The organism is Janthinobacterium sp., from assembly GCF_009923995.1.
Classification (GTDB): Bacteria; Pseudomonadota; Gammaproteobacteria; order Burkholderiales; family Burkholderiaceae_D; genus Janthinobacterium.
Genome location: NZ_RFSK01000009.1, coordinates 56,748 through 150,360, shown reverse-complemented (window position 1 = coordinate 150,360; position 93,613 = coordinate 56,748). Strand labels below are relative to the sequence as shown.

Sequence of the window (93,613 nt, the reverse complement as noted above, 5' to 3'; positions counted from 1 at the left end):
GCATGGTGGGGAAAGGCGGCAACGAGGGGCGTCAGAGCCAGCATGATACGGCATTCCCGAAGGCTGTAGCTGGAACGCTTTTTGCTAAAAAATCACGGTTTCCGTGTACAGTTGCGGTGAATTAGGGTATCGTTTACAGCACTGATATTGTATCTTCTGCGCGCGATGTTCCGCCGGCGCGATCTCCGCCGCCATCGCAGCACACCTCCTCACCGCTTCCGCACTCGCCGCACAGCATGTCCCGGAGCACGGAGGTGCCGCAAGAGCAATGATCTATGGCTTGCAAAACGAAGCTGTCTGCGCCCCGAAATGTTGTTTATTGAGAAAGCATGGCTTCCGCAGTGCGGAGGCACACCAGAAAATTTATGTCTGAAACTGAATCGACTCCTACGCCTAGCCCGGCGATCGCCACTGACGCGGCGCCTGCCGCCGCAGCGGCGCCTGTTGCACCTCCCGCCCCCATCGATGCTCCCGCCGTGCGTTTTGCCGATTTTGGCCTGGCTCCCGAGATCCTGCGCGCCTTGACCGAGCAGGGCTACACCCACCCGACGCCGATCCAGGAGCAAGCCATTCCTGTGGTGCTGCAGGGCCGCGACGTGATGGGCGCGGCCCAGACGGGCACGGGCAAGACGGCCGGCTTCTCGCTGCCGATCATCCAGCTGCTGCTGGCGCATGCCAGCAGCAGCATGTCGCCCGCGCGCCACCCGGTGCGCGCGCTGATCCTCACGCCGACGCGCGAACTGGCCGTGCAGGTGGCTGAAAACGTCAAGGCCTATGCCAAGCACACGCCGCTGCGCTCGACTGTCGTCTTCGGCGGCATGGACATGAAGCCGCAAACGGTGATCCTGCGCGGCGGCGTGGAAATCGTCATCGCCACGCCGGGCCGCTTGCTCGACCATATCGAGCAAAAGAACATCAGCCTGAGTCAGGTGCAGATGCTGGTCATGGATGAAGCCGACCGCATGCTGGACATGGGTTTCTTGCCTGACTTGCAACGCATCATCAACTTGCTGCCGAAACAACGCCAGAACCTGATGTTCTCGGCCACGTTCTCGCCAGAAATCAAGAAGCTGGCCGGCACTTTCCTTAACGATCCGCTGACGATCGAAGTGGCGCGCAGCAACCAGACGGCCGACAAGGTCACGCAAGTGGTCTACAAGGTGCCGGAAGACCAGAAACACGCCCTGGTAGCCCATTTGCTGCGCCAGCGCGACCTGAAGCAGGTCATCGTGTTTTCGAATACCAAGATCGGCGCCTCGCGCCTGGCCCGCGTGCTGGAGCAGGAAGGCATGAGCGCCACGGCGATTCATGGCGACAAGAGCCAGCAGGAACGCATGGCGGCGCTGGAAGCGTTCAAGAAGGGCGAGATCGACGTGCTGGTCGCTACGGACGTGGCCGCACGGGGTCTGGATATTTCGGACTTGCCTTGCGTCATCAACTTCGACCTGCCATACAACGCGGAAGACTACGTGCACCGCATCGGCCGCACGGGCCGCGCCGGCGCCTCGGGCGACGCCATCTCGATCTATTCGGACAAGGACGAGCGCCTGCTGGCCGATATCGAAAAACTCATCAAGCAGAGCATCAAGCGCGGCGAACTGGCCGGCTTCTCGCCCGCTCCAGCGCGCAGCAGCGACAGCGAACGCCGTCCGCCGCGCCGCAGCGAAGGTGGCGAAGCGCGTCCGGCGCGCGCTGCCGACAGCCGCCATGCCGGCGAGAGCCGCGACAGCCGCTCCCCCGAGCGCGGCGCCCGTCCCGCCTTCGGTCCCGGCGCCCGTCGCGACAAGGTCGATCCTTGGTTCCTGAAGCCATACGAGCCGGCCAAGGCGGCACCCGCAGCGGCTACGCTGGCACCGGTCGCGACAAAACCCAAGCAAAAAATTGCGGTGCTGTTGGGCGGTAGTCCAAAGCACTGACCCCACATTTTCTCAAGGGACATGACGATATATGGTAATGCCTGGCGTTCGAAAGAATGCCGGGCATTATTTTTTGTGGGTGGTGTTTTGCCGCGAAGTGCATGGCTGGAACATGAATATGCAGGGCTTGCATGTGAAGAACTTATGCCGCCCTTGAGTTGGCGCGTCGATTTAGCTTGCCGACTCCGCAACATTGCACAGGCATCCGCAGGTTAGGCGTTGCATATCGGGGCAAGTCATGCGCGGCAGGGGCGAGGATGGCAGACGGGGAAGCCTGGTCTTGACCGGCGAGGCAGCAGTCGTGTGCGGTCTTCCACCTATGACAGGGGTGATATTGCATGGTAACAGGGCGGATAGAAAAAATGCAATTTCCAGCAGAATCGCAAGTCGCTCATCCTCATCTATGCCAATTGCGAATCAGGGGTTCCCTTTTCCATCATCCTGTGCGAAGCGCAAAAAAAAGCCGCGCAGTCTGACCTGAGCGGCATTGTGGACCTGCGCGTAGTGGTGGAGATTAGTTTTTTCTGATGCTGTGGCGGCCGAAGATCAGGCCGGTGGCAAGCACGATACCGATGAATAAACTGAACAGTATCGTTACCGAGAGGCGCAAAGTCAGGTTCTCCGGCAAACTCGGACCTGCGATGAAGCGGCTTTTCTCCAGGTATTGGGTCAATGCCATTTGATTATCGATAGTGATTTTGTTGTACACTTCCTTGATGGTTTCATCTTCCAGATCCTTGTTTTTGAATATTTCTGCCTTGACCTGATCCAGGCCACGCAAGATGTCCTCTCCCGACTTGGTGCCGTCGAGCAGCGATTTCGCCTTGTCGTAATATTCACGCAATAAAATGCTTTGCTGCTGTTCGCGGCGCGCCCGATAAATCTTTTCCGTCGCTGTCGATGCCTGTACCTCGGTCGTCATGAGTTGAGTTACGGGAGGCAGGTAGCGGGCGCTGTCATCGGTAACGGAAATGACTTGGCGCGCACTTTGTCCCGCGACGTCAGGATATCGGGAGACAATTTTCTTGAGGTCATCGCCGGTACGCCGATACTTAGCAAGAAGCTCCTTGTTCTCGATGATTTCGTTATCGAGCTTGGTAATCTTCGCGGTCATTTCCGTATGCTTGAAACGCAGGTCATCGGAATAGATCATGTAGATAATCGTGTCCACGGTATAACGTCCCAGCAATCCGACCATCGCCTGGGCATTCTTCGGATCCTGATCCTCGTAGCTGATGCGCAGGCCGATGACATTGTTGCTGCTGCCCTTTGGCTCTTCGAGCAATTCCTTGGCATCGAGCTTGGTAAACGGATAAACGGGGTCAATCCATTTGGATATCCCTTCCCGCGACGAGAAGGAACGGCGCAGATTTTCCACGCCGGGATTCTGTTCCAGCTTGTGCTGGCTTAAAAAATCGGTAAAGCGTTCATTCGATTTGAATGCGGCGGCATAACGTTTGTAGTTCGTCAGTGTAATACCCGGATCTGGTTCCTTGTCCTTCTCATCGACTTTCTGCACGATGGGAACGGTACCGCCGAATTGTAAGAAACCTTCACTTTTATATTCTGAAAAGATTGCTCTGGCGCCGATGCCTGTGATCAAGGTGAGCGAAGTAATAGTCAGAAAGGCATAACGATTCTTCCAGATCACCTTCATGAGGTCAGAGACGGGGATAGTGTTGTCGTCAATGTCATACCCCATGGTTGTTTCTTCTTTGCGCATATTTTCTCTTTTTAATATACTCGACATAAAATCACGCATCGGCGATCAATAGAATATTTTTATTAATTAATTTTGAATGAATTTTCTGTTTTTGCCTTGTAGTTTTCTTTTTTTGAATATGTGGATTAGGTCGAAAAAAGCATTATTCACGTAAAAATTCTGACAAGTATGCTAATTATATCTGAAGCATTCCTTGGGCACGCCTGCCAATTGTGACGATTTGTAATGTGTCACGGTCGGCGGCGAGGCCACCTTGCTGTAATCTGGCGCCATTATTGTGCTGCCCCCTTCGTGGCATGGTCACGTGGACGTGCGGAATAGAGTAGGCTTGGAGAGGACAATACTGTTTCAAATCAACTTTTCAGCACGCACCCACTTCGCCAAGGCAGTCGAGAAGCAGCGCCCAGCGTCTGACGTGCAGGCCAGGCCGGGAGCGGCGGTGCCTATGAGGATGGGGAGTAGCCCCTGTTCCGGACTGCGCTGCCAAGGGCAAAGGGGCGCTTGCAGGCAGCCATGAAATACATGGCTGCGCAGGTGCCGTTGGAGCGCGAGGTCCTGTTCCAGCCTTGTTGGAGCCGACTGCGTGTTACAGGTAAGCGTCAACCGGCTTGTGTTCGCTGCCTTTGGACTGGTTCAGCCGGGCTTGTTCGGTCCAGATGAAGTCTTCAATGCCGCATTGCGGACTATATTCCTTGATGATGGAAAGCAGCGAGGCGCGGACAGCTTCGTAGTCAAATTTCTTACAGGCAAGATCCATCTCATTGAGCATGCTCCGCAAGGTTTGCCAGGCAATCTCGGATTCCTGGGCACGCATGATGAGCGGGTGACTGGTCCCTTCTACATTGTCGCCGATCAACAATTCCTCATACAGTTTCTCGCCTGGGCGCAGTCCCACGTGCTCGATCGCGATACCATCGGGCGAGGTTTTGCTGCGGACTTCCAGGCCGCTGAGATGGATCATCCGTTCCGCCAGGTCGCTGATCTTTACCGGGTCGCCCATGTCGAGCACGAAGACATCGCCGCCTTCTCCCATGGCACCGGCCTGGAGCACCAGTTGTGCGGCTTCCGGAATGGTCATGAAATAACGGGTGATTTCCGGATGGGTCAGGGTGATCGGGCCGCCGGCCTCGATTTGCTTGCGGAACAGTGGGACCACGGATCCGGATGAGCCGAGTACATTGCCAAAGCGCACCATGCAGAAACGAGTGGCTTTCTGATTACGCGCAAAGGCTTGCAAGATCAACTCGGCCAGACGCTTGGTCGTGCCCATCACGTTGGTCGGGCGTACGGCTTTATCCGTCGAGATCAGCACGAAGCATTGCACGCCGCTGTCGATGGCCGCCTGGGCGATGCTCAGGGTGCCGAAGACATTGTTGCGGATGCCTTCGATGGGGTTGTGCTCGACCAGCGGCACGTGTTTGTAGGCGGCAGCGTGATAGACGGTATCGACCGCATAGGTCGTCATGATGCGCGTGCACTTTTCACTGTCGAGAACGCTACCGAGGAACGGTACCAGTTCGACTTGCAAGGCATGCGTTGACTTGATATTTCGCAACTCCTGCTTGATCGAGTACAGGGCAAATTCCGACATTTCCAGCAGAATCAGCCGGGTCGGCTTCAAGGCAATAATCTGGCGGCACAATTCGGAACCGATGGAGCCGCCGGCACCGCTGACCAGCACGCATTTTCCGGTAATGCAGGCGGAGATCAGGGCTGGTTCCGGCGCAACCTGATCGCGTCCCAGCAAGTCTTCAATTTCAATGTTGCGAATATCCTGCAGACGTAGTTCGCCACTGACCAGGCTCTCTACGGGTGGCGTTACCTTGATATGCACTTTCAGCGGTTCGAGTTTGTCGAGCAGGCGCTTTTGCTGGCTTTTCGAAATTGATGGCATAGCCAGCAGGATTTCACTGATGCGCGTGCGTGTGATGACATTGGGCAAATCCGCTGACGAGTAAACTTTCATGCCAGAAATGGTGATGCCGCGCAATTCCTTGCTGTCATCGATAAAAGCGACAGGCAGGTATTCATGGCCGGCACGCAAGGCGCTTGCCAACTGGGTACCGGCCTTGCCAGCACCATAGATGGCGACACGGACCATGCCTTGCTGGCGGCCAGGATGCAGCAGGAAGCCGCGGACCAGGAAGCGGCTTGCAACCATGTAGGCGATCGCACTGATCCAGTAAATGCCAAACACTCCGCGCGACATGCCGTTCATGTGCGTCGTGAATGCAGCCAAGGCGACCAGCAAGGCGACGGAAATGGTCACGCCGATGACAACCGAGTAAATGATTTTCTGGTCAATAAAGCGGATGACTGCGCGATATAGGCCGAGGCGCACGAATATGGGTAGAGAAATGAGTGGCACCGCAATAATCAGATATAGATAATTGGCGAACAGGCTTAATGTGACTGAATCGTAACGCAATAAAATAGCGATACAAAAGGTGATCGGCAGGAGAAATAAATCTGCCGTCGCGGCGATCATCTGTTTGTGGAACCGTGATAAATCAAGTATGGATTTCATTGTGTGGTTACTAATTATTGTGATTCGAATCGATAGACCTGTATTAATGCAATCAGCATGCGTTGCATGCAACTTTTGTCAGGAGCATTATCGACAATAGATGAATGGTATAAGACAGCTCGACACTTGTCTGCCGGCATGATGAATGATGCCGCCGCGCGCTTACCACGTCCTGAAAATGCCTGAGTACTGTTCTCACAGCATTATCTGTTGTAACTTGCGTGGCCCGGTTCGGGATGAGTGGGCACACATTATTTTAATGGAAACGCCTCTGTCGCGGCCCCCTTTTTGTGGCGGCAAATGCTTTTAAATAGGCAGCCTGTGCAGTTGATCAACGTGTACCGTTTCTTCAGCTCGCTGTACTGCCGCGAACCTTGGCCAGCAGTTTGGACGTCGAGCGGTCATGCTTGAAGTCGATCGCTACAGCTTGCCCGCCATAGGCCAGTACGGCCTGGCCTTCAGGAATGGTGTCCATTTGATAATCTCCACCCTTGACATAGATGTCGGGATGCGCTTCGCATACTACTTCCAGTGCGGTATCCTCGTCGAAATCGACCACAAGGCTGACCGACTCCAGTGCGGCAAGCAGGGCCAGGCGATCTTCGCAGTTGTTAACCGGGCGGTCGTCGCCCTTGCCCAGGCGCTTGACCGAGGCGTTTGTATTGGCGGCCACGATCAGCGAGGCGCCCAGTGCGCGTGCCTGGGCCAGGTAGGTCACGTGCCCACGGTGCAGAATGTCAAAGACACCATTGGTCATGACGACAGGCTTCGGCAGCGCTGCGACGCGCTGCTTCAGGTCCGCAAAGGTGGCAATTTTGTTTTCGAATTCAGGCATGAGCTCAGTATGTTGTAGTAAAAAATATATGCCGCTGGTACAAGAACAACGGCATCGGCATTACATTAGTGCGTAATGCCGTCACGCCTGACCACTTTTAAAAATGTCAGGAAAATGATCTTGATATCCAGCATCAGGGAACGTTGTTTTAAATATGCAACATCGAGCTGGACTTTTTGAGGGATGGGCAAATCGTCGCGGCCGTTGATTTGCGCCCAGCCAGTCAAGCCAGGCAAGAGCTGGTCCACGCCATGCTCGGTCCGCAGGACAATCAGGTCGTCCTGGTTGAACAAGGCCGGGCGCGGGCCAACAAAACTCATATCGTTGGCAATGATGCTCCACAGTTGAGGCAATTCATCCAGGCTGGATTTGCGCAAGAATGAACCGATGGGTGTCAGGAACTGGGCCGGATTCTGCAGCAGATGCGTGGCTACTGCCGGCGTGCCAATCTGCATGGTTCTGAATTTCGGCATCTTGAAGATGCGATTGCCGCGCCCAACGCGGTCCGACCAATAGAGTATCGGTCCCGGCGAGGTAAAACGTACCATCAGCGCCACGATCAAGAGGGGAAGCGCCAGGATAATGGTGGCGATAGACGCCAGCAACAGGTCAAATAATCGTTTCATTATATTTTTTTGCATTCCTTACCGGTTCTAATCAAGCCATCCTTTGTGGTATAGGGCGGTGTCCACGCCAGGATTTGCCGAGTTTTGGTGATGTCGACAGTGAGTTCGGCATCGAGTTTATTGAGCATGTGACGCTTGCCGACCAGCGAGCATAGCAGTGATAGCAGTGATTTGGGAACCGCCATCAAGGTTGGCCGTTGCTGCATGCCTGTCGCCAAATGACGGAAGATGTCGGCCAGCGTGACTGCCTCGGCATCGGCGGCGAGAAAAACGTCGTGCAGGGACGCTGGCGTGGTGGCACAGGTACGCAGCAGGTCGGCCAGATTCCACACGCTGATCAAGCTGCGCTTGCCCAGCAGGCTGCCGAAGGGGAGGGGCCAGTTTTTTGCGGCCAGCTTGAGCAGTGTGGCGAAGTTGCCTGGTGCATCCGGACCAAAGACGAGGACGGGACGAACGATCGCATAGTCGATGCCAGCCTGCCGGGCGTGTTTTTGCACCAGTTGTTCGGCTTCCAGCTTGCTGATGGCGTACAGGTCATGTGGTGCTGGTGCGTCGTCGGCCGAGAACGGGCGGGAATTGCTGTTGCCGTTGACACCGATGGAGCTGACAAACACGAAACGCGGAGCGCCTGCGGCGATGGTTTTGTTGAGCAACTCCTCGGTCAAGCCCACATTCACCCGACGAAACTCGGTGAGCGGATCGTTGACGGTGTCGTGCATGACATGCGCCCGGCCAGCTAGGTGGATGACTGCACCGCATTGCGGCAACACCGCTTCAAGTGCGCGCAGGTCGCCGAAATCGGGAATGCAGACTTCCTGCGCCACGCCAGGGGGGGCGGAGCCTGCCGTGCGTACCAAAGCAATCACGCGGTGGCCATGCTCGGCCAGATGGCGGCACAGGTGGCGGCCGACAAAACCCGAGGCTCCGGTGACTAGGATGGTCATGGGCGCGTTCATGGCGTTACCGAGAAAACATCGTTGAGCCAGCCGTCTATCGAATATTTGTTGTACAGGTCCTCGGGCAGATCGACATACGGCAGCGTCAGGAATGCCGGATCGATCTGCGGATTATCCCTGTCAATCACGGCAATGTTCTCCGGGCGATAAAAATCATATTTCTTGACGTTCTGATTCGTCGTGATCAGCTTTTTCCGCGCACCGACCATTTCAATGGTGCGCATGGTCAGGCCGATCTGGTTCGGGTGCTGAAAATCGAGAATGACCTGGGATTTGGCGATGGCCGCCATGACCTGAGCCTTGTTCATCGGCGTGAAGGAAAATTCCGAAACTTTCGACTTCTGGAAGGCCGGCACGAAGATTCTCTTCAGGCGATAGATCGCCATGCTGGGGATGAAGAGGAAAAAGAAATTGGGCTTGTCACTGGCAGGCAAGGCCGCGCTGATTTTTTTTACCAGGGCATACCGGTCACTGTGGGCCGTACCGATGAAACTGACGGCATATGCGGATTCATTGCGCGGCAAGTCGCGGTACTCGTTCAGGAAGAACAGCGGACGCAGGCGTATGCCAGGAATGGCCTGGGCATCCTGATCGTCGAAGGTGAATGCGCTGTCAAACTGAGAGACTGATTGCAGGAAATTGCCATTATTTTTTACCGAGTCATAGGAGTAATAAATGAACTTGGCGTTGGCATTTTTTTGGCGCAATGCCTGCAAAATATCCGCAGGCATGCATTCCATCTTGATGATGAAAACATAGTCATAATTACCATGATTATTATCCAACAGGACGGAAAAATAGCGGTGAATGGCTTTTTGTTGCGTGCTGGGCATGACGCGAATGGCGAATTTGGACCATGCGCGCGTTGACGGTCGGTCGTCATGATAATCAACATGCGCCCCCAGCTGTTCCAGGCGCTCTTTTATTTCTCGTTCGTAGCCGAAGAAAGCGGGCGCAATAAACAGGATTTTTTTCCCGTTAAAAAAATTTTCCACTATCACTATATTTAATCAATCAATTATTTAGATGGGCATGGCGGGGATGCCGACCACGGTCAGACCGTGCGCCACATCCTTGAGTACGACGGCATTCGCACCGACACGGACGTCGTCTCCAAGGACGACTGGCCCCAATATCTTGGCGCCGGAGCCGACGATCACATTGTTGCCGACCACGGGACGGGACGTATCGTTATAGCCGATATCGATTTCGCGCGCGCCGAACGTGACATTGTGGTAAATCGTGGCATTGGTGCCGATACGCAGGGCGCCGATGACAGTACCTTGCGTATGGGGAAAGTACAGCCCGGGGCCGATTTCGCAGCGCACGGCGATCTCTAGGCCGAACAGCACGAAATTTACCAACGACACGATTTTGGCCAGGGGCGACAGGCGCTTCTGGTAAAACCAATGCGAAAGACGGAAAAGTACCACCGGCATGAAACGCGGAGAAAACGACGCCAACAGCAACCGGCCGAAGGTCGGCTGCTTGTCCGGTTGGCCGGCATAGAAATACTGCCGGGCCAGGTCGTGATACAAGGTGGTACGCAAACTCATGACATCATCTTGCGTTTTTTTAACTCTTCATTCGCCTTGTCCAGGCCATCTTCCGGCAGTGGTTGCGAACTGACCCATGCGGCGAACTCTTCAATACCGCGAACAAGCGATACTTGCGGCGTGAAGTTCAGCGTGGAGCGAATTTGGCTCAGGTCGGCGTAACAATGGCGGATGTCGCCCAGGCGGTATTGGCCTGTTACTTCCGGACGGATGGTGCCGCCCAGTGCATCGACGAGCAGGTTGGCAATATCGAGGACCGATGTCGGCTCGCCAGCGCCCACGTTCAGCGTCATGCCACTGGCAGCATCGCTTTCCATGGCCAGCTGGATAGCTTGCACGATGTCATTAACGTGCACGAAATCGCGGCTTTCCAGGCCATCTTCAAAGATCGGCAAGCTCATGTTACGGCGGATGCGGGTCGAGAAAATCGACAGGATGCCGGTGTAGGGATTGTTCAGCGACTGTCCTGCACCATACACGTTCTGAAAACGCAGGATGGCGGTGCTGATGCCCAGCGAGTCGCCGGCGATACGGATCAGATCTTCCTGGGCATACTTGGTGGCTGCATAAATCGACGCAGGGCTTGGACGCGCCGTCTCTGGCGTCGGGATGGCGCGCAGCGGGCCGTTGCAGACTGGGCACAGCGGATCCCACTGGTGGTTTTTCAGTTGGACGGCACTGCGTGCACCTGGGAATACGGTGCCGTGGGTAGCACAATCATATGCGCCCTCGCCGTAGATCGAGCGCGAGGAGGCGAGAACGATTTTTTTGACGGTGTGCGGGTTGTTGGCCAGGATGTCCAGCAATTGCGCCGTAGCCTGGGTATTGACATCATTGTAATGTGCAATCTGATACATGGACTGGGCGGTACCGGTTTCGGCTGCCAAGTGGATGACGGCGTCCACTGATTTCAAAGCTTCTTCCAGGACGGCGGACTGACGCACGTCGGCACGGATGAAGTGGATGCGACCGTCACGCAGCATCGGTTCATCGAGTTGCGGGTAGGCACCATGGATTTGTGGCGACAGATTGTCAAGCACGGTAATACGGTAGCCATCGGCCAGCAATTTGCGGCTCAGGTTGGTGCCAATAAAGCCGGCGCCGCCGGTGATTAAGATATGTTTGCTCATGCCGATTCCCAATTTCCGTAACCAAGTTGTTTTTCAATTAATGCGCAAATGACGTGACCCCAGAAAATATGTACTTCCTGGATGCGGGCAGTGATGTTGCTGGGGGCAATCAATGGCCAGTCAACTTGATGGGCCAGCTTGCCGCCGTCTTTGCCCAGCCAGCCAATTGAGTAAATACCCATCGATTTTGCCACTTCGACTGCATTTAGGATATTGGCCGAATTGCCGGAGGTGGAAATGGCGATCAATACGTCGCCAGCCTGGCCTACGCCGGACAACTGGCGAGCAAAGACGTGATCATAGCCATAGTCGTTGGCGATGCAGGTGAGGGCCGAGGTGTCCGTAGTCAGGGACAGGGCCGGCAGCGCGCGGCGGTCATCGACCAAGCGTCCCACCAGTTCCGCAGCGATATGCTGGGAGTCGGCTGCGGAGCCGCCATTGCCGCAAAAAATTACCTTGTTACCCTTGGCAATCGCATCGGCGCATACTGCGGCAGCCTTGGCAACGCTGGCTTCCATCGCAGCCAAGCGGTCGAAAGTTTCCACGTGCTGTTGCAGCGATTTTTCAAAAATAGTCATCGTGTCCTCTTGAAATGGATATTTAAAATAATTCTTTGTAAGATGAACCAGAAAAAAATATACAGTTCGCCGTGAAGCGGGACCATATAGATAGTTATGGCTGCCTGTGCCGCCATAGAGAACAGGAAGATATCATCGCTATTTCTGCGGAACAGTTCATAAAGAGCCCAGGACAGTCCGCCGACGAAAAAGCCTGAAATAATAACACCAAATACCCAAAAGTCCAGGTACAGAAAAGTCCATGAGGCGAACGCCGGATAATATCCAACCTCTGCTGCGCCGGGGTAGAGAAAGTCTTGGATCATCAATTGGCCGTAGATCAGCGGCTTGTCCGGGGCAAACGAACGTGGGACGTATCCCCAAAAACTGCTGATAAAGGAATCGCCATAGGTCGGACCAATATTGTTGTACTGGGCGACAAATTCAATCGATTTCTGGAAATAGTCGAAATACGATAATGCGCCGATCAGGTTGCTTGTGGTTCCCTGCAGTAATTGCAGGCCAAGGAAAAGACCAAATAATGTCAAACCAATTACCGTAAAGAACTTGACGCTGATCAGTTTTATATAGTGGGTGTAGTAGAAAAGAATGAGTAGAATATTTACGAAAAATATCTGCTTGGAACCGGTGAAATAAGTAAGGACGAAAATAACTAGAAACAACGGCGAAATTTTTAATACATCTTTTTTGGTGCGTGCCTTGGTCGAGTACAGGACGTAAATAGTGAAAAAGGAAATCGACCAGACCCAGAATAGATAATAATTGCCGGCGCCAAATTTGTAGTTTTGATATGCTTCGCGGGGATCCGTGATCCACAGCATACCGCCGTCCCCGGCAATCATCAGCATGAAGAAGTTAAAACAGATAAAGGCGATGATGACAAATAAAGTCAACACCGAAAATGGCGTCTTCGAGCGCGGCATGCTGAGGAAAAATGCGCGGCGAATCGTGTCGACAGCCCGCAGCAGCCAGCGGGGACGCAGGATAAAGGGCAGGGCGAAGCAGCTGACATACAGCAAGTGCAGCAGCAAGGCGTCGACAATGTCGGCATCGTTAAAATTCTGCTCGGTGTCGGTAAAAAAGATCAGCGAGCAGCTCAGTATGACGCGCAGGCCACTATCGAGGGCCAGGTAGAAGGTCAGGGGATTGAGCGGTGTCTTGTAAAGCTTGATGCCGTAAATAATCAGACCGAAAACAAATGTCGATAAAAATATGAGAAGAGCAATTGAATTCTGATGCATACGTTTGTGGTTCCAATTCGATTTACATCAGTGTTAGCGTAGATAATTCTGCACGATATTGATTTTTTTAAAAACTTGCGCCGGTACTAACTCATCCATGCATTTTGGCGACGGGTAGATGCAAGTGCTGCACCGGTCTATGACGTGCCCTTGTCCGCACGGACCGCATTCCAGTTCCAGCGTTACCGTATCACAGGACTTACCCCAGGCTCTGAAGCGATGGTGGCAGCTGGAACCGAAAATGCCGGTGACGGCGATGCCCGCCGATGCCGCCACGTGCATCGCTCCGGAGTCATTGCCGATAAACTGGTGACAGTGCCGGAGCAACGCCGCCATTTGCGCAATACTGGTCTTGGCGATCATATTGAGTACTGTGCCCTGCAGTTTTTCTTCAAACTCGGCGCCCAGTGGAATATCTTCCTTGCCACCTACGAGTAAAAATGTCACATGGCGGCCGTGATATCGTTGCTGCAGCAGCGTTGCCAGTTCGACGTAATAGTGCAATGGCCAGCGTTTCAGGATCGAATAGCCGCCCGACAAGCCCAGACCGATCAGCAAGCCATCGGGGTGCTTCTGTTTGTGTTCCGCCAGGAACTCCCGCGCATATGCGGTTTCGTCGGCCGTACTCCAGAATTCGAGTTCCATACTGGCCGGCTCGAAACCCAGATGACGCACGAAATCAAGGTTACGTTCGACTTCATGCTTCAAGCCGTCTGCAGGCAACACTTCAGTGTATAACATGTCGAAGCCAGCATTCAGTAACTGTTTTCGCTGCGTTGCTTTTTCGGTATATGCAATGCGCCGTGGGGCGCCACTGAGCAGGGCAATGAAGCCGGCGTGGTGATCTTCATCGAAACGTGGAACCAAGGCCAGATCCGGTTGCTCCCGGCGAAAATGCGTCCAGCAGAACTTCCAGCTGAGCCAGTGACGGAACAGCAGACTTTTTGCCAGCGAGCTCCCCCAGTCATAACGATAAATATGATCTATATGCGGGCAATGACGGACCATATCGTAGATGCGTGGATGGACGACCAGTTTGATTTCGGCGTGGGGATACGCGTGGCGTAATTCACGTAACAGCGGCGAATTCATGGAGCTGTCACCGAGCGTCTGATCTAGACGGACCACCAGGATGGTGAACTTCGCATTTTCCTGTCTGCGTGAGAACAATGCCAGGATGCGCTCGCACAGTAAAGCCATGACGACGCTGAGCAGCATGAAGACGCGGATAAGTGTTTTTTTTAACATGTTTAAATACTATCTGGCCAATTTTCTTAGCAAGTAACTTTGAATAATAAAATTAAGCGATTCCATCGCCAGGATGGAAAATAAAGCACCATATGCGCCGAATCGTGGTACCAGTAACAACATTGCCACGCTCAGGAAGCAAAAATTCCAGATCGCCACAGCGGTCATGAATTTGTACTTGCCGTGTGCCTGGATGGCCGCGGTACTGATCAGATTGCCACATTTAAACATCAAAATCAGCCCTGTCAGATTCAGCATCGGCTGGGCCGCGCTATATTGCGCAAAGGCGTAGACGAGCAGGACATTGGCCAGCATGAGCACGACGAGCAAGGCCAGCAGGGCGTACATGGCCATGACCTTGCGGTAGCGCAGATTGACGGCATTGCCTGCATCCAGCGAGCTCTTCAACGATGTGGCGATGTGTCCGTAGGCATTGACCGCCAGTGCCCCGGCAATGAACTGAAACGGTTCAACCAGGCGTACAGCAAACGCATACAATCCCAGCTCTTCCGCACTGCGGAATTTTTCCAGGAAAAAGACGTCCATGCGTCCGTAGGCGATCCCCAAAATGGTCGCTGCGGCGATCGGCATCGTCATTTTCAACAAGGTCATCATGCCAGCGACGTTCAAGTGGGACAGCCCCTTGCGGATGACGGGCACCTTGAAAATCAAGAACAGCCCTACCAGAGCTTCAGTCGCCGGAATCGAAAAGAAGGCCAATGCAGGATTGCTGGAAAACGTGAACAAGCTGTAAAAAACGATCAGCGACACTGCCCCTGCTGCACCCACGAACAAAGTGATATGGCGCCCGCGCATCTTGGCGATAAAAAAATTGATCGGCAGGTTCATGATCAAGGGCGACATGATCATGAAGGCAAACGGCAAGGTCGACCAGAATTGTCCCGGCCGCAGGTGGAGCATGATGGCCACGCCAGCGCCTGCCGTGACGAGGCCCAATATTATTTTGGCACACATCGCCGCGCCGATGGTGCGCTTTAGTACGGCCTTGTCGCGGTGTGATGCATATTCGCGCATGGTATACGTGTCGATACCGAAGTCCGCTACCAGGCGGCCGATTTCCGCGACCGTGAAAAACAGGGCGATGGTGCCAAAGTAGGCGGGTTCGGAATAGCGCGCCGCGATTAGGAGGGCGAAAATCCGTACACCGAATGATGCCCCCCGTATTAATGCCGTAAGTATCGAGTTTTTTAGTATGCTTTTGAACAAGATGATCTCATCGGGCGTGCAGCCAGTGTCTGATGTACCGGCTTACGCCTTCTGCAACTGTGTAAAACGGAGCATCGTAGCCAGCCGCCCGCAAGCGTGAAATGTCAGCCTGGGTGAACGATTGATACTTGCCGATCAGCGCATCGGGAAACTTGATATATTCCAGGATACCTTGCGCAACCATTTCTTCGCGGGACAGCGGCGCCAGCGACTCCATCTCGCGGCAAGTGTTGACGGAGGCGATGGCGATGTCGTTGAACGGCTGCGACTGGCCCGTGCCCAGGTTGAATATGCCCGATTGTTCGGGATGGTCGAGGAACCACAGGTTGACCTTGACAACGTCTTCGACGGAGACAAAATCGCGCAACTGGCCGCCGTCAACATAGCCGTCACGGCCTTCAAACAGCTTGACCTTGCCGTGCTCGCGGTATTGATGGTAATGGTGAAAAGCCACCGATGCCATGCGCCCCTTGTGTTCCTCGCGCGGACCGTACACATTGAAGTAGCGGAAACCCACCACTTGCGCGGTCAGGCTGTCCATGCGCTCGCGTACGATCTGGTCGAACAGGAATTTCGAATAGCCGTATACGTTGAGCGGTTTTTCAAATTCGCGCTCTTCCTTGAAAATGCTGCCGCCGCCGTATACGGAGGCGCTGGATGCATACATGAACGGCACTTTCTGTGCCTGGCAGTAATCGAGCAGGGCGAGTGAATAGCGGAAGTTATTTTCCATCATGTACTTGCCATCCGTTTCCATCGTGTCGGAGCAAGCGCCTTGATGGAAAACTGCGCGAATCTTGCCATCGTATATGCCGCTGGCCAGCTTGCCGAGGAATTCAGTCTTGTCGATGTAGTCGCTGATGTCGCAATCGACCAGATTGCGGAATTTATCGCCACGCGTCAAGTTGTCGACAGCGATGATGTGGCGGTGGCCACGTGCATTAAGTTGTTTGACGATATTTGAACCAATCAATCCTGCGGCACCCGTTACAACAATATACATAATTTCTCCTAGCTGAACAGTTCGTCTTGGGTTACCACGGCCGTACCCAACTTGCCGACGACGATGCCAGCGGCGCGATTGGCGACGCTGATGGCTTCTTCGTAATCGTAGCCATTGGCCAGCATCAAACCCAGAGTGGCGATCACAGTATCGCCGGCGCCGGACACGTCGTACACTTGCAGTGCAACGGTAGGCTGGTGCAGCACTTCGTCGCCCAGGTAAAGGGACATACCCTCTTCGCTGCGGGTGACCAGCAACGCATCGAGCTGCAGGGACGCGCGCAGGGCTTGGGCCTTGGCGGTCAGGGCCGCTTCACTGGACCAACTGCCTGCCACGGCCTGGAATTCGCTGCGGTTAGGCGTGAGCAATGTTGCGCCTTTGTAATGACTGTAGTCATTGCCTTTGGGATCGACCAGTACAGGTTTGCCGAGCGCGCGTGCGGCAGCGATCATTTTTTCGGCGTAACGCAGGCAGCCCTTTCCATAATCGGACAGGATCACCAAGTCGTGTTCGCTGACCAGCTTGGTGTAGATGTCGAGCTTGTTGGACAGGATTTCTTCGGTCGGCAACTCTTCAAAATCGATGCGCAGCAGCTGCTGTTGGCGTGACAGGACGCGTAACTTGACAGTGGTCGAAATATTGTTGTCACGATACAACTCGGTATGTACGCCATTGTCTTTTAGTAAGCTTTCCAGTGTCGTGCCAGCTTCGTCAAAGCCGATGACGGAGAGCAAGGTGACAGAGCCGCCCAGGCTGGAGATATTGCGCGCGACGTTTGCCGCGCCGCCAGCACGATCTTCCCGATGGCTGATCTTGGCGATTGGTACTGGGGCTTCCGGCGAAATACGATTGACATCGCCGAACCAGTAACGATCCAGCATAACGTCGCCCACCACCAGAATTTTTGCTTTCGACAAATTATTTTTGTAAGGATGGTTGACCATAATATGAGTAATTGATGTAAGCGACATTGCCGCCCGGTTCATGCTTGGGCACGGACCGGGCGGCAGGCACAATTAATGTTGACAGAGTTTCAGCGCGGCATCCCATTGGGGGAGGGGGCCGAAACGTTCGATCAACTTGGCACAAGACAGCAGGGAATACATGGGGCGCGTCGCCGGCAAGGGGTATTCCGCCGTCGTGATGGCGTGGACTTGTACTGGCTGGGGCGGCGGTGAGTTGCGCAGGATTTCTTCTGTAAAGCCAGCCCATGAAGTACGGCCCTGGGCCGTAAGATGGTACAGGCCGCCGTGTTCACGCCACCATGCCGCGCTATCGGCGGCGGCAAGCGACTGGCTGACGATATGGGCCGTGACATCAGCAATGGTGCGGCACCAGGTTGGCGTACCGGTTTGGTCGCCTACGATACGCAATTCGCGTCGGTCTTGCGCCAGGCGCTGCACGGTCAGCAAGAAATTTTTGCCGCGTGCGCCATACACCCAACTGGTGCGCAAAATCAGGTGCGCTACGCCGGAGGCCTGGATGGCTTGCTCGCCAGCCAGTTTGCTCTTGCCGTAGATATTCAGGGGATTGGTGGCATCCGTTTCCACGTATGGCGCTGTGGCGCTGCCATCAAATACATAGTCGGTGCTGTAATGGATCAGCATGGCGCCCAATTTGCGGGCTTCCTCGGCCATCACGGCCGGGGCTTGCGCGTTCACCAGCATTGCCATGTCCTCGTCGCTTTCCGCCTTGTCAACGGCGGTGTAGGCGGCAGGATTGATGATCAGATTTGGTCGGATGGCACGTATTTGCTCGCGCACCTGCTCCAGGTTGCTCAAGTCCATTTCTTCGCGACCCAGCGCGATCACCTCGCCGATGCCTTGAAAGCTGCGTTCGAGTTCGTATCCGACTTGTCCGGTCTTGCCGGTGATCAAAATCTTCACGCAAATACCTCTGCTGCCGCTAACAGCGTACCCTGCAGGTCTTTGCCAGACAGCAGCGGTTCACCATCCAGTGGCCAGGTGATGCCCAGTGCGGGATCGTTCCACAGCAAGCTGCGTTCGAATTGCGGCGCCCAATAGTTTGTGGTCTTGTAGAGGAATTCGGCAGACTCGCTGGTGACGACGAAGCCATGCGCGAAACCTTCCGGTATCCACAATTGGCGTTTGTTTTCCGCAGATAAAGTCACGCCCACCCAGTGACCGAACGTGGGCGAACTGGCACGCAGGTCAACCGCGACGTCATACACCTCGCCCGAGACTACACGCACCAGCTTGCCCTGAGCTTGCTGGATCTGGTAATGCAGACCGCGCAACACGTTCTTTGCCGACTTCGAGTGGTTGTCCTGGACGAAGTTGGCGGTAACGCCAGTCAGTTCCTGGAAACGCTTCTCGTTGAAGCTTTCATAAAAAAAACCGCGATCATCGCCAAAGACTTTTGGCTCGATGATTAATACATCAGGAATGGCAGTAGTATGGATTTGCATGGTTTACTTAAAAAATCTTGTCATTCAATAGACGCAACAAATATTGCCCGTAGCCATTCTTTTTCAGTGGTTGAGCCAGTTTTTCCAGTTGGTCGACGGTGATGTAACCTTTGCGGTATGCAATTTCCTCTGGGCAGGCAACTTTCAAGCCCTGGCGATGCTCGATGGTGGCAATGAATTGTCCTGCTTCGAGCAGGGATTCGTGCGTGCCCGTATCGAGCCAGGCCATGCCGCGGCCCATGCGTTCCACTTTCAAGGTGCCGCGTTCCAGGTAAACCCGATTGACATCGGTAATTTCCAGTTCCCCGCGCTCCGATGGCTTGATGGTGGCGGCGATATCGGCGATTTCGTTATCGTAGAAATACAGACCGGTGACGGCGTAATTCGATTTTGGCTTGAGGGGCTTTTCCTCAATGCTGATGGCATGATGATTGTCATCAAACTCGACCACGCCATAACGCTCGGGGTCGTGCACATGGTAGGCAAATACCGTGGCGCCATCCGTGCGGGCCGATGCCGCCGCCAGGCTCGATTCGAAATCGTGACCATAGTAAATATTATCACCCAAGATCAAGGCCGCCGGGGCATCGCCGAGGAACTCGCGGCCGATGATGAACGCTTGCGCGAGACCATCCGGCGTCGGCTGAACTTCATAGCTCAGGTTAATGCCCCATTGCGTGCCATCGCCCAGCAATTCGCGGAAGCGGGGCGTATCGGATGGTGTGGAAATGATCAGAATATCGCGTATTCCCGCCAGCATCAACGTGGTCAAGGGATAGTAGATCATCGGTTTGTCGTAGACCGGCAACAGTTGCTTGGAAACCGACATGGTGACAGGATACAGGCGCGTGCCGGAACCACCGGCCAGGATAATGCCTTTACGGGTTTGTTGCGCTGGCATCAGGTGCTCTCTTTCTGCGTGCTGCGCGCGGCGTAATTTTTCTCCAGCCAGCCCTGATATGCGCCGGACTGCACGTCGTGGACCCATTCATCATTGTCGAGATACCACTGTACCGTCTTGCGAATGCCCGTATCGAAGGTTTCGGCCGGCTTCCAGCCCAGTTCGCGCTCGATCTTGCGAGCGTCAATGGCATAGCGGCGGTCATGACCAGGACGGTCGGTTACATAGGTGATTTGCGCGCGGTAGCTGCCGCCGGCACTTTTCGGTTCGAGTTCATCGAGGATGTCGCACAGGGTATGTACTACGTCCAGATTGGCCTTTTCGTTCCAGCCGCCGATGTTATACGTTTCGCCCAGGCGACCATCGGCCAGTACGCGACGAATGGCGGCGCAGTGATCGCTGACATACAGCCAGTCGCGGATCTGCTGGCCATCGCCGTAAATGGGCAAGGACTTGCCAGCGCGCGCGTTGGCAATAATCAGCGGAATCAGTTTTTCCGGGAAATGATAAGAGCCGTAATTGTTCGAACAATTCGTCGTCAGTGTCGGCAGGCCATAGGTGTGATGATACGAGCGCACCAAGTGGTCGGAAGCTGCTTTGGTCGCAGAATACGGGCTGTTGGGCGCGTAAGGGGTCGTTTCGCTGAACGGCGCGTCGTCAGGCCCCAGGGTACCGTAGACCTCGTCGGTGGAGACGTGCAGGAAGCGGAACGCCGCGCGCTCTTCCTCGGGCAAGGCTAGCCAGTGGACGCGGGTCGCCTCAAGCAGGCTGAAGGTGCCGTTGATGTTGGTGCTGATGAATTCTGCTGGACCATGAATGGAACGGTCAACATGGCTCTCGGCAGCAAAATGGATGATCGCACGGGGTTTATGTTCCGCGAGTAATTTTGTCAGCAAGGCGCCATCATTTATATCGCCTTTGACAAACAAATGCCGCTGATCATTTTGTAGCGATTGCAAATTTTTCAGATTTCCCGCATAGGTGAGCTTATCTAAATTAATGACATGCTCATCACTCTGCGCCAACCAATCCAGAACAAAATTTGAACCAATAAAGCCTGCTCCACCCGTTACTAAAATCATCTGAATTTCCTGTGCGAAAAATACAACTAGCTTTTAATTATAATTCAAAACACCTTAAATTGCCATGTTTGCAGCTATTTGGCGTGTGGGGTGATGCCCACGCCCAATGTGTCTGAGAGGGAGGGGCCGGCGTGGATCACGTGACGTTCCAGCAACACCGACACCCCGCCAAGCGAAGGGATGGGGCCTCGCTTGCGCATCGCGGCCTGTAGTGTTTATTGAAACGCGCAGCAAATCCCATTTTGTTACATTTGCTTGCTTTTTTTCTCGCGCCAACACGTAAGTGGCAATGCATAAGAAAGAGTAAAAATATTATATGTTTATGTTTTATGTTTAATCTCAATTGCATTCGTACCGACTGTTTCAGGCGCCATTGGACTGGGATGGTGGTGATTGTCGGATGGGGCGTAGCATCCCTGGAGCCATGCAAGGCCATTATCGGATGGTGTTCCCAGTGGCGTTCAGTGCGTGCATTCAGCGTGCGGGCAGGCTTGGCGCGAAGTATCGCGATCCGATGGCACGCGGCCAGTATCTATATGGCACATGACACACACGGCTCTCGCTGTCACAGACCTGCCGCATTATAATTTTGCTATTGCTGGCGAGTATCCTGCCGGTGCCGTTCCCGCCCAGGACGGCGGTCAGCGTGAGCGCGTACGTTTCTCAGTACTGCATCTGTTCCGGCAGTGCATAAGGACTGGACTGTCGGTTGCTTACTCTTTTTGGGTCTTGCCGTAGCAATGCGGGCACGACACCTCATACACATACTCAGGAGCCAGCTGCTGGCGCGGCGTGACGACGGTGCGGCAGACGAAGCACTGCACGGTTTCCGTCGGTTCCAGCTTGGGATTCAGGGCCGTGCGGTAGTCGAAGACGAAGCAGTCGCCCGTGTAGTGCTCGCCGCCCACTTCCTCGAAATACTTCAGGATGCCGCCGTCGAGCTGGTACACGCTGTCGTAGCCGATTTCTTTCATGTGGATGGCCGCCTTTTCGCAGCGGATGCCGCCCGTGCAGAAGGTGACGACGGTCTTGCCTTCCAGTTCGTCCTTGTGGGCGGCGGCCACGGCCGGGAATTCCGTAAACTTGTCGATGCGATAATCAAGCGTATTGTTGAACGTACCGACGTCCACCTCGAAGGCGTTGCGCGTTTCCATCATGACCACGGGCTTGCCGGCATCGTCGACGCCGGCATCTAACCAGCGCTTGAGCGTGTGCGCGTCGACGGACGGGGCGCGGCCCAGTTCCGGCTTGATCAGCGGCATGCGCATGGTGATGATTTCCTTTTTCAGTTTCACCAGCATGCGCTTGTGCGATTGCTCGTTCGATAAGCTTTCCTTCCATTCCAGGTCGGCCAGGCGCGCGTCGCTGCGCACCCACGCGAGGAAGCTGTCGATATGCTCGCGCGTGCCCGACAGGAACATGTTGATGCCTTCCGGCGTCAGCAAAATCGTGCCCTTCAGGCCCAGCGCCAGGCATTGCTCCTGATACAAGGGGCGCATGGCTTCCGTGTCGTCCAGCGTAATGAATTTATACGCTGCAATATTGACAAATGTGGTGGCGGGCGTGGCGGCCAGCGGGCTGGCGGCGGCGGAAACGGTTGGTGCTGCTTGGGTGTTGGCTTGCATGATGGCGATCGGCTTAGACTGAACAGCCGATATTATAAGCCCGGCGGGCCAGGCGGGATACCCGGCAAGCCACGTTTTGCCGTGCCGGCGGGCTGTGCGCGGCAGGAATTTCTTGCCTGCAACTGGGGGCCGCGTCGCCGGTCCGGGGCCGCGACGCGGTAGAATAGACCCCATTGAATTTTGCACGAAACGGTACACAGGATGGAAATGGTAATGCAAGAGGCCGGCGCTCCGGCAGGTTCACCGCAAGCGATGCAGCAGGCCCCGCAAGGGCCCGGATTTGTCCACCTGCGCGTGCACTCGGAGTACTCGATCGTCGACGGCCTGGTGCGCATCGACGACGTGGTGAAGGCGGCGGCCAAGGACAAGCAGGTGGCGCTGGCCGTCACCGACCTGTCCAACCTGTTTGGCATGGTCAAGTTCTACAAGGAAGCGCGCGGCAAGGGCATCAAGCCCATCGTCGGCGTCGACGTGTGGATCACGAATGACGACAACCGCGAAAAACCGTCGCGCCTGCTGCTGCTGGCAAAGAACCGCATGGGCTATCTGCAACTGTGCGAACTGCTGTCGACGGCCTGGCTGACGAACCAGTACAAGGGCCGCGCCGAGTTGCGCATCGAGTGGCTGCAGGCGCTGGCGACGAATACCTACGACCTGTACCCGGGCGAGAGCGCGGCGAATGGCTTGATCGCCCTGTCGGGCGCGCACTTCGGCGATGTCGGCATCGCCATCGAGAATGGCAACCTGGCCCTGGCCGAGCGCAACGCTCAGCGCTGGGCCGAAATTTTCCCCGGGCATTTCTATGTCGAGATCCAGCGCGGCGGCCAGGCCAACCAGGAGGCGCAGGTGCGCCATGCGGTGGCCCTGGCAGCCAAGCTGGGCTTGCCCGTGGTGGCCACGCATCCCGTGCAATTTATTTCCCCTGAAGAATTCATTGCCCACGAAGCCCGTACCTGTATCGCCGAAGGCGAAATGCTGGCCAACGCCAAGCGGGTGAAGCGCTTCAACGACAGCCAGCGCTTCCTGTCGCAGGCCGACATGGCCGAATTGTTCGCCGACTTGCCGGCTGCGCTGGCCAATTCCGTGGAAATCGCCAAGCGCTGCAATCTGACCTTGACCCTGGGCAAGCCGCAGCTGCCGAACTTCCCCACGCCGGACGGCATGACGATCGACCAGTTCCTCGTCGCCGAATCGCAGGCGGGCCTGGAAAAACGGCTGGTACAGCTGTATCCGGACGCGGAGCGGCGCGAAAAGGAGCGTCCGCGCTACGAGTCGCGCCTGAAATTCGAGACGGACACAATTTGCAACATGAAGTTCCCCGGCTACTTCCTCATCGTGGCCGAGTTTATCCAGTGGGCCAAGGAAAACGGCGTGCCCGTCGGCCCGGGCCGCGGTTCGGGCGCCGGTTCGCTGGTGGCATATTCGCTGCTCATTACCGACCTGGACCCGTTGCAGTACAACCTGCTGTTCGAGCGCTTTTTGAATCCTGAACGCGTCTCCATGCCCGACTTCGATATTGACTTTTGCCAGGAAGGGCGCGACCGCGTCATCCAGCACGTCAAGGATTTGTATGGCAAGGAGGCCGTCTCGCAGATCGCCACCTTCGGTACCATGGCGGCCAAGGGCGCCATCCGCGACGTGGGCCGCGTGATGGACTTCGGCTACAACTTCTGCGACGGCATTTCCAAGCTGATCCCGTTCAAGCCGGGCAAGCCCGTGTCGATCGCCGACGCCATCGAAGAGGAACCGCTGCTCAAGGAGCGCCTGGAAAACGAGGAAGAGGTCAAGCAGCTGCTCGACCTGGCGCAGCAGGTCGAAGGCATCACGCGCAATATCGGCATGCACGCGGGGGGCGTCCTGATCGCCCCGGGCAAGCTGACGGATTTCTGCCCGCTGTACACGCAGGGCGGCGATTCGGGCGTCGTGTCGCAGTACGACAAGGATGACGTGGAAGCCGTCGGCCTCGTGAAGTTCGACTTTTTGGGCTTGACCACGCTGACGATTCTCGACCGCGCCGTGCGCTACATCAAGCAGCTTGATCCTGCGCAAGCCAATTTCGACCTGGCGACCTTGCCGCTGAACGACAAGCCGTCCTACGACCTGCTGACCAAGGCCAAGACCGTGGCCGTGTTCCAGCTGGAGTCGCGCGGCATGCAGGGCATGCTGAAAGACGCGCGTCCCGACCGCTTCGAAGACATTATCGCGCTGGTGGCGCTGTACCGTCCGGGCCCGATGGACCTGATTCCCGACTTCTGCAAGCGCAAGCACGGCGAACGCTTCGACTATCCCGATCCGCGCACGGAATCGATTCTGTCCGAAACCTACGGCATCATGGTGTACCAGGAGCAGGTGATGCAGATGGCGCAGATCGTCGGCGGCTATTCGCTGGGCGGCGCCGACATGCTGCGCCGCGCCATGGGTAAAAAGAAGGCCGAAGAGATGGCGGAGCACCGCGAGATCTTCCGCGCCGGTGCGGCAAAGGATGGCTTGACGGCGGAAAAGGCCGACGAGATCTTCGACTTGATGGAAAAGTTCGCCGGCTACGGTTTTAATAAATCGCACGCCGCCGCCTACGCCCTGCTGTCGTATCACACGGCCTATTTAAAAGCGCACCACACGGCCGCCTTCATGGCCGCCAACTTGTCGCTGGCCATGGACGACACGGACAAGATCAAGATCCTGGTGGAAGACTCGCTGGAAATCTGCAAGCTGACCTTGTTGCCGCCGGACATCAACGAATCCGATTACCGCTTCACGCCGAGCGGCGCGGCGCCATCCGTGAGCGGCAAGAAAGTCACGCAGATCCGCTATGGCCTGGGCGCCGTGAAGGGGTCGGGTCAGAACGCCATCGAAGCCATCATCGCCGCGCGCGAGGCGGGCGGGCCGTTTACCAGCCTGTTCGATTTCTGCAAGCGTGTTGATAAAAAGCAAATCAACCGCCGCACCATCGAATCCCTGATCCGCAGCGGCGCCTTCGACTGCCTGAAGGTCGATCGCGCCATCCTGCTCGCGTCCGTGGCCTTCGCCATGGAATGCGCCGACCAGGCGGCCAAGGCGGCGAATCAGGTGAGCCTGTTCGGCGGCGACGACAGCGACATGGTGGCGCCGCCCGAGTACGTCAAGGTGCCCGTATGGACGGACAAACAGCGCTTGACGGAAGAAAAGATCGCGCTGGGCTTCTACCTGTCCGGCCACCTGTTCGATTCGTATGCGCCCGAGGCGCGCCGTTTTGCCCGTACGAAACTGTCGGAACTGTCGCCGTCGCGTGAACCGCGCATGATGGCGGGCGTCATCACGGGCTTGCGCACGCAGATGACGCAGCGCGGCAAGATCCTGATCGTCACCCTGGACGACAAGAGCGGCACGGTGGAAGTGACGGTGTATGGCGAATTGTTTGATGCCAACAAGAAAATCTTCAAGGAAGATGAATTCCTCGCCGTCGTCGGCAAGGTGTCGGAAGACCGTTTTTCCGGCGGCCTGCGCATCACGGCCGAGAGCGCTTTCGACATCATCGCCGCGCGGGTGCAGTATGGCCGCCAGTTGGGCCTGACCCTGCCCACGACGCTGGACATGAAACGCATCAGCGATGTCATCATGCCGCACCGGGCCGAGGATGGCTTGCCGATCGCCGCCAAGGTCAGCCCGCAGGGCGTCAGCTGCGTGCTGCAGTTTGGCGACGCGTGGCGGGTAGCGCCATCGGATGAATTGCAGACGGCACTCGAGCAGGTGCTGGGCGCGCAAGAGGTGGCGGTCGAATACTGACCGGTACCGCCCGGCGCATGTAACAAAGCCAAACCGCAGACATGCTGGTTTGGCTTTTTTCGTTTACATGTCTTTCAGGCCCGTGATCGCATAACCCTTGGCGGCGATCTGCTGGTGCGGCTGTTCGATATGGTAGTCGGGCAAGATCTCGGCATCGTCGGCCACTTCACTGGCGCGCACTTCGAGTTGCCAGTCGGTATTGGTCACTTCTTCCGGAATGAGCTTTCCTTCCGGCACGGCGAGGTAGGAAAAAATGCCGTCGTGCTCGGCCCGGCGGTAGATATCTACACGCATGAATGCCTCCTAGTAAGCGTTGGGGGAACCGGCGCACGGGAAGTGCCTTCCGATAGCGCTAGCGTAACAGGATTGTGGGACGGGCGGGTTTCAGGCGTGTGCTGCAGAGGGAACCGGGGCGGTGCGGAAGTGGTGGCTGGCGATGACGCGGGGGCGGGGCGTCGTATGCTTGCCGGGGAAAGTCAGGCGATGGCGGAAGCGTAGTCGTCGTCGAGATCGGACGACTGGTGCAGATCGTTGGCGGCTGGCGTGGCGTTGGCCATGGCGACCTGGGCCGGGTTGCGATGGGCGTCGAGGCCGCTACGCAGGCTGCTGATCATCGCCAGCGTCAGTTCATGGCGCTTGCGCGCTTCCGAGCGTTTTTTCGAGGGAATGTCTTCCATGGCGGGCAAGGGCAGGTTTTCGCATGGCAAATCAAAATCGCCATCCGGGCGTGCCTGCGCCCCCAGTTCTTGCCAAAGGGTATTGTAATCGGCGAACAAACGGCCTTTCTTGGCGGAATGGTGCACGGTACGGTTGGCGTTGCCTACCAGCATCATGTTGCGGCAGCCATGCTCATGCCCCAGCTGGCGCACGAGGCGCACCATCAGGGCCTTGGGACGCATGCCATGCAGGTCGCGCGTGGCGTCGCGCACGCGGCGCAAGCCTTCCGCGCCCCGCGGACCCTGGAGGCAGCCGATGCCCACGCCCATGCTGGCGCGGGCGCGGGAACCGAAGAAGGTGAAGGCCACGGAATAGATCACGTCATTGCCGTGCGCTAGTTGCAGGACCATCTCGCCTTCGCGGTCCATCGGTTGCAGCGAGCACAGCTGCAGATGGTAGGGCGCGCCCGATTTTCCCGCTACCGTCCCCAGCCGTACTGGCGCATGGGCAGCCTGGGCCATCAGCTTGCCCCAGCCTTGCTGCAGGATGAAATGATAGTGTTCGACCAGCAAGGTGACGCGCTGTTGGCAAGACAGGTTTTTGCTCAGGTAGTGGCGATAGATCTTGTGCATCAGGCGGGGATACGCTTGCAGCAGATCCGCAAAAACGGGATGGGAATTGAGCAGTTGCAGCCAGATACGCGTCTGCCGCTGCTGCAGGCGTGCCCGCAACTGCAGCTTGAGCAGCTCACGCACGCGGGAGAAACCGGGGGACATGTTGGTGAGGCCAGCATGCAGGGTAATTGCTTGTGTCATCAGGCACTTTCCAAGGTGAGTGAGGATGAGGGGAGGGCCGGCATCGGATGCAGGCGGTAATGGCTCAGGCTGGCGGCGGCCCGCTCATGCCGTCCGTGTCGGCCAGCAACACGGTGGCGCAGCGCGTGGCACGCGCCAGCTTGCGCGCCAGGGTGCCGGAAAAGCGGCGCTGCCACGGGCTGTGCTTGAGGGCCGGCAGGACGATTTCATGGCAACCCAGCAATTCAGCCGTGTCGAGTATCGTGAAGAGCAGTTCGCCAGCGAAAATGTGGGTGCTGAAGGCAATATGCGAGCGGCTCAGGTACAGACCTGCCTCGTGCATCATCTGCTGCGTTGCCGGGTCCAGCGTATCGCCGTCGCCAGCGCTCTGCTGCGGCACGCCGTCCGCGGGCTGGAGCGGTGCGGGCGTCACGTGCAGCAGGCGAACGCCCACCTTGATGCCCCATTCCTGCAAGCGTTTGGCGTAGCGGGCACCGTAGATGATGTCGCTGGCGTGCTTGACGGGCAGCAACAGCAACAAGGTATCCTGGCTGCAGGCGACCGCGGCGCTGTCTGGGGCGCGGTGGCGTTGCGGGGCAGGGCGCGATGCATGCATGGGCGTGCTGGTCAGGGGAGGGAAACCGTGCCATCTTATCTACGCCGGTTGTCCGTGTAAATTCGCGAAACAGCGTACGGGTTTCCCTTATGCCGGCCTGTCTTTAATAGCGGTAAGTGACGTACACCGCACCGATCGGGGCCGTCTTGCGTTGCACGATGGGGCTCTTGGCCGCGTCGCCTATGCGGCGCTCGACGCCGACGAGGGTGTTGACGGCCCAGTTGGCGTCGATGCGGTGTTCCCAGTTCACGGTAGCCTGGGCTTCGTAGAAGCCGCCCTTCGGCGTGTATTGCTTGAACGAGGTATTTGCCGCCTGCTGCGCCGTCACGCCATACATGGTCTGCACGTATTTGCGCTCGCCCCAGCCCAGCTGGCCGCCGATGGACACGCTGTCCTGCTGCATGCCCCGCGCATCAGCCCGGCCGTAGATCTGGCCGCTGGCGCCGAAATGCACGTTCGCGCCATTTTCGCGGTTCGACAGGGGAATGTCGCTGGTGACGCTCAGCGACAGGCCGGGCAGGGGCGCATAGCCGGCGCTCAGCAGGGCGCTGGCATTGCCCTTGACTTCGCCCATGCCCTTCAGGAAATCGCTGCCGCCCCAGCCGTTGATGCCCTTGCGCTTGTGGTCTTCGCGGTTGCCGCGGTAGCCCAGGGCCGCGCTGTAGCTGAAGGGGCCGGCCTGGCCGCCGTAGCCGATGCCGCGCGAGGTGCTGATGAACAGGCCGTTGGCCATGGCATAGTCGGCAATGATCAGCGGCGAGGCGGACAGCTTGTCGGAGCCGGAATAGCTGGAAATGGCGGCGACGCCGCCGCCGATGGTGAAAACGTTGCCCGAGGCGGGTTCGGCAGCTGCGGCGGCCAGCGGGTTGAGAGTCAGGCCGCAGGCGAGGGCCAGCGAGGTCAGCAGGGTTGTGGGTGTGTGCATGGCTTTTCCGTCAGGTGGAGAACCGAGTCCGGAGTGGCTCGATTGACTGCCGACAGTATCGGCCTGTGCCATGAAGGAAAAATGAGCCTTTTATTAAGATTGCATGAAGAAGCCGTCTTTACCCATTCTTCAGCTTGCGGTGGTTTAATAGTAGGCATGAAAATACTGCTGATAGAAGACGATATGGACCTGGGCAATGGCGTGCGCATCGCCCTGCGCGACCAGGGCATGCAGGTGGTCTGGGTGCGCAGCCTGGAAGATGCGGCGCGCAGCATCGAGCACGACAGTTGCGAGCTGGTGCTGCTGGACCTGGGCCTGCCCGATGGCGACGGCCTCGACCTGCTGGCCCGCTTGCGCGCGGCGCGCCTGCCCGTGCTCATCCTCAGCGCCCGCGATACGCTGGAACAGCGCCTGCGGGGCCTCGATGGCGGCGCCGATGACTATCTGGTGAAACCGTTCGTGCTGGCCGAGCTGCTCTCGCGCGTGCGTGCCCTGGCGCGCCGCAGCTACGGCTTCGATGGCGACACCATCGAGCTGCGCGGCCTGCTGCTGCAGGTGCCTACGCGCCGGGTCAGCGTGCACGGCCGGCCCGTGGAACTGACGGCCAGCGAATATGCCTTGCTGAAAACCCTGCTGATGCGCGCCAACCGGGTCATCACGCGCCGCGTGCTGGAAGAGCATATCCTGCCTGGCGGCCTGGCCAATGCCAGCAATACCTTGGACGTACACATGGGCAATTTGCGCCGCAAGATAGGCGAAGGCTATATCCGCACCGTGCGCGGCGTCGGCTACGTGATCGACCAGCAGGGCGAGGCGTCTGCCCAGCCGGGACCTGGCGCATGATGGGGCGTTTCTGGGCCATGCTGCGCCGGCCCACGCTGGTGCGCCGCCTGATGATGGCGCAGATGCTGATGCTGAGCGTATTGTGGAGCCTGGCCGTGGCGTATGTGCTGTTCGAGGGCACGGGCGAAGCGAGCACAGTGAGCCGCGGCGTCCTGCACGCCATTATCAGCGTGACTGACAACCTGGCTGAGCAGCCGCAGCGCCAGGCGCAAAGCCTGCGCGCCATCGATGAAGCCCTGCGCGAGGAATTTGAAACGGGACAGGTGCCGGAACTGGCGCCGCGCATCCTGGTCTGGCGCGATGGCAAGCTGGTCTACAAGTCGCCCGATGCGCCCAGCGGCATCCGCAGCGCCGGTCCCGAGCAGATGGAAGTGATCTACATCAAAGGCCAGGCCTGGCGCAGCCGCAGCCTGGCCGAAGGAAGCACGCGCGTGACGGTGCTGGAGGTGGGCGGGGCCTGGCAATTCTTTATTACGATCAATTCACGCGGCTATTACCTGCTGCCACTGCTGATCAGCCTGCCGTTCCTGCTGTTGCCCGCCTGGCTGTCGATCCGCCTGGCCATGCGGCCGTGGCGCAAGGTGGCGCAGGAAGTGGCGTCGCGGGGACCGCAGGATCTGCGCCCGCTGGCGTTCAAGCCGCCGCACGGCGAGCTGGCGGCGCTGGTCGACAACATCAATGCGCTGTTGCAGCGCGTCGATGCCAGCGCGGCGCGCGAACGCAGTTTCATCGCCGATGCCACGCATGAATTGCGCACGCCGCTGGCGGCCATGCGCGTAAATGTCGAAGCCTTGCAGGGCCAGACGCACGATCCGCGCCAGCAGGAGTTGCTGGATGGCATCTTGAACAGTGGCAATCGCGCCGCGCGCCTGGTGGGGCAGCTGCTGCAGCTGACGCGCAACGAGGTGCAGGCGGAGGCGGGCGAGCGCCAGCCGCAGGTACTGGACGTCTTGCTGCAGGACCGGCTGGCTGCCCTGTCCGGGCTGGCGCAGGGCGGCGATATCGAACTGGAATTGCAGGCCAGCGTGTCGCTGTGCGTGCCGGGCCAGCGCGAGAGCCTCGTTTCGCTGATCGACAACCTGGTGGAAAACGCCATCAAGTACAGCCCGCGCGGCAGCAGCGTGACGGTGTCGCTGCATGCGGAACGGGGCCAGGCGGTGCTGCACGTGGCGGATCAGGGGCCGGGGATCGCGCCGGCCCTGTACGAGCGCGTCTTCGACCGTTTCTTCCGCGCCCCGCAGCAGGGGCAGCCGGGCAGCGGCCTGGGCCTGTCCATCGTCGCCTCGGTGGTACGCCAGCATGGCGGCTCGATTAAGTTACATCGAGGTAACGGCGGCGTGGGCTTGCTGGTGGAAGTGCGGCTGCCGCTGGCACCAGTCGGCTAGCCTCGACAGGGGGATATGGGTGTTGCATGAAGAGCATCATGTGTGCATATAGCGCAATACGTCATGGCGTGGCGCGCGCCTGCGATGCATAATGCGGAACAGTCAGAAAACACCGTACATGCGACCATCCCTCTCTTCCTACCTGCAGTATCCCGCCTTCGTCGGCCTGTACCTCCTGTTCGACTGGGCCACGTACATCGATCCGATGTACGGGCTGAACATCACGCCGTGGAATCCGGACCCTTCGCTGGGCCTGGTCTTCTGGCTGATTCACGGCCGCAAGGCCGCCTTGCCGTGGTTTATTGCCCTGCTGGCCGGCGAAGTGTTCGTGCGCGGCATGCCGGCGGGCCTGCCGCTGACCTTGCTGTGTTCGGCGTGGCTGGTGCTGGGCTATGGCGGCATCGGCGCGGCCCTGCGCCGCGGATTCACCAGCAGCGACATCTTCGACAACCGGCGCCGCCTGAGCAGCTGGCTCGCCATCGTGCTGCTGGGCACGATGTTCAATGCGCTGGGCTATATTTCGCTGCTGTCGCTGACGGGGCGCATCCCGGCCGGCGAATGGGCCACGGCAGCGTTGCGTTTTGGCATAGGCGACACGGTCGGCATCGTCGTGTCGATGCCGCTGATCTGGGTGCTGGTCAGCGAGCGGGGGCGCGAGCGCCTGCGCTCGGCCGTCTGGCGCTGGGAAACCCTGGCGTATCTGGCCCTGGCCAGCTTCGTGCTGTGGAGCGTGTTCGGCTCCATCGTGCGCTCCGAGTACAAGCATTTCTACTTCCTGTTTCTCCCCGTGATCTGGGCCGCGTCGCGCCAGGGCTTGTATGGCGCCGTGGTGGCCGTATTTGTGCTGCAGCTGTGTATCATTACCCTGGTGAAATGGTCGCATGCGGTGAATATCCAGTTTTATGAGTTGCAGCTGCTCGATGCCGTGCTGGCGCTGGTGGGTTTTTTTATCGGCATCGTCGTCGATGAAATGCGCCAGGTGGCCGATGAGCTCAAGCATACGATGCGCCTGGCGGCGGCCGGCGAGATGGCCGCCGCCCTGGCGCATGAGCTGAACCAGCCGCTGACGGCCCTGTCGACCTATGGCAAGGCGTGCGAATACCTGCTGGAGCGGGGCGAGAGCGGGGCCTTGCTGCAAAGCGCCGTCGGCCATATGATCGTCGAATCGGGGCGTGCCGCCGAAGTGGTGCGCCGCCTGCGCGATTTCTTCCGCACGGGCGCGATGCAGCTCGAGGCGGTGGAGGCGGGCGCCTTGATCGACGGCATGGCGCGTCAGTTTACGCCGCTGTTCCATGAACATGGCATCGAGCTGGTGCTGGCGCCGCCATCGCCCCTGGCCGTCAACGCCGACCGCCTGCAGATCGAATTGGTGTTGCGTAACCTGCTGGCCAATGCCCAGGATGCGGTGCTGGGCCAGCCGCGCGGCCAGCGCCGCATCACGGTGTCGGCCGAGCAGCTGGAAGGGGGGCGGCTGCGGCTGTCCGTGGAAGACAGCGGCCCCGGAATCTCGAATAGCCTGGCGGCGCGCCTGTTCGAGCCCTTCGTGTCTTCCAAGGCCAGTGGCCTGGGGCTGGGGTTGGTGCTCAGCCGTGCCATTGTCGAAGCGCATGGCGGCCAGCTGTGGGCCGAAGTGGGCCAGCATGGCATTTTTCGTTTTGTCCTGCCCCTGGCGCGCGCCAGTGCGGCCGCAACAGGAGAATCTGGTGACAAGTAATCTGACCGTGTTTATCGTCGACGACGACCCCGCCGTGCGCGATGCGCTGGGCTTGCTGCTGGGCGTGCGCGGCTACCGTACGGCCCTGTTTGCCTGCGGCGAGGATTTCCTGCATGGCTGGCGCCGCGAGTGGGCCGGCTGCCTGCTGATCGATATCCGCATGTCGGGCATGGATGGCTTGAGCCTGCAAGCGCGCCTGCAGGAGCTGGGCTGTTTGTTGCCAGTCATCATCATCACGGGCCACGGCGACGTGGCGCTGGCGCGCCAGGCGTTCAAGGCGCAGGCCAGCGATTTCCTGGAAAAGCCGTTTGACCATGACAAGCTGCTGGCGGCCATCGATGAAGCATTCTCGCGCGAGGCGCATGCCCGCGGTCAGCTGATGCGCCAGGTGGAGGGGCAGGCCCTGCTGCGTGCCCTGACGCCGCGCGAGCGGGAGGTGATGCAGCTGGTGGTGACGGGGCAGCACAACCGCGATATCGCGCCGGCGCTGGGGATTTCCGTGCGTACGGTGGAGGTGCACAAGGCCCGGCTGATGGACAAGCTGGGCGTCGACAACGTGGCCGACCTGGTGCGCATCAGCATGCTGGGCGGCACGTAAGCAGTGCCGCGCCGGCTAGGCGATCGCCTTCAATACTTGCTCGACTGAAATAGCCTTGACCCAGTCGCTGCGCCGCGCCACCGTGATGACGGTGCTGTTGTCGCTGTCGAAGGGCGCCCATTCCGGGTTCTTCTTGCGCATCAGCGCCACCACGGGCACATGCACGGCATTCGCCAGGTGCATGATCGACGTTTCCACCGAAATGACCAGGTCGCATTGCGCCAGCATGGCTGGCAGCTGGAAAAAGTTGTCGACGGCACTGAAGGCTTGCGTACGCGGCAATTTGTGGGCCTGCACCATGGAATTGACCTTGGCCAGCTCCTGCGGCATGGCATTGATCAGGAAACAGGCATTTTCCCATTTCGGCATTTTTTGCATGCGCGCGATCAGTTCGGCAATGCGCTCGAGCGGCCAGCCGCGCTTGTGCGACTTGGCGAACGGGTTCAACAGGACGAGGGGACCCTGGCGCGGCGTAAAGTTCCAGGCGGCCAATTGCTCCTGCGCCTGCTGCAAGGCCTGCTCGGGAATGTGCACGAAGGGGTAGCGCTCGGCGACCGGAATATCGAGTCCCGTCAATTGGTGGAACCAGTCCGCATAGACGCTGCTGATGTGATGTTCGCCCGCATCCTGTCCCGCATATGACGCCAGCACGGCGTCGATCTTGCGGTAGGCAAGGGAATGCCAGGGGCGCAGCGGGCTGAACGGTTTGCGCGTGCCGATCACCAGCCCTTTGGGGGTGATGGCACGGGCCAGGTCCGCATACTGCTGCGGCCGCACGTGGGCCAGCGACACGACGATCGGATAGTGTTCCGCCTTGGCTTCGCGCAGCGACTCTTCGTACAGTGCCGGACTGTAGGTCTTGCGGTACACCTTGGCGAACAGGCCCGACTGCTCGACCCAATCGTACAGCGAATAGTTACGCAAGCCTTCCCACTGCGTGGCATCGGACGTGCGCCGTACCTCATCGACCCACAAGTGCATCTGGACATGGGGATAGGCTGCGGCAAAGGCGCGAAAGCCGTTTTGCAGATAGGTGAAGTCTCCCAGCGCCAGATGGGCGATGAACAGAATTTTTTCCGACTTTTGCAGAAGTTCGGGGGGAATCAAAGGCGTCATGTATCAGTACGATTTCAGGTATTCATTCGATGGTATCAAACCACTTGCTGGGAAAATTGCAGGCGATGCAGATTCGCATACGCGCCGTCGGCGTCCAGCAACTGCTGGTGACTGCCGGTTTCCATTATTTTCCCATGCGACAATACCACGATACGGTCCGCACGTTCAATTGTTGATAGTCGATGAGCAATAACTAGTGTCGTTCTGCCTTGCATCAGGTGCTCCAGCGCCGCCTGGACGGCCCGTTCCGCCTCCGTGTCGAGTGCCGAGGTGGCTTCATCGAGGATCAGGATGGGAGCATCCTTGTAAATGGCGCGGGCGATGGCCACGCGCTGGCGCTGGCCGCCCGACAGGCGCGAGCCGTTGTCGCCCAGGCGCGTTTCCAGTCCTTCGGGCAAGCCTTCGATGACGTCCGACAGGAAGGCCGCGGCCGCCGCCGCCTCGATGCGCTGCCGGCATGGCGTCGCGTCGCCATAGGCGATATTGGCGGCCAGCGTGTCGTCGAACAGCACCACCTGCTGGCTGACCATGGCGATCTGGCTGCGCAGGCTGCTCAGGGCGATGTCGTCGATATTCTGTCCATCGAGCAGGATCTGGCCGCCGGTGGCCGAGTAAAACCCCGGCAGCAGGCTGACCAGGGTGGATTTGCCGCCGCCGGACATGCCGACAAAGGCGACCGTCTGGCCGGGGGCGATGCTCAGATTGATATGCTGCAGGGCCAGTTCCTGATGGGCAGGATAGGCAAAGCTGACATCCTGGAAATCGATGCGTCCGCTGCAGCGGCCCGCCAGCGGCTTGCCGCCCTCGCGTTCCGGCGTCTTGTCGATCAGCAAAAAGACCTCTTCCGCGGCGGCCATGCCGCGCTGCAGGGGGCCGTTGACTTCGGCCAGCTGTTTCAGCGGCGTCAGCAGCATCAGCATGGCCGTGATGAAGGAAACGAAGCCGCCCACCGTGATCTGGCCCTGTTCCGACTGGAACAGGGCCATCACGATGACCAGGGCCACGGCGGCAGCCGTGATCACCTGCGTGATGGGCACGGTGGCGGAAAAGGTGGTGGTCATGCGCATGCTGTAGCGGCGCAATTGTTCGGCGCGCTCTTCGAAGCGCGCCTTCTCGTACTGCTGTCCGCCGAAGATCTTGATCACTTGCTGGGCACGCGTGGTCTCCTCGATGACCTGGGTCAGTTCGGCGTTGACGGCCAGCGAGTCGCGGTTGAGTTTTTTCAGGCGCTTGCCCGTGGTGCGCACGACGATGGTCAGCACGGGCAGCAGCACCAGGGTGACCAGGGTCAGTGCCCAGTTCAGGTACAGCAGCCAGGCCAGCAGGCCCAGCACCGTCAGCGAGGAGCGCACGATCGAGGTAAACACCTTGGTCACCATTTCGATGATTTGTTGTACCTCAAACATGATGGAATTGATGACCTTGCCGACCGTGTGCGTGTTGTAGAAGTCGATGGGCAGCTTGAGCATGCTGGCAAACATCCGGCGGCGCAGTTCGTTGAGGATGCGCGTGGAGACATAGCTCATCAGGTAGCTGCTGGCGAACGTCGAGGCACCGCGGATGGCGAAGATGCCGATGACGATCAGCGGTACCAGCCAATAGGAAAATTCAACCTTGCCGCCGAAGCCATTATCTAGAAGCAACTTGAGCGCATACGGCAACAGCGGTTCCGTTGCGGCCGTGACGACCATCGCCAGCAGGGCCAGGGCCAGGTGTTTCTTGTACGGCGCATGCAGCGCGGTGAGGCGCTTCAGGTCAGGTGTTAGCATCAGTATGATTCCTGGCAGGCAAGGCAAAAACGGTCAGGTGGGAAGCGAATTCAGCTGGTGCGTTCTTGATGGCGCAGCAAGGCCCACAGGATGACCATCGGGAAAACCAGCATGATGATGCCGATATTTAAGGTCAGCGACGTAGTGGTTAATCCGAATATCAGATAGCAGGTGCAAAGTGCCACCCCGGCGAGACTGAAATGCTGCATTGCCAGCGTGCCCTGGCGTAAGGCGCCGGCAAACATGTACAACGGTACCAGTAAAAACGCCAGCAAGGCCAGCAGGCCTATGCTGCCCCGCTTGACCAGGGCATCCAAGTAGTCGTTGTGGGCATTTGTATAGTCGCGTACGGTAGTGCTCATTCGGCCTGCCGCGACCAGATCTTCTTTTTGCGCCAGATAACCATTGCGGCCGATGCCGAGAAAGACATGTTCGTCCGACATGGACAGGGCGGTGCGCCACATTTCGATGCGTTGCCCGATTGAGGTATCGACATTGCCCGTATTTTCGAATTTCCGTACTTCGGTGAGCGCCGTGAGAGTGCGTTCGCGCACCAGCGATTGCGGAGCGGCGAATGCGATGCCGACCAGGACGACTACCACTGCCAGCGCCACTTGCAAGTAACGCTTGCCGCGTTGCCTGGCATGGTGAGCGACGAAGATGCAGGTAAATACAGGGATTGCTATCCAGCCGCCACGGCTGCCGCTTGCGATCGAGCCAAAGATGCCTGCCAGGCACCCCAGGACGAGCAGCAAGCTCCAGCCTGTAGCATGCCGTTGTTCCTGAGCCCATCCGAGGCCGCTGACAGACAGCAAACCCAGCAGCATGCTGGCGTTGCCATAATGGATGGCATTGCTTGTCGCTGCGTAGGGGCGCATCTCCCCCAGGGCGATCATTTGCCAGATTGCTACGCCAGCGCCGGCAATCGCGCCACATGCCACACCGCCCCACCAGGCTGCGGGATGCGGTGGATACGCCAGCAGCAGCAGCATGACGGGGATCGCCAGAAGCGCGCGCAGGGGCATATCGAGCTCACGCGTGGGATCTCCGTGATACAGCATGTTGACGGTAAAGATCAGGAAGTAGAACAGCAGGGTACCGAGAATCAGATAGTCGCGCCGTTGCAGGTCCAGGCGAGGACGCTGCCAAAGTAGGGCGGTGCTGGATAGCAACAGGAGCACGGCACCTAGTGAATATCCACTGTTGACAGCGAGCGCCAATGCCGAGAAAAGAAACACGCAAACAGAGGTCAGACGAAGCATTGCATATCCTTGGTAATGCACATCAGTCCCCAATGGCGACTGTAGCAACTTAAAGTAGGCGCCATTGTAGACGATCAGCACGGGCAAAAATGCAGCAAGGATGTTTTCAAATAGATATTGATGGGACCATATACCAAGGGAAAGAATGAAAAAACCATGGTTTTTGCCATGGTTTTTTTTGTAAGCAATGGTAACTTGCTGTAGTTTGGCTGGCACAAGTCCCTGCTTGCCTTGATTAAGGCATCATGCCAGCGCTGCCGGCACGCGCGTGGCCACGCCGGTGGCAATCGCCGCTTGCGATACGGCCGGCGCAACCCAGCTGCGCAGGCGCTCGTCGAATGGCGACGGAATCAGCTGCAGCGGCGTCAGGGCGCTGGTGGTGTGGCCCGGCAACGGCTCTTTCGCCAATGCCGCGATGGCGCGCACGCAGGCCAGCTTCATTTCCTCGTTGATGGTGGTGGCGCCCACGTCGAGCGCGCCGCGGAAGATGTACGGGAAGCACAGCACGTTGTTGATCTGGTTCGGGTAGTCCGAGCGGCCCGTGGCGACGATGGCATCGTCGCGTACGGCATGCACTTTCTCTGGGGCAATTTCCGGGTGCGGATTGGCCAGGGCGAAGATCAGCGGCTTGGCAGCCATCGATTCGACCATCTGCGCGCTCACCACGCCGCCTTTGGAGACACCGATGAAGATGTCGGCGCCGACCATGGCGTCGGCCAGGTCGCGGTCGCTCGTGTCGTTCGCGTAGCGCGCCTTGTTCTCTTCCATGTTGGCGTCGCGGCCCGGATAGATCACGCCCTGGCTGTCGCAGACCTTCAGTAGGGACTTGTTCAGGCCCAGCGAGACGAGCAGGTCCAGGCAGGCGATCGAGGCCGCACCGGCGCCCGAGACGGCCACTTTCACGTTGCCGATGTCCTTGCCCACCAGTTCCAGGCCGTTCAGGATGCCGGCCGCGACGATGATGGCCGTGCCGTGCTGGTCGTCATGGAAGACGGGGATGTTCATGCGCTTGCGCAATTGCTGTTCGATATAGAAGCAGTCGGGCGCCTTGATGTCTTCCAGGTTGATGCCGCCGAAGGTCGGCTCCATGCGCACCACGGTGTCGATGAACAGGTCGGGATCGTTCTCGGCCAGTTCGATGTCGAACACGTCGACGTCGGCAAATTGCTTGAACAGGCAGGCCTTGCCTTCCATCACGGGCTTGCTGGCCAGCGGGCCGATATCGCCCAGGCCCAGCACGGCCGTGCCGTTGGTGATCACGGCTACCAGGTTGCTGCGCGAGGTGTAGGTACCGGCCGTGCGCGGATCTTCCACGATGGCTTCGCAGGCAAAGGCCACGCCCGGCGAATACGCCAGGGTCAGGGCGCGGGCATCGCCCAGCGGTTTGGTGGGCGTGACGGAAATCTTGCCGGCGCGGGGTTCAGCATGATAGGCGAGGGCGGCTTCTTTCAGGTTGAAGGTTTCGCCGTTCGCTTCGGCGTGCTTGCTGTGGGAAGTAGACATAGGAATTCTGGGAGGGGCAACCAGGCCCGAGTGGTAAGTCCGAGCCATGGTATGCAAGCGTTTGCACGCTGTCAAGGCTCTATTTGTGACAATTCCATGAAAACCGCTTTGGAACGCGGGGGAAACTCAATGCAAGCGTTTGCTCGGTTTTTGACGAAAAGGGATTTTTTTGCGATAAAATCACGGTATTGCAATCCGGGAAGCCCATGACAAACAAGAACCCCACCTTAAGCGACGTCGCGCGGGCCAGCGGCGTGCATTTTTCCACCGTCTCGCGCGTGATGAATCCGGCAACGCGGCAAATGGTCAGTGCCGAGGTGGCGGCACGCGTGCTGGCCGAGGCCAGCCGGCTCGGCTACCGTCCCAACCGCGCCGCCTCCACCCTGGTCACGCGCAAGTCGCGTATCATCGGCGTGGTCTTGCCCGATATTACCAACGCCGTCTTCCCACCCATCCTGCTGGGCATCGAGGAAGGCTTGCGCAAGCATGGCTACCTGGCCATCGTCGCCAACGTGGGGGCCGACGAGGAAGAACAGCTGTTTGTCATCAACCGCCTGCTGGGGCAGCAGGTGGACGGCCTGATCCTGGCCACGGCGCGTCGCGACGATCCCGTCATCAAGATGTGCATCGACCAGAACGTCCCCGTCGTTACCGTCAACCGCAGCGACGAGACGGGCGTCGCTTCTTGCGTCGTCAGCGACGACGTGGTGGGCATGCGCCTGGCCGTCGAACACTTGCTGGCGCTGGGCCACCGGCACATCGCCCACATCGCGGGGCCGGAAAACCTGTCGACGGGCCACGTGCGCCGCCTGGGCTTCCTGGCCGCCATCCAGGCCAGCGAACTTGACCCGTCGCACGCCTTCGTCTTCGAAAGCAGCGGCTATTCGCGCGAATGCGGCAAGGCGGCCCTGCTGGAACTGCTGCGCCAGTCGCCGCAGACGACGGCCGTGGTGGCCGGCAGCGACCTGGTGGCCATCGGCTGCTACGACGCCATCCGCGAGCTGGGATTAAGTTGCCCTGAAGATATTTCTGTCGTGGGACACAACGACATGCCCTACATGGACATGATCCGCCCGCCCTTGAGCACCATCCGCATCCGCCACCATGGCATCGGCACGGAAGCGGCCCGCCTGATCCTGCAAACCATCGACTTTCCCGACACGGCAGTGCTGGACGTGCGGCTCAAGCCGGAACTGGTGGTGCGCGAATCGACGGCGCCTCCCCGCAGCTGACGGCGCCCGGGACCCGGCCGCGCCAAGGTGGTACACTGGCGCCCCTCATTGTTTCTCTTGCCCTCTATCGCCATGACTAAAACCAACACGCCTACACCCAAACGCCGCGAAGAGGGCGTCGCCAAGCTGACCGTCAATCCCTTCCTGGACGCTGAATTCTATGCGCGCATGCGCGATTACACGGAACGCGACGCGGCCATCATCAAGGAATTGAAGGCGATCGCCGAGATTCGCGCAGGCAACAAGCAACCCGATCCCCGCCTGGCACCGTCGCTGGCTGCCTTGCGCAGCACCGTCAAGAAGGGCCTGACGTTTGGCGAGATGCTGGAGCGTATTGCCGCTGGCAAGGAAAAGGGCCTGTGGGAGCCGTGGATGACGACCTTCGGCATCGAGATCCGCGCCGTCAACTACGGCGCCGGCCCGCGCAACGCCTGCCTGGTGCTGGACCTGGCCGCCAATGCTCCCGCGCACGCCATGTTCGCCAAGGCCGGCATCCAGAACTGGCGCAGCCTGGCCGCCGACGACTGTTCCGTCGTGCGCTCGGAAAAAGCGACCGAGACGTCGCCCTTGAAAGTGTATGCCGTGTTCTACCTGGACCCGCTGCCTGCCTGATTGGGTCGCCTTACGTGGCGCTGCTGGCGACATTCGCCAGCAGCGCCGCCGCCAGCAAGATCAGCATGATGCCGGACAGGCGTTCCAGCCCCGGCAGGGCGCGCGCAAAGCGCTGCCGCAGCGCCGCGTTACCTATCGCCAGCGCCACCGTCAAATCCCACGCCAGCACGGCGCATACCATCCACACCCCGTAGAACAGCACCCAGCCGCCGCCCGGCTGCCGGCTGGCGACGGCCGACGCCAGGCTGACATAGAACAGCGCATTCTTCGGATTGAATATCGCCGAGAGAAATCCCATGCCCATGCCAGCGCGCCAATGCGCCTTGCCTGTGGCCGATACCGCTTCCAGCGTGCTCTTGCCCGCATGGCGCAAAAACAGCCAGCCCAGGTACAGCAGATAGGCGCAGCCGGCCAGCTGCACGGCGATAAACAGGGCGCTGCCCGGGCGCAGCACGGCCACGCCGCCGAACGCCGCCACGATGAACACGCCATTGGCCAGCGTGATGCCGAGACAGGCGCCCACCGCGCCGCGCCAGCCCTGCGCCAGCGCGCTGCGGGCGACGAGGAAAAAGTCCGGGCCTGGCGACAGCAGGGCAAGGAAATGGGCGATGGCGACGAGGAGAAAATCCTGCATGGGCGCGGCTCCGGTAAGGGCGATGCGCGAGTATGCAAGGAACGCCGCTGCGTGTATTGAAGAATATTGCAGCCGTGCTAGCGGCGATAGCGCCCCGGCGTGATGCCCGCATGGGCCTTGAAGACGCGCTGCAGATGACTCTGGTCGGCAAAGCCCAGCTCGCTGGCGATATCGGCCAGGGCGCTGCCCGCCTGCAAGCCGTCGCGCGCGCGGTTCACGCCCAGGTTCAGCTGATACGCATGCGGCGTCATGCCCGTGGCGGCGCGGAAGGTTCTGATCAATTGAAAGCGGCTCATGCCGGCCAGGTGGGACAGGTGTTCCAGGCTCGCCAGCGGCTGCGCCTGCAGCGCCTGCAGCACAGGTTGCAGCTGCGCGGGGATGCGGGCGGCGGCGGAGGGCAGGGTGTATGCCCCGCCGGCACTGGCGCAGGCATGCAGGAAGGCCAGCAGCGCTGCCTGCTTGTCCGCCGCGGGGGCGCCCGAGAACAGCAGCGCATTCATGCTGCAGAACTGCGCGTACAGTGCGGGAGCATGCAGCACCGTGGCGCTATCCGTGCGCAGCCGCGGCACCTGGCCTTGCAGCCAATGCGCATCGAGGTGCAGCATCTGGTAGCTCCAGTGCGCGCCGGACAGGGGATTGCAGGCGTGTACGCAGCCGGCCGGCACCAGCACCAGGCTGCCGGAGCTGAGAGGGTGCTGGCGGCCATGGCTGCCCGTAAAAACGCTGCCGCCCGCGTCGACGGCGCCGATGGAATACGTGGGATGGCTGTGCGGCTTGTAGCACGCGCGGCTGCGGCAGGCGCGCCGGCTCTCCACGTGGGGGAGCAACGGGTCGCGCCAGAAGGCGGTATCGCCCGGCATGGCTACATCAAAATCACGTCGTACTGCTCCTGGTGGTAGGCATTCTCCACCTGCAGCGAGATTTTCTTGCCGATGAAGTCGCCCAGCATGGCCAGGTGCTGCGATTCTTCCTCCAGGAATAGATCCACGACTTCCTGCGAGGCGAGGATGCGGAATTCGCGCGGGTTGAACTGCTTGGCTTCGCGCAGCAGTTCGCGCAGGATTTCATAGCAGATCGTGCGCGAGGTCTTCACTTGTCCCTTGCCGGCGCAGGCGGGGCACGGTTCGCACAGGATGTGCGCCAGCGATTCGCGCGTGCGCTTGCGCGTCATTTCCACCAGGCCCAGGGGTGAGAAGTTGCTCACCGAGACCTTGGTGCGGTCGCGCGACAGGGTGCGCTTCAGCTCGGCCAGCACGGCGTTGCGGTGCTCCGCGTTGTCCATGTCGATGAAGTCGAGGATGATGATGCCGCCCAGGTTGCGCAGGCGCAGCTGGCGCGCAATGGCGTGTGCCGCTTCCAGGTTGGTCTTGAAGATGGTGTCGGCAAAATTGCGCCCGCCGACAAAGCCGCCCGTGTTGACGTCGATGGTGGTCATCGCTTCCGTCTGGTCGACGATCAGGTAGCCGCCCGATTTCAGGTCCACGCGGCGGCCCAGGGCACGCAGGATCTCTTCTTCCACGCCGTACAGGTCGAACAGGGGGCGTTCGCCCGTGTAGTGTTGCAGGCGCGTCAGTTCGCTGGGCGTGTAGATTTCTGCGAATTCGCGCAATTTGACGTAGTTTTCGCGCGAGTCGACCTGAATGGTGGCCGTTTCATCGCCGACGAAGTCGCGCAGCACGCGCTGGGCCAGGCTCAAGTCCTGGTGCAGCAGGCTGGTGGCGGGGCGCGTGCGCGCGCCGTGCGTGATGGTGCTCCAGGTCTTGCGCAGGTAGTCGACGTCGGCCTTCAGGTCCGCGTCGGACGCGTCTTCGGCCATGGTGCGCACGATGTAGCCGCCCTTTTCGTCGGGCGGCAGCAGGCTTTGCAGGCGCACGCGCAGTTGTTCGCGCTCCGCTTCCTTTTCGATTTTCTGCGAGATACCGATGTGCTTGTCCTGCGGCAGGTACACCAGCATGCGCCCGGCGATGGAAATCTGCGTCGACAGGCGCGCGCCCTTGGTGCCGATCGGGTCCTTGATCACCTGCACCGTCAGCACCTGGCCGTCAAACAGGATTTTCTCGATGGGGGCGGGCGTGGCGTTCTGGCCGTCGTGGCCGCGCGCTTCCCAGATGTCGGCCACGTGCAGGAAGGCGGCCCGCTCCAGGCCGATGTCGATGAAGGCCGACTGCATGCCCGGCAATACCCGCACCACCTTGCCGGAATACACATTGCCGGCCAGGCCGCGCGTGAGCGTGCGCTCGATGTGCAATTCCTGCACGGCGCCCTGCAGGATGAGGGCGACGCGCGTTTCTTGCGGCGTGATATTGATCAGGATGTCTTCGTTCATGGAGGCGCGGGAGTGGAGGCAACGAATGACATCATACCCGGGATCAGGACAGGGGCAAACCTGCTAGTCTCAGCAACTGTGCGGTTTCGTACAGGGGCAGGCCCATGATGCCGGAATGGCTGCCTTCGATGTGCTCGACGAACAGCGCGGCGCTGCCCTGGATGCCGTAGGCACCGGCCTTGTCGTACGGCTCGGGCGTGGCGCAATACGCGGCGATGGAGGCGGGGGACAGCGCGCCGAAACGCACCTGCGAGATCTGCGTGCGCTGTTCGGCGAAATCCTTGTAGTGCACGGCGATCGAGGTGAGTACCTGGTGCGTGCGGCCCGACAGCTGCTGCAGCATGGCCACGGCTTCCGCGCGGTCGGCCGGCTTGCCGAGGATGACGCCGTCGATGGTGACGGTGGTGTCGGCCGCCAGCACGGGCCGCGGGGTCAGGTGGCGGCGGCGCACCAGGTCCCAGGCGAAGGCGGCTTTTTCATTCGCCACGCGCGCCACATAGTCGAGCGCCGACTCGCCAGGGAGGACTTCCTCGGTGACGTCGGCGCCGCGCGGCCCTTCGCTGCGCAGCAGCAGCAATTCGAAATCAATGCCGATCTGGCGCAGCAGTTCGCGCCGGCGCGGGCTTTTTGAGGCGAGATAAATCTTGTTATCGGCCGGTTTCATGGCGGGAGTTCAGACGCGGTGATAGGGATGGTTTTGCGTGATCGACCAGGCGCGGTACAGCTGCTCGGCGAGGATCACGCGCACCACGCCGTGCGGCAGGGTCATGCTGGAGATGCGCAGCATGCCTTCGGCACGGGCCTTGAGTTGCGGATCGAGGCCGTCTGCGCCGCCGATCAGGAAGGCCGTGTCGCGGCCATCCTGCTGCCACGCCATCAACTGCTGCGACAGGCCGACGCTGGTCAGGTCCTTGCCACGTTCGTCGAGGGCGATGATGCGCACGCCCTTGGGCAGGACGGCTTCGATGCGTTCGCGCTCCAGCGCCATCGCCGTGGCGGCGGTCTTGCTGCCGGAACGTTCCACCGGCTTGATTTCCTTCAGCACGATGCGCAGTTCCGGCGGCATGCGCTTCGCGTATTCCGCGAAGCCCGTCTCTATCCAGGCCGGCATTTTATGGCCGACCGCAGCGATGATGAGCTGCATCGAGGCTTACGCTTCGACTTTTTTGATACGCTTGATCACGGTTTTTGCCGGTGCCGCATCGGCTGCCGGTTTGGCCGCGCGTGGGGCGCGTACTTTTTTCTCCGGCAGGGCTTTCAAGGCTTTGACGGCGGCCGTCTCGGTCTTGGTTGGCGCGACTTTCACGGTCTTGCCGACGGCTTTGGACACAGTGGCTTTTTTCGCCGGGGCTTTCTTGGCGGCGGTGGTGGCCGCAGCTTTCTTGGCCGGTGCCTTTTTCTCGATCACGGGCGTCGCTTCCACGTTGGCCTTGCTTGCCGCCAGGTGGCCGCTGACCTTTTTCGGCTCGTCGCCGGCGGCTTTTTTCGGCGCGCGCTTGGCGGCACCCAGCTTGACCGGCTTGTCGCCCCAGATTTCTTCCAGGCGGTAGTAGGCGCGGATAGGCGCCTGCATGATGTGGACGATCATGTCGCCCAGGTCGACCAGCACCCATTCACCGGTGTCCTCGCCTTCCATGCCGATGATTTCGCCGCCGGCGTCCTTCACCTTGTCGCGCACCGAGGCGGCCAGCGCCTTGGTCTGACGGTTCGAGGTACCGGAGACGATCGCGATGCGGTCGAACAGGCTGGTCAGATGTACCGTATCGAAGACGGCGATGTCTTGGCCTTTGACGTCTTCAAGGGCGTCAACGACGAGGGTTTGCAGTTTTTTGATGTCCATTTAGCTTTTGTATAAATTATGTTGTTCAATATAGTCTAGCACTAGCGGGGAAACAAGCGAGTTTGCCCGATCCCCCCGTTGTAATGCCGCACGTATTTCGGTGGCGGAGATATCCACCGCGAAGTCCTGTGCCAGATAAGTCAGACCGTGCGGCGTGTTGCGGATGCTTTCCAGTGACCCCAGGCGGCGCGAAAATTCGTCGGCGACCACTCGTGGCACTGCTGTGTCATTCAGCGCGAAGCCGGGGCGGGCCGCGACGCAGATATGCGCGTATTCAAATAATTGCTGCCATTCGCGCCAGGTCGCCAGCCGCTGCAGCTGGTCGGCGCCCATCAGGAAAGCGATGGACGCGCGCGGCCCCAGTTCGGCGCGTACCTGGCGCAAGGTATCGATGGTGTAGCTGGCCTGGCCATGCTCGCTGCGCGCGATTTCCTGGCGGTCGATCACGACCGGCAAGGGCAGGCCGGCGAAGGCCAGGCTGGCCATGTCGGCGCGCTGCGGGCCGCTGGCGCCCAGGTTGCCTTTTTGCCAGGGCGCACCGGCCGGAATCACGCGCAGTTCGTCGGCGCGCAGCAGGCTGGAAAAAAGCGTGCCCAGCGCGACATGCCCCATGTGCACCGGATCGTAGCTGCCGCCCAGCAGCGCCACGCATGGGGAATTGCGCGTCGTGCTTCCCGCCGTACTACCTGTCACGCCTGCAGCCAGTCGCGATGCACGAGGAAGTCAGTATACAACGCCGCTTCTGGGCTGCCCGCTTCCGGGTGCCAGTCGTAGCGCCACTTGACCACGGGCGGCATCGACATCAGGATCGCCTCGGTGCGGCCGCCCGACTGCAGGCCGAACAGGGTGCCGCGGTCGAACACCAGGTTGAATTCGACATAGCGTCCGCGCCGGTAGCACTGGAAATCGCGTTCGCGTTCGCCGTAGGGCGTGTCCTTGCGGCGCGCCAGGATCGGCACATAGGCGTCGATGAAGGCGTCTCCGGCGCTGCGCATCATGGCAAAGCTGTCGTCAAAGCCCAGGGCGTTGAAGTCGTCGAAGAAGATGCCGCCGGCGCCGCGCGCTTCGCGCCGGTGCTTCAGGTAGAAATAATCGTCGCACCACTGCTTGAACTTCGGATGCAGCTCTTCGCCAAACGGCGCCAGTGCATCATGGCACACCTGGTGGAAGTGCTTCACGTCGTCCGCGTCGCCGTAATATGGCGTCAGGTCCATGCCGCCGCCGAACCACCATACGGGTTCGCCACCGGCATTCACGGTGGTGAAAAAGCGCACATTCATGTGCACCGTGGGCGCATACGGATTACGCGGATGCAGCACCAGCGACACGCCCATCGCCTCCCACGCCTTGCCGCCCAGTTCAGGGCGCGCGGCAGCTGCCGATGGCGGCAATGCGGCGCCGGTGACGTGCGAAAAATTCACGCCGCCCCGCTCGAACACATTGCCTTCCTCGATCAGCCGGGAAATGCCGCCGCCGCCTTCGGGACGCTGCCAGGTATCGGTCAGGAACGGCTTGCCGTCCTGCGCTTCGAGCGCCTGCACGATACGGCTTTGCAAATCGAGCAAATAGGCCTTGACGGCCGAAGGAGAGGGAGTTGACGACATCGCGTGGGCCGACGAGGCCGAAATAAAAAAGTAAGGACGGATTGTACCCTGTTACGCGTTTTTGTGATAGGCCGGCGCTTGCGCTGTGGTTTTGACTCTGGCCGCGGGAGCTGCCGGCGGCCAGTCCTCGCCGGCCGCCTTCACAGCATGCGCAGCTGTTTCAGCACGGGGAGCTTGTCGCGCAAGAATGCGTCAATAGCGCCATCGAGCAGCAGCTGGTGCGCCTGATCGTCGGCACATGCGGCACCGTCCTTGAGCAGCCTGCGCCCGCAGCGCGCCATGGCGTCGGCGGCCTGCGCCTGCAGGTGCGCCAATTCCGGCTGTCCGCGGTCCTGGGTCAGCAGGGAAAACAGCAGCCGGTCGATGAATTCCGTTTCGATGCCGCTGCCTGTCAATGGACAGCACAAGGTGCGGTAGTCGTCGCCATAGCGCAGTTGCGCGGCGATGGCCTGGTTCAGGCGGTGCGCCGTGATGCCGCCACTGTCGGCCTGCGCCTCGCCCCTGAAATACATGACGACCTGGCTGCCGGTGACCAGCATGGCAGCCACTTCCGCCAGGCTTTGCAGGCTCTGTCCCTGCAGGCTTTCCAGTGCTGCCAGCTCCGCCAGGCTATGCGGACGGAGCGCCAGGGCGTCGCAGACGGCGCCGTAGACCTGCTCGTTGCCTGTTATTGTGCCGGCCTTGGTCTGGAAGGTGAAGGCCATCTGCGCGCGCGGCACCAGCATGGCCAGGTGTACGCCGGCCAGGCACTCGGCCTGGCGCACCGCCCCCATGCGGCGTGCGCCGCGTACCAGGACATCCTTGCGGAAGCTGGTGTTCAAAAAATAGTCCTTCATCGTCTCGCGCATGGCTGCGTCGGGCAGCAGGTCGATGGTGGCCTGCTGGTCCGCGTTCAGATACAGCTCGGGAAAGGCGAAAGGCAGGTCGGACGAGCCGGCGAAATCGAGCTTGGCGCGCGCCACATCGCGCATCACGTCGGCGTGATACAGCGGTTCCCAGTCCTGGTTCAGGTATTCATGCACGCTGTAATGGGGATCGCTGTCGGCAAGCGCATTGAGGCGCGGCGCGAGCGCGGGATTGGCCGTGATGTAGCCGGCCTGCAGGTTCTGCAACTGCTGCACGTAGGCCGCCCCGGCCTGTATCTGCAAGTCGCTGCGGCCGGGGAAGCTGGCGGAAAATTCCAGCAGCAGGCGTTGCAGGGGCAGGGCCGCGCTCCAGCCGGGCATGGCGTTATAGCTGAGCGAAACGATGCCGCCCGGTTTCAGATAGCGGGCGATGAAGTCGACGATATGCTGGCGGTTTTCCCGGCTGACCCAGGTATAGATGCCGTGCAGGGTGATGAAATCGAACTGCGGCAAGCCGGCCACGCAGCCCTGCGCCAGTTCTTCAAAGCTGTTTTCCAGCAGGGTCAGGTTGCCCAGCTGGGCCGCTGCCGCCAGGGCGCGCGCGCCAGCGACATGGGCTGGATTGAAATCGTTGCCATAGAACTGCCCATTCGAATTGGTGGCGGCCAGCACATTGAGTGTCAGGCCACGGCCGAAGCCCAGTTCAAAATAGGTGTAAGGCTGATCCATTGGCACCGGTTCGACGCCGTTGAGGATGCAGCTGAAATTGAGGTGATGCGGACTCAGGTCGCTGTAAAAGCCGTTGGTGTACTCGATATCCGACACGTATCCTTCATTCCAGGCCATGGTTTCCCCGCGTTGGTGGCAAAACGGCAGTATGCCATCAGTGCCGCCGGCGCGGGGAGGGCGGACGTGTCAAAAAGCGCTGAATTAATGCTTCAGGCCGCGCCAGCCGATGTCGCGGCGGTATTGCGCGCCGTCGAAGTGGATTTTTTCCACAGTTTCATAGGCCTGCTTCTGTGCCATCTTGATGCTGTCGCCCAGGCCGACGACGCACAGCACGCGCCCGCCGTTGGTGACCAGGCGCTCGCCTTCGACGCGGGTGCCCGCGTGGAAGGTGACGGAGTCAGTCGTTTCGGCCGGAATGTCGCCGATCGGCGTGCCCTTGACGGGATCGTCCGGGTAGCCGGCGGCGGCCATGACGACGCCGACGGCCGTGCGGCGGTCCCATTCCAGTTCCACGGCATCGAGCGTGCCGTTGACGGCGTGTTCCATGACCGTGACCAGGTCAGTCTTCAGGCGCGCCATGATGGGCTGCGTTTCCGGGTCGCCCATGCGGCAGTTGAATTCCAGCGTCTTCGGCGTGCCCTTGTCGTCGATCATCAGGCCCGCGTACAGGAAGCCCGTGAATGTGATGCCATCCTTGGCCATGCCCTGGATGGTCGGCACGATGATTTCGCGCATGACGCGCGCATGCATGGCCGGCGTGACGATGGGGGCGGGCGAGTACGCACCCATGCCGCCCGTGTTCGGGCCCTGGTCGTGGTCCTTCAGGCGCTTGTGGTCCTGGCTGGTGGCCAGCGGCAGGATGTTCTTGCCGTCGCACATGACGATGAAGCTCGCTTCTTCGCCGGCGAGGAATTCCTCGATGACGATGCGCGCGCCGGCGTCGCCGAACTGGTTATCGGCCAGCATCATGTCGACCGCCTGGTGCGCTTCTTCCAGTGTCATGGCGACGACGACGCCCTTGCCGGCGGCCAGGCCGTCGGCCTTGATGACGATGGGCGCGCCCATGGCATCGACGTAGGCGTGCGCGGGAGCGACGTCGGAGAACGTCTGGTAGGCGGCCGTCGGGATGCCGTGGCGCTGCATGAAGGCCTTGGCGAAGTCCTTCGACGACTCCAGCTGCGCCGCTTCTTTCGTCGGGCCGAAGATTTTCAGGCCGCGCGAGCGGAACAGGTTGACGATGCCCGCTGCCAGCGGCACTTCCGGGCCGACGACGGTCAGGCCGATGTGTTCCTGCTGAACGAAGTCGGCCAGCAATTGCGGGTCGCTGATGTCGAGATTGACCAGGCGCGCATCGCGCGCGGTGCCGCCATTGCCCGGCGCGACATACACCATCTGTATGCGTTCGGACTGGGCCAGTTTCCAGGCCAGGGCGTGTTCGCGGCCGCCAGAGCCGACTACCAGAATTTTCATAGGGACCGTTCGTTCAGTGTGGGTTGCAGGGCAGCAGTGCCGCCCTTGTTTAACATATTGCCTGGCACGCGGTAAAAATGTTCAGGGCAAGGCGCATGGCCGAAGACAGTACGGCTAGTACGGCAAGGCCATGCAACGCCGCCATGGACTTTTTTACCCCGTGCCTAGTTTTCGATCAGGGCGTTGGTGAAGACTTCCTGCACGTCGTCCAGCAGTTCCAGCGCATCGATCAGCTTTTGCATCTTGATGGCGTCGTCGCCCGTGTACACGGTTTCCGTCGCCGGCTTCATGATGACTTCGGCCACTTCGGCCTTGAAGCCGGCTGCTTCCAGCGCTTCCTTGACGGCGGCGAAATCGTGCACTGGCGTCAGCACTTCGAAGCCGCCTTCCTCGTCGGCGATGACATCTTCGGCGCCCGCTTCCAGGGCCGCTTCCATCAGCTTGTCTTCATCGGTGCCGGGCGCGAACAGCAACTGGCCGCAGTGCTGGAACATGAAGGCGACGGAGCCTTCGTTGCCCATGTTGCCGCCGTTCTTGTTGAAGGCGTTGCGTACCTCGGCCACCGTGCGCACGCGGTTGTCCGTCATGCATTCGACGATGACGGCAGCGCCGCCCACGCCATAGCCTTCGTAGCGCACTTCTTCGTAGTTGGCGCCATCGACGCCGCCGCTGCCGCGGTTGATCGCGCGCTGGACGTTGTCTTTCGGCATGTTCGCATCGGCCGCCTTGTCGACTGCCAGGCGCAGGCGCGGATTGGCCGCGATGTCGGCGCCGCCCATGCGGGCCGCGACCGTGATTTCCTTGATCAGGCGAGTCCAGATTTTGCCGCGCTTGGCATCCGTGGCAGCCTTTTTATGCTTGATGTTGGCCCATTTGCTATGTCCTGCCATGTCGAATCTTCCTTAGACGGGTGTTCAATTGTGGCCGACATTTTAGCATATCGGCCCCCTGCCAAGCGGCATGGCCCCGTCATCAAGCGGACACAATCTGTTGTTAAAGTGACGCGCTTTCACCATAGTTGAGGGCGCGACATCATGGCAAGTCAAATGGACAGGCGGCAATTTCTGAAATTAGGCGGCTTTATCACCGTCTCGGTGGCTACCGCCGGGCTTGCCGCCTGCGGCAGCACCGATTACAGCGACCCCGGCGTGCCGCTGGCATCGGGCAGCGACTGGAAATTCCCGCAAAGCGTGGCGTCGGGCGATCCGCGCCCGGATAGCGTCATGCTGTGGACGCGCGTCGTGCCCGCCAGTTCTGATGCCGTCGCGCCTGCCGTGGCGGGCAAGTCGGACCTCGCCGTGCGCCTCATCGTCAGCGCGGCGGACAATACGGCCGCGCTGGGCGGCAATACCGCCCTGGCCGGCACCCCAGTCGTCGATGCGAAACTGCCCCTGAAGGCCGATTTCGACAATACCTTGCGCCACAAGGTGACGGGCCTGCAGCCGGGGCAGGTGTACTTTTACCAGTTCATCGCCGGCGACGTGCGCTCGAACGTGGGCCGCTTCAAGACGGCGCCCGCCGCCACGGCCGACGTGAGCCAGCTGCAGTTCGCCTACCTGACGTGCCAGGACTGGAGCATCAACCACTGGGGCGCGCTGTCGCACATCGCTGCCAATGAATCGCTCGACTTCATCGTCCACCTGGGCGACTACATCTATGAAACGGTGGGCGAAGCATTCCAGAGCGGCGCCGTGGAGAGCCGCCATGACCAGCTGAAGCTGCCCGATGGCACGTTCAAGAGCGGCACGTCCGGCGCTAAATACGCCACCACGGTGGCCGATTACCGCTACCTGTACAAGAAATACCGCACCGATACGCGCCTGCAGGCCGTGCACGAGCGCTTTGCCTTCATCGCCATCTGGGACGACCACGAATTCACGGACGATGCCTGGCAGGATGCCTCCACCTACGAAGGCATCGTGGCGGCCGACGGCAGCGACCTGCACCAGCCGGCGCGCCGCCGCAGCGCCAACCAGGCGTGGTTCGAATACATGCCGGCCGACGTCACCTTCGATGCCGCCGCGACGACGTTCCAGAATATCCAGATCTACCGCGATTTCCAGTTCGGCAAACTGATGCAGCTGGTGATGACGGACGAGCGCCTGTACCGCGCCGACCATGCGATTGCCGAATCGACCATCAACCCCGCCACGGGCAAGCCGCTGGGCAGCATCGGCAGCCGCTACCTGGTGCCGCAAGCGCTGTTCGACAGCGTGGAAGGACAAAAGATGGCGGCCGCGACGAAGGCCGGCACGGACCCGCTGGCTGCCGTCGGCATGCTGGGCAGCACGCAGCGCGACTGGTGGAAGGGCAAGATGAAGGCGGCCACGTCGACGTGGAAGCTGTGGGGCAATGAGGTATCGCTGCTGCGCATGGGCCTGAATGGCACGGACGCCATCGCCACCTTGCTGGCCCTGAGCGCCATGACGAACGTGGGCCAGGCCATCGCCACGACCTTGCCATTGGTGGGCGGCAGCGTGCCGCTGGCGTCCGCCATCGTGGCCGCCTCGACGGCGGGCGCATCGACGACCCTGGCGCAGGCCGCCGCCATGGCCATCACCGGCGCGGCAGCCAACGCCAGCGCGCAGGGTGCGGCGGCCGTGGGCGCCGGTCTCTCCGCCGCGCAGGCCGGCATCACGGTGGCCGCCTACAACAGCGGCTCGCCCACGGCCGCCGCGCAGGTGATCGCCTTCGGCTGGATCAAGCCCGACGTGCAGGCCAAGGGTGCGGCCTCGGCCTTTGTCACCGCTTCCGGCCAGCAGGCCGCACTGGCGCCGTTCTTCACGCGCTTCCTGCTTAATTGCGACCAGTGGGATGGCTACAACAGCGAACGCAAGAACCTGATGGCGCACCTGAAAACGAATGCCATCGGCAACGTGGTGGCGATCACGGGCGATATCCACTCCTTCTTTGCCGGCACGGTCAACGACGATTTCGATGCGGCCGGCGGCGGCACGCCCGTCATGGTGGACCTGGTGTCGGCGGGCGTCAGCTCGGATTCCTTCTTCAGTTACCTGAAGTCGGCCGCTGGCACCATGGGCGACATCGGCACCCTCGTCAGCTACCCGCTGGCCATCCCCGTCACGGGCCTGGGCACGGTCAATCTGGACATCAACCTGCTCGACTACACCATGGGCAAGGCCGTGCCGACCGTCGACAGCCTGCTGGAGCAGTTGCGCGTGCAGCTGCGCGGCGCCCTGGCCGCCAAGGGCGTGCCGGAAGCCCAGCTCGATGCAACGGTGACGGCCGTGCAAGCCGGCTTGAAAGCGAGCACTGACTTCAGCGTGACCCTGCTGGGTCTGGCGCAGCAATTGTCCGGCCTGGGCAACAATCCGTGGATCAAGCACCTGAACACGGATGCGCAGGGTTACACGGTGGTCACTTTGACGCCGGGCAAGCTGGTGGCGCAATTCAAGCAGGTGAACAAGCTGGTCGGCACGGCGGCGCCATCGAACGTGATTGCGCGCGTGACGACGGCCACCGTGACGGCGGGCACGGCGGCGGTGGTGGTGTCTTAAAACTATTTCTTAAACGTCAAGCCCAAAGCAGGGGCTGGGGTCGGGCCCTCAGGGTCCGACCCCGGTTGTTGCCGTTGGGCTTATCGGCCGCCTCCCGCTTTTGCCTTACAATCTGGAGATGAGCTCCAGTTCCCCGCAAGCATCTCCTCTCCCGATTCCCCGTTCCGTCTACCTCGGTGGCCTGGCCATCGCCGTGGGCGGGGCGGTGCTGTTTTCCACCAAGGCCATCGTCGCCAAGCTGCTGTACCGCTACCAGATCGATGCCGTCACCCTGATCGCCTTCAGGATGATCTTTTCGCTGCCCGTGTTCGCCGTCATCGCGTACTGGCAGATGCGCACGGAGCCGCCGTTATCAAACAGCGACCGCTGGCGCCTGGTCGGCCTGGGTCTCGTCGGCTACTACCTGTCCAGCTATCTGGACTTTCTCGGACTGCAATACATTTCCGTGGGGCTGGAGCGGCTGATCCTGTTCCTCACGCCCACTTTCGTGCTCCTGATTACCACCGTGTACTTCAAGCAGCGCATCAGCCGCCTGCAATGGCTGGCCCTGTTCACTTCCTACTGCGGCATCGTGCTGGTGTTCGTGCACGACTTGCAGGGCGGCGCCAGCAACGTGGCGCTCGGTTCCACCCTGGTGCTGGGTTCGGCCTGTTCCTATGCCGTGTACCTGCTGGGCTCGGGTGAACTGGTGAAGCGCATCGGCTCGATGCGGCTCGTTTCCTACGCCATGTGCGTGGCCAGCTTTGCCTGCATCGCCCAATTCTTCATCCTGCGCCCCGTCGAGCTGCTGATCCAGCCCATGCCCGTGTACGGCTTGTCATTGCTCAATGGCATCTTTTGCACGGTGATGCCCGTCTTCATGACGATGATCGCCGTCGAGCGGATCGGCGCGCCCGTCGCGTCGCAGGCGGGCATGATCGGCCCCGTATCGACCCTGTTCCTGGGCGCCATGATCCTCGATGAGCCGATCACCAACTGGCAGCTGGCCGGCACCAGCCTCGTCTTGGCCGGTATTTACTTGCTGTCGAAAAAGAAATAATTCCACCCACCCACTGAAAAGTTCCCACCATGAAAACACGCATCGCCCTCATTGCCCACGACAAGAAAAAAGATGACATGATTACCCTGGCGGGCGAATACCTGGACTTTCTCAAGGGCTGCGAACTGTCGGCTACGGGCACCACGGGCGGGCGCCTGATCAACGAGCTGGGCCTGGCGGTCGAGCGCAAGCATTCCGGCCCGTTCGGCGGCGACTTGCAGATCGGCTCCCTGCTGGTGGAAGGCTTGATCGATTGCGTGATCTTCCTGCGCGACCCGATGACGCCGCAGCCGCACGAGCCGGACATCAACGCCCTGGTGCGCGCCTGCGACGTGCACAACGTGGCGTGCGCGACGAATCTGTCGTCGGCGCACCTGGTGCTGTCGCAACTGCAGGCGCGCGCCCAGTCCGCCGCCTGACGTTTTTCCCGATTCTTCTTCAAGGAGCATATTGTGAGCGCAACGATTACCACCAAAGCCATCCGCGTACAGCGCACGGGCGGCCCGGAAGTGATGGAATATGTGGATGTGGAACTGCCGCCGCCGGGCCCCGGCGAAGCGCGCGTGAAACACGAGGCCATCGGCCTCAATTTCATCGACGTGTATTTCCGCACGGGCCTGTACCCGCAGCCGCTGCCCAATGGCCTGGGCGTGGAGGGCGCGGGCATCGTCGAGGCGGTGGGCGAGGGCGTCACGGAAGTGAAGGTGGGCGACCGCGTGGCGTATGCGGCGCGCATCAACGGCGCGTACGCGCAGCAGCGCAACCTGCCGGCGGCCCTGCTGCTGGTGCTGCCCGAGCGCATCGGTTTCGATACGGCGGCCGCCATGATGCTGCAAGGCTTGACGGTGCAATACCTGTTCCACCGCACGGTGGCCCTGAAGGCGGGCGATACGGTGCTGTTCCACGCGGCCGCGGGCGGCGTGGGCCTGATCGCCTGCCAGTGGGCGAAAGTGCTGGGCGTGAACCTGATCGGCACGGCCGGTTCCGATGAAAAGGTGGCGCTGGCCAAGGCGCACGGCGCGGCCCATGTCATCAACTACAACACGGAAAACTTCGTCGAGCGCGTGCGCGAGATCACGGGCGGCAAGGGCGTCTCCGTCGTCTACGATTCCATCGGCAAGGACACCTTCATCGGTTCGCTCGACTGCCTGGCGCCGCTGGGCATGATGGTCAGCTTCGGCAACGCTTCCGGCCCCGTGCCGGCCTTCACCCTGTCCGAGCTGGCGTCGCGCGGATCGCTGTTCCTCACGCGTCCGGCCCTGTTCAGCTATGCCTCGAACCGCGCCAACCTGGAAGAGATGGCCACTTCGCTGTTCGGCGTCGTCAGCAGCGGCGAAGTCAAAATCGAGATCAACCAGCGCTACAGCCTGGCCAACGTCGCCCAGGCCCATGCTGACCTGGAAGGACGCAAGACCACCGGTTCGACCATCATCGTGCCATGAGCGGCGAAGGCGACAAGGACGACGCGCCGAAGTTCGGCCGCCTGCTGATCGTGCTGCTGCTGGCCGTGGCGCTGATCGGCGTGCTGACGTTTGCCGCCGAGGCGTATTATTCTTGAATGAAAAAAAACCGGCTTGCGCATTGCTGCACAAGCCGGTTTTTATGCGGGCTCATTCGATTTACTGCACTTTGACTTCCACCTTGCGAGGGACGCCGCTCTGGCCGGGGAAGTCGGCAAAGGCGCTGGCGACCATGGCGGGCATCACTTGCGACGTGGCGCGCTTGTTGCTGGTCGATTGCACGGTCACGTCGTACAGTTTCTTGCCGGTGCGGTCATTGATCGTCACGCGCAGTTCGCGCTCGTATTTATGGCGCACGCTTTCTTCCATTTCCATGGGGCCGTACCAGTAGGGGTTATAGCCAAAGCGGCCATAGCCTGGCCATGCGCCGTAGCGGTAGCCATAACGGCCGGGCCAGTAGCCGGGGCCATACCAGAACGGGTCGGTTGCCTGCAGCACGCGCTCAGGATAATCGACCGTGGAAAAATTCATCGCCACGCGCAAATTGGCTGCCGCGGGGCCGGAAGCTTCGCCAAAACCATGCTTGGCCAGTTCCGCGCGCACCAGGTTTTGATAGTTGCGATACTCCAGCGTGTCGTTTTCAGGTGCCGGGGCTTCAAAAACATACGATTTGTCCTGCAATTGCGCGGGCCATTCATGGAATGCCGTCACATCGCTGCGTATGGTGGTGGCGCATCCGGTCAGCAACACGGTCAATGCGGCCATCATAATGGTGAGATATCGTTTCATTGCATGATCTCCTTAGATTAGCTGCAATTCATTGTTGGTAGACGCAATTCATCGCTTAGTATTATAAGAATAGTTCTATTTGTTTCCATTCATTATTACAGAATGTTACCTAGCATGTCGGCGTGTAAGGGAATCCAACATTCCTGATCCGAATCGCGGCAATTGGCGCGGGAATCGCGACTATCAGGGGCCGGTGTTGGTAAAATAGGCTTTTGCCTCCGCTCCCACCCAAATCCCTATGCGCACAGACAGCCCTCAGACGATTTACCGCAAAGATTACACGCCGCCCAGTTTCCTGGTTGACAGCGTCGAACTTGGTTTCGATCTCGATCCCGCCCGCACAGTGGTGGCGAGCCGGATCCGCCTGCGCCACAACCCGGCCAGCGCCAGCCGCAGCATCGAATTGCATGGCGAACATATCGAACTGGTGATGGTGCGCCTGAATGGCAAGGTGCTGAAACCGTCGCAATACAAGCTGACGGCCAGCATGCTGACGATTCCCAAGGCCCCGGACGATGTGACGCTCGATATCGAAACCGTGCTGGCGCCGCAGGACAATACCTCGTTGTCCGGCCTGTACGTGTCGAACCATAACTTCTTCACGCAGTGCGAGGCGGAGGGCTTCCGCCGCATCACCTTCTTCCCGGACCGCCCGGACGTGATGGCCAAGTACACGGTCATGCTGCGCGCCGACAAGGACAAGTATCCCGTGCTGCTGTCGAACGGCAATCTGATCGAAGAGGGCGACCTGGGCGACGGCCGCCATTACGCCAAGTGGGAAGACCCGTTCAAGAAGCCATCCTACCTGTTCGCCCTGGTGGCGGCGCGCCTCGTGTGCCAGGAAGAGCGCTATACCCTGAAATCGGGCCGCGAAGTGCTGCTGCAGGTGTGGGTGGAAGACGGCAACCTCGATAAGACCGACTACGCCATGCAGTCGCTGAAAAACTCGATCCGCTGGGACGAGGAGCGCTTCGGCCTGGAGCTGGACCTGGACCGCTTCATGATCGTCGCCGTGGGCGACTTCAACATGGGCGCGATGGAAAACAAGGGCCTGAACATCTTCAACACCAAGTACGTGCTGGCCAATCCGCGCGTGGCGACCGATGTCGATTACGCCGGCATCGAAGCGGTGGTGGGCCACGAGTACTTCCACAACTGGACGGGCAACCGCGTGACGTGCCGCGACTGGTTCCAGCTGTCCTTGAAGGAAGGCCTGACGGTGTTCCGCGACCAGGAATTCTCGGCCGACATGATCGGCACGGACACGGGCCGCGCCGTCACGCGCATCGACCAGGTGCGCACCTTGCGCCAGGCGCAGTTCCCCGAGGACGCAGGACCGATGGCGCATCCCGTGCGCCCTGACTCCTTCGTCGAGATCAATAACTTTTATACCGTCACGATCTACGAAAAGGGCGCCGAAGTGGTGCGCATGTACCAGACCCTCGTGGGCCGCGACGGCTTCCGCAAGGGCATGGACCTGTACTTCGAGCGCCACGATGGCCAGGCGGTGCAGTGCGACGACTTCCGCGCCGCCATGGCCGATGCGAATGGCCGCGACTTCACGCAGTTCGAGCGCTGGTACAGCCAGGCCGGCACGCCCGTCGTCACGGCGTCCACGCGCTACGACGCGGTCAGCCGGACGTTCGAGCTGACCCTGGCGCAAAGCTGTCCCGCCACGCCGGGCCAGCCGGAAAAGCTGCCCTTCCACATTCCCGTCACCGTCGGCTTGCTGGGCGCGGATGGCCGCGACCTGCCGCTGCACGTCGATGGCGTGGCGACGAACGGCGCCACCAGCGTCGTGCTGGAACTGACCGAGGCGACGCAGACCTTCCGCTTCACGAATGTGGCGGAAGCGCCCGTGCCGTCGCTGCTGCGCGATTTCTCCGCGCCCGTGGTGCTGGAATACGACTACAGCGACGACCAGTTGCTGCACCTGTTCCGCCATGACAGCGACCCCGTGAACCGCTGGGAAGCGGGCCAGCGCCTGGCCATGGAGCGCTTGCTGAAACTGACGGGCGCGGTCGCCGCCGGCGCAACCCTGGCGCTGGACGACACCTTCATCGAAGCGCAGCGCGCCTTGCTGGTGGACGATACGCTGGACGCCGCCTTCCGCGAGCTAGCCTTGATCCTGCCGTCGGAAACCATCATCGCCGAGCGCATGGCGCAAGTCGATCCGCAGGCGATCCACGCGGCGCGCCAGTTCATGCGCCGCACCATCGCCGCCGCCCTGAAGCCTGAATTGCTGGCGCAATACCACGCCAACCAGACGCCGGGCGAATACAGCCCGGATGCGCTGTCGGCCGGCAAGAGGGCGCTGAAAAACCTGGCCCTGTCCTACTTGCTGATCGCCCCGGGCGAGCAGGAGCTGGCCCTGGCGCAGCAGCAGTTCGACAGCGCAGGCAACATGACGGACCGCGCGGCCGCGCTGGGCGCCCTGATCCATTCCGGTTCCACGACACACGCGCAGGCGGCGCTGGCCAGCTTCTATGCCGACTTCGAGAACGAGGCGCTGGTGGTCGACAAGTGGTTCGCCATGCAGGCCGCGGCGCCATCGACGGACGTGCAAGCCGTGCGCCAGCTGATGACGCATCCGGCCTTCACCCTGAAAAATCCGAACCGCGCGCGCAGCCTGATTTTCAACTTCACGAATGGCAATCCGTCGCAGTTCCACGCGGCGGATGGCAGCGGCTACGCCTTCTGGGCCGAGCAAGTCATCGCCCTCGACGCCCTGAATCCGCAAGTGGCGGCGCGCCTGGCCCGTTCCATGGACCGCTGGCGCCGTTACGTGCCCGCGCTGCAAGGCCACATGCGCGGCGCGCTGGAACAGGTCGCCGGCCAGGCCAGCCTGTCGAACGACGTGATGGAAGTGGTCAGCAAGGCGCTGGCCAACTAATTCCGGGGGCAGCCCCGCCGGGTCCGACCCCAGCTTTTTGCTGTCGGGTTGGGCCAGAAAAAATAATCACCAAAACAAAAGGGAATTCATGAAACGCATCAGTCTTACGCAATACCTGGTTGAAGAGCAGCGCTCGAACAACAGCATTCCGGCCGAACTGCGCCTGCTGATCGAAGTAGTCGCGCGCGCCTGCAAGACCATCAGCCACGCCGTCAGCAAGGGCGCGCTGGGCGAGGTGCTGGGCACGGCCGACACGGAAAACGTGCAGGGCGAGGTCCAGAAAAAGCTCGACATCATCTCCAACGAGATCCTGCTCGAGGCAAATGAATGGGGCGGCCACCTGGCGGCCATGGCGTCGGAAGAGATGGAATCGATCCATCCGATCCCGAACCGCTATCCGAAGGGCGAATACATGCTGCTGTTCGACCCACTGGATGGCTCGTCGAACATCGACGTCAACGTCTCGATCGGTACCATTTTCTCGGTGCTGAAGGCGCCGGAAGGCATGGCCGAACCGACGGAGCAGGACTTCATGCAGGCCGGCAGCAAGCAAGTGGCGGCCGGCTACGCCGTGTACGGCCCGCAAACCATGCTGGTACTGACCTTCGGCAATGGCGTGAACTGCTTTACCCTGGACCGCGAGATGGGTTCGTGGGTGCTTACGCAAAGCAATATGCAGATTCCTGCCACCACCAAGGAATTTGCCATCAACATGTCGAACGCGCGTCACTGGCATCCGCCCGTGAAGCGCTATGTCGATGAACTGCTGGCCGGCGACACGGGCCCGCGCGGCACCAATTTCAACATGCGCTGGATCGCCTCGATGGTGGCCGACGTGCACCGCATCCTGAACCGCGGCGGCATCTTCATGTACCCGGCCGACCTGCGCGACACCTCCATGCCGGGCAAGCTGCGCCTGATGTACGAAGCGAACCCGATGGCCTTCATCGTGGAGCAAGCCGGCGGCGCCGCCACCGACGGCCAGCAGCGCATCATGGACATCGCTCCGCACAAGCTGCACCAGCGCGTGCCCGTCTTCCTCGGCTCGAAGGACGAAGTGGCTCGCGTGACGGCTTACCACGCGGAGTAAACCCCGCACTTTTCCACGATTTTTGGCGGTCTGCAGCCGGGCCGCTAAAAAAAATGAAAAAAAGATCGCATTGACACTAGCAAATTTTGTGCATTGTTTGTAGAATGTGGGTCTTCGCCGTTGTAGCTCAGTTGGTAGAGCAGCACATTCGTAATGTGAAGGTCGCCAGTTCGATTCCGGCCAACGGCACCAAGTATTCGCAGTAGAAAAAAACCACCGCTCAAACGGTGGTTTTTTTTCGTCTGTCGCTTTGTCATGGCCCGCTTGCGCTGGCGGCGCTTCCGCTGCTGCCCGCCCGACCCAGCCCCGCTGGCGGGAATCGTTATTTCCAACAGGAATTTAAGTCTGGCCTTCAAGGTGTGGCAGCGCACGGTGGCGCACGGCGGGCGCGGTTAAGGTGGTGCCAACAGCTTGCTGCTGATCCCATGTTTGATATGGCTCAGCCCGGCAGCGTTTAGCCGCTTCTTCTGTCCCGGAAGCGAGGAGAATCATGATTCGGTCACGGCATCGAGCATGGTTGGATTTATTCACCATTAAAGGAAACCATCATGAACGCGATTGAAAAAGCCAGCTCCGACTTGAACGGCACGGCCCAGGATACCCGTCAGGATTTGCACCGCACCATCGACAAGGTGGCTGACCAGGCCCAGCCGCTCGTCGACAAGGTCGCCACACGCGCCCACGACGGCGTGGACCAGGTGGGTGAACGCATCGACCAGGTCAGCGACACCGTGTCCAAGGCATCCGAACGCCTGGTGGCGCGCGGCAAGCAGCTGGGTGCCGCCTGCCAGCGTGCCGGTGAAACGGGCCGCGATTATGTGCGCGAGCGCCCGGCCGTATCGCTGCTGATTGCGGCAGCGGCCGGTTATGGCTTGTCGAAGCTGCTGGGTTCGCGCAAGTAAGTCTCTTACGCGGCTCCGCAAGGTCTTTGTCGTGGGCGCTGGTCCGGTCTGCCATCACGGCGGGCCGGAGCAGCGCCCACGCGTACGAGGTAGGTGTAGCACGCAGTAGGAGGGTGGAAAATGCGCTCCATTTTGTTGTGGTTGATCGGTGTACCTATTCCCATCATTATTTTGATTGCCCTGTTCGTGCGCTGAATGAGGGAGTTGTAGCGTTACTTCCCGGGGCAGACTACTCACAGGAGATGTAATGGCTACCAACAAGAAAACGCCGTCCACGGACGGTGCGGGTTCCGTATTGAGCAGCATGTCCGGCCCATCCGAGACCGATCCGCCGCAAAGCCTGGGCAGCAACCATGCCGCGGCGCAGGCGCTGCTGAAGAAAGCGGCCGCCGGCCAGGCGCTGTCGGCCGCCATGCCCGATAATCCGAACGTCGCCGGCCAGTACGGCGAAGCGGCGCGCGCGCCGGCCGAGGGCGTGCATGTGGCGTCGGATGAAGCACTGGCCACGGCCAGCACGACGGGCGAGGCGACGCCTTCGCCGAAGGTGGGCGATGGCCAGCCCGCGCTGGGCGAGAATGCGCGCAACGCTTCGCTCGATGGCGCCCGCGCCGACGACAGCGGCTGCGTGCTGACGACGAACCAGGGCGTGCCCGTGGGCGACAACCAGAATTCGCTGAAGGCGGGTTTGCGCGGTCCCACCCTGATGGAAGACTTTATCTTGCGTGAAAAACTCACGCATTTCGACCACGAGCGCATCCCCGAGCGCGTCGTGCATGCGCGCGGTTCCGCCGCACACGGCTACTTCGAATGCTACAAGGAGCAAAGCAAGCTGACGCGCGCCGCGCCGTTCGCCAAGGCGGGCAAGCGCACGCCCGTCTTCGTGCGCTTTTCCACGGTGGCCGGCGAGCGCGGTTCGACCGACACGGCGCGCGACGTGCGCGGCTTTGCCGTGAAGTTTTATACGGACGAAGGCAACTGGGACCTGGTCGGCAATAATATTCCCGTCTTCTTCATCCAGGATGCGATGAAGTTCCCGGATCTCATCCACGCCGTCAAGCCCGAGCCGAACAACGGCATCCCGCAGGCGGCCAGCGCGCACGACACCTTCTGGGACTTCGCCTCGCTGTCGCCGGAAATCACGCACATGTTGATGTGGGTCATGTCCGACCGCGCCATCCCGCGCAGTTTCCGCATGATGCAGGGCTTTGGCGTGCATACCTTCCGTCTCGTGAATGCCAAGGGACAGTCCGTCTTCTGCAAGTTCCACTGGTCGCCCATGGCCGGCACGCATTCCCTCGTGTGGGATGAAGCCGTCAAGCTCAGCGGCGCCGATTCCGACTTCCACCGGCGCGACCTGTGGGAAGCCATCGAGTGCGGCGAGTATCCCGAATACGAGCTGGCCTTCCAGGTCTTCACGGAAGAACAGGCGGAGGCCTTCCCCTTCGACGTGCTCGACCCCACCAAGCTGATTCCCGAGGAACTCGTGCCCCTGATCCCGGTGGGGAAAATGGTCTTGAACCGCAACCCGGACAATTTTTTTGCCGAGACGGAGCAGGTGGCCTTCTGTACGGCGCACATCGTGCCCGGCATCGATTTTTCCAACGATCCCCTGCTGCAAGGCCGCATCCACTCGTATGTGGATACGCAGATCACGCGTTTGGGCGGCGCCAACTTCCATGAAATCCCCATCAACGCGCCGCTGGCACCGCTGCACAACAACCAGCGCGACGGCATCCACCGCCAGGCCATCAACCGCGGAAGGGTGGCGTATGAACCCAACTCGCTGGCGGGCGGCTGTCCCTTCCAGGCCGGGGCGAAGGGTTTCAACAGCTTTCCCGCCCCTGTCGAGGGCGACAAGGTGCGCGGCAAGCCCGAGAAGTTCGCCGAGCACTATGCACAGGGGCGGCTGTTCTGGATCAGCCAGACGCCCGTCGAGCAGGATCATATCGTGCATGCCTTCCGCTTTGAGCTGAGCAAGGTGCAGACGGTGGCCATCCGCCAGCGCGTCGTCGCCATGCTGCGCAACGTCGATGAAACCTTGGCGCAGCGCCTGGCCGATGGCCTGGGCCTGGCCTTGCCGCCGGCCATGCCGCTCGCTTCCATGCTGCCCATGCCCAGCTATCCGCCGTCGCCGGAACTGTCGCTCTTTTTCCGACCAGGCAAGACGGGCATCCACACTCTGCGCGTGGCCATCCTCGTGGGGCCGGGCAGCGATGGCGCGCAGGTGCGCAATATCTATGCGTCCCTCCTGGCCGACGGCGCCGTGCCGCGCCTGGTGGGCAGCCACCTGGGCAAGGTCGACACGAGCGGCGGCGCACCGCTGGCCGTGGAGATATCGCTGGAAACCGGGCCGTCCGTGCTGTTCGATGCCGTCGTGATTCCCGACGGGCAGGGTGCCGTGCAGCAGCTGGGCAGCGACGCCAACGCGCTCGATTTTCTGCGCCTGCAATACCGCCACTGCAAGCCGATGCTGGCCGTCGGCGCGGGCAAGGGCTTGCTGGACCAGGCTGGCGTGCCGACGACTTTGCCGGACGGCAAACCTGACCCTGCCATCTTTGTCGTCCCGTCCGGCGACGTCGTGAAAGCCGTGGCTGCCTTCAAGAAGGCGCTGGCGGCGCACCGGGCGTTTGCGCGCGAGACGGACCCGCCCAGGGTGTGATGCAGGGCGCCGGCGTGCTGTCCTGGCGGGGTGGCGGCTGGCTGTCGCCCCGCTGGCGGCATCATGTCGTCGTATTTCTGTTGTAGACTCGGCATCCTTGGCTTCCTTTCTTTTCTCTTGGAGCCTTACCATGGATGACGACATGAAAATTGATGCAAGCACCGTCCGGCGGCTGCGCACGGAGCGCGCCTGGTCGCAGGAGCAATTGGCGGCCAGCGCCGACGTGAGCCTGCGCACGATACAGCGGGTCGAGGCCGACGGCAGCGCTTCCAATGAGACGCGCATGGCGCTCGCCGCCGTGTTCGGCATCGACGTGCGTGCGCTGTCGCTGCGTGAACGGGCGCCGCAGGACAGCCCGGTGCCGGTGGCGGCATGCTCTGGCGCCGCTTCCGTGCGCCATCGTGCCGCTGCCTGGCTGGCCCTGCCGGCGGCGGGCGCCGCGCTGTTGTCCGCCTCGGGCTTGCTCCCGCCCGTGGTCATGCCGCTGGCATGCATGCTGGCCATCGCCGCCGCCCTGTATGCGGGCCTGGGCTGGTACTTTTCCGGGCAGGCTGCGCTGGCGACGCCTGCCCGCCGCACGGTGCAATTCGGCTTTGTCTTCGGCGCCCTGGCCCTGCTGTTTGCCAGCTTCAGCGCAACGCCGCGCGCCTTCGCCGTGCTCAGCTTGCAAATGACGCTGTTCGCCTGTGTCATCCGCTACCTGGCCGACTGGTATTTTTCGCGCAGGCGCGAGCGCAGCGGTGCCGCGAAAGCGGGAACGTGAGCGGCTGGACGACGCCTCGCAACAATGTAAACAATGAAAACCTCCTGCGGTGATATGCTGCGCATGAGAACTGTTCATTTGCAACTGTTTGCTTAACAGCAGCAAAACAGCAGAGAACGGTTTCAGCAAACCAGATCGCGATTGCCGCATGGACAAGTACACACCACGGACCTGGGGGCCGGGCGAACGCCCGACCTTGCCCGGGTCGCCATCGATGCCTGAACACCCGACGCCCAGGCGCGTCGCGTATTTCATCGTCGGCCTGATCGTCGCGCTGACGGGGGGATTGGGCAATGGCCTGGTGACGGCCAACTTGCTGAACCTGCAAGGTTCGCTGGGCGCGTATGCCTACCAGATGCAGTGGCTGCCGGCCGCCTACGTGATGACCATCGTCTCCATGAATCTGCTGCTGGTGAAATTCCGCCAGCAGTTCGGCCTGCGCCTGTTCACGGAAGCATTCCTGGTGTTGTATGCGCTCGTCACCTTTGCCCACCTGTATGCCAACAGCCTGTCGTCGGCGATTGCCGTGCGGGCCGCGCATGGCATGGTGGGGGGCGCGCTGGGCGTGCTGGGACTGTACTACACCTTGCAAGCCTTCCCTGCCAGGCACCGCCTGAAGGGCGTGGTGCTGGGCCTGGGCTTTGCCCAGCTGGCCTTGCCCCTGGCGCGCATCTTCACGTCCGAATTGCTGCAGATCGGCGAGTGGCACGGCCTGTACCTGTTCGAGCTGGGACTGGCCCTGCTGGCGCTGGGCTGCGTGCTGGCCCTGAAACTGCCGCCCGGCGACCGCATGCAGACCTTCGAGCCGCTCGACTTCCTCACCTTCATCCTGTTCGCGCCCGGCATGGCCCTGCTGTGCGCCGTGCTGGCGCAGGGACGCACGGCGTGGTGGATGGATTCCGAATGGGTCGGCGTCTGCCTGGCCGCATCCATCGTGCTGATCGCCGCCGCGCTGGCCATCGAACATAACCGCGCGCGTCCGCTGCTCAACACGCGCTGGCTCACCACGGGCAAGATCGCCAAGCTGTTCCTGTCCGTGCTGCTGTTTCGCATCGTGCTGTCCGAGTCGACGGGGGCCGTGGGCTTCCTGCAGGCGCTGGGCCTGAACACGGACCAGATGCAGAACCTGTTCATCGTGGTATTGCTGGGCAGCGTGGCGGGCCTGGTGGTCAGCGCCCTGACGATCAACCCGGCGACCCTGAACCGCTCGCTGATGTTCGCGCTGCTGCTGATCGCGGCCGGCGCCCTGATCGATGCGCACGCCACCAGCCAGACGCGCCCCGTCAACATGTACGTGAGCCAGTTCCTGCTGGCCTTCGGCGGCACGTATTTTCTCGGCCCCACCATGGTGGCCGGCATGGGTGCCGTGATCGCCGAACCGCGCAACCTGGTGAGTTTTTCCGTGATGTTTACCATGACGCAGAATCTGGGCGGCCTGCTCGGTTCGGCCATCGTCGGCACCATCCAGACGGCGCGCGAAAAATACCATTCCAGCTACCTGGTCGAGCACCTCACCATGCTCGACCCGCAGGTGGCGGCGCGCGTGCAGTCGGGCGCGGCCGGCTATGGCGGCGTGCTGATGGACCCCACCTTGCGCAGCGCCGAAGGCGTGGCGCGCCTGGGCGCCATCGCCACGCGGGAAGCCAACGTCCTCGCCTACAACGATGTTTTTTTGATGATCGCCGGCGTCGCCCTCGCCACCTTGCTGTGGATGCTGGTCAGCCAGTTCTGGACCCGCATCACCATTGGCGCGCGGCGCCTGGTCGGCCCCGTGCGCGACGCGCAGACGGCCATGTCCATCGTCCCCATTACCAATTCGGAACCGAGCAATGACAGACAATAACACCACGCCTCCCGCCGCCACGCCAGCCCCCGCAGCACCGTCCGCGCCGGCACCTGCGCCGGCATCCACGCCGCCGCAGCCGGACCGCCGCCACCAGTGGCTGTCCGCGCTGGCCTTTGCCGCGGTGGCTTTGGTGGGCGTGCTGATCGTGCTGTATGCGTGGCGCCTGCCGCCGTTCACCAGTCCCATCGTGACGACGGAAAACGCCACCGTGCGGGGCCAGGTGACCATCATCGGCACGCAGCTGTCCGGCTACGTGGTGGAGGTGACGGTGCAGGATTTCATGGACGTCAAGGAAGGCCAGCTGCTGGTGCGCATCGACGACCGCATCTACCAGCAGCGCTACGAGCAGGCGCAGGCCCAGCTGGCGGCGCAGCAGGCGGCGCTGTCGAACTGGGCGCAGCAGAAGGCCAGCGCGGAAGCCGGCATCGCCGTCAGCCAGGCGGTGATGGCGAATGCGGAAGCGCAGGCGCGCAAGGCCAGCGCCGACTTGAACCGCGTGGAGCAGCTGGTGGCCGACGGTTCGCTGTCGCAGCGCGAGCACGACCAGTCGCGCGCCGCGCAGGCGCAGATGGCTGCCGCGCTGGCGCAGGCGCGGGCCAACCTCGACATCGCCCAGCAAAGCGCGCATTCCGTGGTGGTGAACAAGCAGGCGCTGGAAGCGGCGGTGGCGAACGCGCAGGCGGCTGTCAAGGCGGCGAAGATCGACCTCGATAACACGCGCATCGTGGCGCCGTCCGATGGGCAATTGGGCCAGGTGACGGTGCGCCAGGGCGCCTACGTGAATTCGGGCGCGCAGCTGATGGCGCTGGTGCCGCGCCAGATGTGGGTGATCGCCAATTTCAAGGAAACGCAGATGAATGGCGTGCAGGAAGGGCAGAGCGCCACCTTCCACGTCGACGCCCTCGATGGCGCCGTGCTGACGGGACAGGTCGAGCGCATCTCGCCGGCCACGGGCTCCGAGTTTTCCGTGCTGCCGGCCGATAATGCGACGGGCAACTACCTCAAGATCGCCCAGCGCATCCCCGTGCGCATCCGCATCGATCCGGGCCAGGCGAATGCGCGCCGCCTGGTGCCGGGCATGTCGGTGGTGGTCAGCGTCGATACTTCCGCCGTGCTGAATGATTCGGCGGAAAATCCCGCACCGCCGCCGCCCCCGCCGAAGAAGGCGCCCGCGAAGGCCAAGCCATGAGACGCCGCCCATTGCTGATTGCCGCTGCGCTGGCGCTGGCAGGCTGCGCTGCCAAGGCTCCGCCGCAGCCTGCGTCGACCCTGCAGCTGCCGTCCGGCTGGCGCGCGCCGGCCGCCGGCGCGCCTGCGCCGGATGCCGCTTCCAGCGGCGCGCATGTCGAGCAGCTGTGGTGGCAGGCGTTCGGCGACCCGGTGCTGAGCGACCTGGTGGGCGAGGCGCTGGCGCGCAATGGTGACTTGCGCGTGGCGCGCGCCCGCGTGCAGGAATACCGCGCACGCCTGGCGCAGGCCGATGCCAACCGCGCGCCGAACCTGGCTTTCGACGGCTCGCCCACGCGCACGCGCACCCTGGCCTACAACGGCGTGCCCTACGTGACGAATGTCTTCCAGGCCGAGCTGCAGGCCAGCTATGAAATCGACGTGTGGGGCCGGCTGGCGAAACTCAGCGATGCGGCGGGCGAGAGCTACCGCGCCGAGCAGGCCAGCCTCGATGCGGCGGCCCTGTCGATTGCCGCCAGCGTGGCCACGGCCTACCTGAATCTGCGCGGCCTCGATGCGCAGCTGGAGCTGACGCAATCGACCCTGCAGCTGCGCGAACAGTCGCGCGAGCTGGCGCGCAAGCAGTTCGAGGTGGGCTACAGCTCGCGCCTGGAATGGCTGCAGGCGCAATCGGAATACCATGCGGCGGCCGAGCAGGTGCCGCAATTGCAGCGGCAGATCTTCGAGCAGGAAAACGCGCTTGCCGTGCTTGTGGGCGGCAATCCCGGTCCCATCGCGCGCGGCATGCCGCTGGCGCAACTGAGTGCTCCGGCCGTGCCGGCGGGACTGCCATCGGAGCTGCTGCGCCGGCGGCCCGACATCGCGCGCGCGGAACACAACCTGGCGGCGGCGAATGCCAGCCTGGCGGCCACGCGCGACCAGCTGCTGCCTTCGTTCAAGCTGACGGCGGCAGGCGGCGGCCAGGCCACGACCTTGACCGACTTCCTGCACGCGCCCACGGCCCTGTGGCGGCTGACGGCACTGGCGGCCGGCCCCCTGTTCGATGGAGGGCGGGTGCAGGCGCAGACGGATGCGGCGGGCGCGCAGCGCGACCAGCTCGTGTACGCATATGAAAACGTGGTGCGCAATGCCTTCGCCGAAACGGAAAACAGCCTGGGCGCCATCTACCGCCTGCAGCAGCAAGCCGTGGAAAACGATGCGCGCCGCGCCACCGCCGCCGAAACGCTGCGCATCGCGCATAACCGCTACCGCAACGGCTACGCCTCCTACCTGGAGGAACTCGATGCACAGCGCACGCTGTACAGCGCCGACGTGGGCCTGCTGCAACTGAAAACGCGCATCCTCGTCTCCTGCGTCGACCTGTACCGCGCCATGGGCGGCGGCTGGCAAGCCAGCGCGCCGTAGCGCCGGCGTGCCCGGCGCGACGTCCGGCGGCGGCCAGTGTAATATCCTCACCTGGGAAAGCGGCGGCATGGTGCCAGCTGCTCCCATCACGAACGAACGAGGTCGCGGCATGACGATTTTTGGCATAGGCATCCACATATTGATCGCAGTTTTCTTTGCGGTTCACGTGGTGCGCAACGGGCAGCAGCTGTACTGGCTGCTCATTTTATTCATGTTTCCTCTGCTGGGCAGCGTGGTGTATTTCTTCGCCATCTACCTGCCCAACTCGCGCCTGCCGCAAGGGGCGCGCAAGGTGGCGTCCGTAGCCGTGCAGGTGCTGGACCCGAACCGCGAACTGCGTGAGGCGAAAGCGGCATTCGAGTACACGCCGACGGCGCAGAACCAGATGCGCCTGGCCAGCGCGCAGCTGGAAGCGGGCAATCCGCAGGAGGCGGCGGCGACGTATGAAGCTTGTCTGCAGGGCGCGTTTTCATCGGACCTGGAAATTCGCCTCGGCGCGGCGCGCGCCTACCTGGAGTGCGAACGCGGTGCCGAAGCGCTGACGCACCTGGCATTCATCCGCCGCAGCGACATCCATTTTCGTCCCGAGATGGTGTCGCTGCTGACGGCGCGCGCGCTGGCGCAAAGCGGGCGCCAGGCGGAGGCCAAGGCGGAATTCGACGATGCGCTGACGCGCCATGGCAGTTTCGAGTGCCGCGCCGAATACGCGATCTGGGCGCTGCAGCAGGGCGACAAAGTGCTGGCCGAGCGCCTGTGCGCGGACATCGACAGCGCCATGGCCCGTTGGAGCAGCCATACGCGCTCGATGTATGCACCGCTGCTGGCGCGCCTGGAGGCGGCGCGCCGATAGCTGGCTAGCGTGGGGTCAGACCCGGCGGGTCTGACCCCATTAAACGCCAGGCACCGTATTCTTGCCTTCTACCAGCTTGTACCCCTTGCCATCGAAGGCATAGCGCGCGTGGCCGTTCAAGGACGTGGCGACGCGCGGCGGGTCCTGGTCCGGCTTGACGGTGACACCGGGCTTGATTTTCTCGGACGCGCCCTTGAAATCGATCAGCAGGTCATCGTAGGCGCCGCCAGCGCGCGCGGGGGCGAAGCGCCAGCTTCCTTCAACCATCCAGCATTCATCCATCTCCGGCGTGCAGGCGCCCATATTGTCCGAGTACAGGTCGATGCCGCCGTCGAGCGCAGTGACCTTGCCGTCGCCGATCTCGAACAGCGCCAGTTGCGTGATCGTGTAGCCCTGGCCCGTGTAGCCGTGGCGGATCGCCAGGCCCGGCTTGTTCGCGCCCAGTGTGACCCAGTGGACTTCTCCGAGCTGGCCCGACGAGCCCAGGGCGGCAATGTTTTCCAGCCGTTTTTCAACCTTCCACTGGCCGTCGCCCGGCTGGCCCTTGGGCGCCAGGAAAAAGACATTCAGCAGTCCCGACGAAGCATGCGCCGATTCGGCCGTGCCTTCCGTATTGGCCGTTTCCGCATTCGCCACGAGGATGGCACGGCCGTCGGGCAGCAGCCTGTGGCTGACGGCACTGACGACATAACTGAGCTTGTCGATGTGATTGTCCGGATCGGACAGGTCGGCCAGCGCATCGTCGCTGTCGCTGCGGTAGTCCTTGCCGAAGACGGCGCGCATCATGCCCGCTTCGCGTTCGCGCGCCTGCGGCGTGTTCATCTCTTCCGTCTTCGGCGCGGTGGCGGACGGCGGCGGCGCGGCGTCTGTCGAGGCGCTGTCGTCAGCGGCCGCAGGGGCGCTGGCCGCCACGTCGGCTGCCGTGTCGGTCACGGGGGCGGAAGCGGTTTTGTCCGAACAGGCGCCGAGCAGGGTACAGGCCAGTATCAGGGCGAGCGGGTTGCGGTAATTCATAGGCAGGGCAGATTGCGTTCATTGTGAATGGGCGCAGTATGCCAGATAGATGGAAGCGAGGGAGCGCGGCCTGCCGGCCGGTCCTTCGCTTCCTTGCCCGCGGGGGGCGATTTTGCAGACAAGGGCGGCGCTTATTTTTCCAGCACCACCTGCTCATCGCGCCGCGCCGGCGCCTTGTGGCGGCGCAGTTTCGCCATGCCGCGCTTGAGCAGGTGTTCCAGGTCGTCGATGTAGGTGAAGACGGCCGGCACCACCAGCAGGCTGAGTAAAGTCGAGGTGATCAGGCCGCCGATGACGGTGATGGCCATCGGTGAGCGGAAGCTGGGGTCGGCGCCCCAGCCCAGCGCCAGCGGCATCATGCCGGCGCCCATGGCGATCGTCGTCATCAGGATGGGACGGCTGCGCTTGTGGCAGGCGTCGACCAGGGCGTCGAAGCGGTTCATGCCCGCCTGGCGCGCCAGGATGGCATAGTCGACCAGCAGGATCGAGTTCTTCGTGACGATCCCCATCAGCATGATCAGGCCGATCATCGACGGCATCGACAGGGCGCTGCCCGTGATCAGGAGTGCCACGAAGGCGCCGCCGATCGACAGCGGCAAGGCCGCCAGGATGGTCATCGGCTGCATGAAGTCCTTGAACAGCAGCACCAGCACGCAGTAGATGCACAGCACGCCGATCAGCATGGCCAGGCCGAAGCTGGCGAACAGCGACGCCATCTCCTGCGCGTCGCCCAGTTCCGCGATCTTCACGGATGGCGGCAGGTTCTTCATCGATGGCAGGGCGCGCGCTTCCTCGTTCAGCTCCCCGAGCGTGCGCGAGCCGAGTTCCACGTCCAGGGTCACGTTGCGGCTGCGGTTCAGGCGGTCGATCTGCGCCGGGCCGCTTTCCATCGTCACGGTGGCCACGTTCGCCAGGCGCACGGGGCCATTCTTGCCGGGCACGGTCAGGCGTTCGATGGCGGCTAGGTCGGCGCGCACGCTGTCGGGCAGTTTCACGCGGATCGGCACCTGGCGCTCCGGCAGGTTCATCTTCGTCAGATCCGTATCGTAGTCGCCGGCCGTGGCTACGCGCACGGTCTCGCCGATGGCCGCCGCCGTCACGCCCAGGTCCGCCGCCCTGGCAAAATCAGGACGCACGATGATTTCCGGGCGCACCAGCGAGGCGCTGGAATTGACGTTGCCGATGCCTTTCAGACCGCGCAGCTCGCGCTCGACCTTTTGCGCCGCTTCCATCAGCGCCACCGGGTCTTCCGAGCGCAGCACCAGCTGCATCTTGACGCCCGTGTCGGGCGGCCCTACCGTGAAGCGGGCGCCGGGAATCGCATCGAGCTTGTGGCGCAGCTGTGTTTCCAGGCCGGCCATCGATTCCTTGCGCTCCGTGCGGTGTACGGTGGTCAGGGTCAGCACGGCGCGGCGCGCCTCGGCCGCCGCGCCGGGGGCAAAGGCGTCGCCGCTGGAGCCGCCGCCGACCGAACTGAAGACGCCCCGGATGCCGGGAATCTGCATGGCCGCATTGCGCGCCATCGCGGCCACGGCCTGCGTCTCGGCCAGGGTGGAGCCGGGCGGCAGCTCCAGGTTGATCTGCGTCTGCGCGCGGTCGGCGGCCGGCACGAAGCCGGTCGGCAGCAGCGGCACGAGCGCGATGGAGCCGACAAAGAACAGGGCCGAGGCGATGGCCGTGATGCCGCGGTGTTTCAGGCACCAGCGCATGACGCGCAGGTAGCGCGTCATCAGCCAGCTGTCCTTTTCTTCCTTGTGCGGCAGCGGCTTCAAGATGTACGCCGCCATCATCGGCGTGAGCAGCCGCGCCACCACCAGGGAGGCCAGCACGGCCAGCACGGCGGTCCAGCCGAACTGCTTGAAGAACAGGCCGGGAATGCCGCTCATGAAGGCCGTCGGCAGGAATACGGCCACCAGCGCGAAGGTGGTGGCGATCACCGCCATGCCGATTTCGTCGGCCGCTTCCATGGCCGCTTCCATGGGCGACTTGCCCATGCGCAGATGGCGCTCGATGTTTTCGATTTCCACGATGGCGTCGTCGACCAGCACGCCGACCACCAGGGCCAGCGACAGCAGTGTCACGGTATTGAGCGTGTAGCCGAACCAGTAGATGCCGAGGAAGGCCGGCATCACGGACAGGGGCAGGGCGGCGGCGGCCACGAGGGTGGCGCGCCAGTCGCGCAGGAACCACCACACCACGAGCACGGCCAGCAGCGCGCCTTCGTACAGCAGCTCCATCGAGCCGTCGAAGTTTTCCTCGACGGGAAAGGCATTGTCGATCGACTGCTGCAGCACCACGCTGGGGTTTTCCTTCTGCAGGTCGGCGATGGCGGCGCGCGCGCCCTTGGCGACGGCCACTTCGCTGGCGCCCTTGGTGCGGAATACTTCGAAGGCGACGACGGTCTTGCCATCCTGCTCGGCCAGCGCGCGCGGCTCGGCGATGGTGTCGCGCACGGTGGCGACCTGCTCCAGGCGCACGTGGCGCCCGTCCGGCAGGGGAATGTCGATCTTCGACAGTTCATCGGCCGTCTTGACGGTGGCGATGGTGCGCACCGACTGTTCGGCGCCGCTGACGTCGCCCCGGCCGCCGGGCGCTTCGCGCTGCACCAGGCGCAGCTGGCGCGACACGTCCAGCGCGGACACCTTCAGCGCAGCCATGCGCGCTTCGTCGAGCTCCACCTGGATTTCGCGGTAGACGCCGCCCACGCGGTTGACGGCGCCCACGCCGGGCACCGTCAGCAGGCGCTTGGCCACCGTGTTGTCGACATACCAGGACAGGTCGGGCGCGTCGAGCGGATTGTCGACGCCGGGTTTCGCCGTGGCGATGAAGGTCAGCACGACCCTGCCGGCCGTCGATGCCTTGGTGACGGTGGGGTCGCGCAGCTCGGCCGGCATGTCCGCCTTGACGCGAGCGACGGCGTCGCGCACATCGTTGACGGCTTCGGCGATCTGCTTTTCCAGGATGAATTCGACGGTCACGGTGACCACGCCGTCGAGTACCTTGGTGTAGATGTTTTTCACGCCTTGCAGGGTGGCGACGGAGTCCTCGATCTTGCGCGCCACTTCCGTTTCCAGCTGCGCCGGCGCGGCGCCCGGCAGCACGGCGCTGACGGTGACGATGGGCAGTTCGATGTCGGGGAAATCCTGCACCGGATTGGCCTTGTAGGCCAGCAGCCCGGCCAGGGTCAGCAGCGCGAACAGCATGATGGCCGGGATCGGGTTCTTGATCGAGAGGGAGGAAAAATTCATGGCCTCTCCTTACTTTTTCGCTGCCTGGGCGACGGCAGGCTTGGCCGGTGCTGCCGCTGGTGCGGCGACATTGCGTACCAGGTCGCCGTCATTGAGGAAGCCGGCGCCGCTGACGACGATGGTGGTGTCGGCCGTGATGCCACCCAGGATCTCGATGCGGTCCGTCAGGCGGCGGCCCGGCTGTACCTTGATCTGGCTGACCCGCTGGTCGGGGTTGAGGCGGAAGACATAGCTGAAGCCATCGCGCACGGCGATGGCCTGCTGCGGCACGGTCAGCGCGCCCGAGGTGCCCAGTTCGAATTGCCCGCTGGCGTACATGCCGGCCTTGAACGGGGCATTCGTGCCCGTGCTGGCCGGCAGGTCCACGTAGACGAGGGCCGAGCGGGTCTGCGGGTCGACGGTGGGGGCGATCATGCGCACCTTGCCCGTCAGGACGCTGCCATTGGCCGCCTTCACCTGCGCCAGGGTGCCCGGTTTCAGGTTCAGCAGCTCGGTGGCCGTCACTTCGGCACGCCATTCCAGGCGGCCCTGACGGATCATGCGGAACAGTTCCGTGCCAGCGCCCACGACGGAACCGACGGTGGCCGAGCGCGAGGAGATGATGCCGCTGTCGGGCGCCACCACCTGCGTGTACTTCAGGCGCAGCTGCTGCGAGGCCAGCTGCGCCTTGGCCGAGGCGATGCGGGCGTTGGCCGTCTGTTCGGCCGTCAGGTACTGGCTGATCTGCTGCGCGCTGATGGCGCCCGTGCTTTGCAGCGAGCGGGCGCGCTGCGCGTTGGCGGCCGCCTCAAGGGCATTCGCTTCCGCTTCCAGCACGGCCGCTTTCGTCTGCGCCACGTCCGCGTTCACCGTGTCGTTGGAGAACACGGCCAGCACCTGGCCGGCGCGCACGACGTCGCCCACGTTCACGCGCACTTCGGTGAGGCGCAGGCCGTTCGATTCGCTGCCGATGACGGCTTCCTGCCAGGCGGCCACGTTGCCGTTGGCGCTCAGCTTGATGGGCAGGCTGGCCGTCTGCGGCTTGGCCGTGGTGACGGTCAGTGCAGGCTTTTGCGCCGCTTTCTTGTCTTTGGCGTCGTCAGCCGCCGTGGATGACGGCGAGTACAGGGTCACGCCGGCACCCAGTGCCAGGCAGAGGGTGGCCAGCGCGAATGCCATCGGTTTCAGGGTCAGTCTTTTCATGTTGTCGTATCCGTCAGGGGGCGTTGGTGGCGATGGCGTTGTTGTTGGTGTTGTCGGCGCTGCTGCTGTTCCAGCCGCCGCCGGCGGCGCGGTACAGCGCCACCCAGGCGGCGCTGCGTTCGCGCTCCAGGTTGACCACCGTGTTTTCGGCGGCCAGGCGCGTGCGGCGCGCGTCTTCCAGTTCGATCAGGCTGGCCAGGCCGTTCTTGTAGCGGTCTTCCGTGGCGACAAACGAGACGCGGTAGCCGGCCAAAGCCGTCTGTGCGTGGCCGCTGCGTTCTTCCGTGCTGGCCAGGTTGACCAGCGCTTCCTCGACTTCGCGCACGGCCTGGCGCACGCCGGCACGGTACTTCACCACGGCTTCGTCGTAGCGGGCCGTGGCGGCGGCTATCTGTGCGCGGCGCGTGCCGCCGTCGAAGATGGGCAGGCTGACGGCCAGCGGGCCGATGCTCCAGGTGCTGGCCGTGATGCTGGTGCCGCCGGCGCGGATATTGCCCTTGCCGATGGAGCCGGCCAGGCTCAGGCGCGGATAGCGCTGCGCCTGCGCGCCGCGCACCTCAAAGCTGGCGGCCGCCACTTCGCGCTCGGCGCTGTAGATGTCGGGGCGCTGGCCCAGGGTCTGTGCAGGCAGGTCGGCGATCGCCACGGGCGAGGGCAGTATGGCGGGGCTGGCGGCCAGCTTCCCGCGCAAGGCGTCTTCCGGCATGGCCGACAGGGCTACCAGGGCTTTTACGCTGACGTCGCAGGCGGCGCGCTGCTCGATGGCGCGGCTGGCACCTTCGGCGGCGCTGGCGCGGGCCAGGGCCGCATTGGCGGGCGGCTGGAAGCCGGCACCGGCGCTCAGCTCCGTCAGGCGCGCCGAATCGCGGCGCGAGACGGCATCCTGTTCGGCCACTGCCTGCAATTGCTGGCAGGTGCGCAAGGCGTAATACTGGTTCGCCACTTCGGCCGCGACGGAGACGCGCGCATCGTGCCACTGCGCGCGGGCGCTGTCGTAGCGTTCCTGCGCCGCGTCGCGCGTGGCGCGGTTGGCGCCAAAGACGTCGATTTCCCACGATGCCTGCAGCGCCGCCTGCGAGGTGGTGCCTCCGGGCTGCGCCGATTGCTGGCTGGTGCGCACCACGCTGCCCGTGGCGTCCAGGGTGGGCGCCAGCGCGGCGCCGCTGGCGACCCTGTCCGCGCGGGCCTGCGCGATGCGCGTGCCGGCGGCGGCGATGGTGGGACTGACCTGCTGCGCATCGGTGATCAGCTCGACCAGCAGGCTGTCGCCCTGGTGCTGCCACCAGCTGGCCAGGTCCGTGAGGCTGCCGTTATGCGGCAGCGGCGCCTGCCACTGTGCGGGCGCGCTGGCGGCCACGGCGGCAGGTGGCCCCTGCAGCGCGCAGCCGCCCAGGGCCAGCGCGATGCTGGCAGCGAGGGCGCGTTGAACGGCGTATCGGCTGATCGTCAGGCTAATCGTCATGCTGGTCCTTGTGCTTGTCGTTGAGCGGGTGTGGTGTGGATGAAGGGGGCGCGAGGCGCCGGCGTTCCACCTCGGCCATGGCCAGTGCATAGTCGGTCATGCGTTCCAGCCAGGTGGCGATGGCGTGCGGGGATTCCAGCAACTGTGGGCGCAGGGTCTGCAGCACTTCGGCGCCGACCATGTGCTGCAGGGCCAGCGAGGCGATGGAAAACGCCAGCCGGTGCATGTCGTCGCTGTCGCCGGCGACGCCAAGGTGGCGCGCCAGCACGCGCGTGAGCGCCTCATGTTCGGGGCGGATGTTCTGGTCGATCTCGCGCGCCCACAGGCCCGTCGGTTCGAGCATTTCGCGGCACCACAGGCGCATGCAGTCGCGCGCGATCTCGCCCTGCTGCATGGGCGCGAGCAGTTGCGCGTAAAAGCCTTCCAGGCTTTGGCGCAGGGTGAAATGGGGCTGGTCGTACAGGGCGATATTGTCCTGCGGGTCCGCCGACTGCTGGGCGAAGGCGGCGCGGTACAGGCCCGCCTTGTCGCCAAAATAATAGCTGATGGCGGCCGCATTCGTGCCGGCCGCCTGCGCCAGTTCGCGCGTGGATGTCTTGGCGTAGCCTTGTTCGGCAAACAGGCGGATGGCGCTATGCAGCAGGCGCTCGCGCGACTGCTCGCCATCGGAGCGTGGCTTGCGTCCGTCATCGGCATGGGGTGTGGAGGAAATGTTTTTTTCAATCATGCCGGAGATTTAATCACATATCTCAAACGATTGATATAACTAAATCGCTTGATTTAGTTAGTGTTCAATTTGGCTACTGTTCACGTCTGGCGGATGCATTCACCATCCGGCGCAGCAACATCGAACACCACCGTCGCGAGCGGATGGGCATGGTGGCCGAGAAGCGCAACCGTGCTCCAGCACGGTGAGCATCACCGGCCGCAAGGCGCACCGCGCAGCGGGTTGGGTTCGATGGCCACCAGACAAAAAAAAGCCCGCGTACCTTGCGGCGCGGGCTGAATCCAATGTTCGGAGAACGAATTGGAGGAGACAGTTCTACTATAGCGCTAAAAATGGTGCAGTGCAATACAGTAGAACTACGGTGTCGATCCGTCCAGGATGTCAAAAAATCATGTTGTGCGCGCTCGGCCTCAGGACTTGCTGCGCAAGGCCAGGGTAAACGTGCTGCCGGAACCATAGTCGCTGTTGAAGAACAGGGCGCCGCCGATGGCGTTGGCCAGGTTCTGGCACAGGTACAGGCCCAGTCCCGCCCCTTCCACGTGGCGCGTGGAGGTGGAATCGAGTTGCGAGAAGGCCTGGAACAGCTTGGCCTGGTCCTCTTCCTTGATGCCGGCGCCGCTGTCGGCGATGCTCATTTCCGTCACCTGCACGCCATCTTCCTCGCGCTGGGCCAGGCTGATGCGCACCGTGCCCTGTTCCGTGAACTTGATGGCATTGTTGAGCAGGTTGATGAGGATTTGCGTCAGGGCGCGGCGGTCCGTGTCGATGATGGCGGGCGCCTGGTGGGGCTCGCCCAGCTCGATTTCCAGCGCCAGGCCCTTTTGCTGGGCCAGCGGACGCAGGGTGTCGGCCACTTCGGCCATCAGTTCCTGGCAGTGCACGGGTTCGATCGACAGGGTCAGCTTGCCCGCCTCGATCTTGGCCACGTCGAGGATGTCGTTGATCAGCGAGAGCAGGTGGCGCGCGCTGGCGCGGATGGTGTTGAGCTGTTTGTCCTGGTCGGACGTCAGGGGGCCGGGCAGTTTCATCAGCAGCGCGCCCGTGAAGCCGATGATGGCGTTGAGCGGCGTGCGCAGCTCGTGCGACATGTTGGCGATGAAGGCCGACTTCATGCGGCTCGCTTCGGCCAGTTCCAGGTTTTTCAGGGCGATTTCGCGGTTGATGGTTTCCAGTTCCGCCGCATGGTGCGCCAGGCGCATGTTCAGTTCGATCACCTGGCGTTCGCGCGCCTGCAGTTCGCCGTTGACCTGCACCGCCTGTTCGTAGGTGGAGATCAGCAGGTCGAGGATTTGCTGGCGTTCCGCATTGATGAAGTGCTTCTGGTCGCCCAGGTACAGCGCGATGCCGATTTCGACATTCTGGTTCTTGCGCAGCTTCTGGTTCATCAGCATGTGGCTGATGCGGTTGAGCAGGTAGTCTTCCGCGTACGGCTTGCGGATGAAATTGTCGGCGCCGCACTCGATGCCGCGGATGATGTCCTTCGGGTCGTTGAGCGAGGTGACGAGGATCACGGGGATGTCGCGCAGGGTCGGATCGGACTTGATGGCGCGGCACAGGTCGTAGCCATTCATTTCCGGCATGACGATATCGGACAGCACCAGGTGCGGCTTGCGTTCGCGGATGGCGGCCAGGGCCAGCTGGCCGTTGGCCGCCACGCGCGCGTTGTAGTGCAGGGACTGGATCAGGCGGCGCAAGCGTTCCGCCTGGGTCGGACTATCCTCGACGATCAGGATCTCGATTTCATCCGGCTTGATTTGGTTGTTGGAGTCCACAGACCTCTCCTAGAATTCAGGGTATATGATGCTGGGCGCAGTGGGCGCGCAATATCGACATCATGTGACTATATCGGATTTAGGTCTGTAAAAGTAACTTCCAAGTAACTATTTTGGCCCCAAGGGAATGATGTGGCCGCTTGTCAATTTTCGCCCTGGAATTGCCCCGCCCGGTAGGTCAGCACGAGCGTGTCGCGGTGCCCATGTTCGCCGACAGGCTGGATCGGCGTCGACTCATGGATGACGGCCGCATCGTCGAGCAGCAGCAGCGACCACGGCTCGGTGAGCGTAAAACGCTTGCCGTTGGGGCCATCGGCTTCGAAGATGCGCGTCTCGCCGCCCTTGATCTGCTCGCGCCCGATCAGCAGCACGGCGACGAAATCGACGCCGTCGCGGTGCGCGCCCTCCGGCGTGGGGCGGCCGATGCCGTCCGTGGTGTCGATGCGGAACTGGTGCGCCTCGATGAACCACGGCTGCTGCCCCTTGACCTGGGAGCAGGCGTCGCCCAGCGCGCGGATCAGCTGCTGCCAGGCCGCCTGCGCCACGATGGCTGGCTCGATCGGCTCGAACAGGCGGTGCATGCCGCCGTGCAGGGCGTTGTATTCGACCGGCTGCCAGTGCGGACGGTGCGCCGTCTGCGTCAGACGCTCGCCGTCCTGCACGAAGCACGAGTGGCGCCGGCGGCGATAGCGGCCGCCATCCTTCAGGTAGTTGTCCAGCGCCAGCGTGTCCCAGCTGCCTTCCAGCGCGCGCAGCGCGGCGAGCGGGCAGCCGGCCAGCGCAGCCACGTCCTGCGGGCGCAGGACGGCATAGCCGTCATCGCGCAAGGCTTCCTTGACGTGGGACGGGTCGGTAAAGATCGGTGCGGAAGTGCTCATGGCGGTGCGGGCCGCAACGCGGCCGGTATCAGTTTATCCAGCCTGGCATTCTACGACTTCGCGGCACCTCTTGTGCTACGTCCGATAGGAATTATGCCTGCCGAGTTAAAAATTCTTTACCAGGGTCAGGCGCAGCGAGCGCGATTCCACCGGATGGAAGTGGATATCGTCGACAGGCTGCGCCTCGCCGGGCAGGCGCGAGGCATAGTAGTAATCGATGGCCGAGTCGCGCCGGTTGGCCAGGTTATAACCCTCCAGCGCCACCCGCAAGGTCTTGTCGATCTGGTAGGCGAGGCGTCCGTTCAGGCCCACGCTGGCCGCGGAACGCACGCTGTTGTCCTCGACCAGGGGGCGCGGGCCGAAGTAGCGCAGGCGCAGGGAACCCGACCACGGCCCTGCCGGCGTCACCGTCAGGGCCAGCTGGGCCACGCCTTCGATGGCGCCGGGGATGTAGTCGCCCGCCGGGTCGTTGCCGCGCGAGCGTGCCCGCGCATACGCCAGGTCCAGGTCCAGCGCCAGCCAGCTGGCCGCCTTGTAGTAGCTGGAAAACTCGATGCCGTAGCGGCGGCTGGGGCGGCCCGCCTCGGTGGCGCCGGCGTCGCCGATGAACAGCAGCTCGGAATCGAAGTCCAGGCGGTACAGCGACAGCGACGTTTGCAGGCCGGCGATGGCGGCGCTGCGCAAGCCCAGCTCCAGCCCGCGCGAGCGCACCAGGGGCGTGACCTTGTCGGCTGGTTCGCCCGTCTTCGGGTCGACCGTGATCGTCGTGCCGCGCGCGTCGTTGCTGTGAAAACCATTGCCAAGGTTGACATACGCTTCCGTGTCGCGCCACGGGCCGGCGATTACGCTCAGGCTGGGACTGAGCAAATGGTCGCTGGCCGTGCCGGAATTGGCGGGGCGGTCGCTGCGCACGTCGAAGCGGTAGGCATCCGCGCGCAGGCCGGCCACGGTGCGCAGCCAGCGCGACCAGCGCGTGCTGTTTTCGCCATACACGCCGATGCTGCTTTCGACGATATGGTCTTGCCGCGTGGCGGACAGGACTTGCCGCTGCCGCGTGTTGTACAGGCCATTGTGGATGTTGTCGTTCTGCAACTGCAGGCCGATGGTGGTATCGCTGCTGCCCCGCTCCGTGTGGCGGTGCCAGGTATGGCTGGCATCCAGGCCGGCCGTCACGCGCCGGTCGGGCTGGGCGAACTGGTCGCCGTTGCCGGGGTCCTCCATCGCATACGTAAAATTCGAGAACAGGGCCAGGCGGTTGGCGATCACGTACGCGCTGACCTTGGACGAGACGTCGTCCGTCGTCTGGCGCCAGGTGCCGGAGAGGCTGTAGCGCTGCGCCTTGCCGCCGTCACTGGGGTCGATGGCGTCGAAGCGGCCCAGCGTGCCGTCCTGCACGGCGCGCAGCGGGATCTGGTCGGTGGCGTTCCAGCTGGCGTCGTAGGCCATGGCCGTGACGTTGTAGCCGTTGTTGGCATAGCCTTCGCTGTAGCGCAGCACGCCATTGAGCTTGTGGTAGCGGTCCGGCTGCGTGAACGGGCCGTCGTTGTGCTGCGCTTCGAGGGCGTACAGCAGGCTGCCGTCGCCCGCATCGGGCGAATCGGCCAGCAGGGCGCGGCGAAAGCCGTTTTGTCCGATGCCCACGCTGGCGATGCCCTGCGTCAGGCGGTTCGCGTAGACGACGGAGGCCGCGCCCGCCGAGGAAAAATCGCCTTGCGCCGCCGAATACGGCCCCTTCTTGTAATCGAGGCGCATGGCCAGTTCGGGGATCAGGAAGTTCAGGTCGGTCCAGCCCTGTCCGTGGCCATGGCTGCGCTGGTTGACGGGCATTTCATCGACGGTGGTGCGCAAGTCCGTGCCGTGGTCGAGGTTGAAGCCGCGCAGGTAGAACTGGTTGGCCTTGCCCTCGCCGCTATGCTGGCTGGCGATCAGCCCCGGCACGGCTTCGAGCAGTTCGCCGGGCCGGTAGCTGGTGCGCGCGTCGAGCTGCTTTTGCGTGACGCTGCCCGCGTTGGCCGAATCGGCCACGCCCAGCTGGTTCAGGCGCGAACCGTCGACCAGCACGCGCTGGAAGATGTCGTCGGCGCGGGCGGCGCCTGCCGAAAACAGGGCGGCGAGGAGGAGGGGGAGATAGCGTGGCGTCATGGTTCTGTGGAGATGGCGTGGCGTGGCGCGGCCCGCGGCGGGCTTCCTGCCGGTGTTTAGCGGATCGGCAGTTCGGCGTGCCGGCTGTCGAAGAACAGGGTCTGGATGGCGCCGCCGTCCTGCACGTTGAGGGTATTTCTCTGGCTGGGCAGGAAGTCGATCAGCAGCTGGTTGTGGATGCGCGTGGCGGGCGCCAGGCGCGTGCGCTCGATTTCCTGGAAGATCACCACGTTGTCCGCGTTGACCTTCATGCCGACCCAGTTCAGGCGCAGGCGCTTGCCGTCGGCGCCGACGATATAAAACTGCTTGTCCACGTAGCGGCGCAGCGCCGCCTCGCTGTCTTCCTGGCCCAGGTCGAACTGGCGCTGGTACAGCTGCGTCAGCAGCGCTTCGACGTCGTGGCCCGTGTAGGTGTGCACCACTTCCGTGCTGCCGCTGGCCGCGTTGTAGCTGACGTCGGCGATACCCATGTGGAAATTATGCGCGCCGGCCGCCATGCTGGCGCTGGCCAGCAGGCCGGCCGCGAGCGTGCGCCAGGGCGTCACGCCTCCTCGTCCCTGGCCGCGCCGCCGCTCTTGCCTTTCAGCGGCGTATTAAAATCGCGCATCAGGTTATCCTTCGGCGACTTCTCGCTCTTGAACAGTTCCAGGCGCGATGGCGTGATCTTGCGCGGCCAGCTATTGTTGCTGGTGTCGATGTCGGCCGTTTCCCAGTACGGGTCCTGCACCAGGCCCACCATCGGCTCGTCCGTGATGACGATCTTGGTGATTTTCTTCGGCGAATAGCGCCACACTTCGGCCGGCACGCGTTCCACGTACTTCTTGCCGCTTTTCAGTTCGATTTCCAGTATCAGGGGCATGACCATGCCGCCCACGTTCGACAGGTCGACCAGGTACAGGTGCTTGCCCTGTTGCAGCAAGTCCTTTTCCCACGGTTCCAGGCCGGCCAGCGCTTCCGCATAGGCGTTGCGGTCCTTGTTGGTCACCGTGAAATCGTCGTGCTGGTTGTAGAAATCCTTCAGTTCCGGATGCGCATCGACGCGGCGCGGCATGCCCTTGTTGGCGCGGCTCGTGACGGATTCCGGCTGGGCGTCCTTCTGCGCCTTCTTCCACGCCTTTTCCGTTTCCGGATTCTTCGAGCTCACGCCATATTCCGTGATGCCGTCGATGCTGATGTCGACCGGGTCGGTGGTGTAGAACCAGCCGCGCCAGAACCAGTCCAGGTCCGTGCCGGAAGCGTCTTCCATGGTGCGGAAAAAGTCGGCGGGCGTCGGGCGCTTGAATTTCCAGCGCTGCGCGTATTCCTTGAAGGCGTAGTCGAACAGCTCGCGCCCGAGGATGGTCTCGCGCAGGATGTTCAGGCCCGCCGCCGGCTTGGCATAGGCGTTGTTGCCGAACTGCAGCAGGGACTCGGAATTGGTCATGATGGGTACCTGGTCGCGGCTACGCATGTAGTCGACGATTTCGCGCGGCTCGCCGCGCGAGGCCGGGTAGTTTTCTTCCCATGCCTGCTGCGCCAGGTATTGCACGAAGGTGTTCAAGCCTTCGTCCATCCACGTCCACTGGCGCTCGTCCGAGTTGATGATCATCGGGTAGTAGTTATGGCCCACCTCATGGATGATGACGCCGATCAGGCCATACTTGGTGCGCTTGGAGTAGGTCAGCTCGCCCGTCTTCTTGTCCTTCACGGGGCGCGGGCCATTGAAGGAGATCATCGGATACTCCATGCCGCCCACGGGACCGTTGACGGAAATGGCGGTCGGGTACGGGTAGTCGATGCTGTATTTGTTGTACTGTTCGATGGTGTGCACGATGGCTTGCGTGCTGTATTTTTCCCACAGCGGATTGCCTTCCTTCGGATAGTAGGACATGGCCATCAGCTTGCTGCCGCCCTTGCTGTAGCCCTGCGCATCCCAGATGAACTTGCGGCTCGAGGCCCAGGCGAAGTCGCGCACGTTGGACGCCTTGAAATGCCAGGTCTTTTGCGCCCGGCTGACGGATTTTTCGGCCGCTTCCGCTTCCTTCTGCGTGACGATGATGACGGGCTTGTCGCTGGTACGGGCCTGCTCCAGGCGCTCGCGCTGGGCGGCGGACAGCACGTCCTGCGGATTCTGCAGCTCGCCCGTGGCGGCGACGACATGGTCGGCGGGGACGGTCAGCTGCACGTCGTAGTCGCCGAATTCCAGCGTGAATTCGCCCGAGCCGAGGAACTGCTTGTGCTGCCAGCCGGCCGCATCGTAGTAGGCCGCCATGCGGGGGAACCATTGCGCCACCTCAAACAGCGCGTTCATGTCGTCGAAGACTTCATAACCGGCGCGCCCGCCCAGCACCTTCTGCTCGTTGATGCGGTAATCCCAGTCGATCTGGAAGACGAAGTCCTGGCCCGGTTTCAATGGCTGCGGCAGGTCGATGCGCATCATGGTGCGGTTGATAACGTATTTCAAAGGCTGGCCATCGGCGCCCTTCAAGGCGCGGATATTGAAGCCGCCCTGGAAGTCGCCGCGCGCCAGCATGCCGCGCAAGCCTTCGAACTTCATCGTCTCGTCGCCCGCCGTCCTGGCCCAGGCCTGGCGCGATGGCGCAGTGGCCATGCGGCGCGCGTCGGAATCGGGCTTGTAGATGTTCTGGTCCAGCTGCACCCACAGGTAGCCGAGGGTGTCGGGCGACTGGTTATGGTAGGTGACGGTGCCGCTGCCGGTGATTGCGCGTTTGGCTTCGTCCAGGGTGGCGCGGATCGCGTAGTCGGCGCGCTGCTGCCAGTAGGCGTGGCCGGGCGCGCCGGAGGCGGTGCGGTAGGTATTCGGGGTGGGCAGTATCTCTTCGAGCTGGCGGAACTTGTCGTCGAAGGGTTCGGCGGCGAAGGCCGAGACGGTAAAGCAGAGAGCCAGCGAGGCTACGGAACCGAAGGAAATGCGCATGGTCACCCAGATATTGTTGTAAGGAAATAGTGGCAACTATTCTATACGCAGGGTGGGGGCAGGCTTGTATCGATTTGTAATAAAGAAAGGCGGATTTTGCGCCAGCTTTTGCCCGGCGCCGTCAGATGGATAGTTCACCTGATTTTGCTCGGAAAAGCCGTGTATTTACTCACTTTTCATCAGGCTGTCGCGCAACTGGTTCAGCTGTTGTTTCATGTCCACAACTTGTTCCACGCTGCAGTGGCTGGCCGTCAGTATGGCTTCCGGCAGCAGGGCCGCCTCGTGGCGCAGCTGGTCGCCCTGTTCCGTGAGGGAAATGATGACCTGGCGCTCGTCGCTGGCGGCGCGCGCGCGCGTCAGCAGGCCCGACTGCTCCATGCGCTTGAGCAGGGGCGTCAGGGTGGCCGAATCGAGGAACAGGCGCTCGCCCACTTCCGACACGGTCAGGCCGTCGCGTTCCCACAGCACCATCATCACCAGGTATTGCGAATACGTGAGGCCCAGCTTGCGCAGGAGCTTGCGGTACAGCTTGTTCATGGCGAGCGAGGTCGAGTACAGCGCAAAGCACAGCTGGCTGTCCAGGCGCGGCACCTGGTGCAGCGGGTTGGGGGCGGTGGTGGTATCCATGGGCACAGTATATATAGCGCGCTACTTAGTTGCAAGCTACCCCCGCTTCCCCGCTGCCTGGCGGCGTCACAGGGTATTCAATGCCGCCAGCGCCTGCGCATCGAGCCTGAGCGCGCCGGCCGCGATGTTTTCCCGCAGGTGCGCCACCGACGAGGTGCCGGGAATGACCAGCACATTCGGCGCCCGCTGCAGCAGCCAGGCCAGCGCCACCTGCATCGGCGTGGCCTGCATGGCGGCCGCCACCTGGTTCAAGGTATCGGATTGCAGCGGCGAAAAGCCGCCCAAGGGGAAGAACGGCACATACGCGATGCCTTGCGCGGCCAGCGTGTCGATCAGCGCATCGTCCGCGCGGTGCGCCAGATTGTAGTGGTTCTGCACGCAGACGATGGGGCTGATCCGCTGTGCCTCGGCCACCTGGCCGGCGTCGACATTGGACAGGCCGATATGGCGCACCAGGCCTTCCCGCTGCAGCTGCACCAGCACGGACAGCGGTTCGGCAAGCGACGAGCCGTCCGGGCCGGCGATGCCCGGTGCGCGCAGGTTGACGACGTCGAGCACGTCCAGGCCCAGGTTGCGCAGGTTGTCGTGCACGGCGTCGCGCAGCTGTTGTGGCGATGCGGCCGGCAGCCAGGACTGGTCGGCGCCGCGCATGAAGCCGATCTTGGTGACGATGGTCAAGCCGCTGCGGTACGGGTGCAGCGCCTCGCGGATGATCTGGTTGGTGATATGCGGGCCGTAAAAGTCCGACGTGTCGATATGGTTGACGCCCAGTTCGACCGCTTCGCGCAGCACGGCGACGGCGGCGGCGCGGTCTTTCGGCGGACCCCAGACGTGCGGGCCGGCCAGCTGCATGGCGCCGTAGCCGGTGCGGTTGAACGCGATGTCGCAATGGGCGGGCGTGAATGGGGCGAGTGCGGGGGAAGTGGTGTGCATGGAAGCTCCGGTATGGTGGTCGAGGACAGGAGCAGCCATCGTAACGGCGATTGCGCTGTATGATAATCGGGTCAATCCGGTACAGGCTGTACTCAATTACGTACAGTAAATTACGTACAGTGCATTACGTACAGTGAATTACGCACAGTGAGAGTTCCCATGCATGCAGACAGTCCTTCCATGGCCGACCTGGCCGCCTTTGCCCTGGTGGCCCGCCACCAGGGGTTTCGCCAGGCCGCGCGCGCCAGCGGCCAGTCCGCGTCGGCACTGAGCGAGGCGCTGCGCCGGCTGGAGCAGCAACTGGGCATCCGCCTGCTGGAACGCACGACGCGCAGCGTCACGCCGACAGCCGCTGGCGCATTGCTGCTGACGCGTTTGCGCTCCGCGCTCGATGAAGTGAGCAGCGCGCTCGATGTGCTGAACGACTTGCGCGACAGCCCGCGCGGCACCTTGCGCCTGAACGTGCCCGTCATAGCGGCGCGCTTCTTCTTGCAGCCCATGGTCGACCAGTTCCTGCGCGCCTATCCGCAGATCCGGGTCGAGCTGGTGGTCGATAATAATTTTGTCGACGTCGTCGCCAGTGGCTGCGACGCGGGCATTCGCTATGGCGAGCGGCTGGAGCAGGACATGATCGCCATCCCGATCGGCCCCCGCACGCAGCGCTTTGCGGTGGCGGGCGCAGCGTCCTACCTGGCGCAGCGGGGCGTGCCCAAGCATCCGCGCGACCTGCTGCAGCACGCCTGCCTGCTGGGGAAATTCCTCAGTGGCGCGATTCCACCGTGGGAGTTCGAGCGCGACGGGCAAAAAGTGAGCGTGGAGCCGGACGGCCCATTGATCGTCACGCCGACGGCGGCCGACCTCGCGGTCAGCATGGCCGTCGCCGGCCATGGACTGGTGTATCTGTTTGAAGAGTGGCTGCAGCCGTATATCGATGCGGGCCAGCTGCAGCCGGTGCTGGAAGACTGGGCGATGCCCTTTCCCGGCCCGTTCTTATACTATGCGGGCCGGCGCCATTTGCCGGCACCGCTGCGCGCCTTCATCGATTTCGTGCAGGCCAATTTTGCGCCGCTTCCGCAGCTTTCTCACTCCGCGGGATAGCGCTGGCGCAGCAGCTGCAGCATGGCCACGTTCTGTTCCCACGCGTCGCTCACGGGCTGCTGCGTCCAGGGCAGGGTTTGCGTGTACGGCGCCGGGCCGAATTCCGGAGTGAAGGTCATGCGCTCGGCACCGGCCGCGCGGCGCAGGGCGACGATGGCGTCCCACCAGGCCAGGTGGGCGTCGAGCGCCGCTTTTGCTTCCGGCGCGCGGAAGTCGGCCACCTGCGGGCCTTGCGCATGGCCCACGCGGGCGTGTACATGGCGCACCAGCGGCAGCACTTGCGCCAGGGTCTGCGGCTGGTCTTCCAGCAAGGATTCGCAGGCGCAGCACCAGTGCGACAGGTCGGCCGTCAATGGCAGCGCGGGATACTGCGCCAGATAGGGCAGCAGCAGCATCGGGTGGCCGGAAAAGCGGCTGCGGTGGATTTCATGCACGATGGGCACGCCGTGCTTTTCCGAGACGGCGGCGGCCAGGTCGAGCAGCTGCGCGTTTTGCGCCGGCGTATAGAAATCCTTGCCCGTGTGCGTGTTGACCAGCACGGGGCGCGCCAGACAGGCGTTTTCCAGCAGTTCGGCCAGGGCCGCGCGATGCAGCTCGAAATCGCTGTGGAAGACGGTTTCCCACTGCGCGGCGATCAGCTGCAAGCCGGCCGTCGCGATGCGCTGCGTCCATTCCTCGCGCAGGGCGGCGTCCAGCGGCAGCGACATCTCGATGCCGTCGAAGCCGGCCCCCGCTACCTTGTCGATGAAGACCTCGGGCGCCAGCTCGTTATTGCCCCAGTGGGCGGCGTAGACTTCGATGCGCATCAGACGAAGCCCCGCACGGGGAAGGCCGCGTCGCGCTGGATCCAGTTGTGCGCCGCATACTCGGTCTGGCCGTCCGTCGCGTGCAGGGTGTAGGCGTGGCGCGAGACGGGCGAGCGGTTCGGCGCGCTGTAGTGGGGCAGCAAGCCGTGGAAGCAGACGAGGGCGCCCGCCTTGACTTCCAGCGGCACGGCCGTGCTGTCGTCGGGCCAGGGCATGGCGTCGAGTTTTTCCACGCGTACCTGGTCGCCGTTGCGGATGAAGCGCTCGCGCAAGGGGCCGCGGTGACCGCCCGGTTCCGCCCACAGGCAGCCGTTGTCCAGGGTCGCGTCTTCCAGCGCGAACCAGAAGGTGGTCACACTGACGGGCGTCGTTTCGAAATACGTGGCGTCCTGGTGCCAGCGCACTTCGCCGCCGATGCCGGGCTGCTTGAAAATGTACATCGATTGCCACACCTGCGCGTCCGCCAGGCCCAGGTCGCGCGCCACTGCGGCCAGTTTCGGGTCGGCCGAAAAGCTGCGGAAGACCGGGTCCAGGTCATGCATGGCGTGGCCGATCTTGTTGATCGACAGCGACTTGGCCTGCTTCAGCTGGCCGTCCGGGCCGAAGGCCTCTTCCTCGAAGAAGCAGCGGATGGTGTTGTCCGACGCCAGAAAATAATCGTTGGTGTTCTTCGCCTGGTCGCGCGTGGTGAAGATCGATTGGCTCTGGCTGGGATCGAATTCGTTGACAATCTGCTCGGCGCGCGCGCGCAGGGCGGCGATCTCGTCCGCGCCCTTGAAATCGGGCAGGATGAGGTAGCCGTCGCGTTGATATTGTTCTTGTTGAGAAATTGTCAGCATGGCGGCGGCTCCGTAAGTAGGTAGAAGGCGCCATTGTAGGTGGGACGATGGACGCAAACAATCGACAGGTGGTTGACAGATTGTCGCCAAAACGCAGACAATCTTTGATATGGATCAATTGAAAGCGATGGAAATCTTTGTCGAGGTGGCGCGCCTGCGCAGCTTTACGGCGGCCGGGCAACGCCTGGGCCTGACCCGGGCCATGGTCAGCAAGACCATCATGCAGCTGGAGGAGCGCCTCGCGGCGCGCCTGCTGCACCGTTCCACGCGCGAAGTGAGCTTGACGGACGCGGGCCGCGCCTACCTGGCGCCGTGCATGGCCACCGTCAGCCATGCGCAAGAGGCGGCGCGCATGGTGGCGCACGTGGCGCAGGCGGGAGCGGGGGCGGAACTGGCCGGGCCGCTGCGCATCCAGGCGCCGTCCAGCTTTGGCAGCGCGTGGCTGGCGGACGCCGTCGCCCGTTTCAGTTTGCAGCATCCGCAGGTGCGGGCCGAACTTTTTGTCGACGACGCCCTGCTCGACCCGATACGCCACGGCTTTGACCTGACCATCCGCGTCGGCGGCATCCCGGACAGCAGCGCGCTGGCCATGCGTCCGCTGGCGCCGTGCCGCGCCGTGCTGTGCGCCAGTCCCGCCTACCTGGCGCAATGGGGCATGCCGCAGGCGCCGCAAGACTTGTTGAACCACCAGTGCCTGCATTTCAGCCACCTGACCGATGGCACGAACTGGCATTTCCAGCGGGGAGAGGGAGAGCGGCGCGAGGAAGTGAGCGTGCGCGTGCAGGCGGGCTTCACGGCGAACAATGGCCTGGTGTTGCACCAGGCGGCGCAGCGGGGACTGGGCATCGTCTACAGCACCACCTTCCTCGCCTGGCGCAGCCTGCTCGAGGGCAGCCTGCTGCCCGTGCTGACGCAATGGGAACTGCCCCTGAATCACCTGAGCGCCCTGTATCCTGCCAGCCGCCAGATGTCGCCCAAGGTGCGCGCGCTGATCGATTTCCTGGTGGCGGAATACCAGCCCGTGCCGCCGTGGGACCGCGAGCTGGCGGCGGCCGATTTTTTCAGTTAGTACGCCACCGGTGCCACCGTCCACGCGCCATCGGCGTAGACGCGCTCGTCGTCCAGGTAGACGGCTTCGGTGACGGCGAAGATATCCACGTGGTAGCGCGCATCCTTGCGCTTGAACTGCGGCTTGGTGTAGACGCCATGCTTGGCGCCCAGCGACAGGTGGATGCCGCACATGCGTTCATACGTGCCGATGTCGTTGACCAGCTGCTCGCGCGAAAAGGCGCGGTTCATGCCGAAGCCCAGTTCGCGCACCCACACTTCGCCTTCATGCGCGCGGATGATTTCCAGCATGGCGGTAAATTCCGGCGTGGCGTGCTCCGTGCCCGTCACGCGGCCCTTTTCGATGATCAGGGTAATCGGCGTATCGGGGCGGTTGACCATGAAGTGCGTGTCGCCAAAGACGAAGATGCGCACGCGCCCGTTCACCGCTTCCAGGTCCTGCGCTTCCGTAAACACTTCGCCCAGCGGGAACTGGCCGCCGATATTGTTCATGCCGCGGTAGTCGCCGATATTCAGCTTGGCCGATTCGAACGGCGAGGCGAACACCAGCTGCTCGCCGCCGCTGTCGACCATGCCGTGGCGGGCGCCGTCGATGCGCGCCTTCAGCGCATGGCCCACGCCGCGGTAGTAGGCCGGGTCGTAGGCCAGCGAGGCGATGTAGTGCAGCCCCTGCACGCCGGGCATGCGTGACAGGTGCACGTGTTCGATCACTTTCAGGCCCCGCTTGAACAGCTCGATGCGGATGCGGAACGCTTCCAGGCGGAAGCTGGTCGACTGGATCAGCACGACGAGGCTGCCGGCCGGCAGTTCGGCAAACGCGGCCAGCACGGCGTCGGGCGTGACGTCGTCGAAATCGATGAAGGCGGCATCCGGCAAGGCCTGGCGATAGGCGTCCGTCAGCACGACATTGAGCCAGCTGCGCTTGTCGCAGACAACCAGCGCCGGTTCGTCGGGCCGGTGGCAGATGGCCATGGCCAGCAGGTCGGCCACGTTTTGCGCGGCTACTTCGGTGGCGGCGGCGCTGATGGCGTCAAGCCGGCTGGTGTCATTTTCGGGAAGCGTCATGGTGGCGAGGTCGTCATGCGGATTGAGTAGATAAGCGGGGCATTATAAGGCGATCGCCGCATGCGTCGCCATTCCCCATCCGGCGGAGGCGCGCCTGGTGCCACCGCCCCGATCTTCTTGTGTAGTGCCCTACGGCAATGTATTATTTGATTGCCAGCATGGCCGCGGCCGGGAAGCGGCCTGATGCCGTGGCCGGACCCGCGCGTGCCCGGCGCGGTTTCAGCGAAGGATGGCATACATATAACAAGCCAACAGGCAATGACAAAGAGCGTGATGCGATGAGCATAATTGGACAAGATATTCCCATGGAGCGGCCCGATACGGATGGGCGTGCCGCCGTGTTCGTGCCCGTGACGGGCGTCAAGGAAGATGTCCTGTTGACCATACGCAAAGGGGCGGCCATCGTCGGCTTTGCCAACCACGACCGCACCATCACCGTGTATTTTGAAAGCAACCGTTTCGACGACCCCGTGCTGGCCAAGTGGGAGCACAAGGCGCGCAAGGCTTACGACCGCCTCGTCGACAATGCGCCCACGGTGTCGAAACTGACCACCAGCCCCGCCAATTTCGAGCAGATCGGCTACATCAATGGCAAG

77 protein-coding genes, 1 tRNA gene and 1 pseudogene (1 of these 79 running past the window's edge) are annotated in these 93,613 nt (G+C 62.1%); 25 read left to right on the top strand and 54 right to left on the bottom strand.

The window, feature by feature from the left end; all coding sequences use genetic code 11:
• Positions 1–365 precede the first annotated feature (365 nt).
• Entirely contained in the window at positions 366–1,916 is a 1,551-nt protein-coding gene (locus tag EBS11_RS07330; protein ID WP_290601679.1) for a DEAD/DEAH box helicase, read from the top strand.
• 514 nt (positions 1,917–2,430) lie between these two features.
• On the opposite strand, the gene EBS11_RS07325 is transcribed toward EBS11_RS07330, so the two are convergent.
• The 19 genes from EBS11_RS07325 to EBS11_RS07235 form a co-directional block, all read right to left on the bottom strand.
• Entirely contained in the window at positions 2,431–3,639 is a 1,209-nt protein-coding gene (locus tag EBS11_RS07325) for a lipopolysaccharide biosynthesis protein (protein WP_290601677.1), read from the bottom strand.
• A 586-nt stretch (positions 3,640–4,225) separates the two neighbouring features.
• Positions 4,226–6,166, bottom strand: coding sequence for a nucleoside-diphosphate sugar epimerase/dehydratase (locus EBS11_RS07320; protein ID WP_290601675.1), 1,941 nt, complete (start codon positions 6,164–6,166; stop codon positions 4,226–4,228).
• 349 nt (positions 6,167–6,515) lie between these two features.
• The gene (locus tag EBS11_RS07315) at positions 6,516–7,001 is read right to left on the bottom strand and encodes an adenylyltransferase/cytidyltransferase family protein (RefSeq protein WP_290601673.1); all 486 of its coding nucleotides are present in this window, start codon (positions 6,999–7,001) and stop codon (positions 6,516–6,518) included.
• A 65-nt stretch (positions 7,002–7,066) separates the two neighbouring features.
• Positions 7,067–7,627, bottom strand: a complete 561-nt coding sequence (locus EBS11_RS07310) for a sugar transferase (RefSeq protein WP_290601672.1) — start codon at positions 7,625–7,627, stop codon at positions 7,067–7,069.
• A complete protein-coding gene (locus EBS11_RS07305) occupies positions 7,627–8,571 on the bottom strand; it encodes an NAD-dependent epimerase/dehydratase family protein (RefSeq protein ID WP_290601671.1) in 945 nt (314 codons plus the stop codon). Before EBS11_RS07305 ends, EBS11_RS07310 begins: the two co-directional genes overlap by 1 nt.
• A gap of 8 nt (positions 8,572–8,579) precedes the next feature.
• Positions 8,580–9,578 (bottom strand): hypothetical protein, encoded by a 999-nt coding sequence (locus tag EBS11_RS07300; RefSeq protein ID WP_290601669.1) that lies wholly within the window; start codon positions 9,576–9,578, stop codon positions 8,580–8,582.
• 27 nt (positions 9,579–9,605) lie between these two features.
• Complete coding sequence (locus tag EBS11_RS07295; protein WP_290601668.1) at positions 9,606–10,139, bottom strand: serine acetyltransferase; 534 nt, start codon at positions 10,137–10,139, stop codon at positions 9,606–9,608.
• Positions 10,136–11,269: an SDR family NAD(P)-dependent oxidoreductase gene (locus tag EBS11_RS07290; protein ID WP_290601667.1), complete on the bottom strand. Its 1,134-nt coding sequence runs from the start codon at positions 11,267–11,269 to the stop codon at positions 10,136–10,138. The genes EBS11_RS07295 and EBS11_RS07290 overlap by 4 nt, the downstream gene beginning before the upstream one ends.
• Positions 11,266–11,847, bottom strand: coding sequence for an SIS domain-containing protein (locus tag EBS11_RS07285; RefSeq protein WP_290601666.1), 582 nt, complete (start codon positions 11,845–11,847; stop codon positions 11,266–11,268). The genes EBS11_RS07290 and EBS11_RS07285 overlap by 4 nt, the downstream gene beginning before the upstream one ends.
• Positions 11,844–13,088, bottom strand: coding sequence for an O-antigen polymerase (locus tag EBS11_RS07280; RefSeq protein WP_290601665.1), 1,245 nt, complete (start codon positions 13,086–13,088; stop codon positions 11,844–11,846). Before EBS11_RS07280 ends, EBS11_RS07285 begins: the two co-directional genes overlap by 4 nt.
• 33 nt (positions 13,089–13,121) lie before the next feature.
• On the bottom strand, positions 13,122–14,336 hold the full coding sequence (locus EBS11_RS07275) for a glycosyltransferase family 9 protein (protein ID WP_290601663.1): 1,215 nt from the start codon (positions 14,334–14,336) through the stop codon (positions 13,122–13,124).
• 9 nt (positions 14,337–14,345) lie between these two features.
• Positions 14,346–15,563: an oligosaccharide flippase family protein gene (locus EBS11_RS07270; RefSeq protein ID WP_290601661.1), complete on the bottom strand. Its 1,218-nt coding sequence runs from the start codon at positions 15,561–15,563 to the stop codon at positions 14,346–14,348.
• A 7-nt stretch (positions 15,564–15,570) separates the two neighbouring features.
• Entirely contained in the window at positions 15,571–16,566 is a 996-nt protein-coding gene (gene rfaD / locus EBS11_RS07265) for an ADP-glyceromanno-heptose 6-epimerase (protein WP_290601659.1), read from the bottom strand.
• An 8-nt stretch (positions 16,567–16,574) separates the two neighbouring features.
• The gene (rfaE1, locus tag EBS11_RS07260; protein ID WP_290601658.1) at positions 16,575–17,510 is read right to left on the bottom strand and encodes a D-glycero-beta-D-manno-heptose-7-phosphate kinase; all 936 of its coding nucleotides are present in this window, start codon (positions 17,508–17,510) and stop codon (positions 16,575–16,577) included.
• A 72-nt stretch (positions 17,511–17,582) separates the two neighbouring features.
• A complete protein-coding gene (gene rfbD / locus EBS11_RS07255; RefSeq protein WP_290601656.1) occupies positions 17,583–18,452 on the bottom strand; it encodes a dTDP-4-dehydrorhamnose reductase in 870 nt (289 codons plus the stop codon).
• Positions 18,449–18,994, bottom strand: coding sequence for a dTDP-4-dehydrorhamnose 3,5-epimerase (gene rfbC, locus EBS11_RS07250; protein ID WP_290601654.1), 546 nt, complete (start codon positions 18,992–18,994; stop codon positions 18,449–18,451). The genes rfbD and rfbC overlap by 4 nt, the downstream gene beginning before the upstream one ends.
• A gap of 7 nt (positions 18,995–19,001) precedes the next feature.
• Entirely contained in the window at positions 19,002–19,895 is an 894-nt protein-coding gene (rfbA, locus tag EBS11_RS07245) for a glucose-1-phosphate thymidylyltransferase RfbA (RefSeq protein WP_290601653.1), read from the bottom strand.
• On the bottom strand, positions 19,895–20,977 hold the full coding sequence (rfbB, locus tag EBS11_RS07240; protein WP_290601651.1) for a dTDP-glucose 4,6-dehydratase: 1,083 nt from the start codon (positions 20,975–20,977) through the stop codon (positions 19,895–19,897). The genes rfbA and rfbB overlap by 1 nt, the downstream gene beginning before the upstream one ends.
• Before the next feature lie 713 nt (positions 20,978–21,690).
• Positions 21,691–22,602 (bottom strand): sulfurtransferase, encoded by a 912-nt coding sequence (locus EBS11_RS07235; RefSeq protein ID WP_290601649.1) that lies wholly within the window; start codon positions 22,600–22,602, stop codon positions 21,691–21,693.
• Positions 22,603–22,815: 213 nt separating this feature from the next.
• On the opposite strand from EBS11_RS07235, the gene dnaE reads away from it, so the two are divergent.
• On the top strand, positions 22,816–26,364 hold the full coding sequence (dnaE, locus tag EBS11_RS07230; RefSeq protein WP_290601647.1) for a DNA polymerase III subunit alpha: 3,549 nt from the start codon (positions 22,816–22,818) through the stop codon (positions 26,362–26,364).
• Positions 26,365–26,427: 63 nt separating this feature from the next.
• Here dnaE and EBS11_RS07225 read toward each other — a convergent pair whose 3' ends face one another.
• The 4 genes from EBS11_RS07225 to EBS11_RS07210 form a co-directional block, all read right to left on the bottom strand.
• Positions 26,428–26,658, bottom strand: a complete 231-nt coding sequence (locus tag EBS11_RS07225) for a DUF6139 family protein (RefSeq protein WP_131685369.1) — start codon at positions 26,656–26,658, stop codon at positions 26,428–26,430.
• Between the two features lie 182 nt (positions 26,659–26,840).
• Positions 26,841–27,836 carry a VirK/YbjX family protein gene (locus EBS11_RS07220; protein WP_290601646.1) on the bottom strand — a complete coding sequence of 332 codons (996 nt, stop codon included), beginning with the start codon at positions 27,834–27,836 and terminating at the stop codon, positions 26,841–26,843.
• 64 nt (positions 27,837–27,900) lie between these two features.
• Positions 27,901–28,356, bottom strand: a complete 456-nt coding sequence (locus EBS11_RS07215) for a universal stress protein (protein ID WP_290601644.1) — start codon at positions 28,354–28,356, stop codon at positions 27,901–27,903.
• A 178-nt stretch (positions 28,357–28,534) separates the two neighbouring features.
• Positions 28,535–29,356: a MipA/OmpV family protein gene (locus EBS11_RS07210; protein WP_290601642.1), complete on the bottom strand. Its 822-nt coding sequence runs from the start codon at positions 29,354–29,356 to the stop codon at positions 28,535–28,537.
• Between the two features lie 156 nt (positions 29,357–29,512).
• Here EBS11_RS07210 and EBS11_RS07205 point away from each other — a divergent pair, with 156 nt between their 5' ends.
• The 4 genes from EBS11_RS07205 to EBS11_RS07190 all read left to right on the top strand — a co-directional run bounded on the left by EBS11_RS07205 (position 29,513) and on the right by EBS11_RS07190 (position 33,896).
• Positions 29,513–30,199, top strand: a complete 687-nt coding sequence (locus EBS11_RS07205) for a response regulator (RefSeq protein ID WP_290601640.1) — start codon at positions 29,513–29,515, stop codon at positions 30,197–30,199.
• On the top strand, positions 30,196–31,584 hold the full coding sequence (locus EBS11_RS07200) for an ATP-binding protein (RefSeq protein ID WP_290601639.1): 1,389 nt from the start codon (positions 30,196–30,198) through the stop codon (positions 31,582–31,584). The genes EBS11_RS07205 and EBS11_RS07200 overlap by 4 nt, the downstream gene beginning before the upstream one ends.
• Before the next feature lie 118 nt (positions 31,585–31,702).
• Positions 31,703–33,298, top strand: coding sequence for an ATP-binding protein (locus tag EBS11_RS07195; RefSeq protein WP_290601638.1), 1,596 nt, complete (start codon positions 31,703–31,705; stop codon positions 33,296–33,298).
• The gene (locus EBS11_RS07190) at positions 33,288–33,896 is read left to right on the top strand and encodes a response regulator (protein ID WP_290601636.1); all 609 of its coding nucleotides are present in this window, start codon (positions 33,288–33,290) and stop codon (positions 33,894–33,896) included. Before EBS11_RS07195 ends, EBS11_RS07190 begins: the two co-directional genes overlap by 11 nt.
• A gap of 15 nt (positions 33,897–33,911) precedes the next feature.
• Here the strand turns inward: EBS11_RS07190 and EBS11_RS07185 are convergent, their stop codons facing one another.
• The 4 genes and pseudogenes from EBS11_RS07185 to EBS11_RS07170 form a co-directional block, all read right to left on the bottom strand.
• The gene (locus EBS11_RS07185; protein ID WP_290601635.1) at positions 33,912–35,012 is read right to left on the bottom strand and encodes a glycosyltransferase family 9 protein; all 1,101 of its coding nucleotides are present in this window, start codon (positions 35,010–35,012) and stop codon (positions 33,912–33,914) included.
• Positions 35,013–35,047: 35 nt separating this feature from the next.
• Positions 35,048–36,781 (bottom strand): lipid A export permease/ATP-binding protein MsbA, encoded by a 1,734-nt coding sequence (gene msbA / locus EBS11_RS07180; protein WP_290601634.1) that lies wholly within the window; start codon positions 36,779–36,781, stop codon positions 35,048–35,050.
• Positions 36,782–36,831: 50 nt separating this feature from the next.
• A complete protein-coding gene (locus tag EBS11_RS07175; protein ID WP_290601632.1) occupies positions 36,832–38,259 on the bottom strand; it encodes an O-antigen ligase family protein in 1,428 nt (475 codons plus the stop codon).
• 48 nt (positions 38,260–38,307) lie between these two features.
• Positions 38,308–39,546 (bottom strand): annotated as a pseudogene (locus EBS11_RS07170) (malic enzyme-like NAD(P)-binding protein); the annotation flags it as partial.
• Between the two features lie 206 nt (positions 39,547–39,752).
• On the opposite strand from EBS11_RS07170, the gene EBS11_RS07165 reads away from it, so the two are divergent.
• Positions 39,753–40,778: a LacI family DNA-binding transcriptional regulator gene (locus tag EBS11_RS07165; RefSeq protein WP_290601630.1), complete on the top strand. Its 1,026-nt coding sequence runs from the start codon at positions 39,753–39,755 to the stop codon at positions 40,776–40,778.
• Positions 40,779–40,850: 72 nt separating this feature from the next.
• Complete coding sequence (locus EBS11_RS07160) at positions 40,851–41,390, top strand: hypothetical protein (RefSeq protein ID WP_290601628.1); 540 nt, start codon at positions 40,851–40,853, stop codon at positions 41,388–41,390.
• Positions 41,391–41,400: 10 nt separating this feature from the next.
• On the opposite strand, the gene EBS11_RS07155 is transcribed toward EBS11_RS07160, so the two are convergent.
• From EBS11_RS07155 to EBS11_RS07105, 11 genes are all read right to left on the bottom strand, one after another.
• Positions 41,401–42,024 carry a LysE family translocator gene (locus EBS11_RS07155; RefSeq protein WP_290601627.1) on the bottom strand — a complete coding sequence of 208 codons (624 nt, stop codon included), beginning with the start codon at positions 42,022–42,024 and terminating at the stop codon, positions 41,401–41,403.
• Between the two features lie 77 nt (positions 42,025–42,101).
• Positions 42,102–42,884: an AraC family transcriptional regulator gene (locus EBS11_RS07150; protein ID WP_290601625.1), complete on the bottom strand. Its 783-nt coding sequence runs from the start codon at positions 42,882–42,884 to the stop codon at positions 42,102–42,104.
• 2 nt (positions 42,885–42,886) lie between these two features.
• On the bottom strand, positions 42,887–44,350 hold the full coding sequence (gene rng / locus EBS11_RS07145) for a ribonuclease G (protein WP_034747098.1): 1,464 nt from the start codon (positions 44,348–44,350) through the stop codon (positions 42,887–42,889).
• Between the two features lie 43 nt (positions 44,351–44,393).
• Complete coding sequence (locus tag EBS11_RS07140; RefSeq protein ID WP_290601622.1) at positions 44,394–45,014, bottom strand: Maf family protein; 621 nt, start codon at positions 45,012–45,014, stop codon at positions 44,394–44,396.
• Between the two features lie 9 nt (positions 45,015–45,023).
• Positions 45,024–45,494, bottom strand: a complete 471-nt coding sequence (gene rlmH / locus EBS11_RS07135) for a 23S rRNA (pseudouridine(1915)-N(3))-methyltransferase RlmH (RefSeq protein ID WP_034747108.1) — start codon at positions 45,492–45,494, stop codon at positions 45,024–45,026.
• 6 nt (positions 45,495–45,500) lie between these two features.
• A complete protein-coding gene (gene rsfS, locus EBS11_RS07130; protein ID WP_290601619.1) occupies positions 45,501–46,190 on the bottom strand; it encodes a ribosome silencing factor in 690 nt (229 codons plus the stop codon).
• Positions 46,191–46,838, bottom strand: a complete 648-nt coding sequence (locus EBS11_RS07125; protein WP_290601618.1) for a nicotinate-nucleotide adenylyltransferase — start codon at positions 46,836–46,838, stop codon at positions 46,191–46,193.
• 41 nt (positions 46,839–46,879) lie between these two features.
• Positions 46,880–47,794 (bottom strand): oxygen-dependent coproporphyrinogen oxidase, encoded by a 915-nt coding sequence (gene hemF, locus EBS11_RS07120; RefSeq protein ID WP_290601616.1) that lies wholly within the window; start codon positions 47,792–47,794, stop codon positions 46,880–46,882.
• 140 nt (positions 47,795–47,934) lie between these two features.
• A complete protein-coding gene (locus EBS11_RS07115; protein WP_290601614.1) occupies positions 47,935–49,485 on the bottom strand; it encodes a class I SAM-dependent methyltransferase in 1,551 nt (516 codons plus the stop codon).
• An 84-nt stretch (positions 49,486–49,569) separates the two neighbouring features.
• Positions 49,570–50,838 (bottom strand): phosphoribosylamine--glycine ligase, encoded by a 1,269-nt coding sequence (gene purD, locus EBS11_RS07110; protein ID WP_290601613.1) that lies wholly within the window; start codon positions 50,836–50,838, stop codon positions 49,570–49,572.
• Between the two features lie 164 nt (positions 50,839–51,002).
• Positions 51,003–51,728, bottom strand: a complete 726-nt coding sequence (locus EBS11_RS07105; protein WP_092796020.1) for a YebC/PmpR family DNA-binding transcriptional regulator — start codon at positions 51,726–51,728, stop codon at positions 51,003–51,005.
• Between the two features lie 144 nt (positions 51,729–51,872).
• Between EBS11_RS07105 and EBS11_RS07100 the strand changes: the two genes are divergently transcribed.
• From EBS11_RS07100 to EBS11_RS07085, 4 genes are all read left to right on the top strand, one after another.
• Positions 51,873–54,356, top strand: coding sequence for an alkaline phosphatase D family protein (locus EBS11_RS07100; RefSeq protein WP_290601609.1), 2,484 nt, complete (start codon positions 51,873–51,875; stop codon positions 54,354–54,356).
• 118 nt (positions 54,357–54,474) lie between these two features.
• Positions 54,475–55,395 carry a DMT family transporter gene (locus tag EBS11_RS07095; RefSeq protein ID WP_290601607.1) on the top strand — a complete coding sequence of 307 codons (921 nt, stop codon included), beginning with the start codon at positions 54,475–54,477 and terminating at the stop codon, positions 55,393–55,395.
• Positions 55,396–55,424: 29 nt separating this feature from the next.
• The gene (locus EBS11_RS07090) at positions 55,425–55,814 is read left to right on the top strand and encodes a methylglyoxal synthase (protein WP_290601605.1); all 390 of its coding nucleotides are present in this window, start codon (positions 55,425–55,427) and stop codon (positions 55,812–55,814) included.
• Positions 55,815–55,907: 93 nt separating this feature from the next.
• A complete protein-coding gene (locus EBS11_RS07085) occupies positions 55,908–56,837 on the top strand; it encodes a quinone oxidoreductase (RefSeq protein ID WP_290601688.1) in 930 nt (309 codons plus the stop codon).
• Between the two features lie 177 nt (positions 56,838–57,014).
• Here the strand turns inward: EBS11_RS07085 and EBS11_RS07080 are convergent, their stop codons facing one another.
• Positions 57,015–57,644 (bottom strand): DUF4136 domain-containing protein, encoded by a 630-nt coding sequence (locus EBS11_RS07080; protein ID WP_290601604.1) that lies wholly within the window; start codon positions 57,642–57,644, stop codon positions 57,015–57,017.
• Between the two features lie 238 nt (positions 57,645–57,882).
• Here EBS11_RS07080 and pepN point away from each other — a divergent pair, with 238 nt between their 5' ends.
• The 10 genes from pepN to EBS11_RS07030 all read left to right on the top strand — a co-directional run bounded on the left by pepN (position 57,883) and on the right by EBS11_RS07030 (position 71,239).
• Positions 57,883–60,537 carry an aminopeptidase N gene (pepN, locus tag EBS11_RS07075; RefSeq protein ID WP_290601602.1) on the top strand — a complete coding sequence of 885 codons (2,655 nt, stop codon included), beginning with the start codon at positions 57,883–57,885 and terminating at the stop codon, positions 60,535–60,537.
• A gap of 88 nt (positions 60,538–60,625) precedes the next feature.
• On the top strand, positions 60,626–61,627 hold the full coding sequence (locus EBS11_RS07070; RefSeq protein WP_290601600.1) for a class 1 fructose-bisphosphatase: 1,002 nt from the start codon (positions 60,626–60,628) through the stop codon (positions 61,625–61,627).
• 116 nt (positions 61,628–61,743) lie between these two features.
• Positions 61,744–61,819, top strand: a tRNA-Thr gene (locus EBS11_RS07065).
• Positions 61,820–62,175: 356 nt separating this feature from the next.
• Positions 62,176–62,529 (top strand): hypothetical protein, encoded by a 354-nt coding sequence (locus tag EBS11_RS07060; RefSeq protein ID WP_290601598.1) that lies wholly within the window; start codon positions 62,176–62,178, stop codon positions 62,527–62,529.
• A gap of 247 nt (positions 62,530–62,776) precedes the next feature.
• The gene (locus EBS11_RS07055) at positions 62,777–65,188 is read left to right on the top strand and encodes a catalase (RefSeq protein ID WP_290601597.1); all 2,412 of its coding nucleotides are present in this window, start codon (positions 62,777–62,779) and stop codon (positions 65,186–65,188) included.
• A 142-nt stretch (positions 65,189–65,330) separates the two neighbouring features.
• On the top strand, positions 65,331–65,951 hold the full coding sequence (locus EBS11_RS07050; protein ID WP_290601595.1) for a helix-turn-helix transcriptional regulator: 621 nt from the start codon (positions 65,331–65,333) through the stop codon (positions 65,949–65,951).
• 148 nt (positions 65,952–66,099) lie between these two features.
• Entirely contained in the window at positions 66,100–67,794 is a 1,695-nt protein-coding gene (locus tag EBS11_RS07045; RefSeq protein ID WP_290601593.1) for an MFS transporter, read from the top strand.
• Complete coding sequence (locus EBS11_RS07040; protein WP_290601591.1) at positions 67,781–68,986, top strand: HlyD family secretion protein; 1,206 nt, start codon at positions 67,781–67,783, stop codon at positions 68,984–68,986. Before EBS11_RS07045 ends, EBS11_RS07040 begins: the two co-directional genes overlap by 14 nt.
• Positions 68,983–70,389: an efflux transporter outer membrane subunit gene (locus EBS11_RS07035; protein ID WP_290601589.1), complete on the top strand. Its 1,407-nt coding sequence runs from the start codon at positions 68,983–68,985 to the stop codon at positions 70,387–70,389. Before EBS11_RS07040 ends, EBS11_RS07035 begins: the two co-directional genes overlap by 4 nt.
• A 139-nt stretch (positions 70,390–70,528) precedes the next feature.
• The gene (locus EBS11_RS07030; protein ID WP_290601587.1) at positions 70,529–71,239 is read left to right on the top strand and encodes a tetratricopeptide repeat protein; all 711 of its coding nucleotides are present in this window, start codon (positions 70,529–70,531) and stop codon (positions 71,237–71,239) included.
• A gap of 39 nt (positions 71,240–71,278) precedes the next feature.
• Here EBS11_RS07030 and EBS11_RS07025 read toward each other — a convergent pair whose 3' ends face one another.
• The 12 genes from EBS11_RS07025 to EBS11_RS06970 all read right to left on the bottom strand — a co-directional run bounded on the left by EBS11_RS07025 (position 71,279) and on the right by EBS11_RS06970 (position 88,141).
• Complete coding sequence (locus EBS11_RS07025; RefSeq protein WP_290601585.1) at positions 71,279–72,253, bottom strand: hypothetical protein; 975 nt, start codon at positions 72,251–72,253, stop codon at positions 71,279–71,281.
• A 131-nt stretch (positions 72,254–72,384) separates the two neighbouring features.
• Entirely contained in the window at positions 72,385–75,501 is a 3,117-nt protein-coding gene (locus EBS11_RS07020) for an efflux RND transporter permease subunit (protein ID WP_290601583.1), read from the bottom strand.
• 9 nt (positions 75,502–75,510) lie between these two features.
• A complete protein-coding gene (locus EBS11_RS07015) occupies positions 75,511–76,683 on the bottom strand; it encodes an efflux RND transporter periplasmic adaptor subunit (RefSeq protein ID WP_290601581.1) in 1,173 nt (390 codons plus the stop codon).
• A 13-nt stretch (positions 76,684–76,696) separates the two neighbouring features.
• Positions 76,697–78,145 (bottom strand): efflux transporter outer membrane subunit, encoded by a 1,449-nt coding sequence (locus tag EBS11_RS07010; protein WP_290601579.1) that lies wholly within the window; start codon positions 78,143–78,145, stop codon positions 76,697–76,699.
• Complete coding sequence (locus tag EBS11_RS07005) at positions 78,135–78,872, bottom strand: CerR family C-terminal domain-containing protein (RefSeq protein WP_290601578.1); 738 nt, start codon at positions 78,870–78,872, stop codon at positions 78,135–78,137. Before EBS11_RS07005 ends, EBS11_RS07010 begins: the two co-directional genes overlap by 11 nt.
• A 410-nt stretch (positions 78,873–79,282) precedes the next feature.
• Positions 79,283–80,644 carry a response regulator gene (locus EBS11_RS07000; protein ID WP_290601576.1) on the bottom strand — a complete coding sequence of 454 codons (1,362 nt, stop codon included), beginning with the start codon at positions 80,642–80,644 and terminating at the stop codon, positions 79,283–79,285.
• Positions 80,645–80,787: 143 nt separating this feature from the next.
• Positions 80,788–81,522 carry a 2OG-Fe dioxygenase family protein gene (locus EBS11_RS06995; protein ID WP_290601574.1) on the bottom strand — a complete coding sequence of 245 codons (735 nt, stop codon included), beginning with the start codon at positions 81,520–81,522 and terminating at the stop codon, positions 80,788–80,790.
• A 105-nt stretch (positions 81,523–81,627) separates the two neighbouring features.
• The gene (locus EBS11_RS06990) at positions 81,628–83,664 is read right to left on the bottom strand and encodes a TonB-dependent receptor (RefSeq protein WP_290601572.1); all 2,037 of its coding nucleotides are present in this window, start codon (positions 83,662–83,664) and stop codon (positions 81,628–81,630) included.
• Between the two features lie 56 nt (positions 83,665–83,720).
• Complete coding sequence (locus tag EBS11_RS06985) at positions 83,721–84,209, bottom strand: DUF6702 family protein (RefSeq protein ID WP_290601571.1); 489 nt, start codon at positions 84,207–84,209, stop codon at positions 83,721–83,723.
• Positions 84,206–86,581 (bottom strand): M1 family metallopeptidase, encoded by a 2,376-nt coding sequence (locus EBS11_RS06980; RefSeq protein WP_290601687.1) that lies wholly within the window; start codon positions 86,579–86,581, stop codon positions 84,206–84,208. Before EBS11_RS06980 ends, EBS11_RS06985 begins: the two co-directional genes overlap by 4 nt.
• A 165-nt stretch (positions 86,582–86,746) precedes the next feature.
• Positions 86,747–87,208 (bottom strand): MarR family transcriptional regulator, encoded by a 462-nt coding sequence (locus EBS11_RS06975; RefSeq protein WP_290601570.1) that lies wholly within the window; start codon positions 87,206–87,208, stop codon positions 86,747–86,749.
• Between the two features lie 66 nt (positions 87,209–87,274).
• A complete protein-coding gene (locus tag EBS11_RS06970) occupies positions 87,275–88,141 on the bottom strand; it encodes an aldo/keto reductase family oxidoreductase (protein ID WP_290601569.1) in 867 nt (288 codons plus the stop codon).
• 159 nt (positions 88,142–88,300) lie between these two features.
• On the opposite strand from EBS11_RS06970, the gene EBS11_RS06965 reads away from it, so the two are divergent.
• A complete protein-coding gene (locus EBS11_RS06965; protein WP_290601568.1) occupies positions 88,301–89,239 on the top strand; it encodes a LysR family transcriptional regulator in 939 nt (312 codons plus the stop codon).
• Here EBS11_RS06965 and EBS11_RS06960 read toward each other — a convergent pair.
• Positions 89,224–90,045: a sugar phosphate isomerase/epimerase gene (locus EBS11_RS06960; RefSeq protein WP_290601566.1), complete on the bottom strand. Its 822-nt coding sequence runs from the start codon at positions 90,043–90,045 to the stop codon at positions 89,224–89,226. The genes EBS11_RS06965 and EBS11_RS06960 overlap by 16 nt on opposite strands.
• Entirely contained in the window at positions 90,045–90,884 is an 840-nt protein-coding gene (locus EBS11_RS06955; protein ID WP_290601564.1) for a phytanoyl-CoA dioxygenase family protein, read from the bottom strand. The genes EBS11_RS06960 and EBS11_RS06955 overlap by 1 nt, the downstream gene beginning before the upstream one ends.
• 109 nt (positions 90,885–90,993) lie before the next feature.
• Here EBS11_RS06955 and EBS11_RS06950 point away from each other — a divergent pair, with 109 nt between their 5' ends.
• Positions 90,994–91,953 (top strand): LysR family transcriptional regulator, encoded by a 960-nt coding sequence (locus EBS11_RS06950; protein ID WP_290601562.1) that lies wholly within the window; start codon positions 90,994–90,996, stop codon positions 91,951–91,953.
• On the opposite strand, the gene EBS11_RS06945 is transcribed toward EBS11_RS06950, so the two are convergent.
• Positions 91,950–93,017: a hypothetical protein gene (locus tag EBS11_RS06945; protein ID WP_290601561.1), complete on the bottom strand. Its 1,068-nt coding sequence runs from the start codon at positions 93,015–93,017 to the stop codon at positions 91,950–91,952. The genes EBS11_RS06950 and EBS11_RS06945 overlap by 4 nt on opposite strands.
• A gap of 305 nt (positions 93,018–93,322) precedes the next feature.
• Here EBS11_RS06945 and EBS11_RS06940 point away from each other — a divergent pair, with 305 nt between their 5' ends.
• Positions 93,323–93,613: the 5' portion of a hypothetical protein gene (locus EBS11_RS06940; RefSeq protein ID WP_290601560.1), read on the top strand. It continues 129 nt past the right edge of the window; the window shows 291 of its 420 coding nt (coding positions 1–291); the start codon lies at positions 93,323–93,325; the stop codon falls past the right edge of the window.

What these genes read in the sequence shown, in the direction of transcription:
- EBS11_RS07285 (WP_290601666.1), bottom strand. Translation starts at nt 11,847, where the DNA reads ATGACTATTTTTGAAAAATCGCTGCAACAGCACGTGGAAACTTTCGAC.
- EBS11_RS07040 (WP_290601591.1), top strand. Translation starts at nt 67,781, where the DNA reads ATGACAGACAATAACACCACGCCTCCCGCCGCCACGCCAGCCCCCGCA.
- EBS11_RS07295 (WP_290601668.1), bottom strand. Translation starts at nt 10,139, where the DNA reads ATGAGTTTGCGTACCACCTTGTATCACGACCTGGCCCGGCAGTATTTC.
- rlmH (WP_034747108.1), bottom strand. Translation starts at nt 45,494, where the DNA reads ATGCAGCTCATCATCGCTGCGGTCGGCCATAAAATGCCGGCCTGGATA.
- EBS11_RS06995 (WP_290601574.1), bottom strand. Translation starts at nt 81,522, where the DNA reads ATGAGCACTTCCGCACCGATCTTTACCGACCCGTCCCACGTCAAGGAA.
- EBS11_RS07060 (WP_290601598.1), top strand. Translation starts at nt 62,176, where the DNA reads ATGAACGCGATTGAAAAAGCCAGCTCCGACTTGAACGGCACGGCCCAG.
- EBS11_RS07090 (WP_290601605.1), top strand. Translation starts at nt 55,425, where the DNA reads ATGAAAACACGCATCGCCCTCATTGCCCACGACAAGAAAAAAGATGAC.
- EBS11_RS07140 (WP_290601622.1), bottom strand. Translation starts at nt 45,014, where the DNA reads ATGAAACCGGCCGATAACAAGATTTATCTCGCCTCAAAAAGCCCGCGC.
- EBS11_RS07165 (WP_290601630.1), top strand. Translation starts at nt 39,753, where the DNA reads ATGACAAACAAGAACCCCACCTTAAGCGACGTCGCGCGGGCCAGCGGC.
- EBS11_RS07330 (WP_290601679.1), top strand. Translation starts at nt 366, where the DNA reads ATGTCTGAAACTGAATCGACTCCTACGCCTAGCCCGGCGATCGCCACT.
- EBS11_RS06960 (WP_290601566.1), bottom strand. Translation starts at nt 90,045, where the DNA reads ATGCGCATCGAAGTCTACGCCGCCCACTGGGGCAATAACGAGCTGGCG.
- rng (WP_034747098.1), bottom strand. Translation starts at nt 44,350, where the DNA reads ATGAACGAAGACATCCTGATCAATATCACGCCGCAAGAAACGCGCGTC.
- EBS11_RS07080 (WP_290601604.1), bottom strand. Translation starts at nt 57,644, where the DNA reads ATGAAACGATATCTCACCATTATGATGGCCGCATTGACCGTGTTGCTG.
- EBS11_RS07070 (WP_290601600.1), top strand. Translation starts at nt 60,626, where the DNA reads ATGAAACGCATCAGTCTTACGCAATACCTGGTTGAAGAGCAGCGCTCG.
- EBS11_RS07160 (WP_290601628.1), top strand. Translation starts at nt 40,851, where the DNA reads ATGACTAAAACCAACACGCCTACACCCAAACGCCGCGAAGAGGGCGTC.
- rfbA (WP_290601653.1), bottom strand. Translation starts at nt 19,895, where the DNA reads ATGCCAGCGCAACAAACCCGTAAAGGCATTATCCTGGCCGGTGGTTCC.
- EBS11_RS07015 (WP_290601581.1), bottom strand. Translation starts at nt 76,683, where the DNA reads ATGAAAAGACTGACCCTGAAACCGATGGCATTCGCGCTGGCCACCCTC.
- EBS11_RS06965 (WP_290601568.1), top strand. Translation starts at nt 88,301, where the DNA reads ATGCATGCAGACAGTCCTTCCATGGCCGACCTGGCCGCCTTTGCCCTG.
- EBS11_RS06955 (WP_290601564.1), bottom strand. Translation starts at nt 90,884, where the DNA reads ATGCTGACAATTTCTCAACAAGAACAATATCAACGCGACGGCTACCTC.
- EBS11_RS07150 (WP_290601625.1), bottom strand. Translation starts at nt 42,884, where the DNA reads ATGCCGGGCGATACCGCCTTCTGGCGCGACCCGTTGCTCCCCCACGTG.
- msbA (WP_290601634.1), bottom strand. Translation starts at nt 36,781, where the DNA reads ATGCTAACACCTGACCTGAAGCGCCTCACCGCGCTGCATGCGCCGTAC.
- EBS11_RS07020 (WP_290601583.1), bottom strand. Translation starts at nt 75,501, where the DNA reads ATGAATTTTTCCTCCCTCTCGATCAAGAACCCGATCCCGGCCATCATG.
- EBS11_RS06950 (WP_290601562.1), top strand. Translation starts at nt 90,994, where the DNA reads ATGGATCAATTGAAAGCGATGGAAATCTTTGTCGAGGTGGCGCGCCTG.
- EBS11_RS07290 (WP_290601667.1), bottom strand. Translation starts at nt 11,269, where the DNA reads ATGAGCAAACATATCTTAATCACCGGCGGCGCCGGCTTTATTGGCACC.
- EBS11_RS06975 (WP_290601570.1), bottom strand. Translation starts at nt 87,208, where the DNA reads ATGGATACCACCACCGCCCCCAACCCGCTGCACCAGGTGCCGCGCCTG.
- EBS11_RS07025 (WP_290601585.1), bottom strand. Translation starts at nt 72,253, where the DNA reads ATGAATTACCGCAACCCGCTCGCCCTGATACTGGCCTGTACCCTGCTC.
- EBS11_RS07195 (WP_290601638.1), top strand. Translation starts at nt 31,703, where the DNA reads ATGCGACCATCCCTCTCTTCCTACCTGCAGTATCCCGCCTTCGTCGGC.
- EBS11_RS07315 (WP_290601673.1), bottom strand. Translation starts at nt 7,001, where the DNA reads ATGCCTGAATTCGAAAACAAAATTGCCACCTTTGCGGACCTGAAGCAG.
- hemF (WP_290601616.1), bottom strand. Translation starts at nt 47,794, where the DNA reads ATGTCGTCAACTCCCTCTCCTTCGGCCGTCAAGGCCTATTTGCTCGAT.
- EBS11_RS06945 (WP_290601561.1), bottom strand. Translation starts at nt 93,017, where the DNA reads ATGACGCTTCCCGAAAATGACACCAGCCGGCTTGACGCCATCAGCGCC.
- EBS11_RS07100 (WP_290601609.1), top strand. Translation starts at nt 51,873, where the DNA reads ATGGCAAGTCAAATGGACAGGCGGCAATTTCTGAAATTAGGCGGCTTT.
- dnaE (WP_290601647.1), top strand. Translation starts at nt 22,816, where the DNA reads ATGCAAGAGGCCGGCGCTCCGGCAGGTTCACCGCAAGCGATGCAGCAG.
- EBS11_RS07280 (WP_290601665.1), bottom strand. Translation starts at nt 13,088, where the DNA reads ATGCATCAGAATTCAATTGCTCTTCTCATATTTTTATCGACATTTGTT.
- EBS11_RS07205 (WP_290601640.1), top strand. Translation starts at nt 29,513, where the DNA reads ATGAAAATACTGCTGATAGAAGACGATATGGACCTGGGCAATGGCGTG.
- EBS11_RS07200 (WP_290601639.1), top strand. Translation starts at nt 30,196, where the DNA reads ATGATGGGGCGTTTCTGGGCCATGCTGCGCCGGCCCACGCTGGTGCGC.
- EBS11_RS07275 (WP_290601663.1), bottom strand. Translation starts at nt 14,336, where the DNA reads ATGTTAAAAAAAACACTTATCCGCGTCTTCATGCTGCTCAGCGTCGTC.
- EBS11_RS07055 (WP_290601597.1), top strand. Translation starts at nt 62,777, where the DNA reads ATGGCTACCAACAAGAAAACGCCGTCCACGGACGGTGCGGGTTCCGTA.
- EBS11_RS07325 (WP_290601677.1), bottom strand. Translation starts at nt 3,639, where the DNA reads ATGCGCAAAGAAGAAACAACCATGGGGTATGACATTGACGACAACACT.
- EBS11_RS07320 (WP_290601675.1), bottom strand. Translation starts at nt 6,166, where the DNA reads ATGAAATCCATACTTGATTTATCACGGTTCCACAAACAGATGATCGCC.
- rsfS (WP_290601619.1), bottom strand. Translation starts at nt 46,190, where the DNA reads ATGGACATCAAAAAACTGCAAACCCTCGTCGTTGACGCCCTTGAAGAC.
- rfbC (WP_290601654.1), bottom strand. Translation starts at nt 18,994, where the DNA reads ATGCAAATCCATACTACTGCCATTCCTGATGTATTAATCATCGAGCCA.
- EBS11_RS07185 (WP_290601635.1), bottom strand. Translation starts at nt 35,012, where the DNA reads ATGACGCCTTTGATTCCCCCCGAACTTCTGCAAAAGTCGGAAAAAATT.
- EBS11_RS07010 (WP_290601579.1), bottom strand. Translation starts at nt 78,145, where the DNA reads ATGACGATTAGCCTGACGATCAGCCGATACGCCGTTCAACGCGCCCTC.
- rfaE1 (WP_290601658.1), bottom strand. Translation starts at nt 17,510, where the DNA reads ATGGTCAACCATCCTTACAAAAATAATTTGTCGAAAGCAAAAATTCTG.
- EBS11_RS07155 (WP_290601627.1), bottom strand. Translation starts at nt 42,024, where the DNA reads ATGCAGGATTTTCTCCTCGTCGCCATCGCCCATTTCCTTGCCCTGCTG.
- EBS11_RS06980 (WP_290601687.1), bottom strand. Translation starts at nt 86,581, where the DNA reads ATGCGCATTTCCTTCGGTTCCGTAGCCTCGCTGGCTCTCTGCTTTACC.
- EBS11_RS06990 (WP_290601572.1), bottom strand. Translation starts at nt 83,664, where the DNA reads ATGACGCCACGCTATCTCCCCCTCCTCCTCGCCGCCCTGTTTTCGGCA.
- EBS11_RS07045 (WP_290601593.1), top strand. Translation starts at nt 66,100, where the DNA reads ATGGACAAGTACACACCACGGACCTGGGGGCCGGGCGAACGCCCGACC.
- EBS11_RS07085 (WP_290601688.1), top strand. Translation starts at nt 55,908, where the DNA reads ATGGAATATGTGGATGTGGAACTGCCGCCGCCGGGCCCCGGCGAAGCG.
- EBS11_RS07235 (WP_290601649.1), bottom strand. Translation starts at nt 22,602, where the DNA reads ATGCAAGCCAACACCCAAGCAGCACCAACCGTTTCCGCCGCCGCCAGC.
- EBS11_RS07115 (WP_290601614.1), bottom strand. Translation starts at nt 49,485, where the DNA reads ATGGCCTGGAATGAAGGATACGTGTCGGATATCGAGTACACCAACGGC.
- EBS11_RS07105 (WP_092796020.1), bottom strand. Translation starts at nt 51,728, where the DNA reads ATGGCAGGACATAGCAAATGGGCCAACATCAAGCATAAAAAGGCTGCC.
- EBS11_RS07310 (WP_290601672.1), bottom strand. Translation starts at nt 7,627, where the DNA reads ATGAAACGATTATTTGACCTGTTGCTGGCGTCTATCGCCACCATTATC.
- EBS11_RS07305 (WP_290601671.1), bottom strand. Translation starts at nt 8,571, where the DNA reads ATGACCATCCTAGTCACCGGAGCCTCGGGTTTTGTCGGCCGCCACCTG.
- EBS11_RS07220 (WP_290601646.1), bottom strand. Translation starts at nt 27,836, where the DNA reads ATGACACAAGCAATTACCCTGCATGCTGGCCTCACCAACATGTCCCCC.
- EBS11_RS07225 (WP_131685369.1), bottom strand. Translation starts at nt 26,658, where the DNA reads ATGCGTGTAGATATCTACCGCCGGGCCGAGCACGACGGCATTTTTTCC.
- rfbB (WP_290601651.1), bottom strand. Translation starts at nt 20,977, where the DNA reads ATGATTTTAGTAACGGGTGGAGCAGGCTTTATTGGTTCAAATTTTGTT.
- EBS11_RS06970 (WP_290601569.1), bottom strand. Translation starts at nt 88,141, where the DNA reads ATGCACACCACTTCCCCCGCACTCGCCCCATTCACGCCCGCCCATTGC.
- EBS11_RS07035 (WP_290601589.1), top strand. Translation starts at nt 68,983, where the DNA reads ATGAGACGCCGCCCATTGCTGATTGCCGCTGCGCTGGCGCTGGCAGGC.
- EBS11_RS07050 (WP_290601595.1), top strand. Translation starts at nt 65,331, where the DNA reads ATGAAAATTGATGCAAGCACCGTCCGGCGGCTGCGCACGGAGCGCGCC.
- EBS11_RS07210 (WP_290601642.1), bottom strand. Translation starts at nt 29,356, where the DNA reads ATGCACACACCCACAACCCTGCTGACCTCGCTGGCCCTCGCCTGCGGC.
- purD (WP_290601613.1), bottom strand. Translation starts at nt 50,838, where the DNA reads ATGAAAATTCTGGTAGTCGGCTCTGGCGGCCGCGAACACGCCCTGGCC.
- pepN (WP_290601602.1), top strand. Translation starts at nt 57,883, where the DNA reads ATGCGCACAGACAGCCCTCAGACGATTTACCGCAAAGATTACACGCCG.
- EBS11_RS07095 (WP_290601607.1), top strand. Translation starts at nt 54,475, where the DNA reads ATGAGCTCCAGTTCCCCGCAAGCATCTCCTCTCCCGATTCCCCGTTCC.
- EBS11_RS07005 (WP_290601578.1), bottom strand. Translation starts at nt 78,872, where the DNA reads ATGATTGAAAAAAACATTTCCTCCACACCCCATGCCGATGACGGACGC.
- rfaD (WP_290601659.1), bottom strand. Translation starts at nt 16,566, where the DNA reads ATGTATATTGTTGTAACGGGTGCCGCAGGATTGATTGGTTCAAATATC.